This window comes from Streptomyces sp. NBC_00237 (assembly GCF_026342435.1).
In the GTDB taxonomy this organism is placed as follows: Bacteria; Actinomycetota; Actinomycetes; order Streptomycetales; family Streptomycetaceae; genus Streptomyces.
The window spans coordinates 1,034,167-1,149,509 of record NZ_JAPEMT010000003.1 but is presented as its reverse complement, the minus strand read 5'-3'; the positions used below and the strand labels follow the sequence as shown (position 1 = coordinate 1,149,509).

The 115,343-nt window shown below is 68.8% G+C and carries 99 protein-coding genes and 13 pseudogenes (1 of these 112 running past the window's edge); 64 read left to right on the top strand and 48 right to left on the bottom strand.

Annotation, left to right across the window (positions count from 1 at the left end; translation table 11 throughout):
- On the top strand, window positions 1-310 hold the 3' portion of the coding sequence (locus OG897_RS31825; protein ID WP_266662237.1) for an IS110 family transposase. 749 nt of this gene lie to the left of the window's left edge; only the last 310 of its 1,059 coding nucleotides appear in the window; its start codon lies beyond the left edge, outside the window; its stop codon occupies window positions 308-310.
- 48 nt (window positions 311-358) lie between these two features.
- On the opposite strand, the gene OG897_RS31820 is transcribed toward OG897_RS31825, so the two are convergent.
- Window positions 359-1,297 carry a LysR family transcriptional regulator gene (locus OG897_RS31820; RefSeq protein ID WP_266662236.1) on the bottom strand — a complete coding sequence of 313 codons (939 nt, stop codon included), beginning with the start codon at window positions 1,295-1,297 and terminating at the stop codon, window positions 359-361.
- Between the two features lie 213 nt (window positions 1,298-1,510).
- Between OG897_RS31820 and OG897_RS31815 the strand changes: the two genes are divergently transcribed.
- The 5 genes from OG897_RS31815 (at window position 1,511) to OG897_RS31795 (ending at window position 8,787) form a co-directional block, all read left to right on the top strand.
- Window positions 1,511-2,302, top strand: coding sequence for a 2OG-Fe dioxygenase family protein (locus OG897_RS31815; protein WP_266662234.1), 792 nt, complete (start codon window positions 1,511-1,513; stop codon window positions 2,300-2,302).
- 125 nt (window positions 2,303-2,427) lie between these two features.
- Window positions 2,428-4,032: a class I tRNA ligase family protein gene (locus tag OG897_RS31810; protein WP_266662232.1), complete on the top strand. Its 1,605-nt coding sequence runs from the start codon at window positions 2,428-2,430 to the stop codon at window positions 4,030-4,032.
- Window positions 4,029-5,387, top strand: a complete 1,359-nt coding sequence (locus tag OG897_RS31805; RefSeq protein WP_266662230.1) for a lysine N(6)-hydroxylase/L-ornithine N(5)-oxygenase family protein — start codon at window positions 4,029-4,031, stop codon at window positions 5,385-5,387. Before OG897_RS31810 ends, OG897_RS31805 begins: the two co-directional genes overlap by 4 nt.
- Window positions 5,384-7,750, top strand: a complete 2,367-nt coding sequence (locus OG897_RS31800; RefSeq protein ID WP_266662229.1) for a WD40 repeat domain-containing protein — start codon at window positions 5,384-5,386, stop codon at window positions 7,748-7,750. Before OG897_RS31805 ends, OG897_RS31800 begins: the two co-directional genes overlap by 4 nt.
- A complete protein-coding gene (locus OG897_RS31795) occupies window positions 7,747-8,787 on the top strand; it encodes a DMT family transporter (RefSeq protein ID WP_266662227.1) in 1,041 nt (346 codons plus the stop codon). The genes OG897_RS31800 and OG897_RS31795 overlap by 4 nt, the downstream gene beginning before the upstream one ends.
- 140 nt (window positions 8,788-8,927) lie before the next feature.
- On the opposite strand, the gene OG897_RS31790 is transcribed toward OG897_RS31795, so the two are convergent.
- The gene (locus tag OG897_RS31790; protein ID WP_266662225.1) at window positions 8,928-9,908 is read right to left on the bottom strand and encodes a DMT family transporter; all 981 of its coding nucleotides are present in this window, start codon (window positions 9,906-9,908) and stop codon (window positions 8,928-8,930) included.
- A gap of 391 nt (window positions 9,909-10,299) precedes the next feature.
- On the opposite strand from OG897_RS31790, the gene OG897_RS31785 reads away from it, so the two are divergent.
- The 6 genes from OG897_RS31785 (at window position 10,300) to OG897_RS31760 (ending at window position 15,309) form a co-directional block, all read left to right on the top strand.
- Window positions 10,300-10,662, top strand: a complete 363-nt coding sequence (locus OG897_RS31785) for a hypothetical protein (protein WP_266662223.1) — start codon at window positions 10,300-10,302, stop codon at window positions 10,660-10,662.
- Window positions 10,659-11,189, top strand: a complete 531-nt coding sequence (locus OG897_RS31780) for a hypothetical protein (protein WP_266662221.1) — start codon at window positions 10,659-10,661, stop codon at window positions 11,187-11,189. The genes OG897_RS31785 and OG897_RS31780 overlap by 4 nt, the downstream gene beginning before the upstream one ends.
- Window positions 11,190-11,292: 103 nt before the next feature.
- Window positions 11,293-11,652 (top strand): hypothetical protein, encoded by a 360-nt coding sequence (locus OG897_RS31775; RefSeq protein ID WP_266662219.1) that lies wholly within the window; start codon window positions 11,293-11,295, stop codon window positions 11,650-11,652.
- The gene (locus OG897_RS31770) at window positions 11,649-13,151 is read left to right on the top strand and encodes a pyridoxal-dependent decarboxylase (RefSeq protein WP_266662217.1); all 1,503 of its coding nucleotides are present in this window, start codon (window positions 11,649-11,651) and stop codon (window positions 13,149-13,151) included. Before OG897_RS31775 ends, OG897_RS31770 begins: the two co-directional genes overlap by 4 nt.
- A 176-nt stretch (window positions 13,152-13,327) precedes the next feature.
- A complete protein-coding gene (locus OG897_RS31765) occupies window positions 13,328-14,515 on the top strand; it encodes a cupin domain-containing protein (RefSeq protein ID WP_266662215.1) in 1,188 nt (395 codons plus the stop codon).
- Window positions 14,516-14,622: 107 nt separating this feature from the next.
- Window positions 14,623-15,309 carry a type 1 glutamine amidotransferase domain-containing protein gene (locus tag OG897_RS31760; protein WP_266662214.1) on the top strand — a complete coding sequence of 229 codons (687 nt, stop codon included), beginning with the start codon at window positions 14,623-14,625 and terminating at the stop codon, window positions 15,307-15,309.
- A 166-nt stretch (window positions 15,310-15,475) separates the two neighbouring features.
- Here OG897_RS31760 and OG897_RS31755 read toward each other — a convergent pair.
- The 3 genes and pseudogenes from OG897_RS31755 to OG897_RS31745 form a co-directional block, all read right to left on the bottom strand.
- A pseudogene (locus tag OG897_RS31755) lies at window positions 15,476-15,656 on the bottom strand (DUF2165 family protein); the annotation flags it as partial.
- 31 nt (window positions 15,657-15,687) lie between these two features.
- Window positions 15,688-16,086, bottom strand: a pseudogene (locus OG897_RS31750) (transposase); the annotation flags it as partial.
- A 27-nt stretch (window positions 16,087-16,113) separates the two neighbouring features.
- The gene (locus tag OG897_RS31745; RefSeq protein WP_266662212.1) at window positions 16,114-17,298 is read right to left on the bottom strand and encodes a transposase; all 1,185 of its coding nucleotides are present in this window, start codon (window positions 17,296-17,298) and stop codon (window positions 16,114-16,116) included.
- Between the two features lie 16 nt (window positions 17,299-17,314).
- Between OG897_RS31745 and OG897_RS31740 the strand changes: the two genes are divergently transcribed.
- The gene (locus OG897_RS31740; RefSeq protein WP_266662210.1) at window positions 17,315-17,548 is read left to right on the top strand and encodes a hypothetical protein; all 234 of its coding nucleotides are present in this window, start codon (window positions 17,315-17,317) and stop codon (window positions 17,546-17,548) included.
- Between the two features lie 215 nt (window positions 17,549-17,763).
- Here the strand turns inward: OG897_RS31740 and OG897_RS31735 are convergent, their stop codons facing one another.
- Window positions 17,764-19,065, bottom strand: coding sequence for a hypothetical protein (locus OG897_RS31735; protein ID WP_266662208.1), 1,302 nt, complete (start codon window positions 19,063-19,065; stop codon window positions 17,764-17,766).
- Between the two features lie 214 nt (window positions 19,066-19,279).
- Here OG897_RS31735 and OG897_RS31730 point away from each other — a divergent pair, with 214 nt between their 5' ends.
- From OG897_RS31730 to OG897_RS31720, 3 genes are all read left to right on the top strand, one after another.
- Window positions 19,280-20,557, top strand: a complete 1,278-nt coding sequence (locus OG897_RS31730; protein ID WP_266662206.1) for a hypothetical protein — start codon at window positions 19,280-19,282, stop codon at window positions 20,555-20,557.
- Window positions 20,558-20,793: 236 nt separating this feature from the next.
- Entirely contained in the window at window positions 20,794-20,946 is a 153-nt protein-coding gene (locus OG897_RS31725; RefSeq protein ID WP_266662204.1) for a hypothetical protein, read from the top strand.
- Between the two features lie 47 nt (window positions 20,947-20,993).
- Window positions 20,994-22,246, top strand: a protein-coding gene (locus OG897_RS31720; protein ID WP_266657791.1) for an IS3 family transposase whose coding sequence is annotated in 2 segments (ribosomal slippage) — window positions 20,994-21,276 and window positions 21,276-22,246 — 1,254 coding nt in all. Because the reading frame shifts where the segments join, the coding sequence is not laid out codon by codon here.
- 395 nt (window positions 22,247-22,641) lie between these two features.
- Here OG897_RS31720 and OG897_RS31715 read toward each other — a convergent pair.
- From OG897_RS31715 to OG897_RS31695, 5 genes are all read right to left on the bottom strand, one after another.
- The gene (locus OG897_RS31715) at window positions 22,642-22,821 is read right to left on the bottom strand and encodes a hypothetical protein (RefSeq protein WP_266662202.1); all 180 of its coding nucleotides are present in this window, start codon (window positions 22,819-22,821) and stop codon (window positions 22,642-22,644) included.
- A gap of 149 nt (window positions 22,822-22,970) precedes the next feature.
- Window positions 22,971-23,732: a 4'-phosphopantetheinyl transferase superfamily protein gene (locus OG897_RS31710; RefSeq protein WP_266662200.1), complete on the bottom strand. Its 762-nt coding sequence runs from the start codon at window positions 23,730-23,732 to the stop codon at window positions 22,971-22,973.
- A 335-nt stretch (window positions 23,733-24,067) separates the two neighbouring features.
- Window positions 24,068-25,072 (bottom strand): ACP S-malonyltransferase, encoded by a 1,005-nt coding sequence (locus OG897_RS31705; protein ID WP_266662198.1) that lies wholly within the window; start codon window positions 25,070-25,072, stop codon window positions 24,068-24,070.
- Entirely contained in the window at window positions 25,069-26,337 is a 1,269-nt protein-coding gene (locus tag OG897_RS31700) for a beta-ketoacyl synthase (protein WP_266662196.1), read from the bottom strand. Before OG897_RS31700 ends, OG897_RS31705 begins: the two co-directional genes overlap by 4 nt.
- Window positions 26,338-26,365: 28 nt before the next feature.
- Window positions 26,366-26,656 carry an acyl carrier protein gene (locus OG897_RS31695; RefSeq protein WP_266662194.1) on the bottom strand — a complete coding sequence of 97 codons (291 nt, stop codon included), beginning with the start codon at window positions 26,654-26,656 and terminating at the stop codon, window positions 26,366-26,368.
- A gap of 780 nt (window positions 26,657-27,436) precedes the next feature.
- Here OG897_RS31695 and OG897_RS31690 point away from each other — a divergent pair.
- The 6 genes from OG897_RS31690 (at window position 27,437) to OG897_RS31665 (ending at window position 36,648) form a co-directional block, all read left to right on the top strand.
- Window positions 27,437-28,384 (top strand): alpha/beta fold hydrolase, encoded by a 948-nt coding sequence (locus OG897_RS31690; RefSeq protein ID WP_266662192.1) that lies wholly within the window; start codon window positions 27,437-27,439, stop codon window positions 28,382-28,384.
- A 110-nt stretch (window positions 28,385-28,494) separates the two neighbouring features.
- A complete protein-coding gene (locus tag OG897_RS31685) occupies window positions 28,495-29,505 on the top strand; it encodes a 3-oxoacyl-ACP synthase III family protein (protein WP_266662190.1) in 1,011 nt (336 codons plus the stop codon).
- A complete protein-coding gene (locus OG897_RS31680; RefSeq protein WP_266662189.1) occupies window positions 29,499-31,247 on the top strand; it encodes an AMP-binding protein in 1,749 nt (582 codons plus the stop codon). The genes OG897_RS31685 and OG897_RS31680 overlap by 7 nt, the downstream gene beginning before the upstream one ends.
- On the top strand, window positions 31,244-32,263 hold the full coding sequence (locus tag OG897_RS31675) for an NAD-dependent epimerase/dehydratase family protein (RefSeq protein ID WP_266662188.1): 1,020 nt from the start codon (window positions 31,244-31,246) through the stop codon (window positions 32,261-32,263). The genes OG897_RS31680 and OG897_RS31675 overlap by 4 nt, the downstream gene beginning before the upstream one ends.
- A gap of 178 nt (window positions 32,264-32,441) precedes the next feature.
- Entirely contained in the window at window positions 32,442-34,610 is a 2,169-nt protein-coding gene (locus OG897_RS31670; RefSeq protein ID WP_266662187.1) for an MMPL family transporter, read from the top strand.
- A gap of 304 nt (window positions 34,611-34,914) precedes the next feature.
- Window positions 34,915-36,648, top strand: coding sequence for an IS1634 family transposase (locus OG897_RS31665; RefSeq protein WP_266662186.1), 1,734 nt, complete (start codon window positions 34,915-34,917; stop codon window positions 36,646-36,648).
- A gap of 286 nt (window positions 36,649-36,934) precedes the next feature.
- On the opposite strand, the gene OG897_RS41100 is transcribed toward OG897_RS31665, so the two are convergent.
- A complete protein-coding gene (locus OG897_RS41100; RefSeq protein WP_353963768.1) occupies window positions 36,935-37,078 on the bottom strand; it encodes a co-chaperone GroES family protein in 144 nt (47 codons plus the stop codon).
- Between OG897_RS41100 and OG897_RS31660 the strand changes: the two genes are divergently transcribed.
- Window positions 37,038-37,190, top strand: coding sequence for a hypothetical protein (locus tag OG897_RS31660; protein WP_266662184.1), 153 nt, complete (start codon window positions 37,038-37,040; stop codon window positions 37,188-37,190). The genes OG897_RS41100 and OG897_RS31660 overlap by 41 nt on opposite strands.
- A gap of 46 nt (window positions 37,191-37,236) precedes the next feature.
- On the opposite strand, the gene trxB is transcribed toward OG897_RS31660, so the two are convergent.
- Both trxB and OG897_RS31650 read right to left on the bottom strand, forming a co-directional pair.
- A complete protein-coding gene (gene trxB / locus OG897_RS31655; protein WP_266662182.1) occupies window positions 37,237-38,211 on the bottom strand; it encodes a thioredoxin-disulfide reductase in 975 nt (324 codons plus the stop codon).
- Window positions 38,208-38,621: an arsenate reductase ArsC gene (locus tag OG897_RS31650; protein ID WP_266662180.1), complete on the bottom strand. Its 414-nt coding sequence runs from the start codon at window positions 38,619-38,621 to the stop codon at window positions 38,208-38,210. Before OG897_RS31650 ends, trxB begins: the two co-directional genes overlap by 4 nt.
- Before the next feature lie 94 nt (window positions 38,622-38,715).
- On the opposite strand from OG897_RS31650, the gene OG897_RS31645 reads away from it, so the two are divergent.
- The 4 genes from OG897_RS31645 (at window position 38,716) to OG897_RS31630 (ending at window position 42,100) form a co-directional block, all read left to right on the top strand.
- Window positions 38,716-39,024, top strand: coding sequence for a helix-turn-helix transcriptional regulator (locus OG897_RS31645; protein ID WP_266662178.1), 309 nt, complete (start codon window positions 38,716-38,718; stop codon window positions 39,022-39,024).
- Window positions 39,021-40,139: an ACR3 family arsenite efflux transporter gene (gene arsB, locus OG897_RS31640; RefSeq protein ID WP_266662176.1), complete on the top strand. Its 1,119-nt coding sequence runs from the start codon at window positions 39,021-39,023 to the stop codon at window positions 40,137-40,139. Before OG897_RS31645 ends, arsB begins: the two co-directional genes overlap by 4 nt.
- On the top strand, window positions 40,136-41,203 hold the full coding sequence (locus OG897_RS31635) for an ArsO family NAD(P)H-dependent flavin-containing monooxygenase (RefSeq protein ID WP_266662174.1): 1,068 nt from the start codon (window positions 40,136-40,138) through the stop codon (window positions 41,201-41,203). Before arsB ends, OG897_RS31635 begins: the two co-directional genes overlap by 4 nt.
- A gap of 72 nt (window positions 41,204-41,275) precedes the next feature.
- Window positions 41,276-42,100 (top strand): sulfite exporter TauE/SafE family protein, encoded by an 825-nt coding sequence (locus tag OG897_RS31630; protein WP_266662172.1) that lies wholly within the window; start codon window positions 41,276-41,278, stop codon window positions 42,098-42,100.
- A gap of 53 nt (window positions 42,101-42,153) precedes the next feature.
- Here the strand turns inward: OG897_RS31630 and OG897_RS31625 are convergent, their stop codons facing one another.
- From OG897_RS31625 to OG897_RS31610, 4 genes and pseudogenes are all read right to left on the bottom strand, one after another.
- Complete coding sequence (locus tag OG897_RS31625) at window positions 42,154-42,660, bottom strand: GNAT family N-acetyltransferase (protein WP_266662528.1); 507 nt, start codon at window positions 42,658-42,660, stop codon at window positions 42,154-42,156.
- A 31-nt stretch (window positions 42,661-42,691) separates the two neighbouring features.
- A complete protein-coding gene (locus tag OG897_RS31620) occupies window positions 42,692-43,066 on the bottom strand; it encodes a helix-turn-helix transcriptional regulator (protein WP_266662170.1) in 375 nt (124 codons plus the stop codon).
- A gap of 40 nt (window positions 43,067-43,106) precedes the next feature.
- Complete coding sequence (locus tag OG897_RS31615) at window positions 43,107-43,982, bottom strand: NAD(P)/FAD-dependent oxidoreductase (RefSeq protein WP_266662168.1); 876 nt, start codon at window positions 43,980-43,982, stop codon at window positions 43,107-43,109.
- 91 nt (window positions 43,983-44,073) lie between these two features.
- Window positions 44,074-44,151: pseudogene (locus OG897_RS31610) on the bottom strand (hypothetical protein); the annotation flags it as partial.
- Window positions 44,152-44,260: 109 nt separating this feature from the next.
- Between OG897_RS31610 and OG897_RS31605 the strand changes: the two are divergent.
- Entirely contained in the window at window positions 44,261-45,670 is a 1,410-nt protein-coding gene (locus OG897_RS31605; RefSeq protein WP_266662166.1) for an NAD(P)-binding domain-containing protein, read from the top strand.
- Complete coding sequence (locus OG897_RS31600) at window positions 45,667-46,284, top strand: TetR/AcrR family transcriptional regulator (RefSeq protein ID WP_266662164.1); 618 nt, start codon at window positions 45,667-45,669, stop codon at window positions 46,282-46,284. The genes OG897_RS31605 and OG897_RS31600 overlap by 4 nt, the downstream gene beginning before the upstream one ends.
- A gap of 881 nt (window positions 46,285-47,165) precedes the next feature.
- Here the strand turns inward: OG897_RS31600 and OG897_RS31595 are convergent.
- The 3 genes from OG897_RS31595 to OG897_RS31585 all read right to left on the bottom strand — a co-directional run bounded on the left by OG897_RS31595 (window position 47,166) and on the right by OG897_RS31585 (window position 49,850).
- Window positions 47,166-48,104, bottom strand: a complete 939-nt coding sequence (locus tag OG897_RS31595; RefSeq protein WP_266662162.1) for an NADP-dependent oxidoreductase — start codon at window positions 48,102-48,104, stop codon at window positions 47,166-47,168.
- A 113-nt stretch (window positions 48,105-48,217) separates the two neighbouring features.
- Complete coding sequence (locus OG897_RS31590; protein WP_266662160.1) at window positions 48,218-48,364, bottom strand: hypothetical protein; 147 nt, start codon at window positions 48,362-48,364, stop codon at window positions 48,218-48,220.
- Window positions 48,365-48,669: 305 nt separating this feature from the next.
- Window positions 48,670-49,850 (bottom strand): IS3 family transposase gene (locus OG897_RS31585; RefSeq protein ID WP_266662158.1). Its coding sequence is split into 2 segments (ribosomal slippage): window positions 48,670-49,586 and window positions 49,586-49,850, totalling 1,182 coding nucleotides; the frame shifts between segments, so codons are not numbered across the junction.
- 255 nt (window positions 49,851-50,105) lie between these two features.
- Between OG897_RS31585 and OG897_RS31580 the strand changes: the two genes are divergently transcribed.
- Genes OG897_RS31580 through OG897_RS31570 form a run of 3 tightly spaced genes read left to right on the top strand, consistent with a single transcriptional unit; the run spans window position 50,106 to window position 51,099 of the window.
- Window positions 50,106-50,501: a hypothetical protein gene (locus OG897_RS31580; protein ID WP_266662156.1), complete on the top strand. Its 396-nt coding sequence runs from the start codon at window positions 50,106-50,108 to the stop codon at window positions 50,499-50,501.
- A gap of 18 nt (window positions 50,502-50,519) precedes the next feature.
- Window positions 50,520-50,942 carry a hypothetical protein gene (locus OG897_RS31575; protein WP_266662543.1) on the top strand — a complete coding sequence of 141 codons (423 nt, stop codon included), beginning with the start codon at window positions 50,520-50,522 and terminating at the stop codon, window positions 50,940-50,942.
- Window positions 50,884-51,099, top strand: a complete 216-nt coding sequence (locus OG897_RS31570; protein WP_266662154.1) for a polyprenyl synthetase family protein — start codon at window positions 50,884-50,886, stop codon at window positions 51,097-51,099. The genes OG897_RS31575 and OG897_RS31570 overlap by 59 nt, the downstream gene beginning before the upstream one ends.
- 212 nt (window positions 51,100-51,311) lie before the next feature.
- On the opposite strand, the pseudogene OG897_RS31565 reads toward OG897_RS31570, so the two are convergent.
- A pseudogene (locus tag OG897_RS31565) lies at window positions 51,312-51,620 on the bottom strand (transposase); the annotation flags it as partial.
- Here OG897_RS31565 and OG897_RS40885 point away from each other — a divergent pair.
- Complete coding sequence (locus OG897_RS40885) at window positions 51,550-51,909, top strand: hypothetical protein (RefSeq protein ID WP_323188133.1); 360 nt, start codon at window positions 51,550-51,552, stop codon at window positions 51,907-51,909. The pseudogene OG897_RS31565 and the gene OG897_RS40885 overlap by 71 nt on opposite strands.
- Window positions 51,910-52,261: 352 nt before the next feature.
- Here OG897_RS40885 and OG897_RS31555 read toward each other — a convergent pair whose 3' ends face one another.
- The 6 genes and pseudogenes from OG897_RS31555 to OG897_RS31530 form a co-directional block, all read right to left on the bottom strand.
- Complete coding sequence (locus tag OG897_RS31555) at window positions 52,262-52,903, bottom strand: hypothetical protein (RefSeq protein WP_266662152.1); 642 nt, start codon at window positions 52,901-52,903, stop codon at window positions 52,262-52,264.
- Window positions 52,904-53,639: 736 nt separating this feature from the next.
- Complete coding sequence (locus tag OG897_RS31550; protein ID WP_266662150.1) at window positions 53,640-53,789, bottom strand: hypothetical protein; 150 nt, start codon at window positions 53,787-53,789, stop codon at window positions 53,640-53,642.
- On the bottom strand, window positions 53,786-54,253 hold the full coding sequence (locus OG897_RS31545; protein ID WP_266662148.1) for a TetR/AcrR family transcriptional regulator: 468 nt from the start codon (window positions 54,251-54,253) through the stop codon (window positions 53,786-53,788). The genes OG897_RS31550 and OG897_RS31545 overlap by 4 nt, the downstream gene beginning before the upstream one ends.
- 213 nt (window positions 54,254-54,466) lie before the next feature.
- A pseudogene (locus tag OG897_RS31540) lies at window positions 54,467-55,375 on the bottom strand (transposase); the annotation flags it as partial.
- 253 nt (window positions 55,376-55,628) lie between these two features.
- Complete coding sequence (locus tag OG897_RS31535) at window positions 55,629-55,865, bottom strand: hypothetical protein (RefSeq protein ID WP_266662146.1); 237 nt, start codon at window positions 55,863-55,865, stop codon at window positions 55,629-55,631.
- 30 nt (window positions 55,866-55,895) lie between these two features.
- Entirely contained in the window at window positions 55,896-56,102 is a 207-nt protein-coding gene (locus OG897_RS31530) for a cold shock domain-containing protein (protein WP_266662526.1), read from the bottom strand.
- 746 nt (window positions 56,103-56,848) lie between these two features.
- Between OG897_RS31530 and OG897_RS31525 the strand changes: the two genes are divergently transcribed.
- Window positions 56,849-58,086 (top strand): IS3 family transposase gene (locus OG897_RS31525; RefSeq protein ID WP_266662144.1). Its coding sequence is split into 2 segments (ribosomal slippage): window positions 56,849-57,172 and window positions 57,175-58,086, totalling 1,236 coding nucleotides; the frame shifts between segments, so codons are not numbered across the junction.
- Window positions 58,087-58,122: 36 nt separating this feature from the next.
- Here the strand turns inward: OG897_RS31525 and OG897_RS31520 are convergent.
- Window positions 58,123-59,028 carry an aldehyde dehydrogenase family protein gene (locus OG897_RS31520; RefSeq protein WP_266662142.1) on the bottom strand — a complete coding sequence of 302 codons (906 nt, stop codon included), beginning with the start codon at window positions 59,026-59,028 and terminating at the stop codon, window positions 58,123-58,125.
- A 42-nt stretch (window positions 59,029-59,070) separates the two neighbouring features.
- Window positions 59,071-60,579, bottom strand: coding sequence for an ISL3 family transposase (locus tag OG897_RS31515; RefSeq protein WP_266662524.1), 1,509 nt, complete (start codon window positions 60,577-60,579; stop codon window positions 59,071-59,073).
- Between the two features lie 271 nt (window positions 60,580-60,850).
- Between OG897_RS31515 and OG897_RS31510 the strand changes: the two genes are divergently transcribed.
- From OG897_RS31510 to OG897_RS41095, 4 genes and pseudogenes are all read left to right on the top strand, one after another.
- A complete protein-coding gene (locus OG897_RS31510) occupies window positions 60,851-61,939 on the top strand; it encodes a PP2C family protein-serine/threonine phosphatase (RefSeq protein ID WP_266662140.1) in 1,089 nt (362 codons plus the stop codon).
- Window positions 61,940-61,995: 56 nt separating this feature from the next.
- Window positions 61,996-64,095 carry an NB-ARC domain-containing protein gene (locus OG897_RS31505; RefSeq protein WP_266662138.1) on the top strand — a complete coding sequence of 700 codons (2,100 nt, stop codon included), beginning with the start codon at window positions 61,996-61,998 and terminating at the stop codon, window positions 64,093-64,095.
- 98 nt (window positions 64,096-64,193) lie between these two features.
- The gene (locus OG897_RS31500) at window positions 64,194-64,493 is read left to right on the top strand and encodes a transposase (protein WP_266662136.1); all 300 of its coding nucleotides are present in this window, start codon (window positions 64,194-64,196) and stop codon (window positions 64,491-64,493) included.
- A pseudogene (locus OG897_RS41095) lies at window positions 64,490-65,218 on the top strand (IS3 family transposase); the annotation flags it as partial. The gene OG897_RS31500 and the pseudogene OG897_RS41095, both read left to right, overlap by 4 nt.
- Before the next feature lie 81 nt (window positions 65,219-65,299).
- On the opposite strand, the gene OG897_RS41090 reads toward OG897_RS41095, so the two are convergent.
- Both OG897_RS41090 and OG897_RS31490 read right to left on the bottom strand, forming a co-directional pair.
- The gene (locus tag OG897_RS41090; RefSeq protein ID WP_353963767.1) at window positions 65,300-65,845 is read right to left on the bottom strand and encodes a transposase; all 546 of its coding nucleotides are present in this window, start codon (window positions 65,843-65,845) and stop codon (window positions 65,300-65,302) included.
- A pseudogene (locus tag OG897_RS31490) lies at window positions 65,842-66,465 on the bottom strand (transposase); the annotation flags it as partial. The gene OG897_RS41090 and the pseudogene OG897_RS31490, both read right to left, overlap by 4 nt.
- On the opposite strand from OG897_RS31490, the pseudogene OG897_RS40880 reads away from it, so the two are divergent.
- From OG897_RS40880 to istB, 4 genes and pseudogenes are all read left to right on the top strand, one after another.
- Window positions 66,347-67,318 (top strand): annotated as a pseudogene (locus OG897_RS40880) (ISL3 family transposase); the annotation flags it as partial. The pseudogenes OG897_RS31490 and OG897_RS40880 overlap by 119 nt on opposite strands.
- 854 nt (window positions 67,319-68,172) lie before the next feature.
- A pseudogene (locus tag OG897_RS31480) lies at window positions 68,173-68,787 on the top strand (transposase); the annotation flags it as partial.
- 38 nt (window positions 68,788-68,825) lie between these two features.
- Window positions 68,826-68,978, top strand: a pseudogene (locus tag OG897_RS31475) (IS21 family transposase); the annotation flags it as partial.
- Entirely contained in the window at window positions 68,975-69,745 is a 771-nt protein-coding gene (gene istB, locus OG897_RS31470; RefSeq protein ID WP_266662132.1) for an IS21-like element helper ATPase IstB, read from the top strand. The pseudogene OG897_RS31475 and the gene istB, both read left to right, overlap by 4 nt.
- 768 nt (window positions 69,746-70,513) lie before the next feature.
- Here the strand turns inward: istB and OG897_RS31465 are convergent.
- Window positions 70,514-70,996, bottom strand: a complete 483-nt coding sequence (locus OG897_RS31465) for a hypothetical protein (RefSeq protein WP_266662130.1) — start codon at window positions 70,994-70,996, stop codon at window positions 70,514-70,516.
- Window positions 70,997-71,092: 96 nt separating this feature from the next.
- Between OG897_RS31465 and OG897_RS31460 the strand changes: the two are divergent.
- Window positions 71,093-71,709, top strand: a pseudogene (locus OG897_RS31460) (IS5 family transposase); the annotation flags it as partial.
- 26 nt (window positions 71,710-71,735) lie between these two features.
- Here the strand turns inward: OG897_RS31460 and OG897_RS31455 are convergent.
- Window positions 71,736-72,350: a hypothetical protein gene (locus OG897_RS31455; protein ID WP_266662128.1), complete on the bottom strand. Its 615-nt coding sequence runs from the start codon at window positions 72,348-72,350 to the stop codon at window positions 71,736-71,738.
- A 469-nt stretch (window positions 72,351-72,819) separates the two neighbouring features.
- On the bottom strand, window positions 72,820-76,368 hold the full coding sequence (locus OG897_RS31450) for an FG-GAP-like repeat-containing protein (RefSeq protein ID WP_266662126.1): 3,549 nt from the start codon (window positions 76,366-76,368) through the stop codon (window positions 72,820-72,822).
- Window positions 76,369-76,806: 438 nt separating this feature from the next.
- On the opposite strand from OG897_RS31450, the gene OG897_RS31445 reads away from it, so the two are divergent.
- The 6 genes from OG897_RS31445 (at window position 76,807) to OG897_RS31420 (ending at window position 87,587) form a co-directional block, all read left to right on the top strand.
- A complete protein-coding gene (locus OG897_RS31445; protein ID WP_266662124.1) occupies window positions 76,807-83,283 on the top strand; it encodes an RHS repeat domain-containing protein in 6,477 nt (2,158 codons plus the stop codon).
- Window positions 83,273-83,638: a hypothetical protein gene (locus OG897_RS31440; RefSeq protein ID WP_266662122.1), complete on the top strand. Its 366-nt coding sequence runs from the start codon at window positions 83,273-83,275 to the stop codon at window positions 83,636-83,638. Before OG897_RS31445 ends, OG897_RS31440 begins: the two co-directional genes overlap by 11 nt.
- Window positions 83,639-83,777: 139 nt before the next feature.
- Window positions 83,778-83,909 carry a hypothetical protein gene (locus OG897_RS31435; protein ID WP_266662120.1) on the top strand — a complete coding sequence of 44 codons (132 nt, stop codon included), beginning with the start codon at window positions 83,778-83,780 and terminating at the stop codon, window positions 83,907-83,909.
- Between the two features lie 59 nt (window positions 83,910-83,968).
- Window positions 83,969-84,340: a hypothetical protein gene (locus OG897_RS31430; RefSeq protein ID WP_266662118.1), complete on the top strand. Its 372-nt coding sequence runs from the start codon at window positions 83,969-83,971 to the stop codon at window positions 84,338-84,340.
- Window positions 84,337-85,059, top strand: a complete 723-nt coding sequence (locus tag OG897_RS31425) for a thioredoxin domain-containing protein (protein WP_266662116.1) — start codon at window positions 84,337-84,339, stop codon at window positions 85,057-85,059. Before OG897_RS31430 ends, OG897_RS31425 begins: the two co-directional genes overlap by 4 nt.
- Before the next feature lie 887 nt (window positions 85,060-85,946).
- Window positions 85,947-87,587: a hypothetical protein gene (locus OG897_RS31420; RefSeq protein ID WP_266662114.1), complete on the top strand. Its 1,641-nt coding sequence runs from the start codon at window positions 85,947-85,949 to the stop codon at window positions 87,585-87,587.
- A gap of 1,337 nt (window positions 87,588-88,924) precedes the next feature.
- Here OG897_RS31420 and OG897_RS31415 read toward each other — a convergent pair.
- The 4 genes and pseudogenes from OG897_RS31415 to OG897_RS31400 all read right to left on the bottom strand — a co-directional run.
- Window positions 88,925-89,071, bottom strand: a pseudogene (locus OG897_RS31415) (ISAzo13 family transposase); the annotation flags it as partial.
- Window positions 89,072-89,607: 536 nt separating this feature from the next.
- Entirely contained in the window at window positions 89,608-91,494 is a 1,887-nt protein-coding gene (locus tag OG897_RS31410; RefSeq protein WP_266662112.1) for an ATP-binding cassette domain-containing protein, read from the bottom strand.
- Window positions 91,495-91,561: 67 nt separating this feature from the next.
- Entirely contained in the window at window positions 91,562-93,142 is a 1,581-nt protein-coding gene (locus OG897_RS31405) for a hypothetical protein (protein ID WP_266662110.1), read from the bottom strand.
- Between the two features lie 103 nt (window positions 93,143-93,245).
- Complete coding sequence (locus OG897_RS31400; protein ID WP_266662108.1) at window positions 93,246-93,374, bottom strand: hypothetical protein; 129 nt, start codon at window positions 93,372-93,374, stop codon at window positions 93,246-93,248.
- A 138-nt stretch (window positions 93,375-93,512) separates the two neighbouring features.
- Between OG897_RS31400 and OG897_RS31395 the strand changes: the two genes are divergently transcribed.
- Window positions 93,513-94,877: a hypothetical protein gene (locus OG897_RS31395; protein ID WP_266662106.1), complete on the top strand. Its 1,365-nt coding sequence runs from the start codon at window positions 93,513-93,515 to the stop codon at window positions 94,875-94,877.
- Window positions 94,878-95,117: 240 nt separating this feature from the next.
- On the opposite strand, the gene OG897_RS31390 is transcribed toward OG897_RS31395, so the two are convergent.
- Window positions 95,118-95,651 (bottom strand): hypothetical protein, encoded by a 534-nt coding sequence (locus OG897_RS31390; RefSeq protein WP_266662104.1) that lies wholly within the window; start codon window positions 95,649-95,651, stop codon window positions 95,118-95,120.
- A 529-nt stretch (window positions 95,652-96,180) separates the two neighbouring features.
- On the opposite strand from OG897_RS31390, the gene OG897_RS31385 reads away from it, so the two are divergent.
- Complete coding sequence (locus tag OG897_RS31385) at window positions 96,181-96,564, top strand: hypothetical protein (protein ID WP_266662102.1); 384 nt, start codon at window positions 96,181-96,183, stop codon at window positions 96,562-96,564.
- 123 nt (window positions 96,565-96,687) lie between these two features.
- Window positions 96,688-97,095, top strand: a complete 408-nt coding sequence (locus tag OG897_RS31380) for a VOC family protein (RefSeq protein ID WP_266662100.1) — start codon at window positions 96,688-96,690, stop codon at window positions 97,093-97,095.
- Window positions 97,096-97,113: 18 nt separating this feature from the next.
- On the opposite strand, the gene OG897_RS31375 is transcribed toward OG897_RS31380, so the two are convergent.
- Window positions 97,114-98,232 carry an IS630 family transposase gene (locus tag OG897_RS31375; RefSeq protein ID WP_266662098.1) on the bottom strand — a complete coding sequence of 373 codons (1,119 nt, stop codon included), beginning with the start codon at window positions 98,230-98,232 and terminating at the stop codon, window positions 97,114-97,116.
- Between the two features lie 91 nt (window positions 98,233-98,323).
- Window positions 98,324-98,509 (bottom strand): hypothetical protein, encoded by a 186-nt coding sequence (locus tag OG897_RS31370; RefSeq protein ID WP_266662097.1) that lies wholly within the window; start codon window positions 98,507-98,509, stop codon window positions 98,324-98,326.
- A gap of 310 nt (window positions 98,510-98,819) precedes the next feature.
- Here OG897_RS31370 and OG897_RS31365 point away from each other — a divergent pair, with 310 nt between their 5' ends.
- On the top strand, window positions 98,820-99,200 hold the full coding sequence (locus OG897_RS31365; protein ID WP_266662096.1) for a transposase: 381 nt from the start codon (window positions 98,820-98,822) through the stop codon (window positions 99,198-99,200).
- Here the strand turns inward: OG897_RS31365 and OG897_RS31360 are convergent.
- Window positions 99,169-99,411, bottom strand: a pseudogene (locus OG897_RS31360) (IS3 family transposase); the annotation flags it as partial. The gene OG897_RS31365 and the pseudogene OG897_RS31360 sit on opposite strands and share 32 nt — an antisense overlap.
- Between OG897_RS31360 and OG897_RS31355 the strand changes: the two are divergent.
- Window positions 99,365-99,859: a tyrosine-type recombinase/integrase gene (locus OG897_RS31355; RefSeq protein WP_266662094.1), complete on the top strand. Its 495-nt coding sequence runs from the start codon at window positions 99,365-99,367 to the stop codon at window positions 99,857-99,859. The pseudogene OG897_RS31360 and the gene OG897_RS31355 overlap by 47 nt on opposite strands.
- 176 nt (window positions 99,860-100,035) lie before the next feature.
- A complete protein-coding gene (locus OG897_RS31350) occupies window positions 100,036-100,881 on the top strand; it encodes an IS5 family transposase (protein WP_266662092.1) in 846 nt (281 codons plus the stop codon).
- A 28-nt stretch (window positions 100,882-100,909) separates the two neighbouring features.
- On the opposite strand, the gene OG897_RS31345 is transcribed toward OG897_RS31350, so the two are convergent.
- The 3 genes from OG897_RS31345 to OG897_RS31335 all read right to left on the bottom strand — a co-directional run bounded on the left by OG897_RS31345 (window position 100,910) and on the right by OG897_RS31335 (window position 107,245).
- Window positions 100,910-101,227, bottom strand: a complete 318-nt coding sequence (locus tag OG897_RS31345) for a hypothetical protein (RefSeq protein ID WP_266662090.1) — start codon at window positions 101,225-101,227, stop codon at window positions 100,910-100,912.
- 743 nt (window positions 101,228-101,970) lie between these two features.
- Window positions 101,971-105,363, bottom strand: a complete 3,393-nt coding sequence (locus OG897_RS31340) for an RHS repeat-associated core domain-containing protein (protein WP_266662088.1) — start codon at window positions 105,361-105,363, stop codon at window positions 101,971-101,973.
- An 898-nt stretch (window positions 105,364-106,261) separates the two neighbouring features.
- On the bottom strand, window positions 106,262-107,245 hold the full coding sequence (locus tag OG897_RS31335; protein WP_266662086.1) for an IS630 family transposase: 984 nt from the start codon (window positions 107,243-107,245) through the stop codon (window positions 106,262-106,264).
- A gap of 537 nt (window positions 107,246-107,782) precedes the next feature.
- Between OG897_RS31335 and OG897_RS31330 the strand changes: the two genes are divergently transcribed.
- The 4 genes from OG897_RS31330 to OG897_RS31315 all read left to right on the top strand — a co-directional run bounded on the left by OG897_RS31330 (window position 107,783) and on the right by OG897_RS31315 (window position 110,584).
- The gene (locus tag OG897_RS31330) at window positions 107,783-107,986 is read left to right on the top strand and encodes a cold shock domain-containing protein (RefSeq protein WP_266662084.1); all 204 of its coding nucleotides are present in this window, start codon (window positions 107,783-107,785) and stop codon (window positions 107,984-107,986) included.
- A 362-nt stretch (window positions 107,987-108,348) separates the two neighbouring features.
- The gene (locus OG897_RS31325; RefSeq protein ID WP_266662082.1) at window positions 108,349-109,002 is read left to right on the top strand and encodes an RNA polymerase sigma factor; all 654 of its coding nucleotides are present in this window, start codon (window positions 108,349-108,351) and stop codon (window positions 109,000-109,002) included.
- Window positions 109,003-109,115: 113 nt separating this feature from the next.
- The gene (locus OG897_RS31320; RefSeq protein WP_266662080.1) at window positions 109,116-109,877 is read left to right on the top strand and encodes a hypothetical protein; all 762 of its coding nucleotides are present in this window, start codon (window positions 109,116-109,118) and stop codon (window positions 109,875-109,877) included.
- 290 nt (window positions 109,878-110,167) lie between these two features.
- Window positions 110,168-110,584 (top strand): transposase, encoded by a 417-nt coding sequence (locus OG897_RS31315; RefSeq protein ID WP_266662078.1) that lies wholly within the window; start codon window positions 110,168-110,170, stop codon window positions 110,582-110,584.
- Here OG897_RS31315 and OG897_RS31310 read toward each other — a convergent pair.
- Window positions 110,572-110,901, bottom strand: a complete 330-nt coding sequence (locus tag OG897_RS31310) for a hypothetical protein (RefSeq protein ID WP_266662076.1) — start codon at window positions 110,899-110,901, stop codon at window positions 110,572-110,574. The two genes, OG897_RS31315 and OG897_RS31310, sit on opposite strands and share 13 nt — an antisense overlap.
- A 221-nt stretch (window positions 110,902-111,122) precedes the next feature.
- Here OG897_RS31310 and OG897_RS31305 point away from each other — a divergent pair, with 221 nt between their 5' ends.
- Both OG897_RS31305 and OG897_RS31300 read left to right on the top strand, forming a co-directional pair.
- Entirely contained in the window at window positions 111,123-111,902 is a 780-nt protein-coding gene (locus OG897_RS31305) for a hypothetical protein (RefSeq protein ID WP_266662074.1), read from the top strand.
- Window positions 111,818-112,120, top strand: a complete 303-nt coding sequence (locus tag OG897_RS31300; protein ID WP_266662522.1) for a transposase — start codon at window positions 111,818-111,820, stop codon at window positions 112,118-112,120. The genes OG897_RS31305 and OG897_RS31300 overlap by 85 nt, the downstream gene beginning before the upstream one ends.
- Before the next feature lie 499 nt (window positions 112,121-112,619).
- Here OG897_RS31300 and OG897_RS31295 read toward each other — a convergent pair whose 3' ends face one another.
- The gene (locus OG897_RS31295; protein ID WP_266662072.1) at window positions 112,620-112,799 is read right to left on the bottom strand and encodes a hypothetical protein; all 180 of its coding nucleotides are present in this window, start codon (window positions 112,797-112,799) and stop codon (window positions 112,620-112,622) included.
- Window positions 112,800-113,563: 764 nt separating this feature from the next.
- On the opposite strand from OG897_RS31295, the gene OG897_RS31290 reads away from it, so the two are divergent.
- The 3 genes from OG897_RS31290 (at window position 113,564) to OG897_RS31280 (ending at window position 114,924) form a co-directional block, all read left to right on the top strand.
- Window positions 113,564-114,106, top strand: a complete 543-nt coding sequence (locus OG897_RS31290; RefSeq protein ID WP_266662070.1) for a DUF6882 domain-containing protein — start codon at window positions 113,564-113,566, stop codon at window positions 114,104-114,106.
- 147 nt (window positions 114,107-114,253) lie between these two features.
- Window positions 114,254-114,400, top strand: coding sequence for a hypothetical protein (locus OG897_RS31285; RefSeq protein ID WP_266662068.1), 147 nt, complete (start codon window positions 114,254-114,256; stop codon window positions 114,398-114,400).
- Between the two features lie 308 nt (window positions 114,401-114,708).
- Entirely contained in the window at window positions 114,709-114,924 is a 216-nt protein-coding gene (locus tag OG897_RS31280; protein WP_266662066.1) for a hypothetical protein, read from the top strand.
- Window positions 114,925-115,343: the final 419 nt, after the last annotated feature.

Genomic DNA, 115,343 nt, shown 5'->3' with positions numbered 1-115,343 from the left:
CAGGCTCGCCTCGGAAGCGTCCTTCGCCCGCCTGTGCGCCGCCGCGCCCGTGCCGGCCTCTTCTGGGCGCACCGACCGCCACCGGTTCAATCGTGGCGGAGACCGCCAGGCCAACCGTGCGCTGCACACCATCGTGCTGGTCCGCATGCGCCACGACCCGCGCACCCGCGACTACGTCGCACGGCGCACCTTGGAAGGACTCAAGAAGAAGGACATCTTCAGATGCCTCAAGCGGTTCGTCGCGCGCGAGGTCTACCACCACGTCACCAGCGAGTTCAGCAGCGCAACCGACCTTTCTCCCGCCGCTTGACGATCTATAGAAGCTTCAGAGTCAAGCTGACGGGGGCAGGGGTGCCGCTCAGGCGTCCGCCGGTGCTTCCTGACCGGTCTCCTCAGCTGCCACGGTAGCGCCGACCAGGCGCAACGTCTCCTCAATGAAGGCCCGTACCGTCGGGGTCTGCGCCCCGGCCGCCGTCGCCACGGAGATGGTACGGGTCAGGGAGGGGCGGCACGGGAGGTAGCGGACGCCGGGCGGACCAGAGCGGCGCACCATCTCCGGGGCCATCGCGACGGTGAGTCCCGCCGCGACCAGATGCATCTGCGTGGCGTAGTCGCCCAGGCAGTGGCGGACCTCCGCCTCCACCCCGTGCGCGCGCAGCAGTTGCAGGAGGGATTCCTGCGCGTCGCTCCCCTCCGGGCAGCTCGCCCACACCTCCCCGTGCAGTTCTCCGAGGGCCACCGATTCCCGGTCGGCGAGACGGTGGTTCTCGTGGACGGCGAGGGCGACGTCCTCCTTGACCAGGGTGGTGGTGTGCACCCCCGGCGGCAGGTGCGCGGGCCTGTGCACCCAGCTCTCCGTAATGACGGCGTCCAACTGACGGGTCCGCAGCAGGGGAAGCATGGCCGTGGGCTCGCCGTCGCTCAACTCCGGTTCCAGCCGTGGGTGGCGCTCGATGAGGTGGCGCAGACTGCGGGGCACGAGATCGCGCAGGGCGCTGGAGACGGAGCCAATGCGCAGCGGCCCCGCCACGACGCCGTGGATGTTCGCCAGATCGCGCTCCGCGTCCTCGGCGGTGATCGCCATCTCCCGGGCGGAGGCGGCCAGTACGCGGCCCGCGGCGGTCAACCGGATTCCACGGCCGTCCGGCTCAACCAACTGGACCTGGGTCTCCTTCTCCAGCTTGCGGATGTGCTGCGACACGGCGGGGCCGGTGATGTGCAGCGCGGCCGCCGCCGCCCCGACCGAACCGTGCTGCCCCACCGCCGCGAATACGCGCAGTCTTTCCCAAGTGAACATATAAGTCAGGCTAACGGAAGCACATAACGAAACCTGACTAGTGTTACTCGATTACTGATGGCAACGTGATCACTGCCGGTCCGGACGGGCGGACGCCTTCCGCCCCCGCTGCCGCAGCTCATTCAATTCACCATTGACGCACCGGAGTTCGAGAGGCTCGCGCTGATGCGGCCTGCTCGGAATCCGCCGGATACGCAGAAGGAGGAGCGGATTGTGGGAAGTGCCACAGTGGAAATCCACTCTCCATTGATCGACGCCGGGTTCGCCCGCTACAACAGCGCGGACCTTCTCAGGGAACTCCCCGATTCTGACGCCGATGCGCTGTTCGACCGCCTGCGGGCGGCGTTCGCGAGTCTTCCCGCCGACCCGTACGCCGGGGACGCCAACCGGTACCGCAGGTACGACCGCGGGGTGTACGTCCCCTGGGAAGGCACCTTCAGCTGGCTGCCGTTGGGCCACGATCCGGTGCTCGGCCCCGTCACCGAGTATTACCAGGGTGACCACAACCCCGAACACCCGGGCGAGCGACGCCGGTTCGCTGCACTGCCCCCCGACGTGCGCTCGAACGCACTGCTGCGGGAGATCATCCGCTTCGACGCCGCGGAGGCCGCCCGGCTCGCCGCACTGAGCGACGGACTCCTGCACGTCGGGGTGCACTTCATCAAACTCGGCGTGGAGAGCGCCGAGGACGAGGCCGTGCCGTCGCCCAACGCGCTGCACCAGGACGGTGAACCCTTCACGTTCGCCCACCTCATCAGCCGCGACAACGTCAGCGGGGGCGTGAACGTGATCGCCCCGCCGCGTTGCGCCGGGCTGCGCCCCAGCGAGATCTCACCCGCCCTGCTCCAGGCCGAGTTCACCCTGGAGAACCCGCTCGACTCGTACGGGGTTTACGACCCCAAGGTCAGTCACTACGTCAGCCCGGTGCGCCGCGGCCCCGAGGAACGGCGCGGCGAACGGTCCATCCTTCTGGTCGACTTCACGCCGTACGTCCCCCACATCTGACGACTCCGGCACGTTCGCGCGCATCCGACGCGTTCCGCACGTTCTCGCACCTCCGCTGTCCGCCACGGGACCGGCTCCGGCCGTGGCCGGCCCGCGCCGTGCCGCCCCCACCACCGAGGATCTCCATGACCAGCGACCCCACGGCGCCCCGACGCTATCTCATCGTCCCCATGCACCCGACTCCCAACGGGCGCATGCACATCGGCCACGCGGCCGGTGCCTACCTGCGCGGCGACGTCATCGCCCGGCACCTGCGCCGGGCCGGCCACGAGGTGTCCGTCATCAGCGGCACCGACGCCTACGAGAACTGGATCCAGCTCGCCGCCCTGGAGGCCGACCACACTCCGGCCGAGACCTGCTGGCGCTTCCACGCCCTGATCGGGGAAGACCTGCGCAGTCTCGGCGTGCAGCTCGACCAGTGGATCTCTCCGCTGGACGAACTCCACACCGAAGGCTACCGGCAGACCCACGAACAACTGCTGCGGGAGCTGGCCGCCCGGGGCGCCGCCGTACAGGTACCGGACCCGACGCCGCGCTCGAAGGACACCGGCCGCCACGTGATCGGCGTCTGGCTCCAGGGCGTCTGCCCCCAGTGCCGGACCCCCGGCGGCGGCAACGCGTGCGAGGAGTGCGGCTACCACTATCAGCCGGCCGACATCCTCGAACCCCGTTCACGCCTGGACGAAGGCCCGCTGGTCTGGGAGGACTTCAAGAGCTGGTACCTCACGCCGTCCTCCGTGGAGGACCTCGTGGAGGCCGTGGGCGCCGCCGACGTGGCCGAGGACTTCGCCGCGGTCGCCACCGCCTACCTGCGCCAGGCGAAGGGCCGGGTACGGCTCTCCCAGCCGGGCGACTGGGGCATCCCCAGCGAACTCGCGGGACCCGAGGGGGTGCTGAGCAACCCGTACTACGGCTTCAGCCTCTACTGCGGCGAGGTGCACCGGCGGCTGCACAACGACACGCACAACGCCTTCGACCGGGAGTCGGACGTGATCACCGTCGGGCTGTTCGGCATCGACAACGCCGTCGGCGGCGTCGCCGCCAGCAACGCGATCGCTCTGGCCCACGGCGGTCTCAAGCCCTTCGACCACATGGTCACCAACCACTTCCTCAACTTCGAGGGCGAGAAGGTCTCCACCAGCCGTCGGCACGGCATCTGGCTGGGCGAACTGCTCGCCCGGACCTCGGCGACCTCCGACGAACTGCGGTATCACCTCAGCCACACCGCGCTGGAACGCGCCGCCGGGAACTTCACCGCGGAGTCCTTCATCGAGAGCGTCAACCAGGTCCGCGCCAAGCTGGGCTCCCTCGGTACGGGCCTCACCGACCTCACCGGCCCGCCCGATGCCGTACGACTCGAACAGGCCGTAGCCGCCGTGCAGGAGCAGGGGCGGCACCTGGACCCCGGTGCGTCCGTCTCGCTGCCCGCCGCCGTCGCGGTGCTCGACGCGTGGCTGGCCGCTTGGCCTGCGGACGACGACCCCGGCTGGCTGACCGGACTGGCGCTGCTCGCGGAGCCCTTCATGCCGGACTTCGCCCAACGGCTGTGGACGGACCTCGGACTGCCGGGCCGTCCCCACCTGGGCGCCGTCGCCGCGTACGCCTCGCCCGCACTCTCCGCCGTACCCGCCCGGTCCACCCGCCCGGCCGCCCACGGCCGGGCCGCAGGACCCTCACCGCTCACCGCCGACGAGATAGCCGGCGTTTCTCACCACAGGAGCCAGTCGTGACCGTCCCCAGCCCGCAGAGCGTTCCCACCACCGGCCCCGAGGGCCTGTTCGACGTCCTCGGCATCGGCGTCGGCCCGTTCAACCTGAGCACCGCCGCCCTCCTGCCGAAAGCCGCATCCCTCACCGCGCAATTCATCGACAGGAAAGACGAGTTCACCTGGCATCCGGGACTTCTCTTTCGCGACGCCACTCTCCAGTCCCCTTCCCTGAAGGACTGCGTCACCCTCGTCGACCCGACCAGCGAATACAGCTTCCTGAATTACCTGGCCCGCAATCGCAGGCTCAATCGATTCGTCGTCGCCGACTACCCGAACGTACGGCGGGCGGAATTCAACGACTACTTCCGCTGGATCTGCCAGAGCCTGGACACCGTGCAGTTCGGCACCGACGTGAGGTCGCTCACTTTCCACAACGGCACCTTCCACGCCGAGACCAACAGGGGCGACTACCGGGCGAAAGACGTCGTACTCGGCGTCGGCCGGGAGCCCTTCGTTCCCGAGGGCGCCCGCGCCCACCTCTCGGACACCGTCTTCCACGGCACCCAGTACCTGCTGCGCGATGTCGACGTCACCGGCAAGCGGGTGGCCGTCATCGGCGGCGGGCAGACCGGCGCGGAGATCTTCAACGATCTGATCGGCGACAACTCCCGGCTGCCGAGCGAGGTCACCTGGGTCACCCGGCGGGGCAACTTCGCCCCCTTCGACGAGTCCCCGTTCGCCAACGAGCTCTACGTACCCGGCTACACCCGGTACTTCCACTCGCAGACCGCCGCCGAGCGCGCCCGCCTGCTGCCGATGCAGAAACTGTCCAGCGACGCGATCCTCCAGCCGCTGCTGGAGAACATTCACCGCCGCCTGTACGAACTGGACTACCTGGAGCCCCGGGGGCTGCGCCACCGTCTGCTGGTGGACCGCCAGTTCACCAAGCTGTCACCCGCCCGGGGAACCGGCGGCTGGGTACTGGAGCTGGAGAACCCGGCCGGTCTCGAAGCCGTCGAGGCGGACGTCGTCATCCTCGCCACCGGTTTCACCCACGGCATCCCCGCCGTCCTGGACCAGCTCCGCGACCGCCTCGTCCTGGACGAGGCGGGACGGCCGGAGGTCAATGAGGACTTCTCCCTGCGCTGGGACGGACCCGCCGACCGGCGGATCTTCGCCCACAACATGGCGCTGCACTCACACGGCTGGATCGACCCGAACTTCGCCGGAATGGCCTGGCGCAGCGGCGTCATCGTCAACAGCCTGGCGGGCCGCTACGTGTACGACGTGGACGTGGACGGCACCACGGTCGACTGGGGCGGCAAGACCACCACACGCGGCGTCCCGGCACCGGAAACCGCCGGAGCGGCCACATGACGGAGACGACTGCCGGGCCCGGGCCGAACCCCGCACCTGCGGCCCCCGGCCGGGCGGTACGCGCGGAGGCCGCCCCGGGCCGGGCGGCGGCGGGCGCGGGGGCTGCCCCCGCGCCCGCCGCCGCCTGGACGGCCCACCCCTCGGGGCTGTGCGCGCTTGCCTGGTCGCCGGACGGCACCCGCATCGCCAGCGGGGGCAACGACGGAACCGTCCACGTGTGGGAGATCCGGGGCACGAGCGCGGTGCGCAGGTTCACCCTGCTCGGGCACCGGGGCTCGGTGCGCTGCCTCGCCTGGGCGCCCGACGGACGACGGCTGGCCTCCGGCGCGGAGGACGGCACCGTCGTCGTCTGGGACCCGGTGACGGCCGAACGCCTCTCCACGCCCCAGCGCGGCAGGCGTTGGGTGAACTCCGTCGCGTGGTCGCCGGACGGGCAGCTGCTGGCCGCGGCGGGCGGCGACCGGCGCATCGAGGTCACGGACGCGCGGGGCCGGGAGCTGGCACCATCCCTGGACAGCCCGTACGGAGTGTTCCTCAGCCTCACCTTCGACCCCGGCGGCACCGTTCTCGCCGCCACCTGCAGGGACTCCGCCGTCGCCCTGTGGGACACGTCGGACTGGACCCGGCGCGCGAGCCTGCCGGCCGGGCCCGGTTCCGTGTGGACGGTGTGCTGGTGGGAGGGTCACCTCGCCACCGGCAACGCGGCCGGACAGGTGCGCGTGTGGGACGTGGACGTGCCCGGCAGCGGGACGAACGCACGACCGGCCGCATCCGGTGCCTCCCGGGGACGGCCCGCCCCGGACGAGAGGCGTGACGCGTACGCCAGATTCACGGTGGACGGGCACGGCGGTGCGGTCGCCCGGGTCACCGTCGACCGCACCGGCACCCTCCTTGCGACGCTCTCGCACGATCAGACGGTCGCCGTGTGGGAGGTACGCAGCGGCCGTCCGGTCTGGCGGCTCACCGACGCCTACCCCGGCTGGACGGGCTGCCTGGAGGCGAGCCCCGCCGAGGACCTGCTGGCCGGTACGGACGCGTCCGGGCAGCAGATCCGCATCTGGCCGCTGCGCCCCGAGGAGCCCGCGCCCTCCCCCCGCGGCTCCCTGCACACGCGGGTGAACGACGTACTGGACGAGGTCCTCACAGCCGCCCGCCACGACGGACGGCACCTGACGCGCACGCCGCTCGCGACCAAACTCGTCTCACGCATACCCGAGTTGGTACGCCCGGAGGGTTGGGCGAGCGCCGCGCTGGAGCGGAGTGCCGATGCGGGGCGGACCGTGCTCCTGGGCGGCCGGGTGGCCGTGAGCGACCCCGAGGCACTGGGCAAGTCGGCGAGCCTGTCCGGCAGCCTGCTGGTGCACCGGGGCCAGGCGTGGATCAGGAGCACGGCACGGCCCGACGAGCTGTACGCCGTGGACGCGCTCGCCGAGGGACCGCCCGACCCCGCACCGGCCGGCGAGGCACCGGCGGTGGAACTGCGCTGGGCCGCCCCGACGGTGCCGGAACCCGCTCGCGTGCTGTCGGACGTCCTCGCCACAACCCTCTTCCGCTCCTGGTCGGCCTGGCGCCACGGTCTCGTGGCACTGGACGGCGCGGGCCACGCGGTACGGGTGTCCGCGGTACACCTCCCCGGCGGCGGACTGCGCGTACGCGTGGCCGCCGACCGCGCCGACCACCGCGAACTGATCGCAGGCCTCGTCGACCGGAGGGTCTCGCGGTACAACGGCGGCACTCGCGCCCTGCGGGGCGCCGCCTCCCTGCCGCTGTGGCGCCCTTCCGTGCTCCAGCCGTGGGACGAGGGCGCGGCCACGGCCTGGGCACTCGACGACAAAGACCTTCCGGAGGACGTCGCGCACCGTCTCGCGCTCGTCGACGAACAGGTCGACGACGAACGGCTGCGCCAGGAACGCCTGGTACTCGCCACGGGACCCACCGGGCCAACGGAGCCCGATGTGCAGATCTGGCACCTGCCCGAAGACCTCGCGGCAGCGGAGGAACTGGCGGTTCTGCTCGCGGGACTCGGCCTGAGCGCCTCCTTCGGCGACACCGCGCCCGAGCGGCTCGTCGCGGGAGGCCGAACGGCCCGGACGTGCGCGCTGCTGGTGACGCCCGCCCTGCGGACCTGGGCCGGCAGCCCGCTTGCCGCCCCGTACGCCGAACTCACCCGCACCACGGAGGCCCTGGGCAGACGTGTGCGCTGGCTACCGGTCAGCGTGGACCAGGCTGCCATGCCCGACGGACTCCCCGACCACCTGCACAGCTTCGACCGGTACGCACACGGCGGGGCCGACCGCACCACGCGGCGGCACAACCTGCTCGCGCTGCTCGGCGGCGTGCTCATCGACAGGACCCGCTCATGACGGACCGAACGACAAAGACCACGAGGACGAAGGCGACGCATTCGACAAGGGCGGCGGCACCGGACGTGTCGGAGGACCTGACGGCAGGGCTTGCCACCACCGCTGCGCGGGACCCCGACACCGCCCCGCCGAGCGGGCCGGGGACCGCGCGGACCGGTCCGCCGTGGACGGTGTGGCCGGCCCTCGGCGGCGCGCTGGTCCTGTGGGCCTCCGCGTTCGTGGGCATCAAGGCAACGCTGCACGACTTCGGCCCCGGGCCGATGGCTCTCCTGCGTTTCCTCATCGCCTCCCTGGCCGTCCTGGTGGTCTGGGTGGTGACGTCGCGGTTGCGCCGGACACCCCTGCGGCTGCCCGCGCGCGGGGACGTACCGCTCCTGCTGCTGTGCTCGCTCCTGCTCATCGTGATCTACAACCTCGGCGTCAACTTCGGCGAGCAGACGGTCAGTTCGGGCACCACCAGCTTTCTCGTCGGGCAGGTTCCGGTGTTCAGCGCCGTCCTGGCCGCGGCCATCCTCCGCGAGCGGGTGGCGGTGCTCGGGTGGGTCGGTATCGCCGTGGGCGTGGCGGGCACCGTGGTGATGCTCTACGCCGACCAGGCGGGCCTGCAGATCAACGCGGGAGCGCTGTACGTCCTCGGTGCGGCGCTCGCGGAGAGCCTGTACTTCGTGCTCTCCAAGCCGCTGCTGCGGAAGTACGGTCCGACGGAGCTGAACGTGTTCGTGACCGTGCCGGGCACCCTCATGATGCTGCCGTTCCTCGGCGCTCTGACCCGGGACCTGACAGACGCCTCGGCCGGCAGCGTCCTGGTCATGGTCTACCTGGGTGTCTTCCCCGCGGCGGTCGCCTACTTGCTGTGGAACCACGCGCTGTCCCAGTTGGACGTGGGCACCACGACCTCCGCGCTGTACGTGCTCCCGGTGGTCACGGTGGTCATCTCCTTCCTCGTACTGGGCGAACTCCCGGGCGCCTTCGGCCTCGTCGGGGGACTCGTCGCACTGGCCGGCGCGGTACTGGTGAACACCAAACGCGCGCGTTAAAAGGAACGGCCCGGAGGAAACGCGAAAGAGAATGCGCACGGTACGGCCCCGGGAGAATTACGGGGCCGTACCGTGCGCATTTCCATTTCCTCACGTGCGCATTTTTGCTTCTTCGGAAGAGTATTTCCTTCACGTTACGTTCATGATTTCCGCTGCTCCCCCTTCCCACCCCTCCGCCGCTCCTGCGGGGTGCGATTGGCGACCCAGACGACGAGCAGCACCAGAACGCATCCGCCGAGCTGGAGTGCCGTGGGCCGCTCCCCGATCGCCATGCCCAGCAGGATCGCCATGACCGGATGCAACAGCAGCAGCGCCGCACTGACATGGGGTGCCAGCCGGGGCAGGGCAGGCGTCATGATGAGCCAGGCCAGCACCTGGCCGATGAGCGCGAGCGCGGTCAGCCAGCCCCAGGCCGCCCAGCCGGAGGGCAGGTCGATGCCGGTCCACAGGCCGCCGAGCACGAGCGCGGCCAGGGCCGCGGTGGCGGTCGCGGTGCCGACCGGCTGGACGAAGTGGCCCTGGCCGCCGCCGAGCCGCATCAGGTACAGGTACCCGGCGTAGGCACAGCCCGCCGCCGCCCCGTAGATGCCGCCGAGCACGGGATCGCTGCCCGCCACGGGCACCCCGAGCGAGCCGCTGGCCAGGGCGACGCCGAAGAGCATGAGCGGCAGCGTCACCAGGAAACGTCTGGCCAGGGGTGTCTTGGAGAAGATGCGGCCCAGAAGTGGGAAGACCACGACCTGAATGTTGATCAGGACGGTGGCGATGGAGGCGCCGACGGTGGCGATGCTCGCCGCCCACAGGACGTAGTCGACGCCGAGCAGCACGCCCGCCGCCGCGTCCAGCTTCCACAGCCGGCGCGGCCTGGCCCCGATTCTGCGGTACTCGACGAGGGCGAGCGGCACCAGTACGACGAGCGCGAGGGTGCACCGGAAGAAAGCGGCGGTTCCGGCGCTGGTTCCGGAGAGTTTGACGAAGACGGCGGAGCCCGCGATGCACAGTCCGCCGAGCAGGACCAGCAGCACCGGATGGTGCCGGTCCGTCACCTCCTGCCGCGTGCGGCCGGATTCCTCCGGTGGTGTCGTCCGCTCCCGCGCTTTCGGTTCGTGGTTGATCGACATGGCGCTCACTGTGCCTGTTGCAAGCCGCAAGCAATAGTGATGATTCGTTAGCAGAAATCCAAAGCCAGGCTTATCTGATCGATTTCCAGAGGGCCGCCCGCCGTGAAACATGTACGGAGTGTGAAGATCGATTTTCACTGTTGCCTCTGCCCACCGGAACGGGATAGAAAGTTGACGGCTCGCCTCACCGGCCGGCCCGCGGCGCCACTTCCGTACAGGCCGAAAGAGAAAATAGGACTCGCCCCTCAGCGGAAAGAGAAAGCGCAAGCAAAGGCAGTTCACCCTGCCGGCATTCCAGCCGGTTCAGGTCGAGAACCGCACGATTCCGAACCTTCCCACGGCACATCGGCCTGCCGGCCGAACCCACCAGCAGAAGCGGGGGAACACCACCATGACCACCACCGACAAAGAACCGGCGCCGGACTTCGGTCTCGTCACCCCGGTGTCGCTGCCGCCCGACGGACGCATCCCCGACCCGGACAGCGGAGCCTCGGGACCGCAGGAGTACGACGAGTACTTCCGCATCCGGCGCTCCGACGGAGACCTCCTCGACTGGAGCGAAAGCTGCCTGGGAGTCGCCCGGCAGCTCATCGACGACCTGTGCGGTACCGACACCGGGGACCCGGAGGGCACCGGGCTGGACCCCGCGGACCAGCGGGACATCCTCAGTGGACTCCTCGTTGTCATGGAGACCACCTTGGCCCGCTGGGTGGCCTCGGCACGGGACGCCGAGCCCGCCGGAGCCGCTTCATGACCTCCGGGCCGCAGACACTCACTCCCGATCTCGCCCGTTCGGTCCGCAAGTGGAAGATCGGCCACCATGCCTTCCATCTGCAACTCATCGTGATGAACAGCACGTTGGTCGAACTCCAGGACCGGCTGGAGAACGAGGACCAGCAGCAGGCGACCACCCTGCTCCACCGGCTCGCGGGCCTCTACGACGCGGCCACCGCCACCATGAAGTACGCGGCCGACTTCTCGCCGCAGGCGTACGACGACCTCATCAGGCCGTCCATGGCGCCCCCGATGCTCAGTCCGGGCTTCTCCGGCACGATGAACACCGACCACAGCCAGATGGTCGGTCACCTGCGAACTCTGCGGGCGACCGTCCGACGGCTCAAGTCCCGGGGCGCACTCGACGGGAACACCCTGTCGGGCGTCAAGCGACTGTGGAGCGCCCAGTCACGCAACCGCCGCCACCACATGCTCGTCTGTGAACGGTTCGTACCCGGCGGGAAGTCCCAGCTCAGGGAATTCCTCGACCGGCAGCCCACGGGCTGAACGGCCCCGTAGGCAACGACCCGTCGCGGCCGCCGGTGGGGCACGCGCCCCACCGGCACACCCTCGCCCCCCCACACACCTGCACGCTCAAGGAGACACCCGCATGATCACCGTCATCGAGACCTGGCACCTCAACGAGGAGTCGACCCCCCGCGCCCTCGAACTCATGCAGGAGATGGACGAGTTGACCGGCCCCGACGCCCACCGCAACCCGGGCTGGTCCGGTCACGCGCACTTCTACCAGAGCGAGGCCGACCCGGCACGCGTCACCATGATCTACCCCTGGTCGAACCGCGACTCCCACGAGGGCCTGCGCGACGCCGAGGAGCCGAGGCTCCAGGAGTTCTACGCGAAGTACTGCTCGTCGCCGCGGCTGGTCGAGTACGCCACCGAGATGCCCGTCGAGGTCGAACACGACGACGACCACGGGCATGACCACAGCCACCACGGAGAAGCCGCATGAGCATGACGGAGCCCTCGCTGGGCGACTGGCAGCCGTCCGAACTGGAAGAGAACGGGCGGGAGTTGCTGTCCCGCATCCGCGAGCACCAGGAGACGATCCGGGACCTGCCCGTCACCTCTCGGCGCAGTGCCGCGGACCTCCAGGGCCTCTTCGCCGGTCCGGTCCCCGAACAGCCGACGCACTTCAAGGAACTGCTCGACGAGACCTTCGAGACGGTCGTCCCGAATCTGACGCAGTGGCACCACCCCTCCTTCCACGCCTACTTCAGCAACAGTTCCAGCGGGCCCGCGATCCTCGCGGAGACGCTCACCGCCGCACTCAACGTCAACGCGATGCTGTGGAAGACGGCACCGGCCGCGGCGGCCGTCGAGAAGACGGTCCTGGACTGGATGGCCGAGATGGTCGGCTACCCCCGGGATGCCGACGGCGTGCTCGTCAACGGCGCCTCCCTGGCCACCCTGTACGGCCTGGCCGCCGCCCGGGACGCGCTCACCGACCTCGACGTGCGCGAGCGGGGGCTGGCCGGCCGGGACGTGCCCCAGCTGCGCCTGTACACCTCCGACCAGACGCACAGCTCGGTCGAGAAGGCGGCGATCACCCTCGGCATCGGCACCGACAACGTCGTGCGTCTGGCGGCCGACGACGAGGGCCGGCTGCCCCCGGAGGCACTGGCCCTGGCGATCCGCCGGGACCTGGAGCACGGCCGACGGCCCTTCGCCGTCGTCGCCACCGTCGGCACCACCTCCACCGGTGCCATCGACCCCCTGCCCGCCCTCTCCGAGATCTGCCGGGAACACGGGATCTGGCTGCACGTGGATGCCGCGTACGGAGGGCTGTGGCGCCTCGCCGACGCCGTACGCCCGTATCTCGGCGACCTGGAGCTGGCCGACTCGCTGGTCATCAACCCGCACAAGGTGCTGTTCTGCCCCATGGAGGCGACGGCCCTGTACTGCCGACGGACCGGCGCCCTGCCCAACGCCTTCCGGCTGGTGCCGGAGTATCTGCGGGTCGAGCCCGAGGACGCCGCCGTCGACTACATGAACTACAGCCTGCAACTGGGCCGTCAGTTCCGCGCGTTGAAGATCTGGTGGATCATCCGCTCATTCGGCCGCCAGGGCCTGGCGGACCGGCTCGGGCACGCGGTGGAACTCTCCCAGTGGCTGCGCGACCGGGCCGCCGCCCACCCCCAGTGGACTGTGCCCGCCGACTCCGTACTGCCCCTCGTGTGTCTGCGCTTCGAACCCGAAGAGGTGCCGAAGCACCTGTGCGCCACCGAACGGCGGGAATGGCTCGACGCCCTCAACGAGCGCATCTGCTCGGCGGTGGGCGAGACCGGCAAGGCATATCTGTCGCACACGGTCACGGCCGCCGGTTACGTCCTGCGGGTCTCCATCGGCAACATCCAGACCCGCCGCGAGGACGTCGAAGGGCTCTGGGAGCTCCTCACCGCCACGGCCGCCGAGGCCCATCACCACATGTTGAGCCCCACCGCATGCTGAGCCCCACCGCCGGCTGACCGCCGGCGTCGGCCGAGCACAACCGCCCGGGGCGCACCGGCCCCGGCGGTGCGCGGACCGGCACCACCCCCGCCGGCCCGCACCCGGCACCCTCCCCACGGTCGCCGCACCCCCGTGCGGCCCCGTCCTCGCCCACCCGTCGCGAAGGAGAAACGAACATGACCCCCGCCACGCAGCGAGCCGTCGCGCCCACCGCACCACAGACAGCCGCACCCGCCGCTCCCGAACCGTCGCCACCCCAGCCCCTGGACGATCTCGTGGCCGCCCGCGAGGACGTCCAGTCGCGGCTCGCCCAGTTCAGCGCCGAGGCCCGCTGGAGCACGGGCGACGGCCCCTGGAGCCCCCGGCCCGCCTCCGTACCCACCCTCTGGAGGTACCGGGACCTGCGCCCGCTGGCCCTGGAGTCCGCCCGTTTCGCCCGCGCCGACGACGCGGCCCTGCGCGTGGTCTCGCTGGTGAACCCCGGCACCGCCGACCGGGCCACGGCTCACGTGACCTCGCCCAACGGCAGCCCGTCGGCCGTCGGCCACCTCTACAGCGGCCTCCAGCTCCAGAACCCCGGCGAGTCCATGACCGCGCACCGGCACGCGGCCTCCGCCCTGCGCTTCGTCATCGAGGGCAGCGGGGCCTGGACCGTCGTCAACGGCGACCGCCTCGAGGTCGGGCCCAACGACTTCGTCATCACCCCGGGCGGAACCTGGCACGAGCACGGCACCGATGCGGGCGACGCACCGGTCATCTGGCAGGACGGCACCGACGACCCTCTGGTCAACGCGCTCGACGCCAACTTCTTCGCGTTGCACCCCGACCGCCATCAGAGTCCCGGGCGCATCGTCAACGCCTCCCTCCTCGAATACGGAAGCGGACTGCTCGCCCCGGACACCCGCCGCTCCGGTGCCGCGTCGCCGCTGCTGCTCTTCCCCTGGGACAAGACGTACACGGCACTCCGCGACCTGGCGCAGGTCAGCACCGGGTCCCCGTACGACGGCGTGATCATGGAGTACGTGAACCCGGCCACCGGCGGGCCCGTCATGCCGACCATCGGTGCGCACATGCAGTTGCTGCGTCCGGGCCAGCCGACCCTGGCTCACCGGCACACGGGCTCCGTGGTCTACCAGGTCGCCGAGGGGCGCGGCCACTCCGTGATCGCGGGCCAGCGCTTCGACTGGGAGAAGAACGACATCTTCTGCGTACCGTCGTGGGCCTGGCACGAGCACGCGAATGACGACGAGTCCGAGGACGCGTGCCTGTTCTCCTTCCACGACTTCCCGGCACTCCGCAGCCTCGGGCTGTACGCCGAGGAGGCGCTGGAGTCCGGTGACGGGCACCAGGAGCTCCACGTCTAGCCGACCCGTACGCACCGCGGCCGCCCCGTCAATCCGGGGCGGCCATCCGTTGGCCGGGCGGCCTGCACGGGCCGCCCGGCCAACGCCGAGCAGGAAGTTCCCCCCTCATGACCTCCGTCCTCATCGCCGTCACCGCGGCCACACACTGGACCCTCGCCGACGGCAGCACCTACCCCTGCGGCTTCTGGCCGGAGGAACTCATCGACGCCCACCGCCTGTTCGCCGAGGCCGGGTACCGGATCACCCTGGCCACGCCGGGAGGCGTCACCCCCACCCCCGACCCCGCCGGACTGATCGAGGAGGCCGCCGCCTACCTGTCCGCACTCGGCACCGAACTCACCCGGCCGCACGTCCTGGAACACCAGCAGACGGACTCCTACGACCTCCTGTACGTCCCCGGCGGGCACGGCCCGATGGAGGACCTCGCCGTCAACGCCGAACTCGGCGCTCTCGTACGCGAGTTGCACCTGTCGGGCAAACCAGTGTCCGCGGTCTGCCACGGCACTGCCGCGGTGCTCCGGGCACAGGACGACACGGGCGACTGGCTCTTCCGGGGCTTCGAGTGCACCGGCTTCACCACGGAGGGCGAACGGGACTTCGACCTGGAGCTTCGCGCCCCGTGGCTCCTGGAGGGCCGCATCGCCGACCTCGGCGGTCACTACACACGCGCCCGGGACCCCTGGGGCGCGCACGTCGTGGTCGACCGCGGCCTGTACACCGGCCAGAACCCGGCCTCGACCGAGCCTCTGGTGAAGAGGCTGATCGCCGATCTCAACGGAACCTGGACGGCTTAAAAGCGCACCCCTCAGCCGTCGCACCGCGACAGACCGTCTCGCCGTCCCGCCGCCTCGTCCGCCCTCCCGGACCAGAGGCATCTGCGGCCCCACCTGCCCTCCTCGGGTGCCCGGGCGCATCCTCAGCCTGGCCGGCATCAGGTTCGTGCCGTACCTGCCCGGCGGACCCGGGCAGGTGCACGACGAGGAGTGTGAAGGCAGCCAGTGCAAAATTGCGGGCGGCAGCGTCCAGCCCATTCCAGTCGGACGACTGCCACATGGCGAACCACTCGCCGCCGATGGCGAGGAAGCCCACCCCCAAGGAGCAGCAGCATCATGACCAGGCCCACGGTGCTGGCCGCGCGTGAGCATTCCCCTTGATCGACCCTGCTGGCTTATTCACATGGTGGCCGTGAGTGCTTGGTGGAGGCGGGCGAGGCGTGATGTCCAGGCCCCGGCCGGGGGAATCCCGGAGAGCCAGGCGTCGGTGCGGACGAGGTTGAGGGCGGTCGCGGTGAGTACGTGCTGGAGGTGGGTGCGGGCGAGTCCGCGGTAGCGGGCCCGGTGGACATTGCAGCGGCTGGACGCCTGGGCCATGGTGCCCTCGACTCCGGCCCGCAGCGCGTAGTGCTCCTTCCAGCCGTCGGTGGCCTGCTCCGCGCGGATGTGCTGCTGGGCCTCGAACTGTTCGCGTGGCCGGAAGGTCATGGCGCGCGCGTTGCGCTCGGAGCGGGTGCAGCGGGCCCGGTCCGGGCAGGGGGTGCAGTCAGGCAGGCGGAAGGTGACCTGGATGATCGGGAGTTGGTCGCGGCTGTGGGTCTCGCGTCAGTAGCGGCTCTCTTTGCCGTTGGGGCAGGTGACATGTCGGTGGTCCCAGTCGATGGTGAAGTTCCTGATGTCGAATGCGTCCGGATCACGGGCCTGCCAGCCCGAGTCGGGCGGTAACGGCCCGGTCAGCTTGATGCCGTGTTGTGCTGCGGTGAGGATGTGGTCGACGCTGACGTAGGCGGCGTCGACGAGTTCCTCGTCGGGCTTGAGGCCGGCGGCCATGAGAGCACGGTGGCGTCCGGCGGTGGTCTCGACGTCAGCGCGGCTGGCCTCGGTGGTCTCGACATGCACGATCAACCGGGGCCTGACCGGCACGGCGGTTTCGGTGTAGTGGGCCTTGTAGCCGCGCCAGGGCATACCGCGCTTGATGCTGTAGCGGGCCTCGGTGTTGTACGGACTGCCGATCGAGACTGATCCCGGTGGCAGTTTCCCGGCCGGCCGCAGTACGTACGCTCCGCCGCCGGTGGACTGATACTGCTGGACCCAGACCTGCCGCAGCACCTGCACCGCAGGGACCTCGCGCAGCCACCCCGGGGCATACGGCGCGTAGACGGAGGCCAGTAGTCGGCGGCCGTCCTGGCCGACCGTGCGGGCGAGCGCGTCACGGGTGGCCTCGGTCCGGGGCAGCCGGTAGTCGCTGGCACGGCGCTCGTGCCGCTCCCACCAGTCCACCGCAGTATGCGCGATCAGCCAGCCCGGCGCGGCTGCCGCCAGGGCCTCCAGCGTCGCCCGCATCGTCTCCACCACCAGCTCCAGCCGGTTCAGCAGCCGGATGTTCGCCACCACATGCGTGGCGTCGGTGCGCTGCACGCCCCCGGCCCTCAGCAGTTGACGGCCGGCCAGCAGCTCAAGAATGCGGGACAACAGCCGGTCCGCCTGGTCGTCCTGGACGAGTCGGCTGCGGAACTCGCTGAGCACCGAGGCGTCGAAGCCGGAATCGTGCAGCTCCAGACCCAGGCAATATTTCCAGCCGATCCTGCCGCGTACCGCGTCAGCAGCCTGCCGATCGGAAAGTCCTTCGGTGTACTGCAAGACCGACACCATCGCCAGGAACCCCGGCGACAACGCCGGATGCCCGCGCCGCGCGAACAGACCGGCGAACTCCGCATCCGCGAAGATCTCACCCAGACCGTCCCTGATCCGCATCGCGAACGTCCCGCGCGGGAAAGCAGCATGGGCCACCGCCGCCGTCCGCTCCGTGGAGCAGCACCGCGCCCGCCTGGAGGAGATGCTGCGCGCGTACGGGCGGGGCAGCACACCCGCCTCACACGGCCGGTACGCACTGATCGGCCAGCCCGAGACCCTGGTCATCCTGGAGCAGATGGAGACCAACCCGTTCGCGTTGCGCGGCCGGTGGGATGAGGAGGAAGAGGGCGTCCTGCTGGACGACCTCGCGTACGGGTGGGGGCCGCGCATCCGCCTCAGCCGGTGAACAGCGGGGAACGAGCGGTGGGGCCGAACGGGTGATTCCACCACTCGATGAAGTTCCCACCGCGAGGTAGACAGCGGGGAGGGCTTCACCCCGCCCTGCTCCCGGTCAGGGCGGGGTGCGCTGCTTTCTCGCGCGGGGGCCGTCCCCAGCCTCTTGGGTCAGAACAGCTAGGTCGCCGGCATCGACCCAGACTGAGAGGGATACGCGGCGGACGGTCAGTCCTTGATGATCACAAAGTAGGGCTCACGGTTGAGAATCCGGGCAGATACCGTAGCTGCACCGAGTGTGCTTCCCGCTTTCTGGTTCTCCGTCCCGGTGACATGGGAACGCACGCAGATAGCGTTGTCATTTTTGCGCATGACCTTGACGTTCGCGATATCCCATACTCCGCCAACCTTCTGCGGGAAGATATCGACACACATCTTTCCGGGCTTTCCACCCTCCTCGGCCTTGGCGAATGGGTACTCGTCACAATTGTCATCCACGACCAGGAAGTTGTCTCTCACGAACCTGGGGGCATTATCACAGGTTATGGCACTCTTCTTCTTGTGGTCCCCGGAGGCGTCGCGATGCAGTGGTTTTTCCCTGGTGCCGTAGTCATTGGTGGGATTCTTCAGGTTTTTCTGTGCCCACTCATAGGTTATGGCGGCACCACCGTGGACCGACTTGCGAATCGTCACATTCGCCATGTGGCCTTCCACGATGCAGCCGGGATTAGGAATCCATTCCTCCGCGTCGCAGCGCAGGGAGGGGCCAGTCCAGTGGTCGTTCTTCGGCGGGTTGTCTACCGCACCCCCGATGATTATTCCTTGGATGTGGTAGGCGGTCTGGATATGTGGTGCCACGTTGCCCTGGCTGACCGGGGAGCTGTAGTTGATTTCCCCGGCTGCGCCCGTGCCAGCTTCGCGCATGACCACATGGGAGCCGCCCCAGGCGGGCCCCTGCGTTGTGCATATGCCACTACAGGTGGAGCTGACACCTATTGCCACGCCATCAGGAATGTCGTTAACGGAGACGGCTTGGACCTCGATCCTCTCCCGCCAAGTCGCCTTCGGCGTTTCCTTGACGGCGGATCTGATAATGATTCCTACAACAGCGGTGCCCTTAAGCGCACCGGCCTCCCAGCGCTCATATTTGGCTATACCACGTATGCAGTAGCCGAGGCGGTTGGAGACGAGCGAACCACCGTCGGCAAGGCATAGCTCTTGCACGGTGCGGGCGTCCTCCTGGGCGCCGTCATTATCGTCGGCGCGGGTTTCGGGCGCGGCCAGAGCGGCCTTGCGGGCCATACGGTTGATGACCCACTTGGGGGCGGGTCCTGTTTTGAAGCAGGACCAGCCCGCGCTCCGGCCCTTGGGCGCGGAACCGGGCGTTGTGGCCGTGCACGTGCCGCGCCCCTTGGGGGCTTCCTGGACCGCTGCCGAATTGGCGACGGCCGGTGTGCCGGTCAGAGCTATCAGCGTCGCGGTCAGTGCGAGCGAGGCGAGCACCGCCAGGAGTGATCTCAGGCGTTTCAACAGGGTTTCCTTCGGGTCGAGTTGACATGGCCTGGTCCGGTCGGGGGCCGGGCACGCACGCTACCGTCCGCACTGGTAAGGGCGGTAGGACCTCCTGTGGATCACTGTTGGCGCATTGTGATCTCCCGCCCCAGCCCGTCGGTGAACTACTGTCAGCCGCGCCAGAAGGCCGATCGCCGGCTCAAGCGAGCCGGAAAATTGGGGGAGTACAACAATGTTTCTTAATAGACCAGTTGGCCGTATACGGGGACCCATCGCCGCTGCCGTGAGCTCCGCCGTCGCGCTCACCACTATGGGCTTTGCCACCGCCCAGCCGGCCACGGCCCAGTCAGCCACCACCGCGACCGCAGCCGTCGCCGCCGGGCAGACATGCACGGCGGCCGATCTCGGCAAGCGCCACCCTGTCATCAAGACCACTGAAGTCGCCCCCACGATTACCCACTTCAAGGGCTGGTTCGTCACCCAGGGCACGACCGGAAGCCACTCCGTCACGACCAACACGCAGACCACTATCTCGGTCTCGGTGGGCCTCAACGCCAACATTCAGGGCAGCTTCGCCGTCGAAGCCCTCGGTGACGTGGGCGCGGCTCTGGGACTGAACGTGCAGGTCGACTACTCCTCCACGTCCAGCGTGTCCGACACGGTGAACTGGAACTTCTACCAGCCCGGCTACTACGGGGTGTACAAGGGCACCAAGAAGGTCACCGGCACCTACGGCAGCCTCAACTGCAACCGCGTCAAGCAGAGCGACGGCAGTTACGCGCTGAAGTGGGCAGAGGGTCCCGACAGCGGCAGCTACACCACTTACACCGCCCTCGAGGAAGGCGCGGTGCGCTGCGAGGACAAGGTCCCCGCCAACAGCATCATGGCCAGGGCACAGGTCCTGTTGGACTGCGGCTCCCCCGCCGCCACCGCGACGCACCCGGTCGGCCCCGTCCCGTCGGCCAAGGCCGAGAAGGCCAAGCAGGACGCCGACAACGCCGCCGCGGCCGCCAAGACCGCCCAGAGCGTGAAGGCCGCCAAGCCCGCCACGCGGGCCGCCTTGAACTGCCAGCCCGGCGCCTACAAAATCGACGTCCCGGGCAAGCCCCTGAACTGGAGCGCACCGCTCCGCGCCAACGACGGTATCCGCCTGCGTGAATCCAACTGGACCAGTGCCCATCTGGACAACTGGCGGCTGTGCAACGTCACGGAGACCAACGGAGTCCTCGAGGCCACCCTGTGGAACTGGGGCAACGGCGGATGCGCGACCATCCCCGCGAACATCGCCAACCAGGAACAGGCCTACCTGACGACGGCCACCTGCGGGGAGGACGACCTCCAGCGGTTCTACATCTACCGCGACGTACCCGGCAGCACCAAGATCGGCCTACAGAACAAGTACACCGGCTCCATGCTGGGCCACGACCGGTACGCGGACGGCGAACTCATCCGCCAGTACTCCAGCGGCCGGCAGGACGGCACCGGCACCTACACCCTGACCGGAGTCTGACAACCCCCACCCGTGAACACGGCCCCGCACGGAACCCCGCCCCAAGGATTCCGTGCGGGGCCGTCCGCGTCTCCACCCCGCGCCGCAGGAGTTCCCGGCGCAAGAACCCGCCCCGGCCCCAGCCGCGGCGCTGGACCCGACGGCCGGGACCGGGGGACGCTTCCCGAGGGCCCTGGCCGCGCCAGGCACCCGCCACTGGCCGGACGGCGAGTTCCTGGACATCGCGCTGAGCCACGGTGCGCACCGAAGAAGGCGAGGAGTACATCGAGCGTCTTGAGGAGTTCGTGGAGCAGCACCGCGCCCGCCTGAAGGAGATGCTGCGCGCGTACGGGCCGGGCAGCACACCCGCCTCACACGGCCGGTACGCACTGATCGGCCAGCCCGAGTGAACCGTTCCGGGTTCGATAGAGACTTGATTCCGTGTAAGGATTGAGTCATGGCACGCCCTTCCTCCTATCCCCCTGAGCTGCGGAAACGAGCGGTCCGTATGGTCGCCGAGATCCGCGGTGACTATCCGAACGAGTCGGCCGCTTTGAGGGCCGTCGCCCAGAAACTCGGGATCGGTTCGGCCGAGACCCTGCGGAACTGGGTGAAGCGGGACGAGGTCGACTCCGGTCAGCGGCCGGGGACGACCACGGAGGAGTCCGCGCAGATCAAGGCGATGAAGAAGGAGATCGCCGAACTGAAGCGGGCGAACGACATCCTGAAGGCCGCGGCGAGTTTCTTCGCGGCCGAGCTCGACCGGCCACACACGCGCTCGTAGCGTTCATCGACGAGCACCGGGCCCGCTTCGGCGGTGTCGAGCCGATCTGCCGCGTGCTCACCGAGCACGACTGCAAGATCGCCCCGTCCACCTATTACGCCCACCACAAACGACTCCGGGCCCCGTCGGCCCGCACCGTCCGCGACGCCGAACTGAAGCCGCTCATCCGGCAGATCTTCGTGTCCAACTACCGTGTCTACGGCGCCAGGAAGGTCTGGCGTGAGCTGCACCGACAAGGTCACATCGTGGCCCGGTGCACCGTCGAACGCCTCATGCGCGAGCTGGGCGTCGCCGGTGCTGTCCGGGGAAAGAAGATCATCACCACCATCCCGGACAGTTCCGTGGAACGGGCACCGGACCTGCTGGACCGCAACTTCGTCGCGCCGGCCCCCAACCGCTGCTGGGTCGCTGACTTCACCCACGTCAAGACCTGGTCCGGCGTCGTCTACGTCGCGTTCGTCGTCGACACCTTCTCCCGCCGGATCGTCGGCTGGTCAGCCGCCACGTCGAAGGAGACCAGGCTCGTCCTGGACGCCCTGGACATGGCCCTGTGGCAACGTGACCGCGATAAACAGCCTTACCAGCGGGGCGAGTTGATACATCATTCCGATGCCGGGTCGCAATACACGAGTTTTCGGCTCGCCGAGCACCTGGACGCCGCCGGCATCGCGGCCTCCATCGGTTCGGTCGGCGACGCCTACGACAACGCCCTCATGGAGTCCACGATCGGCCTGTTCAAGACCGAGCTGATCAAGCCCGGCCGACCTTGGCGAACCCTTTCGCATGTCGAACTCGCCACCGCCGAATGGATCGACTGGTACTGCCACCGCCGACTCCACGGTGAAATAGGGCACATCCCACCCGTCGAATACGAGACCAACTACTACCGCAAAACCCCGAAATCCCAGGTCACAACCACAATCTAGAGTCTCTACCGAACCCGGAACGGTTCACCCCAGCCGACGTCGCGGCCGATAGAAGCAGGGACCACGACTCCCCCGGGGGACAGCGCCCAGGCCCAGTTGCATGCCACACGACGGCTCCCCTGCCGCCGGACGCGGCGGGAACGAGCCCCCAACGGGTCCAGCGCGTCAGGAAGCGGCGCCTGTACTCCTTCTTCGCCAACAAAGCCAGCATCGCCTGCACCCGCGCCACCACCGCTTCGATGTGCGCCGAACCGGCTGCGGCCTTCATGGGCGGGAACGCACACCGGTAGGCCAGCAAGCCTCCACCGGTGATCGTGCACATGGCCGGGACCGGAAACTCTCCTGCCTGCACCGCGCCGGGGCAGGCAGGAGCGGCGGGGATGGCATCAGCCGTGTCAGTCCTCGCCCCGGACAATGTTCCAGTCATCGCCGTCCTCGGCCGCCGCTTCCCGCCCCGATGGCACCCGGGCAGACAGGAAGAGCCGTACCCGCCCCGTACTTTCGTTCCGTTGTACCTTCTCGCGGGTATCCGTGTCGGATGGATTCTGTCCGCTGTCGCCGGTCTTCTTCCGCATGAGGTCTGAGATTCCTTCCGTGTGCGGAGCACAGCGTCACCAACTTTCTGGATGACCACGGCTCCGGGGCAACCCTCCTGTTTGAAGCCGGGGGACCACCCGGGGCTGCGTGTGCTCGGGGGATGTCACCTGGTCAACGCCGATGGCTCTTACGAAGTCTCGTGACTGGCCTCGTCGTGAGGTGCCGACCTTGCCGCAGGGTGCGGCGTGTTCCTCAGCAGGGCTGCAAGGACAACGGCGGCGCGGGTCGACGGCAGCGGAAGGGGAACGATCTCCCAGCCTTGCGGGGATCGGTCCTTGCCCAGTCGTGCGAGGTGGGGACGAGGGTGCAGCAGGATGTCGATGTCGATCAGAGCTCTGAGGCGAGGCCATCCGATGGCATGGGCGACTGCTTCCTTGGCAGCCCACAGGGTGCAGAAGGAGTCGTTCTGCTGTGCCTCAGGTTCTTCGGACAGTCCGGCTCGCTCCTTTGCGGTCAGTGCGTAGCGCAGCAGGGGTGGTGCTGGCAGCTCGGTGAGGTGCTCGGCTCCGATGCCGATGTCGATTCCCTCGGCTACGGCTGCGACTGTGAGGGTTCCGCGTCGCGAGACGCTCAGGCTGAGTGGTGGCAGGCCCTGTCCTGGTGCCAGGGCGGGTCGTCCCCATGCGTCCCGGGTGAACACAATTCCGTGGGTGGAGCGTTCGTAGTCGTGGGCGATGGCATGGGAGAGCAGGGCGCGGCCGCGGCCCACGTCCGGGGCAGGGGAGTCATGGCACCACCACACGGCGATGCGGCCGGCCGAGCAGGCGACTTGCTGGTGCATCAGGCCAGGACTCGGGAAGGGGTCGACGCTGTCCGTCATCGGGCTGCCGTGAGGTGACGTGTCGTCACGACTGTCGAGAGCAGGCCGTGGTGCGGTTCTGTTGCTCATGGTTCGGCCAATCCGTTGTGGCAGGCGCGCTGTCTGACGACGGCTGTTCCCCGGCCGGTTCTGAGTTCTGTGCGACTGCCGTCGCACGGCCGCCGGTTGAGGACTCGCTTTCTGAGGTTGCTCTCCTGGGCCGCTGGTCGGTCTTCCGCTCGTAGCCGCCCTGCACCGCCTGGACGCGGTTATTGCAACATCCTGAGTTGCTCGCGAAGTCGCGCCGGGCCAGATCGCTGTCGAGGAGTGCGGCCCGATCCGTATGCGCTGGTCTTGTGCGGTCCGGCCGGCCGGACCGTGGGGCCGCTGAGGCCATGGGAATTTACCCGTCGGGCTCTGTGGGATCAGCGAGGTTCGGAGGCCCTCTCGAGGCGGTCGTGCAGACGTACGGCATCGAGCGGGGAGCGAAAGGGCGCCACGACGTGGGCCGTGGGCAGGGTGGCCTTGGCAAGTGCGGCGAGGAGAGTGCCGGGTCCGCTGTCGAGGAAGGTGGTGATGCCCATGCGTTGAAGGCTGTGCAGGGCGGCTCGGAAGCGTACGGGGCGGGTGAGGTGGTGGGTGGCGGTGAGGAGGTGGTCGGCGTGGACAGGGGCGGCGAGGGCTGAGCTGTAGAGGGAGCTGGTCGGCCTGCGCGGCGGAAGGGTACGCAGGTGGAGGAGCAGTTCCTGGGCGATGGGGGCGAGTGCGGGGTGGTGGTAGCCCGTGCGGCTGTCCAGGCGGGTGGTGCGGATGCTGAGGCCGTCGGCGAGGCGGGACAGGTCGTCGAGCTCGGGAGAGGGGCCCGATACGACCGTCTGGCGGGGGGCGTTGTCGGCGGCGATGTGGGTGTGCGGGAGGCCGGCCGACTGGAGCAGTTCGCCGGTGTCGTCGTTTGCCGCGCGGACGGCGAGCATGCCGGTCGGGGGGTGGGGGATTCGGACAAGCAGTTCGTCCCGCACGTGCAGGACAGTGGCTCCCTCGGTCGGGGTGAGGACGCCGCTGACAGCGAGCGCCGCGAGGTCGCCGACGCTGTGCCCCATGACGATCCGCGGATGATGGCCGAGATCTTCTTGGATGGCGATGCCTGCGGCGACGGTTGCTGTGTAGGTGGCCAGGTCGAAGGCGAGAGGATCGCAGGCGAGCAGTTCGGCAGGGCCGGGGGCAGCCGGGTCGGTCAGTAGGTGGGTGACGGGGTGGGTGCGGTGGTGCAGGGAGTCGACGGCGTGCAGGACGGCTCGCACGTGGGGGAGGTCACGAATTCCGGCGAGAGCGCCGGGCTTGTAGGCCCCCTGGCCCGGACACAGCAGGGCGGTGGCGGGCCGGGGGGCCGTGCGGCGGCGGTGGGGCGGGGCAAGGTGACGGTCGGTCATGGCGTGGTCAGAACGAGGGCTACGTTGTGCCCGCCGAAGCCGAGGCTGGTGCTCAGGGCTGCCAGCGGGCCGTCGGGCAGGGCACGCGGGAGGGGGCCGACGAGGTCGAGGTCGATGCGGGGATCGGGTTTTTCCAGGGTGCAGTTGGGTGGGGCCGTGCGATCGCACAGGCTCAGTGCGGTGATGACGGCTTCGATGGCGCCGGCTGCTCCGAGGGTGTGCCCCAGGGCTGCTTTGGGTGCGGAGACCGGCATATGGTCCGTGGCGCTGCCGAGGGCGGTGCGCAGGGCTTGTGCCTCGGTCAGGTCGCCCAGGGGTGTGGAGGTGGCGTGGGCGTTGATGTGCCGCAGGTCGTGGGGGGTGACGGAGGCGTCGGCGAGGGCGGCGGCCACGGCTCTGATCACGCCCTCCCCGTGCGGCTCGGGCTGGGCGACGTGGTGGCTGTCGTTGGTGATGGCGGTGCCTGCGAGGTGGCAGTAGACGCGGGCGCCTCGTTGGGCCGCGCGGTCGGCGTTCTCCAGCACGAGCAGGGCGGCGCCTTCCGCGAGGACGAAGCCGTCGCGGTCGTTGTCGAAGGGCCGGGATGCCAGTTGGGGGGCGTCGTTGCGGCGTGAGAGGGCGCGCATGCGGGCGAAGCCCGCGACCACGAGGGGGTGCAGGGCGGCGTCGGTGCCTCCGGCCAGGACGATATCTGCCTGGCCGCTGCGGATGAGAGCGGCTGCGTGGGCCAGCGCCTCGGCACCGGATGCGCATGCGCTGACCGGTGCGTGGGCGGTCGCCCGGGCACCGATGAGGAGTCCGATCTGGGCTGCGGCGTGATTGGGCAGGATTTTGGGGATGCAGTGGGGGTCGACCCGGCCGGGGCCCTGTTTCTGTAGGAGGGCGTACTGGGCGAACTGGCTGGTGACACCGCCCAGCCCGACGCCGACGACGACGGCGGTGCGCAAGGAATCCTCGGCGGCGGGGGAAGCACCGGCTGTGGAGTGGGCGTCCGCCCATGCCTCGCGAGCGGCGACCAGGGCCAGTTGGGCGGAGCGGTCGGTGTGACTGACCGTTGCGGGGGTGAGTTGGCCGGTGGGGTCGACTGCGGCGGGGGCGGCGATCCGTGTGGGGAGGGCCTGGCCGCAGGCTTCGCTGAGATCGAAGTGGCGTGCTCCGGACTGGCCGGCGAGCAGCGCGCGCCATGTGGAGGCAGCGTCGCCGCCGAGGGGGGTCGTGGCTCCGAGACCGGTGACGGCAACGGCTGGACGGCGGTTGTGGGCCATCTGTTCTCCTCACCGTGCGAGGGGTGGATCAGGTTTGGTCGGTGGCGAGAGCCCGGTTGAGGTAGTCGAAGGTTTCGCGGACGGTCGTCAGCCGGTCGGCGTCCTCTTCGGGGACCTTGATGGCGAACTGCTCTTCGATGGCGGTGACGACTTCGAGGCGGGCCAGGGAGTCGATGCCGAGGTCGTTGAGGCTGCTGTCGATGGTGACGTCGTCCGGGTCGAGGTCGTCAACGGTCTGGGCGAGGATCTGGACGAGCTGGTCGTACAACGCCTGCTCTTCGGGGGAGTCGGTGGCGGCGTGCTGGGTCGGTTCGGACATGGCGGTGCCTTCCGGTTGAGGTGTGGGGTGAAGTCCGGGCCCGGTGCCGGGAGAGGGGCGAAAGCCCAGCCCGGCGAACCTGCGGGAGTGAGCATGGAATCGGGTGGGCGCGAGAGTCCCGGCCTGTTTGCCCCGGCCCCTGGCACAACCGACAGAGATGTCGGGCCCGGGGCGAACAGGAATTGAGCAACCTGCGGTTCATGCGTTCAGCGGATACATCACCCTGGGTGCTCTCTTTATGAACGTTTCCGCTAAGCAATCCGGCAAACCTCGGATGTCGGAACTTTTCAAAGCGAAAAACCCGCCCGCAGAAATTGCGCACGCACCGTTGCACGCTTGGAAGCAAATGAAAACCCCTGACCGCATCTCTTTAGAGTGAGCGATTTTCAGCCACTCCATGGTTTTCCGCAGGACCAGCAAGAGCCTCGGGGCCTGCCTTGAACTGCATCTTTAGACCCGTTAGCACAAGACATAGGGCTCCAGAACCTGTCAGCCAAGGAGAAAACCAGCCGATCAACCTGCAGTCAGTTGACGGGCACAGACCAGCAAGCGTAGAAAAGATGATGTTCCCCTCACCCCTCCCTCGATCTCTCCCTCACCAGGGACAGGGACGGCTTCTCCCCCCACTCAGGGAACCGCATTAATCGCGGAGTACAGGTCCGCCTTCTTCACTCCCTGGAATTCACTTCCATCTCCCGGCTAATCGACGACGCATTTATGCGGCCGGCCGGCATCAAGCCAAGCCCCCATGCTCAACGGCACCCCACACCGGGAGGACGCATGCACGAAAGCCTTCGCCGTGATCTTGAGCGGGCGGACTATCCGTTCGACTCCCACTGGTACGGCAACGCCGGAATTCGCCAGCACTACCTCGACGAGGGGCACGGTGAACCCGTTCTGATGCTCCACGGCAATCCGACATGGAGCTACTACTGGCGTCACCTGGTCTCAGACCTGCGGGACTCCTTCCGGTGCATCGTGCCCGACCACATCGGGATGGGACTGTCCGACCGCCCCAGCCCTACGTCCTATCCCTACTCCGCCGTGCGCCGCCTGGAGGACCTGGAAAAACTCATGGAGCATCTCGTGACCGAGCAGGGGGCACCGCGGAACGGCTGGACCCTTGTTCTGCACGACTGGGGCGGGGCGATCGGCACGGCGTGGGCCCGCCGCCACCCCGACCGGGTTCGACGACTGGTGCTCCTGAACACCGCCGGCTTCGCCTGGCCGTCGGACTACCGGCTGCCGTCGTACCTCCGCATGATCCGAGACCACCCGGCAGCAGCAGCGTTCGTCGCCCGCACCAACGCGTTCGCGCGAGGGGCGGCACGCTGGGGTGTCGCAGAGCCCCTGCCCCAGCAGGTGCGAGAGGCGTACCTGCTGCCCTACCGAACTCCCGCGCGACGTCTGGCCATTACCCGCTTCATCCAGGACATCCCGCTGCAGCCGAGTGATCCCGCCTGGCCCCTGGTCGCCGGCTCAGCCGAGGAGTGGGCCGTTCTGCGCGACCTCCCCGCACTGATCGGCTGGGGCGAACGGGACCCCGTCTTCACTCTGAAGGTGCTCCGGGAATGGCGGAGACGACTCCCCCAGGCCCACGTCCACCGCTTCCCCCGAGCCGGCCACTACGTCCTGGAAGACGCAAAGGACGACCTCCTCCCCGCCATCAGGTCCTTCCTCACCAGCCCGCCCTCCGTCGCCCCTCCGACAGCAGACACCGCCGGTTGAGCGATGCCCTCGCACACCCGCGCCGGACTGCCGCGCGCCGGCTCCCGGCCCGGACTGCCGCAGGCCGGACCACTGCCGCCGGCCCTGCCGCCCCCGCCCTCAGGAGTGCCATGTCCGTCACCCACGCCCGTATCCGAGACGTCGCCGTACACCTGCCCGAAGAACGCCAGAAACACGAGGAGCTGCACGCCCTGCTGACCCGCGCGGCTGCCGGCATCCCGGTACCCGCCGACCCACTGCGACGGCTGTACGGAATCGAGAGCCGGGCCGTCGCGCCGGCCACCGCCTACCCGTCCGACCTGGCCAGCACGGCCGCCGCACAAGCCCTCGCCCGATCCGGGTGGGAGGCCGGCGACCTCGACCTCATCATCTACGCCGCCGTCACCGCCGATTTGGACGAACCGGCCACCGCCCACGTCGTCGCCGACAAGCTCGGCGCGCGCTGCCCCGCCTTCGACGTCAGGAACGCGTGCAACGCGGTACTCAACGCGCTGGAAGTCGCCGACGCGCTCATCCGCCAAGGCACCTACCGCAAGATCCTCATCGCCACCGGCGAGGTGCTCTCCCGTTACACACGCCGCCGCATCCACAGCCGGGCCGATCTCACCGTGGCTCTCGCCACCTTCACCGGCGGCGACATCGGCACTGCACTGCTCGTGGAGGCCTCGCACCGACCGGGGATCGCCGCCAGCAGGTTCGCCGCCGCCTCGCACGGCTGGCGTGCCGCCATGGTGCCCAACGCCTTCGGCCAGGGCGAGAGCAACGGCGAACTCGCCGAGGCCACGGTCAGCTCCGCCGGCCTCGTCTCCGCCATCGAAACCGGCCCCATCCAGGAGACCGCCGCACTGTTCGACGAACTGGGCATGGACCCCGGCGCAACCGATCTGGCCTGCGTCCACCAGCCCTCCATCAACCTGCTCCACTACCTGTGCGACCAGTTCCGCATCCCCTACGACAAGACGTTGCCCACAGTGACACACGTGGGCAACGTGGGATCAGGGACCATCCCCCTGCAACTCGCCGTGGCCCGCGAGCACGGCCGCCTCCACGAGGGCGACCGCGTCGTCCTGATCGGCGCCGCCAGCGGGGTCAGCGTCGGCGTCATGGTGCTCACGTGGTGAGCACCGGGCCCGCAGGAGAAGGCCCCCCAGTACTACGTCTCGCCCCAGACCCCACGCTCGACCTGCCCCGCGCGCTGGCCCGTCACGCCGCCCAGGCACCGGAGGCCATCGCACTGCGCAGGCCCGGCCGCCACAGCAACTACCTCACCACCAGCTACCGCGAACTCCACGACAAGGTGCGCCTCACCGCCACGGTGCTGCGCCAGGCAGGTCTAACCGTCGGCAACCGCGCCGTCGTCATGATCCGGGACCCGGAGGAATTCCTCGTCCACCTCTATGCCCTGATGAGCATCGGGGCCGTGCCCGTACTCATCGATCCCGGACTGCCGCGCACCGGCGTGCGCACCTGCCTGGACGAGATCGCCCCCCATGCCTTCCTCGCCGACCCCCTCGCCCACCTCGCACGGGCCCTGCGCGGCTGGGCCCGCAGCAGCAAACCCGTCCTGGTGCAGACCGGGGCACGTAACAGGGGACCATGGCCGCACATCCGTGGCCTGCGCGCGGCCGCCCGCACCACCGACCGCGAAGGCGCTCCCCCAGGCACAGCCGGCGACGGTCCCGCACTGATCGCCTTCACCTCGGGCTCCACCGGATGCCCCAAAGGAGTCCTGTACACCTCGCACCAGCTGGCACTGCAGGCCCAGTACGTCAGCACCGCGTTCGGGATCTCTCCCGGCACACCCGCCGTCTGCGCCTTCCTCCCCTTCTCCCTCTACCTTCCCGCCCTCGGCGCGCAAACCCTCGTACCCGCCTTCGACCCGCGCCGCCCGGCGGATGCCGACCCCAAAGCGCTTCTCGACACCCTCACCCGCTTCCGGGCGCATTCCCTGTTCGGCTCGCCCGCCCTGCTGCGTGTGGCGGCCCAGTACTGCGCCGACCACCACATCGTCCTCCAGCACCTCCGGGACGTGGCCTCCTTCGGCGCCCCCCTGTCCACCCCGCTGCTGAACCTGCTCGACACCTGTGTCCCGCCAACCACCCGCGTCCGCAGCGTCTACGGAGCCACCGAAGCACTGCCCGTCGCCATGGCCGACCGAACCTGCCTGCGCCGCAGCCTCGACAATCCGACCAGCCGCCCCCCGGGCAGCCTCGTGGGCACTCCCCTGCCCGGCGTGGAGGTCCACATCCTTCCCGAGGACCTGCCGCCACAACCCCGGTGGAACCCCGGCCTGGCCCAACCTCCCCTGCACATCGGAGAAATCACTGTCGGCGGCAGCCACGTCAGCCGCGCCTACTTCGCCAGGCCCCAGGACACCGCATCCGCGAAGATCCACGACGGCCAACGCATCCTGCACCGCACCGGTGACCTGGGGTGGATCGATACTCAGGGGCAGCTGTGGTACAGCGGGCGCAAGGCACACACGGTCCACACCCCGAACGGGCCCCTCTACACCGAACAGATCGAACCCTCCTGCAACACGCTGCCGGGCATCGTGCGCACCGCGCTCGTCGGCATCGGGCCACCCGGCGCCCAGCGAGCCGTGCTGTGCATCGAGACCACATCCCACACACCTGCCGCCACCAGGGCGGCAACCGCATGCGTCACTACTCACCTGACCGGTGTGACAGGGGGCGATCTCGTCGACCACGTCCTGGTGCACCCCGGCTTCCCCGTGGACGTACGGCACAACGCGAAGATCGAACGACCTGTGCTGGCGGCCTGGGCCGCGTCCCGGCTGCCTGTACGCGCCCAACAGCCCCACGCCACAGCGCCCTCGCCCTACTCCGGAGAGACACCGTGAAGGTACTCGTCACCGGCGGCTCCGGATTTCTCGGCCGGAGCGTGTGCCAACGCCTGCTGCACGCGGGCCACCACGTCGTCGCCCTCCAGCGCCACCACAGCCCCTTGCTGCCGACCGATGTCCAGCAGACACTCGGGGACCTGCGCGATGCCTCGGTCGCCCATCGCGCCGTCCGCGGCTGCCAGGCAGTGGTGCACACCGCGGCCAAGGCAGGGATCTGGGGCAGCCGCCGAGACTTCTACGAAGCGAACGTACGCTGCACCGACCACCTGCTGGCAGCCTGCCGTGCCCACGGCACCGAACGGTTCGTCCACACCTCCAGCGCCAGTGTCGTCTTCGACGGCTCCGACATCCGCGGCGGCGACGAGTCCCTGCCCTACCCCCCGCGTTACCTGGCCCCCTACCCCTGGTCGAAGGCGGTGGCGGAGCGCAGCGTTCTCGCCGCCAACTGCCCCGACCTGTCCACCGTCGCCCTGCGCGTCCACCTCATCTGGGGACCGGGAGACCCTCATTTCCTGCCCCTGCTCACAGCGAGCGTCCGCCGCGGCCGCTTCCCTCTGATCGGCACCGGAAGCAACATCATCGACACCGTCCACATCGACAACGCCGCCCAAGCCCACCTCGACGCCCTCAACGCCCTGGCTCACCGCGGCGCGAACGACCCCGCATCCAGCAGCCACCCACGACAACCAGACCCTGCTCCGGCGGCGGGACGGGCCTACTTCATCACCCAGGGCGAGCCACTGCCGCTGGCCACCATGGCGCGGCATCTCCTGCAGGCCGGCGGCATCCACGCCCAGGTACGACCCATCCCCGTGCGCGCCGCCACCGCGCTGGCACCCGCAACGGAACTGCTGTGGCGGGCCGTCCGCCGCCCCTCACCGCCGCCACTGACCCCTTTCCTCGTCTCCGAGCTCGTCCACGACCACTGGTTCGACATCACCGCGGCCCGACGCGACCTCGCCTACCGCCCCCGCACGAGCACCCGTGACGGCCTGATGGCCCTGGCCGGGTGAAAGGCATCGCTGCCCGCGCCACGTTCGGCGAACCACCACCCCGCCCTCGGTCCCACCTCGACCGCCAGCCCGGTTTCCCCACCAGTACCGCCGACCCCCAACCCTGATGCCGAAGGGAGCACACGTGTCCGCGGAGCCTTCCGGCGCCAGTTCTCCAAGGCACTCCCGCATCGGTGCCGTGGCGGTCGTCCTGGTGATGGCGGCCGCGACACTGGTCTGCGCCCTGGTGGCCTCGGGGACGTACGAAAAGCTGGTGAGCGGTGGTTTCGACGCCACCGGCACCGAAGCGGTGCGGGCGGAAGCCTTCGTGACGGAACGGTTCCAGGCCGGTCCGCCACAGCTCATTCTGCTCGCCGATTCCGGTAGCAGCGTGGATGATCCGGTGGCCGTCCGGGACGGCCGGGTGCTGACGGCGCGGTTGCGCCAGGCTCCCGGCATCACCTCGGTGCGCTCGTACTGGGACCGTAGGGAGCCCGCGCTGCGCTCCACGAACGCCCGCGAAGGCTTGATGACCGCAACGCTCACGGGTTCCGACAGTGAACGGATCGCCACCGCAAGAACCCTGGTGCCCTCACTGACCGGACGCCAGGGATCTCTCACGGTCGGTGCCACCGGCACCGCATGGACATCCGTCCAGACCACCGACGGCAGCGAGCGCGACCTCGTACAGGCCGAACTGATCACCGCACCGCTGGTGTTCATCGTCCTGATCCTCGTCTTTCGTTCCGTAGTGGCGGCCCTCCTGCCACTCCTGGTGGCAGCTGTATCAGCGGCCTTCACCCTGGCCCTGCTCCGCCCGCTGGCCTCACTCCTGCCGCTCTCGGTGTTCTCCACCAACCTGACAACAGCACTGGGGTTCGGGCTGGCGGTCGACTACAGCCTGTTCCTGCTCACCCGATACCGCCAAGAGATCGCCGCCGGCGCCTCCACTCAGTGTGCGGTGACCGTATGCCTGCGCACCTCGGGCCGCGCAGCGCTGTATTCAGCGGTCACGATCACCGCGGCCATGTCGGCCCTGTTCCTGTTCCCTGTGCCGTTCCTGGGGTCCATGGCCTGCGCCGGGATCGTCGTAACGCTGTGCTCGGTGGGGGTGTCCTGTGTCCTGCTCCCCGCGCTGCTGATCCTCCTGGGCCTGGAAGGCGGACGACGAAGTGACTTGGGCAGGCCGCCGGGCGCGGCCCCGCGTAACGGAAGCCCGCCGTCGACGAACGTCTGGCAGCTGGCCGCACGCGCGGTCTGCCGGTATCCGCTCCGGTGGGGAACGTCGGCGCTGCTTCTGCTCGCGGTGCTGCTCCTTCCCTTCGCGCACGTGCAGTCGGGCCCGATCGATGAACGGGTACTGCCACGGACCGCGCAATCACATGCGGTGGCGGACCAGATGAAAGCCGACTTCCCAGGGACGGCGCAGAGCACCGTAGTGATCGCAGCGCCGACCGCATGGACGGAGCGGGACGCCCAGACCTGGGACCGTTATGCGCGGGCGGTCTCCCAAGTGGACGCCGTGACGGCGGTGCAGTGTGCGGGCGGCCATTACCAGTCCGGACAGCGGGTTGCGCCCCCGACGGGAACCGGCTTCACCGGCTCTGACGGCATGTGGATGTCCGCATCCGTGGCGGCATCTCCCGCAACGGCATCGGCCGTACGCAGCGTGACGGCAATCCGAGCGCTGAGTGCCCCTGCTCCCGTCCACGTGGGCGGTGACACGGCCCGCTTCATCGACACCCAGCAGGCGCTGCGCGACGCGCTGCTCCCGGCTGCCGCGGTCGTCGTGGGAAGCACCGGCCTGCTGCTCTTCCTGCTCACCGGCAGCATCCTCATTCCGGTGAAAGCCGTCACGGTCGCAGCGCTGAGCCTGTCAGCGTGTTTCGGCGCAGTGGTGTGGGTTTTCCAGGACGGGCACGGTGCCGAACTGCTCGGTGTCTCCACGGTCACCGGCACCGTGGAGGCTTCGATGCTGCTGCTGGTCTTCTGCGTGGCATTCGGACTGTCGATGGACTACGAGGTGTTCCTGCTGTCCTGCATCCAGGAAGAACACCGGCGCACCGGCGACAACCGGGCCGCAGTGGAAGCCGGAATCGCACGAACCGGGCGGCTGGTGACGGTGGCGGCAATCGCGGTCGCCGTTCCCATGGCAGCAATGGTCTCCAGTGGTATCACTCTGCTCAAACTGCTCGGATTTGGCCTCGCCCTGGCCGTGATCGTGGATGCCACCCTGGTACGCGGGGTGCTGGTGCCCGCAGCAATGAGCCTTGCCGGAGCGGCGAACTGGTGGGCGCCCACACCACTGAGGCGGCTGCACAACAGATTCGGCCTGCACGAGGCCGGCAAACCCGGCCCTGATGGCTGAGGACGGCGAGCGAAACACCGCAGGGTTGACGGCACGGTGTGGGTCCGACCTCGTCCCATGCCGATGCTGTCGGCGACGGAAAGATGATGCCTCCGACCACCGCGATGTGGGACGGCTACCCGATTGGGACCTGGGCCAAGACCTGCGTTCCGCGCAATTCGGCCTGGCTGGAGGTCCTGGCGGTCTGAACGTGCAGGTCGACGGCCTGAGGGCTGGTGGAACGGTGAGATTCGTCTAGAGACGCGGTTTCGTCAATTCGCCTGCGGTGACCTGGAGTTGCTCCATAGGGTCTGGAGTCGTGTACGTGAAGACGACGAAGCGGGAGAACAAGTCGGGCACGGTCCGGTACCTGCATCTGGCCCACAACGAGTGGGATCCAGTGAAGGGGCGGGCCGTCCCGAGGGTCCTGTACTCCTTCGGCCGCGATGACGACCTGGACCGCGACGCGATCAAACGGCTGGTCGCGTCTCTATCGCGACTGCTGGAGCCGGGAGAGGCGCTGGCCTCGACGGCGGCGGGCGACCTGGAGTACGTCTCCTCGGTCGCCTTCGGCGGCGCCTACGTTCTCGATCAACTGTGGCGGCGACTGCGGATCGACCAGATCGTGGGCCGGGTCGGGCAGCCCAAGCGCGGCCGGCGCCGGGACATGACGGCGACCGAGCGGGTGCTGTTCGGGCTGGTCGCGAACCGGGCCCTGGCCCCGTCCTCGAAACTGGCCGCCGCCGAGTGGCTCAGCCACGACGTGCACGTCGACGGGCTGGACACGGTCGATGACGACGCCTGCTACCGGGCGATGGACTGGCTCCACGAGGTCGCAGGAGACCTGGAGAAGCAGGTCTTCGACGAGGTCGCCAACCTCCTCAACCTGGAGGTCGACCTGCTCTTCTTCGACACCACCAGCACCTACTTCGAGGTCGAGGACGCCGATACGCCCGTCGCCCGCGACGAACGCGGCATGCCCGCCGCCACCGAGGACGCACCGGCCGGTGCCAGCGGTGAACAGGACTGCCAGGTGCCCGGTCCGGTGGGCTTTCGGACCTGGGGCAAGTCGAAGGACTCCCGCGACGACCTGCCGCAGATCGTGATCGGGATGGCCGTCACCCGCGACGGCATCCCGGTCAGGGTCTGGTCATGGCCGGGCAACACAGGTGACCAGAGGCTGATCCGGCAGGTCAAGGACGACATGCGGGACTGGACCCTCTCCAAGATCGTGTGGGTTACCGACCGTGGCTTCTCGTCCGAGCGCAACCGTCGCTACCTCCGCCAGGGCGCCGACGCCTACATCATCGGCGAGAAGCTCCGCTCGGGAAGCGACGAGGCCCAGGCCGCCCTGTCCCGGCAGGGCCGCTATGCCGAGATCACCAGGAACATGCGGGTCAAGGAGGTCCGCGTCTCCGATGCCGAACGCTTCGTGATCTGCCACAACCCCGAAGCCGCCCTCCGCGACGAACACGTCCGAGAACAGCTCGTCGCCCAGCTCAGCGAGCTGATCGAGGACACTGACAAGCTGAGCGAGTTCAAGCGCGGAGAGCTCCGCGGGAAGATCGCCGGCAAGCCGGGCCTGAACCGCTACCTGCGCACCACCCCTACCGGCAAGCTCCGCCTCGACACCGCCCGCGTCAAGACCGAGGCCAACCTCGACGGCAAGTACCTCCTGCGCTGCAGCGACCCGCACCTGTCCGCCGAGGACATCGCACTCGGCTACAAGCAGCTCCTCGAAGTCGAGCGCGGCTGGCGGGACATGAAGCAGATCATCGACCTCAGACCGGTCTACCACCGCCGCGAGGAAAGGATCCGTGCACACGTCCTGCTCTGCTGGCTGGCCCTGCTGCTGATCCGGATCACCGAAACCACCACGGGCACTACCTGGACCACTGCCCGCCGCGAACTCGACCGCCTCCATCTGGGCACCTTCACCGGGCCCACCGGACAGTTCAAGCAGGTCACCGCCCTCACCAAGCCCCAGCGTGACCTGCTGGCCAAGCTCGACGTCCCCGTCCCGAAGCAGATCATCGACCTGAAGCCCACACCCCGCTGACCAGCCAGAACACCAGCGCCTAGAGAAACGCTCTCCAGGCGCCTTCACCCATGTCCGCCCAGGTCACACCCCGGATTCGCGTCTCCAGCCGAACGAATTACGCGGAACCCAGGCAAGAAGTTTGCGGACGGCCGCACGGCTCGCGGACGCGCGTGCCGAGCAGTTGGAGGCCGAACTCCCCGACGACGCCAGCACGGGCGGGCTGTCACAGACGCGGCGGGATGCCCTTGATGAGATCGACCCAGGGTGGTCACCGGTCTGGAACGCGGGATGGCAGCGCTGCCTTTTAGTTCTTGTCAAGACACACCAGGATGTCGTGCTCGCGGAAGATGAATAGTTCCTTGTCGTCGCTCCCGACGTTGCTCCCCCCGTACTCGGGGAGGATTACGGTGTCGCCGACACTGGAGGCCGCCGGATTCGCCGTGTTCAACCACCGCAAACGCCCGGTCAAGGTAACGCGCCGCGGCCAACCTCTCATCAAGGAGGCAAAAGAGCTGATCACCCTGCTGGACATGCCCGGCGAGCCACCTCAGGAGCAGTGAGTCGACGGGAGGCTGCGCGCCCACAGGACTCGCTTATTCGCCGTCCTCAGGTCAGGACACTGGCAGGTACTCGTTCAGCCTGCACCGACTTCGTGGCCGACAGATACCGCTCTGCGTCCAGAGCCGCAGCAGCACCCGTTCCCGCCGCGGTGATGGCCTGCCGGTAGATGTGGTCGACGACGTCGCCGGCAGCGAAGACTCCGGGCAGGCTGGTCCGGGTCGACGGGGAGGCCACCTTGATGTACCCCTCGGCGTTCAGGTCGAGTTGCTGGGTGAAGAGTTCGGTACGCGGGTCGTGGCCGATCGCGATGAACAGCCCCGTGACGTCCAGAGTGCGAGTGGCTCCGGTGAAGACGTCGCGCAGGACGACACCGCCGAGCATGCCGTTCGCTTCCTTGATCTCGGCGATCTCTGTGTCAAAGGCGAAGGAGATCTTGTCGTCGGCGAAGGCCCGGTCCTGCATGACCTTGGAGGCGCGCAGGGTGGAGCGGCGGTGGACGACGGTGACCGAGCAGGCGAAGCGGGTGAGGAAGGTGGCTTCTTCCATGGCGGTGTCGCCGCCGCCGACCACGACGATGTCGCGCTCCCGGAAGAAGAACCCGTCGCAGGTCGCGCACCAGGACACCCCGCGCCCGGACAGTGCATCCTCGTTCGGCAGGCCGAGCTTGCGGTAGCCGGAGCCGGTCGCAATGATCACCGTCTTCGCGCGGTGGACCGTGCCTTCGGAGTCGGTGAGGAGTTTGATGTCGCCGGTGAGGTCGACGGAGACGATGTCGTCGTCGATCATCTCGGCGTCGAACTTCTCTGCTTGGGCCCGCATGTTCTCCATCAGGACGGGGCCGTCGACGCCGTCGGGGAAACCGGGGTAGTTCTCGACCTCGGTCGTGGTGGTCAGCGAGCCGCCGACGAAGATGCTGCTGCCGAACAGCAGCGGCTTCAGCTGGGCGCGGGCAGTGTAGAGGGCTGCGGTGTATCCGGCGGGGCCGGAGCCGATGATGACGACGTCGCGTATCTCGCTCATGCGGTCTTCTCCGGGGCGATCTCGGCGATCAGGCCCTCGACCAGGGTCTTGATCTCGTCGCGGATCGGGCGCACGGCCTCGACACCCTGCCCGGCGGGGTCTTCGAGCTGCCAGTCGAGGTAGCGCTTACCGGGGAAGACGGGGCAGGTGTCGCCGCAGCCCATGGTGATGCAGACGTCCGACTCCTTCACCGCGTCAACGGTGAGGATCTTCGGGGTCTCGGCGGAGATGTCGAGGCCGACCTCGGCCATGGCCTCGACGGCCGCCGGGTTCACGGCCGAGCCCGGGCTGGATCCGGCGGAACGGACCTCGACACGGCCCTGGGCGAGGTGGGCGAGCCAGGCGGCGGCCATCTGGGAACGGCCGGCGTTGTGGACGCAGACGAACAGGACGGACGGCTTGTCGGCCATGGTGTGGGTCTCTTTCGTCGCAGGCCGGAACCCGGCCGCCAATGACTTCAGCCCTCGCTGGTATCAGCAGGCAATGATGTGAAAGTATCAGCACATGCTGACTTCAGTCGATCCTGATGTAATCCGGGTGCTGGGCGATCCGCTCCGCCTTCAGATCGTGACCCTGCTCGCCCGCGAAACGCTCTGCACGACGCACCTGGTGGAGGAGACCGGAGCGAAGCAGACCAACCTCTCCAACCACATGAAGGTGCTGCGCGAGGCCGGAATCGTGGAGACCGAGCCGTGCGGCCGGTTCACCTACTACAAGCTCAAGCCCGAGGTCCTGGACGGGCTGTCCGCGCAGTTCGCCGCGCTGGCCGACTCCGCCCGTACCGCTGCCGAGAACAAGAGGGCCTGCCCGTGACCTCCACCGAGCCCACCACCGCACCGTCTGACGGCTCCGGTCCGGCCGGGGACGACTCGATCGTCAAGAAGCTCTCCACCCTCGACCGCTACCTCGCGGTGTGGATCCTGCTGGCCATGGCCGTCGGCCTCGGACTGGGACGCCTCATCCCCGGCATGAACGACGCGCTCGCGAAGATCGAGATCGGCGGCATCTCCCTGCCGATCGCGCTCGGCCTGCTCGTGATGATGTACCCGGTCCTCGCCAAGGTCCGCTACGACCGCCTCGACCGCGTGACCAGCGACCGCAAACTGCTGGTCTCCTCGCTGGTCATCAACTGGATCCTCGGGCCCGCGGTGATGTTTGCCCTCGCCTGGATGTTCCTGCCGGACCTGCCCGAGTACCGCACTGGACTGATCGTCGTCGGCCTCGCCCGCTGCATCGCGATGGTCATCATCTGGAACGACCTCGCCTGCGGCGACCGCGAGGCCGCCGCCGTCCTCGTCGCCCTGAACTCGGTCTTCCAGGTCTTCGCCTTCGGGCTGCTGGGCTGGTTCTACCTCGACCTGCTGCCCCGCTGGCTCAACCTCGGGGACGGCCAGGGCCTGGACGTGTCCGTGTGGCACATCGCCTTGAACGTGGTCATCTTCCTCGGTGCCCCGCTGCTGGCCGGGTTCCTGACCCGCCGCATCGGCGAGCAGAAGATGGACCGCGAGGCGTACGAGGCAAAGTTCCTACCGAAGATCGGCCCCTGGGCCCTGTACGGGCTGCTGTTCACGATCGTGGTCCTGTTCGCCCTGCAGGGCAAGACGATCACCTCCCAGCCGCTGGACGTCGTGCGCATCGCGCTCCCGCTGCTGGTGTACTTCGCGGTGATGTTCTTCGGGACCTTCCTCCTCGGCAAGGGCCTCGGCCTGGCCTACGACCGCACAGCTACCCTCGCCTTCACGGCTGCGGGCAACAACTTCGAGCTGGCCATCGCGGTCGCCATCGCCACCTTCGGCGTCACCTCGGGTCAGGCCCTATCCGGCGTGGTCGGCCCGCTCATCGAGGTCCCGGTGCTGATCGGCCTGGTGTACGTCGCGCTCGCCTGGCGAAGGAAGTTCGCCGCCGACGCGGTGACGACGGCCCCGTGACCCGGCATACCGATGTGGTGGTGGTCGGCGGCGGGCAGGCAGAGCTCGCCGCCGGGTACCACCTGCGCCGCCAGGGCCTGGAGTTCGTGATCCTCGACGCCGATCCGGCGCCGGGCGGCTCCTGGCAGCACATGTGGGACTCACTGCACCTGTTCTCCCCGGCCGAGCACTCCTCGCTGCCCGGCCGCGTCATGCCCGCCCAAACAGGCGAGGTCTACCCGGACGCCGGGCACGTGGCCGACTACCTGGCCGGCTACGAGAAGCGGTACGACCTGCCCGTCCAGCACGGCACCCGGGTGGAGGCCGTACGCCGCGACGGGGACCGTCTCCTGGTCGAGGCGGACTCCGGGCCCTGGCATGCGCGGGCAGTGATGAGCGCGACCGGCACCTGGTCGCGGCCCTTCCTGCCCGCCGTCCCCGGCCGGGAGGTATTCGCCGGACGTCAGCTGCACACGGTGAACTACCGCTCACCGGCCGACTTGGCCGGACTGCGGGTGGTGGTGGTCGGCGGAGGGAACTCCGGCGCGCAGATCGCCGCCGACCTCGCCCTCGACGGCCGGGCCGAACTCACGTGGGTGACATCGCGTCCGCTGCGCTTCCTGCCTGACGACATCGACGGCCGGGCCCTGTTCGATGTCGCCACCGCCCGCCGCAAGGCGCTGGAAGCAGGCCGCACCGACACCGGCGGGGTGGCCTCGCTCGGGGACATTGTGGCCGTGCCGCCGGTCCGCGCCGCCCGCGACGCCGGACTCCTGCGCGCGACGGCGATGTTCTCCCGCCTCACCACGGACGGCGTCCAGTGGGCCGACGGCAGCAGGGCGGCTGTGGACGCGGTGATCTGGTGCACCGGCTTCCGGCCAGCGCTCTCCCACCTCGCACCGCTGAACCTGCGCGGGGCGCGCGGGCACATCCCCACCACCGGCACACAAGCGCTGGGGGAGCCGCGGTTGCATCTGCTGGGGTACGGCGACTGGACTGGCCCGGCCTCGGCGACCCTGATCGGGGTGGGCCGCCCCGCCCGGGACGCCGCGCGTCAGATCGCGCAGCTGTGCGCCCGGAACTGACGTCGCCAGACCATCCGGTTCGTGGCTTCCTCCCCTGCCCGGCGGGGCTGTGACCACTGCAGACTGCTCGTCATGACCGCACCCCTCGCCTGTGATCCGCCCCGCCCGGTACGCCGGGCCCGCTCGATGCCACTGGTGTTCACGGCGGGCGCGGCCATCGGCGTTCTGGGCGGGATGATCGGACTCGGCGGTGCCGAATTCCGCCTCCCCCTTCTGATCGGCCTGTTCGGGTTCGCCGTACTCCCTGCGGTCATCCTGAACAAGGCGATGAGCCTGGTCGTGGTCGCCGTCGCCCTCCCGGCCCGCCTCGCAGCGGTACCCGCCTCCGACCTGGCGGCACACTGGCCCGTCGCGGCCAACCTGCTGGCCGGGAGCCTGCTGGGGGCGTGGGCCGGAGCGAGCTGGGCGGTGCGGATGCGCAGCTCCACCCTCTCCAAGGTCCTGGCCGTGCTGATGGTCCTCATGGCCGCGGCCCTGCTGGTCACGAACTTCGCCACGGTCGACGCACTCGCCCTGCCGCTGTGGGCACAGGTGCCCTGCGGGGCGGCGGCCGGCTTCGGGATCGGCGTGGTCGCCGCAATCATGGGGGTGGCCGGGGGCGAGCTGCTGATCCCAACGATCGTGCTGCTCTTCGCCCTGGACATCAAGACGGCCGGGAGCCTGTCCCTGCTCGTCTCCCTGCCGACCATGCTGGTCGCCTTCGCCCGCTACAGCCGCGACGGCAGTTTTACCGTACTGGGGGCCAACCGCCGCTTCGTCACGGTGATGGCCGCGGGCTCCATCGCAGGTGCCCTGCTCGGCGGCGTGCTGGTCGGCGTGTTCCCCGACCTGGTGCTCGTGCCCGTGCTGGCCCTCATCCTGCTGGTGTCCTCGGTCAAGCTCGCGCGGCACGGCTGAACCCCACGCTCCCGGCACTGCCAGGCAGCTGCACGCTGTCGTGGCCGGACAGATCAGAAAACGAGGGGGCTGCGGCGTTCGAGGAGGACGACGTCGCGCCATACCCCGTGGTGGTGCCCGATGCGTTCGCGGGTGCCGATGACGCGGAAACCGGCCCGCTGGTGCACGGCGAGGGAAGCGGTGTTCTCGGGGAAGATCCCGGACTGGATGGTCCAGATCCCGGCCTTCTCGGTGGAGTCGATCAACGCCTTGAGCAGGGTGGCGGCGATCCCCCGGCCGCGGGCCGCGGGGTCGACGTAGACGGAGTGCTCGACCACTCCCGCGTACGCGGCCCGGTCGGAGACCCGGCTCGCGGCCACCCAGCCCAGCACCGCCCCGTTCTCGTCCAGGGCGGCGAAGCGGTGCCCGGGGAGTTTCCCCGTGTCGAACGTCTCCCAGGTGGGCGCGCGGGTCTCGAAGGTCGCATTGCCCTCTTCCACGCCCGCCTGGTAGATCGCCAGCACCTGCTGCGCGTGCTCCGCCACCAGCGGCACCACGACCGCACTCAACGCCCCGCCCACACCCACCGCTTGTCCCCGTTTCGTTCGTCTGTCAGGCGGCGGCCGGGAAGGCCAGCAGCTTGCCCATCGCGGCGAGCACCGACGGCTCGACCCGGTAGTACACCCAGGTGCCGCGCCGCTCGGAGGTGAGCAGCCCCGCGTCCTTGAGCTTCTTCAGGTGGTGGGAGACGGTGGGCTGGGAGACGCCGACGTCGGAGATGTCGCACACGCACGCCTCGCCGCCCTCGTGCGAGGCCACCGCAGAGAACAGCCGCAGCCGCACCGGGTCACCGAGCGCCTTGAACATCCGGGCAGCCGTCTCGGCCTCCGGGGCGGTCATCGGGCGCTCGGTCAGCGGCGGGCAGCACGGCACCACACCCGTCCCGCTGGCGGGCTCGATCAGCGGCAGCACCTTCGCATTCGACATACGTCTATGTTGACACACATCGAAGCAAGGGGGCCAGGGCTCACCGACCCGCCAGGTAAGCAACGAGGCGGCGGGCAACGCGGTCGGCATCCCGGCCAACCCCGCGCAGCGAGTTCGACGACAAGCCGCGCTGCCACTCCAGCCCGACGAACCCAGGCCCCGCCACCGACAAGGACAGGCCCTCACGGTGCCGGGGGCGGGCCTCGGCGTCCAGGCCGCCGGTGAGGGTGGCGAGGTAGGGCAGGTCGGGGCGGTAGCCGGTGGCGAACAGCACCGTGTCGACCTCCTCCCGCTGCCCGTCGGACCACAGGAGCTTCGCACCGTCCACGCCGGTGAACAAGGGGCGCCTGTCGGGTTGTCCGGCGGTCAGGGCGGTGCGGCAGCGGCCGTCGTCGAGGACCGGCTGGGCCGGCGGGCGGGACAGGAGACGGCCGAGCGGGGCGGCGTCGAGGTGGGTGCGGGTCAGCCAGAAGTGCAGGTCGCGGCCCAGGAGGTGCTGCGGGGTGAACTTCACCGGTACCCGGGAGGCGAGCGGGACGCGGGCCGTCTGGGCGAGTTCGGCGGCGATCTGCACGGCCGAGTTGCCCGCCCCGACCACCACCACCCGGCGGCCGGTGAGGGCGTCGGGGCTGCGGTAGTCGGCGGCGTGCAGCACCTGGCCGGTGAAGTGCTCCAGACCCGGCAGGAGCGACCGGTGGGGGTTGCCGAAGGCGCCGGAGGCCGTCACCACCACCCGCGCGGACAGCCGCCCGCCGCTTTCCAGGGTGATCTCAAAGCCGTCGCCGGTGCGGCGGACGGCGGCGACGCGGCAGCGGGTACGGATCTCGGCGTCCAGACGGGCGGCGTAGGCAGTGAGGTAGGAGACGACCTTCTCCTGGTACGGGTATCGGTCCCCGTCGGTACCGGGGAAGCGCATGCCGGGCGGGCGAAAACAGGGTGAGGCTGTCGTAGCAGTGCGGCCACGACCCGGCTGCCTGCGCGGATGCCTCCAGCACCACCGGCCGCACCCCACGGCGCAGCAGGGCGTGGGCGGCGGCGAGTCCGGACTGGCCGCCCCCGATGACCACAGCGTCGATGTGCTCCATCTGAATCCCCATCAATTCGACGAACGTCTATGTTGACGCTCATCAATACAGGTGTCATGCTGGGCCGCGCAAGCCATCGACAGACGTCGAAACAACGCAAGGAGCCGTCGTGAACCCGCCCACCACCGAGCTGCCCGTCCTCGTGATCGGAGCCGGACCCGCCGGCCTTGCCGCCGCCGCCCACCTCCTCGACCAGGGCCTCGAACCCCTCGTCCTGGAACGCGGCCCCCACGCCGCCGCCGCAGTGCGCGAGTGGGCGCACGTGCGCCTGTTCTCCACCTGGGGCGAAGTCGTCGACCCGGCCGCCGAGAAGCTCCTCGCCCCCACCGGCTGGGTTCGCCCCGACCCGGCCACCTACCCCTCCGGCGGCGACTGGGCGAAGCAGTACCTGCAGCCGCTCGCCAACGTCCTCGGTGACCGCGTCCGCACGGGGGCGACCGTTACCGGGGTCTCGCGGGCGGGCCGCGACCGGATCGTGGACGCCGACCGGGACAAGCAGCCCTTCGTGGTGCACGTCACCCACGCCGACGGCCGCGAGGAACGCCTCTTCGCCCGCGCCGTCATCGACGCCTCCGGCACCTGGAACACCCCCTCCCCGGCAGGCGGCAGCGGGCTGCCCGCCCTCGGCGAACACGCGGCAGCCGACCGGATCTCCTACCGGGTCCCGGACCTGAAGGACCCGGCTGTCCGCGCCCGGTACGCGGCCAAGCGCACCGCCGTCATCGGCTGCGGCGCCTCCGCCTTCACCGCCCTTGCCTACCTCGCCGACCTCGCCACCTCCGACGAGGGCGCGGGAACGAAGGGTGTGTGGGTTCTGCGCCGGGGCATCTCCGGCTCCACCTTCGGCGGCGGCGCAGCCGACCAACTGCCCGCCCGCGGCGCCCTCGGCCTCGCGGCAAAGGCCGCCGTTGACGACGGCCACGCAGACGCCGTCACGGGCTTTCGCACCGACGCCGTCGAACGCGACACCGACGGGCGTCTCGTCCTGGTGGGTGAGGACGGGCGCCGTCTGGAGCCGGTGGACGAGGTCATCGTGCTGACCGGCTTCCGCCCCGACCTCACCTTCCTCGACGAGCTCCGGCTCGGTCTGGACGAGCGCCTCCAAGCGCCGGTCGAACTGGCCCCTTTGATCGACCCCAACCAGCACTCCTGCGGCACCGTCTACCCCCACGGCCATCGCGAACTGTCCCACCCCGAGCCCGGGGTATTCCTGGTCGGCATGAAGTCCTACGGGCGCGCCCCGACCTTCCTCGCGATGACCGGCTACGAGCAGGTCCGCTCCGTCGCCGCCGTTCTCGCGGGCGACCTCGACTCCGCCGACCGCATGGAGCTGACCCTGCCCGAGACCGGGGTGTGCGGCGGAGCCGGACTCTTCGACGACCCGGCCGCCGCCGAGACCGACGCCGGAGGCTGCTGCGCGACACCGGAGCCCGCACTCGTGCAACTCGGCGCCGCAGCACCCGCCGCTGAAGCGACAGCCGTCAACGGAGCGCCAGCGGGCGGCTGCTGCACCTCGTGACCGACCTGGGAACCCCCGCCCGGAACCAGGGGGGCGCCCCCCGGGACAGTCGCGTCGATGACGCCATCACCTCCGCCGTACTGGAGCTGCTGGCTGAGGTGGGGTACGCGCGGCTCACGATGGGCGCGGTGGCCGCGCGTGCCGGCGTGGGCAAGGCGGCCATCTACCGGCACCACGCCACCAAGCAAGAAATGATCTTTGATGTCCTTGTGCCGGGCCAGTTCCTGGCCGTGGCGCCCGACCGCGGATCGCTCCGCGCCGACCTGGCCGCCCTACTCGCCGAGATCACGGACAGTATGGCCTCACCACCGCCGGGGACGATTCCTGGCCTGCTGGCTGATATCCATGCCGATCCCGCGCTGCGCGACCGGTTCGATGCGAAATACCTCGGTGCCCAGCGTCGGACCATCACCGAGGTCCTGGGCCGCGCGGTCACACGCGGCGAGGCCGCCACCCGCCCCGACCCGGCCATCCTGAACGCCCTGCTGGTCGGCCCCCTCTTCGGCTGGCTGTTCCTGCTGTCCGAATCCCCCGACCAACTCCCCGCACTGACCTCAGCGCTTCTCAACGCGGCACTCGCCCTCACCAGCCCCGCTGAAGAGCAGGACGGCTGAGCCACTCGTCTCGTCCGTCAGCACGATTCCGTGAAAGCCATGTCGGTTGAGAACACTGAGGTCCAGCGTCCTCGATCAACGTGACACCTCACCAGGTCTGCGCCTCGCCATCCGACAGGTGCGCTTCGACAGGACACTCTGGTCGGCGCTTCGGACGTTCCCGACCGCAGGTGAAACCGCGCGGATATGGCGCGGAGTTGAGAATCCCACAGGCCGCTTGGCCGGATGCCATGTGAGAACTCCCAGGTCACAGCGCCGCCATATGGCGTGGGCGCTGAGAACCTACCCTGCGGCAACTCTGCGTGAGAACGGACAGGCCCGCATCCGAGGAGCGGGCCTGTCCCGTTCTCATGCCGGTGGCGGCTACTGCGGGAGTGCCGGGGCGCCGAAGAGCGACTGGAGGAGCGGCGCGCTGGACTGCTCAGCAGCGCGTTTCCGGGCTGCCCGGTCCTCCTCGGCGAGCACCTCCTGCTCCTTTACCGCGGCTTCGTGCAGCCGATCGAGGTCGAGGGCACCGGACGGACGGGTGGCTCCGGGGACGGTGTGTGAGGTCGGCCAGGAGCGCGTCGGTCGCCGGGGCCGGGCCGTGGCGGTGGGCTGCCTGCACCAGATCGACGGTCATGGTGAGGTGGTCTGCCCGGGTGGACGTAGCGGTGACGAGCCCCTGTTCGAGCGGCCATGTGCTCAGGTTCAACAGCCCTCGTGCGGAGGCCAGGGGGCCCGGAGTGAGTGCGGGGCACAGTACGGAGGCCCGGCGCGGATCCTGAGCAGGTGGTTGCGTTCCTCGTCGTGGCGCAGACTCACCACGCGGGTCGCCGTCAGTCCGGCTCCGGTGAACGCCGGCGCGGAGCGTCCAGTACCGGTGCGCGAATGTTACGGACTCACGGCACGAGAACGATCTTGCCGCGTACGCGGCCGGTCTCGCTCAGGTCGTGTGCTTTCGCGGCCTGCTCCAGGGGGAGGATCTCGGCGATCGTGGGGCGCACACCGTGGTCGTCGACCAGTGCCGCGAACGCGGTCAGCACGGCCGGGGCCGGGTCAAGGAAGAACTCTACGAAGCGCACACCGAGTTCCGCGGCGCGCGCCGTGACCTCGGTACGGTCCACGCCCACGCCGACCACGTCCACAAGGATGCCGCCCGGCTTGAGGGTGACGAGCGAGCGGGGCCCGTAGTCATTGCTGATCGTGTCCAGAACGGCGTCGATGCCGCGCAGCGTCGAGAAGTCCTCGGCCGTGTAGTCGATCAGCTCGTCCACGCCGAGGCCACGCAGGTAGTCGTGCTTGGCCGCGCTGGCGGTGCCGATGACGTACGCACCTCGGGCCTTGGCTATCTGCACGCCGAGGTGACCGACCCCGCCCGCCGCACCGTGGACCAGCACCCGCTGGCCCGGCCGCACGTCAGCAAGGGTGATCAACGCCTGGTAGGCGGTGAATCCCGAGATGGGCAGGGCCGCGGAACCGACGTGGTCCAGGGTCCGGGGCTTGGCGGCGACACGGTCCTCGGCCACCACTACGTGGTCCGCGTGGCTGCCGTGCGGCGGAGTGGTCCAGCCGTAGACCTCTTCCCCCGCCTCGCACCGGGTCACCCCTGCCCCCACGCGCTCGACCGTGCCGCTGAACTCGTGGCCCAGGACGTAGGGCGGCGGCCCGAAGAAGTCGACTTTGCCGGTGCGGACCTTCCAGTCCGCCGGGTTCATACCGGTGGCCAGAACACGTACCAGTACCTCGCCAGGGCCCGGCGAGGGCATGGGTACTTCGGCCACTTCCAGCACGTCGGAGGCACCGATGGTTCTCTGAGTGATCACTCTTGTCGTCGTCATCTCGCCCATTCTGAATGATCTTGGCCGGAACGCATACCCTCTTTTGCCGTTCCTGCCGATGGTCGCCAACACCCCCATCTCAAGAACACACCCGTTGGGAGGTCGGCCATCGGTCAGCGGTAGTAGGGGGCGACCACCGCGCGCACCTCGTCGAGCAGCGCCGGGCCGTCCTGCGGTACGGGCGGGCGGCCGCTGCCCGGCCTGATGTCACAAAGCTGCTCGTCGGACAGGGCGTAGGAACATGACCCAGCCCCAAACACACCTCGAAGGATGAAACGCCCGGCAAGGGGGCGTGCGGGCGTGCGGAAGCATCGCTTCCGCAGCGTATATGCCATGGCTGTGCCCGAATGCATCGGTTGCAACAGCGTGGATCTCAGCGCTCCCCGGCGGGTGTTGTCCGGGCTGTTCGGCGCGTGTTGAGTGAACAAAGGACAGGATGATGATCTGGTGAAACGCCCTTCCGCTTCATTGTTCCCGGGCCTTTGGCCCACAGTACTTTCTGCTGCCTCGCACCGGTTTCAGTGAGGGGCCTCGCGTTTTCCGGACAGGCTTCTGACTGTTTATTTCACGCGGCGATTCGCAACTTCTCGTACTCGGCGTGGACTTCGCGCGGAGGGCGGTAACCCACCGCCGAGTGGAGGCGTTTGCGATTGTACCAGAATTCGATGTAGCGAGTGATGTCCTGCCGGGCCGCCTCGCGGGTCAGGTAAGTCACCCTTGAAACGCGCTCGTTCTTCAGGGCGCCGAAGAATGATTCGGCTATAGCGTTGTCGAAACAGATCCCGGTGCGGCCGACAGATCTGCGGGGACCGAAGCGGTCCAGCGTCCTCCCGAACTCGGCTGACATGTAGTTACTTCCGCGATCCGAGTGAAATATCGCGTCGGCCAAGAGATTCCTATTCCGTGCCGCGTTACGAATCGCCCTGGATATCAGTGGGGTTTGGTAGTGGTCGTCCAGTGCGTAACCGATGACTTCCTTCGTGCAGGAGTCGATGACCGTTGCGAGGTACAGCCAGCCTTCCCCGGTCGCGATATAGGTAATGTCGCCGACGAGTTTTTTGCCGGGCGCATCCGCAGTGAAGTCGCGGCCGACGAGGTCTGGCACTTGGCCGGCCGCAGTCTGAGTGAGGTTGAACCTCTTCGGCCGTGGCAGGCAGGGCACCAGGCCCAGTTCGCGCATGAGGCGGCGGACCAGCTCCACGCCCGCGGCGACGCCCCAGCGGTACAGCTGGGCCTGAATGCGCCGGTGCCCGTAGGTGCTGTCGGACATGTCGAAGGCTTTCTCGATGAGCAATTTCAGTTCTTCGCGTCGCTGAGCTGTCGCGGATTCCGGGCGGGATCTCCAGTCGTAGTAGCCTGATCTGGAGACGCCGAGCCGACCGCACATAAACTCGACGCTGTATGCGTACTTCTCGGTGTCGAGCCGCATCTCATCGATGAACTCGTACTTGCTTGCTACCGGGGATCCTTCGCGAAGTACGCTGCGGCTTTTTTCAGGAAGGTAACTTCCATCTCCAGTTCGCGGTTGCGTCGTTCGAGTTCTTTCAGGCGCGCCCGCTCGCTCACCGTCAGTTCCGCATCGGGGGCCGCTTCCTGCTGCTTCTGGTACTTCTTCACCCAGCCGCGTAGTGTCTCCGAGTTCAGCTCAAGCTCCCGGGCGACTTCGGAGATCGTCTTGCTTGACCTCAACGCGATCTGGACGGCTTCCTCGCGGAACTCCGGCGAATACTTACTGGGTGGCGCCACTTCTTCCTCGTTTCCTTGTCCAGGACAACCCTATTGGGCGCCTGTCCGAAAACTTCGTGGCCCCTCACAGGCATTCTCGTGCCCCGCCCGTGGCGGACCCCCTGAAGCCTCTCCAGCGGCACAGGCAAGGGCCCTGTACTTGGTACGCGGCCAGATTGTGCGCACAGTCCTCGAATCTTGGTTGGCTCACCGACACGCTGTCGCAGGCCGCGTCCTGGTCAGCCCCTCCGCATCGGACGCCGTCGAGGAGACATCATGACCATCACCGCTAGGTCGCCCGAGCGCCGGGTGTTGCTGGCCGAGCCCGGCGGCTGCTCCGAACAAGAGGACGTTGCCACACTGCGGCTGCGCGATGAGCAGCGGGTGGTGTGGCTGTCACAGACGACCCTGTCCGCTGACGAAACCATGACGACCGTCGCCGCGCTCAAGCAACGGTTCCCCGCGCTGATTTCCCCACCCGGCGACGACACCTGCTCTGCCACGAAGAATCAGCAGCAAGCCGTCGAACGGCTCGCCATCGACGCCGATCTGGTGCTCGTCGTCGGCTCGCTCGACTCCTCGCACCCCGCCCGGCTCGTCGGCCCTGCTGACGTGGCGGGGCCACCGGCTGTGCATCTCGTGAACGGTGTGGACGCCCTTGACGAAGCCTGATTGCCGACGGTCCGGACTGTGGGAGTGACGTTCGGGGCCTCGGCCCCCGACGTGCGGATCACCGATGTCCTCAACTGGCTTGCCGCACAAGGCTTCGGGCAGGTGTCTGCGGTGCGCGCCGCTGAAGAGTCGACTGACTTCGCACACCCACAGGAACTGCACAACAGCCCGCATTCTGCGGCTGGTTCCCGCCAGTCTTCATCCCTGCCCATGCTCACGGAGGTTCGGGCGGCCATGGACAAGATCATCACAGACCTTGCGGACCGCGAGGCGTCAGCCATGCACCGGCTCGGGCTGACTGAACACAGCAACGCTATGCGCGCGTTCCTGACCGGGGGAAGCGGTAAGCGGATACGGGCCCAGTTCTGTTACTGGGGCTGGCGTGGGCTGGCGGTATCGGCTCCGCCAACGCGGTTCATCAAGCGGCGGCCCTGGAAGTGATCACTCCCCCTTCCTGACCCACGACGACATGATTGACCGCTCCGAACTCCGCCGCGGCAGGCCCGCCTTCTACCGGCACTTCGCCGAGCATCATGCTACGCACGGCTGGCACGGCCCCACTGACGCGTACGGTGACGCAACCGCGCTGAACCTGTGAGACCTGTGCTTCGACTGGGCCAGAGATCTCATCAGCCGCTGCAGTACGGGCAGCCGACTCCAACACACCCTGGACATCTACCAGCGCATGTACTCAGACGCCATCTACGGCCCAACGCTGGAGGCCCAGATCCAGGCCGACCAGGACTTCCAGCTCGACCGGTGCCTGGCCGTGGCCACCTATAAGCTCGACTCTGAAGCTTCTATAGATCGTCAAGCTGTAGGGGAAGGGCCGCTCGCGCCGCTGAATCCGGTGGTGAGATGGTGGTAGACCTCACGTGCGACGAAGCGCTTGAGGCACCTGAAGATGTCCTTCGTCTTGAGTCCTTCGAGGGTGCGTCGTGCGACGTAATTGCGGGTGCGAGGGTCGTGCCGCATGCGGACCAGCACGATGGTGTGCAGCGCGCGGTTGGCCTGGCGGTCTCCACCGCGGTTGAGTCGGTGGCGGTCTGTGCGCCCGGATGAGGCTGGCACGGGTGCGGCGGCGCACAGGTGGGCGAAGGAGGCTTCTGAGGCGAGCCTGCAGGAGGCGGGCGAGGTCGGTGCGGTCCCGTTCGGTGAAGCCGGTGCCGACGTAGCGCAGGCCGCCGCCCTCCTGGAGCTCCCCGAGGAGCAGTGCCCCGGGACGGCCGGACAGCGTCCCCCGGCCGGGCACCCACCCGCCGATCCGTCGTCGATGTCCGCCCGGCGCATCCACTTCGACAGCGTCATCATGTGGACACCGAAATCGGTGGCCACCTGCTCCAGCGTCACACCCGAGCCGCGGTTCCTCGCGACCCGCACCACATCGTCCCGGAACTCCTCCGGATAAGGCTTCGGCACAACGACACCCTTCCCACCCGCCCCACAGGGCAAGCCAGTTCAGATGCCACCCGATCGTGCAGCAGACCCATGGCTGTTGCCGCGCTGGCGTACGGCGACCCGTGCTCGGCTACGGCCTCTCCCAGCAACCCTGATTGCCATCTCCGGCCGTACGGGCGACGTCGCCTTTGCGTCCGTCGCCTCGTCATGCTCGCCCGCAACGCCCTGGAGGTCCTTGGCGGTCCACCAGATCGCCCGTCGTTCCAGCGCACCCCGGCGGGATCCCGGCAGGCGGTGCCGGGACCCCGCCGGGGTGCGGTCGGGACGTGCGCGTGTCGGCCGGTGTGGCTGACCGCCGGGGCTTACTTCGTGGTGTCAGGGACGCCCGTGAGCCGCTCGCAGCTGGTGGTGAGGTTGGTCTCGGTGAATTTCTGGGGGTCGCGCCAGCCGGGCATGAGGGTGGTGACCTCGTCCCATTTGTGGTCGCTGATGGCGCGGAACGCCCGCAGTTTGAAGTCGTGGAACGCGTTCAGGCCCGTGGTGGTGGCGCAGCCGGGCTTCAGGTCGCCCCGCAGGTCCAGGACCGCGGCCTTGAGCGCCTCGGCGTAGCGGGTGAGGCCGTTGCAGGTGGCCTTGCGGGTGTCCTCGGTCAGGCGCCGGTCACCGAAGAGCGCGTCGCGGGCCGCCGCGTCCGGGGAGACGGTCCGCTTGAGCCGGTAGGGCGTGAGTGCCTGCCAGGAATCGACGGCGAGCATCCACTCGTAGGTGTGCAGCTCCCGGTCCGGGTCCTGCGCGCACAGCCCGTCCATGATCTCCTTGGCCATCTTCTGTTCGGCCGCCCCGGGATCGTCGTCCGCGAGTGCCGCGCCGACCTGCCGCGGCACCGGCATGAGGGCGCCGGCCGCCGGTGCGGCACCGGCGGCTCCGGGGATCGCTGCCAGCAGTGTTCCCGCGAGGGCTACTGCCCAGCCCCGCCCGCACGTACGAACCGTTCCTTGACCCACAGCACTACCTCACTTTTAGCCACACTCAATCAACTGAACGTGATCACGGTAGTGCAAGTGAAGATGCCCCACAGAACACCGCAGTCCTGCTGGCACCCTCCTCGGTCGGGCGCGCCGGGCCCCGTCCCCTCCCGGCCAGCCCGCAGTGCCCGGCGATGCGGGGAACGGCCTCACGGCCTCGGTCAAACTCTCCTGGCAAACGGCCAAGATCGCGTGGCAGAGGGCACTCAGATCGCGTACGGCGGGCTTTCCCCGGGGTTGCCCGGGGGAAGCGGGACGTACGGGGTCGATCCCGCCGGCCCCACCCCGGACGTCCTGGCAGCCCTTCGGGTGTGGGCGGAGGACATGGCGGGGCTGCCCGCACCCAGGCCGGTGGTGCCCCGGCGGTGCCGGGACTGCGGCGACCGGCGTACCACCGTCCTCGGCGGGCGCCGGATCGATGCTGTGCACGCGCGGTGCGGGTCGTGCTGCGAGTGCTCCTGCCCCTCCCCCACCGACGACCACTTCCAGCCCTGCGGACACCTCCGCCGCGAGCAGTGCCCCGACTGCCGCTGCTGCCTCGCATGCGTCGGCTGCCACTGCCAAGAGTGAGCCGCCCTGTACGGTTACTGGCCTGCGGGCGGGGACCGTTCTTCGGCCACGTCTGAAGCCGAGTTCGGCCAAGTGCCTGTCGTACCCGGCCGCACCGGGGCAGTGGGCAGGCACAGCGCCGGAATCGCGCAGCGGGCGGGCAGGCTCACGAGTTTTGCGCCCAGCGGTCTTCGGGGACGCCCAGGGCCCGCATCAGGAGCGGCAGGGTCCGGGCGACGGCCGTGCGGACCTTGTCGCCCGTCAGGAGTGCGGTGCGCTGGGTTTCCAGGCAGGCCATGATCATCTGTCCGGTCACCGCCGGGTCCGCCCGGACGAAGACGCCGTCGCGTCGTCCAGGAGGCCGCCGACGAGGGCGGCGAGCGGGGCGACGTGCTCGAAGAACGCCGCCCGGTCCCCGGGCGGCAGCAGGGGCGCGACGGAGGCGCCCGCGCCGCGCTGGAAGGAGAACTCGGTGAGCACCAGCTTGATGAGGATCTGCAGCCGGTCGACCGGATCGGTGCGCGCGGCCAGCTCCCGCTCCGCGAGCGTCATGAAGCGGGCCATCTCCCGCTGCGACCAGGCGAGGAGCAGGGCGGTCTTGTCGGGAAAGTAGTTGTAGACGGCTGTTCGTGCGACACCGGCCTGCCGGGCGACGTCCTGGAGCTTGAGGTCCTGCCAGCCGGCCTCGTGCAGCAGGGCGGCGAAGGCGTCGATCATCGCCTCCCGTGTGGCGGCCTTGTGCTCGGCCAGGGTGGCTCCTCCGGTCAGCTTCGGACTCATGACGGGTACCCCTTACTCGAACGTGACGTGGGCAGACCGAACAGTTCCGCTGTCAGATGCGGATCACCCTGCCGGGTGCTCAGCGGCACCAGGACCAGCCGGGAGGACAGCCGGCGCAGCACCGTCGCCACCTCCGCCCGTTCGGTCGGCGTCAGACCCGTACGGTGTTTCAGCCGCTTCAGCTCCTCGGCCGCCAGAAGCGACGCACGCTGCGATCGGGAGGGTTCCGTCGGTGGCTGCCCAGGAGGAGCGGTGGGTCAGCTTGGGGTGCAGCCGGTTCCAGGAGCGGGCCGTGGCAGTTCCGTAGAGGTGTGTCTCTGTGATCGCTTCGGTGTCCGGGGTGCCCCAGGTGTCGGACTGCCCGAAGACGAACTCGCCGCCGTGCCGGGGTGGCCGGCCCTGCGTGTGGGGCAGCCGGGGCGGGACAGCTCTGCGCAGGACGCGGTCGGATCGCATCCTGGCCAGCACCTGGACCGGCAGGTCTGTGAGGAGGAAACCGAGGCGGGGTGCGTCGTATCCGGCGTCCGCGACCACGAGGATGTCCGGGTCACCCGCCTGCCACTGCCCTGCTGCGATCAGTCGCTGCAGCAGATCGCGCAACTGCCGGGCGGTGACGGTGGCGGTGTCGTCCCCGGGCGCCAGACGAAGCGCATCCAGCGGGGCGGTCCATGAGCTGCGGCCCGGCTCGAGCGCGCAGATGATCGAGTAGGGCCAGCCGGGCACGGGAATGTGCTGGTCCTTGCCCCTGCCGTAGGTGTGGCACAGGATCCGCTGCGGTGAGGTGTGGGCGGCGGGCCGCAGCCAGCAGGTGACGTCGACGGCCAGGACCAGCCGGCCGTCGGCAGCCTGCGGCAGTGGAACTTCGGTCAGTGCCCGCCGCAGCCGGTCGGCATCGATGCGTCCACGGGCCACTGCGGCGTAGAGCCCGCCATGGCCCCGGCGGTGTACACCCACCAGCGACAACTCGGCCAGTGATCTCACGGGTCCGTCGCCGCACAAGACTGCGTCGGCCAGCTCGAACAACGCATCCGAACGAGCAGTCAGGCACGAGTAGAACTCGCCCCGGAAGCATGACAGTTCCGCCAACGCCTCGTGCCGGGCATCGTGATGCAGCAGACTCATTCCACGGCCTTCGCGCTGGACATGTGTGTTCCTTGGTCGGAGCACATGATCCAGACGAAGGCCGCTTCTGTGTACGGCAGTTACCAGTCCGGATGATCAAGTACGAGGCGTCGTTCGACCTCGGACGTTAAAGATCAAGTTGGCCAGAACAGGAGGCGCTGGAGTGCAATAGAGCCGCTCGCCCAGTTCAAAGGGCACCAATACTCATGCTGGGGCATGTACCGGAAGTCGATGACGGACGCGGTGCGGCAGGTCAGAGACCGTTTCCAGGACTGCCGGGAGGCAGATCGAGTACGGCCGGATCACGTCCGTCGATCGCACCCGACAGTCGGGCGGCGACCAGTTCTGACATGACGAGATCCGCGAGACGACCATCCGCGAGGACCACTGGCACCACCAGGCTCACCTCACCCCCGCACGCCCTGGTGTACTTCTCACGCGACGTCAGGACATCGGCAATCTCGATGGCCGGGTCTCCATTGCGGCTCACACGCCCTCGCTCCCCCACAGTGCGCACCCGTCATACCCGTACATGGGCTGCCTCCCACCGGCCGTCACGGAGGTCGACCACGAAGGAAACGTCCTGCCCTTCCGACAGGACCTCCGTGGGCGACTCGATGGATTCGCACCGCACGAAGATCTGATCACGGTGCCCATGCTGGACCACGAACCCGTAGCCCAGGCCCCGGTTGAAGTACACGACCGTTCCCTGGCAACGCTCCTTCATCACGATGTTGCGCCTTTCCGATGACCAGGTCTGAAGCAAAGGCTCCTGGAATCCCACCCGCAAAACCGGCAGTACTCCTTTGCTTTTGTGTCCACGCGCCTCTCCCGCCTGTCATCCCGCATGCAGGAAACCGCCCGCCTGGAGCAACTTGGAGCACCTACCGCGCACGGATGAGGCGCGCAACCCGGCGCACTCTCCGGAACGAACTGCGCTGCCGGCTTCCCCCGGATCCTCCGGCTGGTGCCTCGCACCGCCGCTGGGGAAGCAATGCCTGCCGGAAATCAGCGTGCTGGTTTGATCTTTGTGGGGATGCTGTTCGCGAGGAGGGCAGTGAGGTCGGCGGGGGTGCGGAATCTCGCTGCCGGCGCTGCTCCTGTTCCGCGGCTGGACAGCGGCCTTGAGGTCTCCCAGCGAGGCCGCTGGGAGGGTACAGAAGTCGTGATCGACCTGGAGGTCGTCTTCGCGGGGGCAGCTGTGCGAGCGTCACTGTCATCAGGCCGTGACGGTCACCGGTCTGCCGCCCCAGCGGCCTGCCCTTTTTCATTCCTTCGCCGCCGGGTTGGAGCGCGCTCGCACCGCCATGGACGCGGACCCTGCGGGCATCCAGCACTCATCAGCCTGAACGCGGATCAGATGTTCCCTTGCGCCGGATCACCAACCGGCGTGAGGCTCACGGGGCCTCCCCCTGAGTGGTGGACACGCTGATACTGGATCTGCTTGGTCCGGAGGAAGCGAGAAGACCGCCGATGGCGCTGAAGGATTATTCGGACGAGTTCAAGGCCGATGCTGTGGCCCTGTACGAGTCCACACCCGGGGCGACGTACAAGAGCATCGCCACTGACCTTGGTATCAACCGGGCGACTCTGCGGGAGTGGGTGCTGCGGGACCGCGCACGCCGTGGCGTCGCCGCCGCGGGCCCCACGCCGGCCGTCGCCCAACGGGCTGCGGCGCCGCCCGATGATCCGGACGAGCGGGTCCGGCGGCTGGAGGCAAGGGTGGCGGAACTCGAGGCCGGTGAGCGCAAGCTCGCCACCGAGCGGGACATTCTCCGCAAGGCGGCCAAGTATTTCGCCGGAGAGACGAACTGGTGACCAGCCGCTTCCAGTTCGTTGACGATCACCGGGCCACACACGAGGTGAAGCGGCTCTGCCAGGTCATGGACGTCAACCGGTCGAGCTACTACAAGTGGCTCGCCGGCGCCGAGGCGAGGGCTGCCCGGAAACAGGAGGGCCGGGTCCTGGCCGAAGAGACCAGTGAGATCCACGGCGAGTCCGGCGGCGCCTATGGCTCCCCGCGGGTCACCGCCGAGCTCCGCGAGAAGGGACACGCGGTCAACGAGAAGCGGGTCGCACGGATCATGCGGACGTTCTCCATCACCGGGATCCGCCTGCGCAGACGCGTCCGCACGACGGTCCCCGATCCGGCATCCGGGCAGGTCGCAGACCTGTTCAGCCGGGACTTCACCGCCACGGAACCCGGGCGCAAGCTCATGGGCAACATCACGTATCTTCCGTTCCAAGAAGGGAAGTTCCTCCATCTCGCAACGGTACTGGACTGCTTCAGCCGCAAGATCGTCGGCTGGTCCACCGCCGATCACATGCGCACGGACCTGGTCGCCGACGCCCTGCGGATGGCCGCGCGCACCCGCGGCTCGCTGGACGGAGCGGTGTTCCACTCCGACCACGGAGCCCAGGGCGGATCCAGGGCCTACGCCGACCTCTGCGACCAGCTCAAGGTCACCCGGTCGACGGGCGCGGTCGGCACCAGCGCCGACAACGCCGCCTGCGAAAGCTTCCACGCCTCCCTGAAACGCGAAACCCTCCAAGGAGCCCACGACTACGGCGACACCACCACCTGCCGCCGGACCGTCTTCGCCTGGCAGACCCGCTACAACACCCGCCGTCGGCACTCCACCAACGGCCACCTCAGTCCCGACGAATACGAACACCGACACCACACCGCTAAACTCACACTCGCCGCGTGATCAATAACCGCGTGCCCACCTTCACGGGGGAATGCCTCACCTGTTGGTTTCGAACCGGCGCCCGGCAGGGCCTTCGTGGTCGAAGACGTTCTCGCGCGGCTGCACGCGGGTGGCGATCACGATCGTCTGCAGATGGGTCGTGCGTACCGCAGGCTGGTTGGATTCGCCGAGCACCCCACCGGTGGCGCCGGTGCCACCGTTGTAGGGCAGTGTCGGCAGACAGCCGATGTGCGAGTCGTTGACCTTGAGCATCCCGCAGAAGTCGACCTCGTTGCAGAAGCGCGCGATCACCCGGTCGTCCTGCGTCCACAGGGAGTTGCGCAGGCCGTAGCGGTCGCGGTTCAGGAACCCGATCACCTCGTCGAGCAGCGCTTCGTCCGCGGTGTCCTGGTCGGGGACGATGACGCACAACAACGGGAAGAAGGTCTCTTCGTAAACTGCGCGCATGCGCTCTGCGGTGATGAGGCCGTCGATCCTCACCACGGTCGGTTCGACGAAGGGCCCTGCCGGGTCCTTCCGCCCTTCGAGGTCGATGAGTGCGCCACCGGCCACCAGGTGTCCGCCGTCGGCCAGTGCCTCGCTCAGTACGGCGCTGAAGTCGGCCCGCTTGACCACCGGGCTCAGCACCGTGTCCGTGTCCTCGGGGAGTCCGGGACGGATCTGCCGGGTCAGCTCGGCGAGTGACGTGAGGAGCTGCTCGGCGATCTGCGGATGGACAATCGCGAACTTGGGCGTCATGCAGATCTGCCCGGAGCCGTAGAAGCACTCGGTCAGTGCACGTGCGGCCAGTTCGATCTCCGCGTCGCGCCCGACGACGACTCCGTCGTTGCCGTTCAGTTCAATGATCGGCTTCTTGCCTGCGAGCAGGCACCGTCCTTCCAGGCTCAGGCCCTGCTGGGAGGGACCGAAGTAGAAGATGTCATCGCAGTCGGGGCTATCCATCCATTGGCCCTGTCTCGCATTCGGTGGTAACGGAGGGTGGCGTTATCCGAGGAGGATGCGGTGGCGGAGGAGGGTAAAGCCTGCTCGGCCGTGCATCTGGCGCGCGATGCGCTTGGTCTTGGTGTTGACGCCTTCGGTGGGGCCGTTGCTGTACGGAAGTGTGAGCGCGGCGTTCACGGCGTCGCGGTCTCGGTCCAGGCCCCGGGTGAAGGCGTGCAGATGGGGCAGATCGGCTGAGCGAACCTCGATGATCCAGCGCGAGAGCCCGTCGGTGTTCCCTTCGTGAGGCGTCAGGAGTCTGGCGAAGTCCTTGACAGCGGCGGCCAGTTGGGTCATTTCGGGGCAGGCCGCGGTGAGCCGTGCCAGAAGATCGTGATGTTCGGCCTTGAGGTTGTCGGGCCTGGTGAGGATCATCCGGGCGAGCCGGCGCGGGGAGATGTGGCTGCGGTCGGCGTCCGCGCGGCCCTGGTTGATGTACTTGTGCAGGAGGTTCAGGCAGCCGGTGAACCCGAGGGCTTTGATCTCTTCGAAGAGGTGCTGGACGGGGACGGCGGGATCTTCGGCACGGCGTTTACGCAGGTGCTCGCGGTAGGGATCGACCAGGCTGGCGCGGTATTTGGGGACGCGGAGCATCCGCTCGGGCCGGTCGGCCCGCGCGTAGCGTTTGACAGTGTTCAGGGCCAGTTGCAGGCGGCGGGCGCATTCGAGCAGGCCCACGCCCTTCTCGAGCAGGTTGTGGACCTGGTGCCAGCGTTCCAGGGTGGTCTGCGCGCGGGGCCCGTCGTAGATGGGCGTGTCCAGCACGGCGGCCCAGCAGGTGCTGTGTGCTTTCACCTCGCTCAGGGCGGCTTCGCACAGGTTGTGCCACAGGTGCCACCGGTCGGCGACCTGGACCGCGTCGGGCAGGGCGCGGCGGATGGCCTCGGCGTAGGTCGCGGAGCCGTCTCGGCACACGATCTCGATGCCCGGATGCTCGCGCAGCCATGCTTCCAGCGTGTCGGCGGTGCGGTCGGGCAGTACGTCGATCCGTTCATGGGTCTCGGCGTCGATCACCATGGTGGCGTAGCGGTGCCGCCGGCGCAGGGCGAAGTCGTCGACGCCGATCACGCGGGGCACCCGCCCGGTGGGCAACGGGATGCGTAGCAGAGCGCGCAGGGCCGTGTGACGCGACAGGCCCATCGCGAGTATCGCCAGCAGACGAGATCCAGCCCGGCCCGCTAACTCTTTGACCACGGCCTTGACCTGCCTGGTCAGACGGGCCGTGCGGCGCTGGTATCGCTCCAGCACCCCGGGCATCTGCTCACGGAAGGTCTGCCGGCAGCCGCGTGTGGGACACACCAGACGCCGCACCCGCACACGGACCACCACCCGGCGGTCGTCCACCGGCACGTCGGCGACGGTCCGCCAGTGGTAGCCGTGCACCCGCCCCGCCGACGCCCCGCACACCGGACAGATCGCGGCCTCCCGCGGAGTCCGCGCCCGCACCACGATCCGCACACCCTCGTCAGCCACATCCTCGACGACCAGCGGGGACAGACCCGAAAACACCATCTGCACAAGCTCGTTGACGTCCTTCACACGTAGGTCAACGACCCTCACGACTCTCCGTTACCACCGAATACGAGACAGGGCCGATCAATGAACACTCCCGGATCAGCCAGGGCTCAGAGAATCGTCCCGTGTGAGTGGCATAATCAGTGATACATCGAGACAACTTCCAGTCATAATCGGTCAGTAGGCGGCATATTCAGCCAACGGAACCCACCTTCACGCTCTTCCGGAATAGTGGCGTGCTCACCGTGTGTGAAGAGGTGGGGGAGAGTTGGCAGTTCGGCAGTGGTACGGAACCGTCGGCCCGTTACCGGCGATCCTGGCCGTGGGAGCCCTGGTCGCCGTGGCAGCCGTGGTGACGGCCTGGCAGCCGCTGTCCAGCATGCTACTCATGGGCCCCCTGCTCGCGGGCATACGTCTAGGGCCACGCCCCACCGCCGCCGTCACGCTCTGGTCCGTCGCGCTCTCCGCGACGATCGACGTGAGCCGTGGCGGGGTCCCCCTGCCCGACACAGTCCTCTTCTGCCTCGTCCTGCTTGGTTGTGGTGGCGCCGCCGTCTGCGGTGCGTACCGTCGTACCACGCTGGAAGCCGAACTCCTCCGTGCCGTACGGCAGTCGCAGAACGCGGTGCTGCGTCCACTGGCTCTGGAAGTCGGTGGTGTAGGCATCACTTCGCGGCACCACGCCGTCGATCGCAGCGGTCTCAGCGGCGACCTCTACGACCTGGCCCATTCGCCGTACGGGCTGCGTGTAGTGATCGGGGACGTGCGCGGCCACGGCCCGGAGGCGGCCCTGCTGTGCGCGGCGACGGTCTGTGCCTTCCGCGACGGCGCCTACACCACACCCGCGTTGGTGGATCTGGCCACTCACCTCGACGCCCGGATCAATCCCGCGCTCGACGCGGAGGACTTCGTCACGGTGGTGCTGGCCGAGTTCGCGCCGGGTGAGGTGCGGCTGGTGAACTGCGGACACCCTGCCCCTCTGCGGGTCGGGCGCCGGGCCGAGCCGCTCCCGCCGAGCCGACACTCGCCCCCGCTGGGGCTGAACCCCGTCCCTCGTCTCCAAAGGGTCCGACTCGGCGCGGGTGAGCGGCTGCTGCTCTACACCGACGGGCTGAGCGAGGCTCGGGATGCCCGGGGAACGATGCTCGCCCTGGACGAAGCGGTCCGGCAGGCGCTGTGCCAACCCCTGCTGGGGGACTCGCTCGATGCCCTGGTGTCCCTGGTCACCGCGCACACCGGCGGCGTGCTCCAGGACGATCTGGCCCTGGTGATCTGCGAACCCCGCACTGCCGCGGCCACCGAAAGGGCAGCAGGACCGCGCGGGCCCCGAGGAGACGCACCCGCGATCGGATCATGAGCCGCGCGTACTTGCTTCCCGATGACGCACTGGATACGAGACAGGGAGACACTGCCATGACACAGGCCGGGCAACGGCTGGGGAACCTGCCGACGCCAACTGCCGCGTTGATCGGGCGACATGCGGAGCTGGACGAGCTGGCGCGGCTGGGCCGCCGTGCTCGACTGGTGACGCTGACCGGCGTAGGGGGAGTGGGAAAATCCCGGCTGGCCCTGGAAGCAGCGCTTCAGCAACAGTCCGACTTCACCGACGGGGTGTGGTGGGTGGAGCTCGCCGGGCTGCAGGAAGGAGCGCTGGTAGCCCACGCGGTCGCGGAGGCGTTGCCGCTGGCCGACCAGACCACCCGCCCCATGCTCGACGTGGTGGCGGAATACCTGGCGGGCCGGAACCTGCTGCTGGTGCTCGACACCTGCGAACACCTTGTGGACACCTGCGCGATGATCGCTGAAGTGCTGCTGAGGTCCGCGCCGGGACTGCGGATCCTGGCCACCAGCCGTCGGCGGCTGGGGCTGATGGTGGAGGAGGTCGTCACCGTCGCCCCCTTGCCGGTGCCCCGTCCCGGCCAGGCCATCACCGACTCAGCGGCGGTGACGCTGCTGGCCCGGCGGGCGGCCGACGCCTCGCCCGGCTTCACCGTGTCCGCCGCCAATGCCGCCCACGTGGCGCAGCTGTGCCGGATTCTCGACGGGCTGCCGCTGGCCATTGAACTCGCCGCGGCGCGGCTGGCCGAGATTCCCGTGGCCGAGCTCGTCGGGCGACTGGCACACCGGTTCGATGTCCTGCACGCGGCCGACGGGTCGGTGGACGCGGATCCGCCCTGGCACCGGGCCCTGCGCACTGCGATCGGCTGGAGCCATGAACTGTGCACGCCGGCGGAGCGGTTGCTGTGGGCGCGGCTGTCGGTCTTCGCCGGGAGTTTCGACACCGAGGCTGCCGTGGCGGTGTGCTCTGACGAGCACCTGCCCGAAGAGCACATCCCCGCGCTTGTCGGCGCTCTTGTCGACAACTCCCTCGTCACCTGGCAGCCGACCTCCGACGGCGTGGAACGGTTCCGGATACTGGACACCCTGCGCGAGTACGGCGCGTACTGGCTGCGCGAGCTCGGCGAGGAGGATCGGCTGCGGCGCCGGCACCTTGCGTACTACCAGGAGTTCGCCCGCCGTGCGGACGCCGCCTGGTTCGGCCCCGGCCAGGTCGAGCTGCGGAGCCGGGCGACGGACGAGCACGACAACCTGCGCACCGCCCTGGACTTTGCTCTGGCCCACCCTCAAGGCCACAGTGCGCTGGAGTTGTCGGGAAACCTGTGGTTCTTCTGGCACGCGTGCGGATTCGACAAGGAGGGGCAGTACTACCTGCGGCGGGCCCTGGCCGAGGACACTGAGCCGTCGCCGGAACGCCTCGGGGCGCTGTGGGCCGAGGCCCTGGTCCTCATCACCCTCGGCGAACCCCGCGAAGCTGGTGCCCACGTGACCGAGATGGCCAACACGGCCGCCCGGTTCGCCGATCCGGAGGGAGCCGAACGCGCCCGTTCCATCGAGGCGCTCTCCGCCGCCATGTGCGGGGACATCGCCCCCGCCGTGCCCCTGGCACAAGGTGTCCTCGACCGGCACCGGTGCGACCGGCTGACCCACCCTCCGCTGGCGGCCGCACTCGTCCGTGCCATGGCGTTCATCATGGACGGTCACATCGACGAGGCCGTTGCCGTGCTCGACCACATGCGTGCCGACTGCGACCGGCAGGGCGAACAGTGGATGCGCGCCTACGGCGACTTCATGTGCGCACGGGCCGAGCTGGCGCGCGGCCGCCCTGCCGCGGCCCTGGTACATGCCCGGAATTCCTGGACCGTCAAACGGCGGCTGCGGGATCCCCTGGGCATGGCCATGGCCCTCGATGTGCTCGCCGTTGCCGCAGCGACGGACGGCCGCGCCACGGACTCCGCCCACCTGCTCGGCCTCGCCCAACAGCTGTGGGACAACCTCGGCCAGTCGCAGGTCGGAGTCGCCGAGTGGACCGCCACCCGAGACTCCTGCGAGCAGCAGGCCCGGCTCTCCCTCGGCGATGACGCGTACACCCTCGCATTCCGCACCGGTCACCGCACCGACCCGAACGCTGCGGACCCGCTCACACCGCCCAGCGCGCACGGGTCATCGTCGTGACGGCGGACCGTGGTGACGCCGGAGGGGTGACTGAGCCTTCCCCTTGATCGTGGACACCTGGAGACTGGGATCTGAGGTTCCAGAGGAAGTAGCACCAGGTGGGAAGCAAGTACACGAAGCGGTACACCGAGGAGTTCAAGCGCGACGCGATCGAGCTCGTCGACTCCTCGGGCAAGACGGTCACCGCCGTCGCCCGGGAACTGGGCATCAGCTCCGAGTCCCTGCGCGGCTGGTACCGCCAGGCCAAGGCCGACCGGGGAGAGGGCGCCCCGGGAGAGCTCACCACGGCCGAACGCGAAGAGCTCAAGCGATTGCGCCGGCAGAACGCCGAACAGGCCAAGACGATCGAGGTGCTGCGAAAAGCCGCGGTCTTCTTCGCGAAGGAGAGCGATCGGTGAACGACACGTACGCGTTCATCGAGGCGGAGAAGACCACTCACGGCGTCGCTTTCCTGTGCCGGCTGCTCAAGGTGGCCCGCTCCTCCTTCTACGCCTGGCTCGCCGCGGCCGAGAACCGCTCGGCCCGCAAGGCCGCCGACGAGGCCCTGGCCCACGAGATCACCGTCATTCATGTCGCCTCCCGCCACACCTACGGGGTCCCGCGCATCCATGCCGAACTGCGGCGCCTGGGGAAACGTGTAAACCGCAAGCGCGTCGCCCGCCTGATGCGCGAACACGGCATCCAGGGAGCCCACCGCCGCAGGCGACGGTCGCTGACCCGGCCGGACAAGAAAGCGAAGCCGGCCCCCGATCTGATCGGCCGCGACTTCCACGCCGCGATTCCCGGCACGAAGCTGGTCGGCGACATCACCGCCCTGCCCACCTCCGAGGGCTGGCTCTACCTCGCCTGCTGGCTGGATCTGGCCACCCGCGAGGTCGTCGGCTACTCGATGGCCGACCACCCCCGCGCCGCCCTCGTCGTCGACGCTCTCGACATGGCCCACGGCCGCAGCCGATTGGAGCCCGGCTGCGTGATCCACAGCGATCGCGGCAGCGAATACATGTCAGCTCAATTCCACAACCGAATGCGGACGTTGAGGCTTCGGCAGAGCTGTGGGCGCACCGGATCTTGTTTCGATAATGCCGCCGCGGAGAGTTTCTGGGCCCTGCTCAAAGAAGAGATCGTCACCCGCGTCTGGGCCGACCGGGCCACCGCCCGCGCCGAGGTCTTCGACTTCATCGAGGGACCCTGTTGTCCAATTGGTTCATGCAGTGAGTGCGAGGGCCGCGAGCCGGGAACTTCTGGTCTGGGCGAGCGGAGTGCCGTTCCACCAGGCGCCGAGCCGGATCAAGTTGACTGCAGCGGCTGTCAGAACATGGCCGAGGTGCGTCTTGGCCATGCCGCGATAGCGGGTACGGCGCAGGCCGCCGACAGCGACGGCTTGGTGGATGGTTCCCTCGATACCGGCCCTGGCGGCGTAGCGTTCCTTCCACGCCTTGGTGGTCTGCTCGGCGCGGACGCGTTCGAGCAGGGCGTCCTGCTCTTGAGGCCGGACGGTGAGCTGCCGGCCGTACTGAGTGGAGCGGGTGCACTGGTCACGGACGGGGCAGGGGGAGCAGGTTGTGGCCGCGAAGCGGATTCTGATCGCGTCGCGGCCGTTGTTGTCGAAGCCGACTGTCCAGTAGCGGCTGGGCTGCCCCGATGGACACGTGGCCTTCTTTTCCTGCCAGTTGATGACGAAAGCGGACTTGCCGAACCCGACGGACTTGACCTGTTGGATGGCGTCCCTTGACGTGGTGTAGGGGATCAATTGGCGGGCGTGTTCGGGGTATTGGGTAGCGCCGGGGCGCTTTCGGGGAGTTCGCGGTAGATCTCACCCATGCTGCCTTCGGGGAGGTAGCGGCGGGGGAAGGCGATCCATTCGTCGTGCATCTCGAAGAGCACGGCGGTGACCAGCCGGACCAGGGCGTCGTCGTTGGGAAAGACCTGGACGACGTCGATCCTGCGCTTGATCTCCCGGTTCACCCGCTCCAGCGGGTTCGTCGACTGGATCTTCTTCCAGTGCCGCGGTGGGAAGTCCGCGAACGCGGTCAGGTCCTCCTTCGCGTCCAGCAGCATGGCCTTGACCTTGGGGAACTGCTGCCCGAGCATGTCCGCGACGGTGTCCAGCTGAGTGCGCACGAGGCCGGCGGTGGGCTGGGTGAAGACCGTGCGGATCGTCGCGGCGACCATCTCGCCGGAGTCCCGGTCGATCACGCCGAAGACATTGCGCAGGAAATGCACCCTGCATCGCTGCCAGGCAGCGCCGAGCATGACCTTGCGCACCGCGGCGACCAGACCGGAGTGCTGGTCAGTGACGACCAGGCGGACCCCGGACAGTCCGCGCTCGCGCAGGGAACGCAGGAACTCTTTCCAGAACGCCTCGCTCTCGCGGCTCTGGACGAAATCTCGGGACGGTCACGATCGACTCTCGGTAGCGTGCACTGTCCAGGGCGGGAATGCCTTGTTCATGAGGGACTTGTCCGGACTGAAGGAAGCTCTGCTGCCGAGAGCGGCAGGACTGGTGCTCGATCGACTCACTGAGACGGACGGGCTGGTTGTGATCGAAGCGCACTGCTCTGTTGAGGAGTTGGAGTGTCCCGACTGCTCGACTGTTTCCCTCCGTGTGCACAGCCGGTACGAGCGGCACCTCACCGAACTGCCGGTTGGCGGGCGCCGGGTAGTCGTGAGGCTGATGGTGAGGAGGTTCTTTTGTGACGATCCCGGCTGCCCTCGTCGCACGTTCGTGGAGCAGGCTGAGGGCCTGACCACCAGGTATGCCCGTTCCGGGCCCGGGGTGAAGGTGTGGTGGCGGGCCGTCGCGCTCGCACTGGGCGGGCGGCCTGGCATCCGGATGTGCCGCGTCTTGGCAGTGCCGAGCGGACGCGAGCGCCTGCTCCGGCTGCTGCAGGCGCCCCCGGTTCCGGGCCGTAGCCCGCGGGTACTCGGCGTTGACGACTTCGCGTTCCGCCGGTCTCGGACCTACGGGACCATCGTGTTGGACGTGGAGTCTTCCACGGTCATCGACGTGTTGCCGGACCGCACTTCGCGGACGCTGGCGGCCTGGTTGGCTGTGCATCCCGGGGCGGAGATCGTGTGCCGGGACCGGGCAGGCGCCTATAGCAAGGCGATACGGCAGGCCGCCCCGCAGGCCCGGGAAGTAGCAGACCGGTTCCATTTGGTCCAGAACCTCACCAAAGTGCTGGAGAGAATCTGCCGCGAGCACATCCCGTGCCTGCGCAAGCACGCCGAACTGGAAGCCCAGTTGACGACCCCGCCTGAACGCACCCCGCTGTTCGACTATCCGGGCACCGCACTCCTGGAGCGAACCCGGCGACGGTTCGAGGACATCCAGCGTCTGCACGGCGAGGGCAGGACCATCAACGCGATCGCCCGCCACCTGAATCTCGACCCCAGAACCGTGAACCGCTACGTGAAGACTCCGCTCGACGCCCTGCTGGCCTCGGCCGACAACCGGCGCCCGAACGGCAGGTTGGAGCCGTTCAAGGCTTACCTCAACGAACGCCACGCTCAGCTCGGCGCCGATGCGGTCGCCAGCCGTCTGTTCCGGGAGGTCCGTGAACGCGGCTACCGCGGCAGCCAGCGGAGCGTGCAGCGCCACCTCGCCCGCCTCAGTGCCGGCACCGTCGAACCGGTACGCATCACCGTCCCCACTGCGAGGGCCATTGCCGTCTGGATCGTCCGCCCACGCGAAGACGTTTCCGCCAACGACCAGGAGGAACTGCTCAAGGCCCGGCTTGCCTGCCCCGACCTCACCCGAGCATGCGACCTGGCCTGGGCCTTTCTGGAAATGACCCGTCACCAGCGCGGCACGCTTCTACCGGATTGGATCAGGCAAGCCGAGCAAGACGCTCCCAAACCCATGCGCGCCTTCGCCGCCTACCTCCGCCAGGACCTCGACGCCGTCACTGCCGGGCTCACCCTTAGCTACAGCTCCGGCGTCGTTGAAGGGCACGTCAACCGTTTAAGACAATCAAGCGGCAGATGTACGGCCGCGGATCCTTCCAACTCCTTCGCACTCGCGTCCTGTTGCGATCGTGACCGTCCCGAGATTTCGTCCAGAGCCGCGAGAGCGAGGCGTTCTGGAAAGAGTTCCTGCGTTCCCTGCGCGAGCGCGGACTGTCCGGGGTCCGCCTGGTCGTCACTGACCAGCACTCCGGTCTGGTCGCCGCGGTGCGCAAGGTCATGCTCGGCGCTGCCTGGCAGCGATGCAGGGTGCATTTCCTGCGCAATGTCTTCGGCGTGATCGACCGGGACTCCGGCGAGATGGTCGCCGCGACGATCCGCACGGTCTTCACCCAGCCCACCGCCGGCCTCGTGCGCACTCAGCTGGACACCGTCGCGGACATGCTCGGGCAGCAGTTCCCCAAGGTCAAGGCCATGCTGCTGGACGCGAAGGAGGACCTGACCGCGTTCGCGGACTTCCCACCGCGGCACTGGAAGAAGATCCAGTCGACGAACCCGCTGGAGCGGGTGAACCGGGAGATCAAGCGCAGGATCGACGTCGTCCAGGTCTTTCCCAACGACGACGCCCTGGTCCGGCTGGTCACCGCCGTGCTCTTCGAGATGCACGACGAATGGATCGCCTTCCCCCGCCGCTACCTCCCCGAAGGCAGCATGGGTGAGATCTACCGCGAACTCCCCGAAAGCGCCCCGGCGCTACCCAATACCCCGAACACGCCCGCCAATTGATCCCCTACACCACGTCAAGGGACGCCATCCACCACCGCCCCCTGGGCGAAGAGGCCGGGCCCTTGCAGGCGCTGCTGAACCGTGCCGCCGCCACCCAGGTCGAGGTCGGCCGCCGACCGTTGTCGGTCTATGACGAACTGACCGGCACCCGCCCCTTCACCACGCACCGCACCCCGAAGGAATCGTCTTGAGCGAGCTGACCGGCAACCGCATCCGCACCACGGCCGCGAAGCTCGGCCTACCCCATCTGGCGGAAACCATCAACGAGTTCACCCGGCGCGCGGACGAGGGAAAGCTCGGCTACCAAGACTTCCTCGACCTGGTCCTCTCCGAGGAACTCGCCGTCCGTGACGACCGCCGCTTCCGCCAGGGCCTGCGGACATCGAGGCTGCCGCACCACAAAACGCTGGACGAGTATGACTTTTCGTTCCAGCCCGACCTCGACCCGCGCAAAGTCAAAGACCTTGCCACCCTGTCCTTCGTCGAGGCCAAGGCCAACGCAGCCCTGCTCGGGCCGCCCAGAGTCGGCAAGACCCACATCGCGATCGCGCTGGCGGTCGCGGCCTGCCGGGCCGGCTACTCGATCAACTTCACCAGCCTCGACGACATGGTCCGTAACCTCAAAGCCGCCGAAGCGGCAGGCCGGTTGACCAGCAAGCTCGGCTCCTACCTGCGGCCGAGCGTCCTGGTGGTGGATGAGGTCGGCTACCAGCCTTTCGAACGCGCCGAGGCAAACCTGGTCTTCCAGGTGATCTCAAAGCGCTACGAGAAGGGTTCGATCATCCTCACGTCGAACAAGACCTTCAGTGAGTGGGGCCAGGTCTTCGGCGACGAAGTCCTGGCCACCGCGATCCTCGACCGGCTCCTGCACCACTGCGAAGTCGTCCCGATCAACGGCCCCAGCTACCGGCTCAAGAACCGGCTCCAGGCCATCGAGCGCGAGACGGACGTGGCATAGGCATCCGCTTCACGAGGCGTGTGGTGCGGTCTGCGGCTTCCTCCGGCGACCTGACCTCCAAGCCAAGTAGGCAGTCAACGCCGCGGCGGTGAGGGGCAGCAGTGGATACAGCGCTGCCGTTCCCCACGACGTGAAACTCCTATCGACCACTTCAAGGGTTCCCCACGGCGTTCGGGCGACGGGCACTACCTCTCCTCGCTTGCCGTCATAACGCACCCTCACAGCCTCCGTGCTCATGTCACCCATGAGCTGGCCAGAGCACTCAACGTAATCGCCTCCTCGGCCACCGCCTTTGAGTTGGCACTGCGCAAGACGAACCTGGGCTTCGTCTCCAGCCAGCCCCAGACGCACAAGCCCAAGTGCCCCGGCCCACACCGTTGCCCCGAGAAACAAGACAGCAAGCACACTCCAGGCCATGGACGTTATCCCCCGCCCCTTAGCTTCCATGGAGCAAGCATGGCGCACCAGGAGGAGGAAACAGTTGGGGACATTGATCTGTACGCAACCGGGGAGATGAATCCGTACGCCGACACCGCTCTTCAAGGAGTTCCTCCAGCTCGTGATGGGCCAGCCCGGCCGCCGCCGGGGTGGCCAGATCCGCCACGAGCAACTCAAACAATTTCGTCGCCGCCACAAAGCAGTCAGAACTCGACGGCATGTCGTACGGTCCCACCGAACTCTTCTTCCTACGTGGGTTGTTGGCACTTCCGAACGTAGGAAGAAGAGTTCTCAACCGCCAGATCCCTGACGGAACGGCCCAAGGTCTTCCTAGTGGCCGATCAAGGCGAACAGGCCCGGGCTGTCCTCGGTGAGCCAGCCCCTGCGCGTCAGTCGCTTCAGCTTCGCCCGCACCGACTCCACCTTCGAGGCCCCCTCACCCCAGCCGATCGCCACCGACACCGCCTTCGAGCGCATCGGCCGCCCCGCGGCCCGCAGCACCTCCACGACGTCCTGATATCCCGACGACAGCACCGACGCCCTCATGCCCGGCTCCCACTGCGGCACCGTCACCACCCCGATCGGCGACACCGTCTCCTCCGGTGGCCCCGCGTCCCGGCCGGCAACCTGCTCATCAGCGGTTGCATCGTCGAGGATCTCCCGCACCACCCTCCGGGCCGCCTCGACCTGGGAGAGCATCTCCTCGAACGCTTCCAACTGCTCACTCAGCTCCGCGACCTGGACCCGCAGTTCGGCCACCCGTTCCCGGATCACGGCCTCGCGTCGTTCCAACTCCTCGAGCAAGGACACCATCACTCCACCCCCTCACCGAGAAGGTAGAAACGACCAGCACCCCCGACCAGACCGCTCAGGCAAACACCCAGGTCAACCAGTCACTCGAAACGAACCGGACCCTCCGGCGTGACGGCCTGGCGCCGGCCGCGGGACTGGACCGAGGCCGGCGTCGGGCCCCGCCTGCACACCGCGCTGCTGACCGAACTGCGCCGCGCGGACCTGCTGGACCTGGACGACTGTGCCGTGGACGGCTCGCACGTCCGGGCCCTCAAAAGAGGCAATCATGTCGGTCTCTCGCCCGTCGACCGCGCCCGCCCCGGCTCCAAGCACCATGTGATCGTGGAACGTTGGGGCACTCCGCTCGCCGTGACGCTCAACGGCGGCAACCGCCATGACATCGCCCAGCTGCTGCCTCTGCTGGACGCGATACCACCAACCGGGGACTGCGAGGACACCCGCGGCACAGGCCCCGGCGCCTGTGGGGCTACGGCTTCGACAAGTACCGCCGCCTGCTCTGGAAGCGCGGCATCAAGCCGATGATCGCCCGACGCGGCCACGCCCACGGCTCCGGCCTCGGCAAAGTGCGCTGGGTCGCGGAGCACGCCTTCGCCTGGCTCCACCCGTTCAAGCGCCTGCGCACCCGCTACGAGCAACGCGCTGACCTCCACCAGGGCCTGCTCCACCTCGCCTGCAGCATCATCTGCCTCCGGCGCCTGCGAAAGTCCCTCTGATGCGATCGGTGCGGCCGGCGGAGCTCTCAGCGGAGGTACTCCGGTGACCAGGCGTCGCTGACGACATCGCTTTCGCTGTTGTCGCAGCACGTCACCTTTGCCTTCAGAGCCGGCCGTTCCGCGAGGGCCTGCCGGAGGTCCTGGCGGAGTTGGTCGAGGAAGGCCCACAGGTCAGGGGCGACGACGCGGTAGCCGGTCTCGCTCACGTCGAGGCTGGTGCCGTCCCAGGCCCCGCCGATGAGGTGGCAGACGGATCCGGTGGAGGGGCTGACCGCGTACAGGTTCCCGCCGCCGTCGGTGGCGAACACCGTCACCGTGTCGTCGACCGCTCCGGTCACCGGCATGAGGGCGCCGGCGAGGATGCCCTCGGCGACCCGCTCGGCGTCGGCGATCCAGATGCCGATGTGCAGATCCGGCAGCTCGACGGCGCCCAGTGTCGCGTAGTACTCCAGGAGCGCGCCGGTGACGCCCTCCCCGGCGAGCAGCGCCACGGCCCGGGTGCCGTCCTGCGCCGTGACGGTCTCCACGCGGTGCTCGCCCGGCGCATACGCATGCACCTCCTCGAAGCCGTTGGCGAATGCGACGGCCAGCAGTGCCATCTCCTCGCCCCATTCGCGAAGGTTGAAGGCAGAGTCGTTCATGCCGGACTTTCTGACGAGGAAGTGTGCGTTCCCCGCCATTGTCCCTGGTGGGACCGGAAGGGTGCGCCTTGCGAGCGCCGCAGAGCCGTGCCCGCCGACCGACACCGTCGAGGCGGTCGGTTGCCGGACGAGCGCGCGGTGCTGGATCCAGCGGGCCGTGGCAAGCACCACCGGTGCCGTGAGCCAGCACAAGTGCGCACCGGAGCCCACAGGCAGGAGTGAGAGGGGATGGACACCCCGAACACCGCCGCCAGGCAGATGCTGCACACCACGTTCATCGCCAAGCGCAAGAAGCCCAGCCCAGCCCATTCTGAAACGATCAGTTAGAGGAACAGCAGGCCACAACAACCCAACCGCCACCGAATCACAACCCCCGTCACACGAGGTCCCACCCCCGTGTGGGGCAACGCAGTGCGCCCCTGCGGCCGGAAGGCGTTCCGGTCACAAGGGCGCACGGGCGGTGGGGGCGTTACGGAGCGACCAGGTTGTCCGTCGCGCCGAGACCGCCTGTGCCGTTGCCGCTCTGGAGGGCCAGTCGGCCGGAGTTCCAGAGGCTGATCAGGTCGGCCTTGCCGTCGCCGGTGTAGTCGCCGCCGACGATCGCCATGGAGTCCTTCCACTCGGCGTTGGCCGCGATGAGCGTGACGTCGGCGCCGAGGCCGCCGGCGGCGTTGCCCGGGTGGAAGCTGACCTCGCCGTCGACCCAGCGGGCGATGAGGTCGGCCTTGCCGTCCTTGTTGTAGTCCCCGGCGGTCAACAGGGTGTTGTGCTGCCACACCGAGCCGGTGCCGGCGATCTGCTTCTCCGCGCCGATGCCGTTGGTGCCGTTGCCCGGGTACAGGGCGAGCACGCCGGTCGGGCGGGCCGCGACGAGGTCCGTCCTGCCGTCGCCGGTGAAGTCGCCGGCGGCCAGCGACACGGCGTTCTTCCAGGTGGCACCCGCCGCGGACAGCATGATGTCCTTGAGGAACCCGCCGGATCCGTTGCCCGGGTACAGGCTCAGCTCGCCGTCGCTCCAGCGGACGATCAGGTCGCTCTTGCGGTCGCCGGTGAAGTCGCCCGCCGTGATGACCGACGCATGCTGGGCCCACAGGGCGGTGGGGGCCTGCGTCGGGATCTCGCCGCCGAACCAGCCGGTGCCGGTACCGACGGCGATCTTGATGGAGCCGTCGGTGCGCACGGTCAGCAGGTCGGCGCGACCGTCGCCGTCGAAGTCGCCGCCCGTGGAGAGCTTGACGCCCTTCCACTGCGCGGCGTCGCCGAGGCTGGGCCTGGGGTAGGGGCCGGTGAAGACCGTGCCCGCCGACGGGTCGCTGTGACCCGCGATGACGGCCGGGCGGCCGTTCGCGGTCTGGATCCACAGGTCGCCATGGTCGTCGCCGGTCAGGTCGCCGTCTACGCCGAGCTGCGGGTAACCGGTGGCCGTCAGGCCCTCGCCGATCTTGACGCGGCGGCTGGGGTCGCCCAGGGCGTTGCCCGGGTCGTCGGCGCTGTTGAGCACCTGGAACAGCTCGCCGGAGTCGCGGGTGCGCAGCCACAGGTCGGCGACGCCATCGCCGTCCGCGTCACCGGGGGCGAACAGGTCGGTGCCGGTCCAGCCGGTCGCGCCGATCTTGACGGGGTTATCCACCTTGCCGTCGCCCGTGCCCGGGTAGAGGTAGAGGCTGTCGCCCTCGACGGCGAGCAGGTCGGGGAAGGTGTCCCAGGTGACGTCACCGGCCGAGACGAAGCTGGTCACCTGCGACCAGTCGGGGCTCGGGGCACCCGCGGGGCGGGGCAGCGTGGTGGTGGTCTGGAATTCGCCCAGGCCGTCGCCGGGGTAGACGCGCAGGTTCTTCGGGTCGATCGGCAGCAGGGCCAGCAGGTCCTCGTACCCGTCGCCGGTCCAGTCGCCGCGGTGGCTCAGCTTGCCGCCCAGCCAGCCCGAGCCCCAGGTCTTGGGGGTGGCGAAGCCGCCCTTGCCGTCGTTGGAGTGGCGCGAGAGCCTGCCGTCGGTGCCGACGGTGAAGACGTCGGAGAAGCCGTCGCCGTTCATGTCGCCCTCGGGGTCGGCGTGCGAGGCGGCCGCCTTGAACACGTACTTGTACGTGTCGGAGAGGTTGCCCGCGCCGTCGACGCTGCGGACGTACAGGGTGTTGGTGCTCCACTTGAACGGGGTGAGCTTCGCCTGCGCGGTGCCGCCGGGCTTGTCGGGCTTGACGGTGGCGGGCTTGGAGCCGGTGGTGAAGTCGTGGTTCAGGGAGTACTGGAAGGACTCCACGTCCGCGATCCCGTTCGCGGTGAACGCAAAAACGCCGGGGGTGCGGGCCGCGGCGCCGGCGGCGTTCTCCGGGTACTGCGCCGAGGACACCTGCGGCGGGCTCGCCGGGCGGGTGAAGTCGACGCCGAACACGCAGTCGGCGGTGGTGTTGGAGGTCACGCCCTCGGGGTCGCGCGCCTGCACGTTCCAGGCGTAGGTGTCGCCGTCCTTGAGCAGTTCGGTGCCGATGCGCGCCTGGGCGACGGACCCGGACTTCACTGTGTTCTCGGGCGTGGCGACGTTCGCGCCGCCGTGCTTCTTGAAGGTGAACCGCGCGGTGACGTCACCGCCGTCCGGGTCGGAGACCTTCGCCTTGAGGGCGACGCCCTTCTCGGCCAGGACCTTGCCGATCTTGGGGAAGGGCTCGGTGCGCCCGCACGCGATCACCGGGTCGGTGGCCGGCTCGGTGGGGGTGTCGGGGGCCCGGTCGTACTCGGTGACCAGCACCGGGTCGTTCTTGAACTTCTTCCAGGCGAAGGTGTCCGACTCGTTGGAGGCGCGCAGGCCCAGGGTGATGTCGTTCCAGCCGCCCTGGGCGGCGCTGCGCACCAGGGGGGTGACGTCGAACTCGACGCCGCCGGCCGGACAATCGCTGCCCCAGCCCTTGGCGACGTTGGCCGAGCCGACCTTGGACATCCAGGCGGGCTGGTTGTTCCAGTGGGTGCCGGAGCTGATGGCACCGGTCTGCCACAGCTCGGCGGGCCGGGCCTGGCAGGACCAGGACCAGGTCTCGTAGGCACGGAAGGTGGCCTTGGTGACCGTGACGCCCTTGAGGTTCTTGGCGTCCATGGTGAACATCGACCGGGACAGGCCGTCGGTCTCGTTCTCGTAGCCGATGCGGGCCGGGTCGGTGGAGTTCCAGTACGTGGTGGTGGGGAAGCGCTTGTAGACGCGCGTCCAGTTGGCGCGGTTGCCCTGCGCCCACTGCTGGCTCATGTGCACCGGGTACTGGGTGGCGGCGGCCCGCAGGAAGGCGGTGTCGACGGACAGGGCCAGGGTGCTGCCCTCGACCTCGGCGGCGCCGAGCGCGGTGCGGGAGCGGTCCGGCCCCTGGGGGGCGTCGTCCTGGCCGGGGCCGCCGCCGGTGGAGTCGGACAGCAGGGGGGCGGGCGCGGTGAGCGGGGGCTCGGCGGTCGCGCGGGCGGCGGGGGTCGCGGTGACGTTGCCGGTCGCGTCGGCGCGCAGCGCGAGTCCGTCGTCGGAGCGGACGGCCAGCTTGAGGTTGGTGAGCGCGGGGTTCGCGGCGGCCGCGCGGTCCTTGATGACGAGGTCCTGCTCGACACCGGCCGGGGCGGCGGTCAGCCGCAGGTCGACGCCCGGCAGTACGTCGGGGTAGGTGGCGGCGGCGCCTTCGACGCGGGGGGCGGGCAGCGCGGTGGGCCAGGTGTAGGAGAGTTCCCTGCCGTCGGTACCCCGCATGGTGAGCACGGGTTCGGTGCCGCCGACGGAGAAACTCGTCTCCATCGCGGTGGCGGCGGGCTGCCAGCGGCCCGTGCCGGTGCGGCGCAGGGAAGTGTCGACGGGAACCCAGTCGTCGCCGCGCTTGACGCGCTTGGGGGCACCGAGGGTCTCCTCCAGCGTCAGCGAGCCCGAGGGGTTGGCGAACAGTTCGCTGGTCTCGGTGGTCTTCGCGTCGACGCGGGACCGCTTGCCGGTCCTGCGGGCCTCGGCGCGTGCCTGGTCCTCGGGACCGGGCTTCGCGGCGGTGTCAGTCGGCAAGAAAGAGGAGGAAATTTTACTTTTCTTTTGGAGACTATTTCCAATTTCTATGGACTGAACCTCAGGGGTTCGAAGTCCAGCGGCATGGGCGGCAGTTGCGGGCGCGGCGAGCGCGAGCAGGGTGGCCATCGCAGTGGTGCGTATGCGATGACCGGAAGGCCGAGGCACAAACGGTCCTCTCAAGCAGGGGCAGAACGCGCACACTTTACACACGAATGACACACACATTTGCATGTGTTTCCATTTGCTCTGACTCGCCGCGCGAGTCGACCGACAGTGCGCCAACGGCGCGCGCGTCCGGGCCGGTTCACCCAGCCCGACCTCCCATTCAAGCCTTTAGCGCTGAAAGCAACCTCTTAGATGCGTTTCAAAATAAATGCCCGTTTTGGGCGTTCTCGTAATGTGCGGAGACGCCCATCTCCCGCCGGTACGAGAACCGTGGCCGGAGCGGTCCTGCTCGGCCTGCTCGCCACCCTGCTCGGCACCTGGCCGGCCGAAGCCGCCGAGCGCGCGCTGATCGACTTCAAGATCCGCCAGACCCAGAAGGAGAAGTCGGTCCCCGGCACCGCGGTCCCCACCCGGGGGAGCGCCGCCGACCCGATGAAGGGCAAGGACTACAAGCCGGTCAAGGCCGCCTGGCCCACCCCCGGCACCGCCGAGGTCGAGCTGGCCCCGGCCGCGGCCCCGGCCACCGCGGGACGGCTGGCCGCCGCACCGCGCAAGGGCACGGAGGGTGACGCGGGCCTGAAGAAGGCCGGCGCGCTGCCGGTCAGGATCGGCCGCCTCACGGGCGGCCCGGCCGCCGCGCACGCCGCCGCCCGAGCCACCCCAGCCCCGTCCCCGGAGGCCCTCGCGGCCCCCACGGGCCGCGCGCCCGCCCAGTCCCCCACGGCGGCCGCGACCCCCGGGAACACCGATCCCGTCGGCGTCTCCGTCCTGGACCAGCAGGCCGCGCAGCGCGCCGGCGTGAACGGCCTCCTCGTCCGTCTGGAGTCCAAGAACACCCCGGATCCGACGGACGTCCCGGCCGCGAAAAGCGCACCCGGCACCGTACGTGTGGAGCTGGACTACTCCGCGTTCGCCCAGGCATACGGCGGCGACTGGGCCTCCCGGCTGACCCTGTTTCAACTGGATGACACCGACGGGAAATCGACTCCGAAGGCCGTTCCGATTGCAGGTGTGAAGAACGACACCAAGGCGCGCACCGTCACCGCGGACGTGCCGTTGGCCTTCGCCGCGCCCCGGATGCTCGCCATGGCCGCCTCGGCCGCGGGCGACGGCGGCAGCTTCACGGCGTCGTCCCTGTCGGCGTCCCAGGCGTGGTCCGAGGGAGGCGCCTCGGGCGCGTTCACGTATTCCTATCCGATCGAGACCCCCGAGTCCCCGGCGGGGGACGGGCCGGACATCGCGCTGTCCTACAACTCGCAGTCGGTGGACGGCCGCACGTCGGCCGCCAACACCCAGGCGTCCTGGGTCGGCGACGGCTGGGACTTCTCCACCGGCTTCGTCGAGCGCAGCTACAAGGCGTGCTCCGAGGACATGGGCAACGGCGCCAACAACACCGCCAAGACCGGTGACCTGTGCTGGGGTCCCGACACCATCACCCTGTCGCTGGGCGGCTCCTCCTCACAGCTCGTCAAGGACGAGAAGACGGGCGTCTACCGGCCGACCCACGACTCGGGCGAGAAGGTCGAGCGCCTGACCGGCGCCGCCAACGGCGCGGACGGCGGCGAGTACTGGAAGGTCACCACGGCCGACGGCACGCAGTACGTCTTCGGCCAGAACCGCCTGCCGGGCTGGTCCACGGGCAAGCCGGAGACCAACTCCGCCTGGACCGTGCCGGTCGCGGGCAACCACAAGGACGAGCCGGGCTACACCGGCACCTTCGCCAACTCCTTCAAGACGCAGGCGTGGCGCTGGAACCTCGACTATGTGGTGGACACCCAGGGCAACACCTCCACCTACTGGTACACCCCCGAGCGCAACAACTACGGCAGGAACAACGGCAACACGGGCGTCTCCTACGTCCGCGGCGGCTACCTGAACACCATCCGCTACGGGCAGAAGTCCGACCAGCAGTTCACCGCCAACGCCCCCGCCGAGGTCGTCTTCACCACCGCCGAGCGCTGCCTGCCCGCCACCGGCGTGGACTGCGACCCGGCGAAGCTGACCAAGACCACCGCCAAGAACTGGCCGGACGTCCCGTTCGACCAGATCTGCGCGGACGGCGCCCAGTGCACCACCCAGAAGTCGCCGGCGTTCTTCACCCGCAAGCGGCTCACCGACATCACCACCCGGGTCCTCGTCGGCTCCGCCTACAAGGACGTCGACACCTACAAGCTCGACCAGGGCTTCCCGGAGACCGGCGACGGCATGCCGCCGCCGCTGTGGCTGAAGTCGGTCACCCGCACCGGCAAGGACGGTGCCGCCGTCAGCCTTCCCCCGGTCACCTTCACCGGTGAGCAGCGCGCCAACCGCGTCGACGGCTTGGAGGGCCTGGCGCCGATGGTCCGCTGGCGCGTGGCCTCGATCAAGACCGAGGCCGGCGGGATCATCGGGGCGACGTACTCGGCCGCCGAGTGCACGCCCGCGACGCTCCCCGACGCCGCCGCCAACGGCAAGCGCTGCTACCCGGTGTACTGGGCCAAGGACGGCGCCGAGAAGCCGACACTGGACTGGTTCCACAAGTACGTCGTCACCCGGGTCGTCGAGACCGACACCACCGGCGGTGCCCCGGCCAAGGAGACGTCGTACGACTACGTCGGCGCTCCCGCGTGGCGCTTCGACGAGAACGAGATGATCAAGCCGGAGCACCGCACCTGGAACCAGTGGCGCGGCTACGGCAAGGTCCGCACCCTGACCGGCACCAAGGGACAGGTCAAGCGGTCGTTGGCGGAGAACGTCTACTTCCGGGGCATGGACGGGGACCGCACGGCCTCCGGCGGCACCCGTGCCGTGAAGGTCGCCGACTCCGAGGGCCGCGAGGTCCTCGACGCCGACGCGCTGGCCGGCACCGTCCGCGAGTCGCTCACCTACGACGGCGAGGACGGCAAGCCGATCGGCGCCTCGTCCTCCGACCCGTGGGTGCGCGGTCCCACCGCCTCCCGCCCGCGCGCCGGGCTGCCCCCGCTCACCTCCTGGATGACGGCCACCGCCGAGACCCGGGGCCGGGCGCTGGGCGAGGGCGACACCTGGATCAGGACCCGTCAGTCCACCACGTACAACGACCGGGGCCTGGCCGTCCAGGTCGAGGACGCCGGCGACCTGTCCACCACCGCTGACGACCTGTGCACGCGCACCACGTACGTCGAGAACGCCGCGAAGTGGTGGTTCGACGACCCCGAGCGGGTCGAGACCGTCTCCGTCGCCTGCGGCGCGACGGCGGAGCGCCCCCGGCACGTCGTGACCGACACGGTCAACGTCTACGACGAGTTCGGCAACGTCACCGAGGTCAAGGGCCTCAAGGAGTACGCCGACGGCAAGCCGGTCTACAAGACGGCCACCAAGACGACGTACGACATCTACGGCCGCCCGCTGTCCCAGACCGACGGCGGCGGCAACGTCAGCAGGACCGACTACGCCCCGGCAACCGGCGCCAACCCGGTCAGGACGACCCAGACCGACGTCCTGGGCCACGTCACCACGCTGGAGATCAACCCCACGCGCGACCTGCCGCTGTCCTCCGTGGACGCCAACGGCAAGCGCACCGACGCGACCTACGACGCGCTCGGCCGCACCCAAGCGGTGTGGGCCCCGGGCCGCGCCAAGGACACCGCGACCCCGTCGACCAAGTACACCTACGAGATGGCCCAGGACAAGCCCTCCGTGGTGACGTCCGAGAACCTCAGGGATGACGGCACCTACGCGGTCTCCAAGGTTCTCTACGACGCGCTGCTGCGCGAACGGCAGAGCCAGATCGACGCCACCGGCGGCGGCCGGGTCAACGAGGACTCCGTCTACGACTCGCGCGGCCAGATGACCGTGCACAACGGTCCGTACTGGAACGACCAGCCGGTCTCGAACGCGCTGCTGAAGCCCAACGACAACGAGATGCCCCGGGCCGTCGGGTTCACCTACGACGGCGCGGGCCGTCAGACGGCCTCGGTCCTGTACTCCAAGGGCACCGAGAAGCAGCGCACCACCACCGCGTACACCGCCACCACCACGACCGTCGTGCCGCCCGCGGGCGGCACGGTCGTCACGACGGTGAACGACGTCCGCGGCCGGGCGGTCGAACGCCGTCAGTACCGTGGCGCGGGCCCGACCGGTGCCTTCGACGCCACGAAGTACACCTACACACCGGGCGGCGACCTCTCGACGATCACGGACTCGGCGGGCAACACCTGGTCGAACGCGTACGACATCGCGGGCAACCTCGTCCGGACCACGGACCCGGACACCGGCACCTCCACGATGACGTACGACGACGAGGGCCAGCTGGCCTCCAGCACCGACGCGCGCGGCAAGAAGGTCTCTTACACCTACGACATCGCGGGGCGCAAGACCGCCGAGTACCAGGGCGGCACCGACGGCACCAAGATCGCGTCATGGACGTACGACACCCTGGCCAAGGGCCTGCAGACGTCGTCCACCCGCTTCGAGAAGGGCCGGGCCTACACCCAGGAGGTCCTCGGATACAACGACGACTACACGCCGACCGGGACGACCACCACCGTCCCCGCCGAGGAGACCGGTCTCGCCGGCACCTACACCACCAAGTACGGCTACACCACGACCGGTCAGCTGGCCTGGGAGCAGTACGAGGCCAAGGGCGGGCTGAAGGCCGAGCGGGTCGCCCACACCTACACCGCGGACGGGCTGCCGTACGCGACCACGGGCGGCGGACTGCGCTACGTGCAGGAGACCGGCTATTCGCCCTACGGCGAGGTCACCCAGCTCGTCCAGGGCAGCGCAGGCGGGCGGGTGAGCACCACCACGCAGTACGACGAGGCCAACCGCCGGGCGGAGCGTTCGACCGTCGACCGCGAGGTCGCGGGCGGCATGAACACCGAGGACACGACCTACCGCTACGACCCGATGGGCAACGTGCTGGGCATCAACTCCCAGCGCGACAACAACCCTCTGGCGCAGGACAACCAGTGCTTCCGCTACGACTACCTCGGTCGTACGACGGAGGCGTGGACGGCCAAGGCCGCCTGCACTGCCACGCCCGAGGCGGCGCCCAAGACCGCGGACGTCGGCGGGATCGCCCCGTACTGGCATTCGTACGCCTACGACCTGACGGGCAACCGGACCTCCCGGACCACCCACGACACCGCGGGCGACACCGCGAAGGACGTCAAGGAGACCTACACCTACAACGCGCCGGGCACCTCCCAGCCGCACGCACTGAAGAAGGTCACCGCGACCGGCGGCCGGACCGGCGAGTCCGCCTTCGACTACGACGAGTCCGGCAACACCACCCGGATCGTCCGTCCCGAGCTGCCCAAGGGCCAGTCCCTGACCTGGGACGACCAGGGCAACCTGGTCGCCGCCGACACGGAGGGAAACACCAGCAGCTACACCTACGACGCCGGTGGCTCCCAGCTCGTCCAGCGCGGGCCGCAGGGCATCACCCTGGACCTCGGCGACGAGCAGTTCACCTGGGACCCGGTCGCCAAGAAGCTGCGCGGCACCCGCTACTACGCGCACAGCGGTGACGTCGTCGCCGTCCGCACCGCACTGGACGACGGCAGCACCCCGGTGTCGTACGTGCTCGAAGACCACCACGGCACCAACGTCACGCAGATCGACGCGGACGGCCTCGGGGTCATCCGCCGCACGCTGGACGAGTTCGGCAACGAGCGCGAGAAGACGTCCCTGCCCTGGATGGGCAACAGGGGCTTCGTCGGTGGCACGCAGGACCGCACCACCGGCCTGACCCAGCTCGGCGCCCGGCCCTACGACCCGGACACCGGCCGGTTCATCTCCGCCGACCCGGTGCTCGACAGCAGCAGTCCGCAGCAGCTCAACGCCTACCAGTACGCCAACAACGCACCGGCCACGCTCTCCGACCCGGAGGGTCTGTGGTGGGGCTCCGACCTCTTCAACAAGGCCAAGAAGAAGGTCACCAGGGTCGTCCACAAGGCCACGAACTGGGTCGCCAAGAAGATCGTCGCCCCGGTCGTCAAGAAGGCCAAGCAGGTCTACCACAAGTACGTTCCGAAGAAGATCCAGAAGATCGTCCGGAGCGTCAAGAAGGCCACCGGCAAAGCGTGGCAGGCCACCAAGCGGTGGGTGAAGACCAAGGCGTGGCCCGCCGTCAAACGGGCCGGCAGCGCGGTCAAACGCTACGTGGTTGCCAAGGTCAAGGTGGAGATCGCCAAGGTCAAGTGGGCAACGGCCTTCGCCGGCAACCTCGCGCGCCGGGCGCCCGCCATCATCGGCGAGGCAGCGGCCGTCGCGGGCGGCATGAGCATGATGACGTCCGGAGCCGGCATGGCCGCCGGCGGCATCGGGCTGAGCGCGACCGGTGGCGGCGCCGTCGCCGGTGTGCCCGCCGTCGCGGGCGGCGCGGCCGTCGGCATCACCGGCGGCGTCGTGGCCTGGGCCGGCATCAGCGGCCTCGGCAGCGACATCGGTCAGGCGTTCAACGAGACCAAGGACGAGATGAGCGGGGGTGGCGGCTCATCCGGCTCAAGCTGGCAGGACGAGTTCAAAAGCCTCCCGAGGGGTGATCAGGGCCACGTCAGGACCCAGAGCTCGGTCGAAGACCTCCGGGGCCTGTTCGACAAGTGGACGGCGGGCGGCAAGCGCCTCCCGGCCCGCGGCGAGAAGATTCCCGACAGGTACGAGCTGGAGGACGGCACCGTCATGCAGTGGCGCAAGACCTCCAAGTCGCAGGGCGAGACCATCGACATCAGCAAGCCAGGCTCCAAGAAGGATCTGAAGGTACACATCAAGCATGGCGACTGACCTGAACCCGGAGCACCGGGAACGCATCCTGCTGGAGATCCTGACGGACTGCCTGGACGACTGGATCCCCGTCGACCGGGTGATCGGATACGCCGAAGAGGCTGTGGAGGAGTACGGGGGGCAGCCCCCCGCCGTCTTCCGCGCCCTGCTCGGCACACTCCTTGAGCGCGCTCTGGTGACCGTCGGAGACATCGGCGACTCGGGTTACGAACCCTGGGACGGCACCGCCTCCGAGGTCCTGGAGCGGACCGTGAACGCCTGCGAGGAACTGGGGTGGGACCCCAGGCTGGCCGGCCCCTGGGTCGCCAGTACGCCCGAGGGCGACCGGCTGGCCGAGGCCCACGCCTCCTCCTGAGGCCGGGGCCGGACCTCCGGTGACACGGGGCGGGAGCGGACCCGAGCGGTCCGCTCCCGCCTCCGTCGGCGGCCGGCCAGCGGCACGGCAGCGAGAAGAACGAAGAAGCCCAAAAGGCCCTCGCCGAGAGCTGACCAGCATGAGAACGAACCAAGAAATGCCGGATCTGTCGGCACGCCACGGCGGGCCTGTGGCCCGCTCCGGCGCAGCGGACGCACTCCCCCAGGGCATCGAAGCGATCCTCGCCTTCGTCCAGGCAGACCGGCCCTGACCGCGCCTCACCCGCCGGGTGACACGCCGCGCCAGCAGACAGACCAAGAAGAAAGAACGATGAACGAACGCACAGCGCCGCGCCCTGCCGCGGCGCCCTGGGACGCACCCATAGTGCAACCTGCCGAAACCGCCGTTCCGGCACGGCCCCGTACGTGGGCCGCGCTGTGGACGCTCGCCCCGCTCCTCTCCCTCGGAATACTGAGCTGGGCGCCCTTCACCTACCTCGCCCTGCGCCGCCGCCGGGCCCGGGACATCGTCGCGGCCCTTGCCTACGCGATGACCACCACGGTCCTCTTCATGGCGCCGCCCGACGACGGGGACAACACGGCCACCGCACTGCTCCCGCTGCTGTGGATCGGCTCCACCGCCCACACTTCGGTCACCACCCTGCTCCTCGCCCGCTCCACCAGGAAGGCCCGCCGATCATGACCGTACGCATCCGCAGGCGGCGCCTCGCCGCCGCGACGGCGCTGCTGCTGGCGGGCGTCCTGACCGCCTGCTCCAGTGAGCCGCAGGCGCAGCCCGCACCCACCGTGTCCGTGGTCGCGCCGACCGCGCGCCCCGGAGCGCAGCCGGCCCCGCTGCCCGCGAAGCTCACCCCGGACGGCACCCGGGTCCTCGTGGGCCGGGCGTCGGCCCCGCACACCGTGAGCGTGTACGAGGACCCGCGCTGTCCCGCGTGCGCGACGTTCGAGACCACGGCGGGCCCGGAGCTGGCCCGGCTGACGGCGGCGGGAAAGGTCAAGGTCGAGTACGTGCTCGCCTCCTTCCTCGACCGCACGCTCGGCGGCAGCGGATCGGCGCGCGCGGTGAACGCGCTGCGCGCGTCGGTGGACGCCGGACGTTTCCCCGCCTACCACGCGGCCGTCTTCGCCTCCCAGCCGAAGAAGGAGACCGTCGACGGCTTCACTCCCGACTTCCTGCTGGCCGTCGCCGACCAGGTCCCGGGCCTGCGCGGCGCGGCCTTCGACCGTGCGGTCCGTTCGCACGCGCACGCGGCCTGGGTGGCCGACGCGCAGAAGGCGTACACCACCTCGGGCGTCCCGGGCGCCCCGTCGGTGGTGCTCGACGGCAAGCCCTTGCTCCAGCGGACGGTGTCCGACGCGAGCGCCTTCACGAAGGTGCTGCGGGCGGCGGGCATCGGCTGACACCCGGCGCTCACCGTGCGGCTGCCCCACCCCCGACGGGCGGTGGGGCAGGTCCGGGTGTGGGCAGTGTCCTTCGCGATCCGGCCCCGGACCGCCGCCGCGAGGAGGGGATTCGGGCTGATCTGACAGCAGGTCAGCAGTTCACGTTGCCGTAGCACGCACCAACTCGGCGGACAACTCTCAAGACCACGGAAGCAGCTTGTTACGTGACCGCAATCATGATGGACCTATTCGGACATAGGGAACAAAAATTCACCATCGAAGCAGGGCAGGGTGCGGCACGGTCACCCGCATTCAAGATCCGACAACTCTGCGTCACGCATTGCGGCGAGTTCACGCCTCTCTCGCCACGCCCGCATGCCGGAAACACTTCCCTGGTCTCCGAAGGTCCCGAAAGGGACATAACATCTGTCCGTCTGGACTCCTGACGTGCAGGTGCTCCACTTCCGAACATTTCGTGCGGCCTGTGCGCAGCCGGGTTCCCGCCAATCGGTCACCGCGTAGGGACAGTTCCACCTGTGAAGCACTGCAAGGCACCCGCCTACCTCATCCCCTACAGGGCAGGTGCTCCGTTCCGCTCGCAACCACACTGCGTCCTCTGCAGCCGTCACCGCCCCAGATCGACCCCGGCGCCTCCAGGCCCCCAGGCCCAACCACGCGGATCCGGCAGGATCGAACGCTCCGGCGCCATCGGCCATTGACGTCCTGACTGTCACCGGTTGCAGGCATGCGTGCCCGCTCCTTGTGGAGGACCGCCCTCCCAAGACGGGGCCCGCAGTATGCAGTTGCGGACCACACCCATCAGCGGGACGTCTGCCCGTCACACCGTCAACTGCGCCTCGCCACTTTTGCTCTCCCCCGCCCCTCACCGATCCACGGATACTCCCATGCTGCTGCCCCGCCGTCAGATCTTCCGCGTCTCCCGCCAGAGCCTGTGCACCGCCACCCTCCTCGCCACCGTCAGCGCCGGTGGCGTCCTGGGCACCACTACCGCCGGAGCCGGAGAGTCCGTACCCGGCACGAACAGCCCGCAGGCGCAGCCGCGTGGTGACGGCATGAAGAACCTGCCCACCGCCCCCATGGGACACGAGCGGGGAACCGCTCCTTCGGCCGCGTCGGCGGCCGACGGACAGACGGGGATACCCGCCACTGCCCTCGACGCCTACCGCAGGGCGGCTGCCGCGGTCGGTGAGGCACAGCCGTTGTGCAAGCTGCCCTGGGAGCTCCTGGGGGGTATCGGGAAGGTGGAGTCGCAGCATGCCGGGGGCTATGGGCTGAAGGAGGACGGGACCACTGCACAGCCCATCCGGGGGCCGCGCCTGGACGGTAAGGAGTTCGCGCTGGTCCGGGACACCGAGCAGGGCCGGTGGGACGGCGACAGCGTGTTCGACCGGGCTGTCGGTCCGTTGCAGTTCATTCCTTCGACCTGGAAGCAGTGGGGGGCGGACGGGGACGGGGACGGTGCGCGCGATCCCAACAGCATCTACGACGCCGCGCTCGGCGCGGGCCTGTATCTGTGTGCGGGAAACCGGGACCTGAGCACCCAGGCCGGGCTGGATGCGGCCGTGCTCAGCTACAACCGGTCGCGTGAATACGTCACTACCGTGCTCGGGTGGATGAAGACCTACCGCGAGGGGAAGGTCAGCGAGGTTCCCAACGGGCCGGCCACCGCGCCCGTTGTGGCACGCGGTACCACCCCCGTGCGGCAGAACCCTGGCGTGCCGGCCGCAGTCCGCACCCCGCGCCCGGTCACCCCGCCTTCCCCGTCGCGCAAGCCTGCCCCGGCTCCCGCGCCGAAGCCCACGCCAGACACCACACCCGCACCCGCACCCATGCCGGATCCCGTGCCCAAGCAGCACACGCTGGTCCCCGTCGGCGCTGCCACGATCACCGCGCACGCCGGCGAGGAGTTCACCGTCCGCCTGCGGGTACGGACGTCCGCTGCGCGCGTACTGTTCACCCTCCTCGCCGCCTCGGGAGCCCGTTTCCCCGGCAGCGCCACCGAAACCACCGTGACCACGGCCCCCGACGGAACCGCCACCGCCCCCCGCCTCACCGCCGGCCCCCTCCCCGGCCGCTTCACCATCCGCGCCTCCCTGCCCGGCAACGGCCCGGCCACCGTCGTCTTCGCCGGTGTCGTCACCGACCGCCCCGGCGCCACCGACACCCTCACCCTCCTAGGCGCCCCCACCCTCACCGCCGACACCGACAGCGTGCTGCCCAACCCGCTGCAGCTCCGGGCCACTCTCCGCGCACGCCCCGCCCCGGGTGCCCGGATCACAGCGACCCTCCTGGCCCCCGGCAACAGCATTGCGCAGGCTGGCACAGACAGCCCTTACTTCCTCGGCAAGAACAACGCCCCTGCCCGGTCCCTCCTCCTGGATCCGACCGGACCGGACGGACGCCTCACTCTCCCGCCGCTCCACACCGGAACCCAGGCAGGCACCTACACCCTCCGCCTGACCACCCAGGACAACACCCGCCTCGACCTCACCCTGACCATCCAAACGGCACCCGACCAACCCTGAACACCCACCTCCAACGGGCCGCCCTGCCCACCGGCAGCTCCGCCCAGCCGCTCTTCACATGCCCCACCGTCCCCGGCCGGGCCACCACCTGTCGGCGTACGGAGCCACATCGCGCTGTACCTGCGCTGGTGCATGCGGACGGGCCGGAAGAGGCTGGCGCGCTCGTCGAGTTCGGCGGCACACCGCGCGAGCGGTACGGGCGCAGGCCGGAGCGCAGGGAGCGGACCGCCGTGAGGGTGCGGGTGGACTTCACACCAGCCATGGGGGGATCCCCTCGGCGACACCTCTCGGATGGGGCGGCAGCGCTCAGCCGTTCAGCGCCCCAGGGACGCCGAGCTTGCACTCACAGACAGACGCCAAATACCGCCGGGATCTCGACGCCAGCAAGCGATTTGAGTCACAGGCGTGCCCGCTCCCGCGGCGCCGCAGGAATGAGCGTCATGGCCAAGCCCATGATCGTGATGCCGACCGTGGCCAGCCCCATCACGACGATCACCGCGGACGGGGCCGCCACGTTCGCCGAGCGGGTCTTCGACGCCTCCCGGCTGCAGCCCCTGGTCCTCATCTCCACCGCGCGCCCGCACGGCGACCGCCCCCTGATCGACCCGCACGCCCTCTACGCGCAGGTCGGCAAGTATGCGGAGGTCGCCGTCATCGCGGACGAGAGAGCGAGCTGGGCCCTGTCCGAGCAGCTGCCCAAGCTGAGTGCCTGGGGCGGCACCGTACGCTTCTACCTCCCCGACGCGACACGAGAAGACCCCTGGCACCGGCATCCGCTCATCAAGGTCGATCCGCGCCGTCCCCGGCTGGCGCTCGGGCAGATCGTCGCCCGGATCCGCTTCCTCGCGTGCCTGCCGGTCCCCGCCCCGGCGCCGTTGGTCGTGGTGCCCGCCCCGCGCAGGGCACCCGAACCTCCCGTCGTACGCGAGCACCCCGAGAAGGACGAGAGGCGCGAGGCCGAGTTCACCCGCCTCGCCGACAAGAAGCGCCGGCTGCGGGAGAAGGACGAGACGATCGCCGATCTGCGCCAGCAGCTGCAGAAGGCGGGCAAGCAACTGCGTGCTGCTGTCCGCGACGCCGACACCCCGGTGGCCGTGCCCGCGGCGTACGCCGATCCCGAGCGGCAGTTTCGCTACGAGGTCGAGCAACTGTGGCTGTGGACCTTCCCCGAGGCCGAGCGCGGCGAACACCCGCTTGCCCCCTACCACTTGGGGCGGGACTGGTTGACCTCGGTGGAGACGATCGAGCTCGTCGACCGCCGGAAGATCCTCGATATGACGGTCGAGGTTCTCACCGGCCGGACCGCCGACAGTACTGCCCGGCGCCTGCGCCGGATGCCAGCGGCGGATGGATTCCACCGCGAACGCGGCCGTGTCGTGGTCGGTGCCGACGCTGACCCAGCCGGTGTTCGCCGCGATGTCGTAGATCCCGTACGGGATCGCCTTGCCGGGCCCCTCCCGGTCGAGGAAGTCATGCGTCTTGACGGTGACCGGCAGGGGGCCCCTCCCCCCCACCCGTTCCTCCCCCGCACATCCACCGATACCGACAACGGTGGGCGTCGACGCACCCCGGATGGATCAGAAGCACCGTTTTCATGACAGCGGGACCGGACAGGGTGTATCGGTCCATGACAGTCACATCAGCAGCGGACACCACTGGGTGTCAGCGATCCGCCCAGGTATAAACACCCCTACCAGCGACAACACCCAGGAACTGACACACCCTCACTGACAAACCACCACTGACACCAACCCGGCACATCGCACGAACTGGATATGAACAGCCGTCTCGACCTGGACCTTGCGGCCACCGTGCCCGGTCCACGCAGTCCACAAGGCGAGTCGGTCGGCGCTCCGAGCTGAGCTGGCGGCAGCCAGGGTCTGCGCCCGCTGCGCGACCCGGACCCCCTGAGCTCGACGACGACGGGGAGGAGTGACCTCCCCGCAAGACAGGTCGGCCCCGGCACTGACCCAAAGGGGGCAGCGCCGGGGCCGACGGTCGGTCAGCGTAGCCGGATTCCTCACCGGTCCTGGGAGAGTTTGTACAGCTCAGCGAAGATTCCGCCCGCGTCAAGCAGCGCCTCGAACGTGTTGGACTCGGCAACGTGGCCCTGGTCGAGAACGATGATCCGGTCTGCGATGCGGGCGTTCTCCAGGTTGTGCGTCACGAACACCGCGGCCTTGCCCGCGGCCAGCTCCTTGAACCGGCGAATCACCAGGTGCTCGGCGCGCGGGTCCATCGCGGACGTCGGCTCATCCAGCATCAGCATGGCGGCGTCCCTGTAGAACGCTCTTGCGACCGCGATGCGCTGCCACTGCCCGCCGGACAGGTCGGTGCCGCCCCAGTTGGAGCTCGCGACCAGGGTGTCGAGCCCGTACGGGACTTTGTTGATGACGCTGTCCGCGCCGGCCGCCTTCGCCGCGTCCAGGAGCAGGGCGTCGTCCTCGGTGCGGGGCTGGCCGAGGTGGATGTTGGCGCGCAGGTCCATCGGCCAGCGGGTGTAGTCCTGCGGCACCAGACCGACCTTGGACCACACGCTGTGCGGGTCCGCCTCGGCGAGATCGGTACCGTCCCAGGTCACCGTGCCGCCGTTAGCGACCCGCAGCCCGGTCAGCAGGGCGGACAAGGTGGTCTTGCCGCTGCCGTTCTCGCCGACTAGGGCGATCAGTTCACCGCGTCGCAGGGTAAGGCTCACGCTGTTGACCGCCGGGGCCTCTGCGCCGGGATAGGTGTAGCTGACGTTCTCCGCGCGGATCTCGACAGGGGCGCCGGCCGGGATCGGTGTAGTGCCGCGTATGGCGCGCAGGGCCTTCGCCCGGCGCAGGAACGCCTGCCAGTCGTCCAGGTACAGCGAGGTGCGGAACAGCCGGGCTGCGGCCATGACCAGGGAGGTCAGGGCGCCGGTGGAGGTGCGTACGGCGATGACGGCGGTTGCGGCGATGGCCAGGTCCATCCGGCCGGTGGCCGCCAACCAGCCGAGCGCGACCCAGGTCGCTCCGAGCATCAGCCCGCTGACGGCGGAGCCGAGCAGAGTGACCCGCAGGACCCGGGGGGCCGCCGCCCGGTGGGTGGCCTTGATCCGGTCGGTAATCTGGCGGTACCAGGAGGTCAGGAAGGGGGCCATGGTGGTGGCGCGGACCTCGGCGGCGGTGCGGCGGTCGGTGGAGTAGTACCGCAGCAGGTAGCGCAGGTGGTTGTCCGAGATGTTCTGGTGGTCCGCCCGGTGCTGAATCCGGGCGGTGCTGATGGCGGCGGCGCCCTTGGGCACCACGGCCAGCACCAGCAGGGGCAGCAGCAGGGGGTGAAGCACCGTCAGGACCGAGGCGGCGGCGACGAGCTGGGCGAGCGCGGAAACCAGCGCCCGAGCGTCGCCGATGAGGTTCTCGGTCGCCTCGGCGCCCTTGCCCGCGGCCTGGAGGCGGTCGGTGAAGCCGGGCCGCTCGTACGCCTCCAGCTCGACCTCGGGGGTCGCGGCGATGATCTGGAGGTCCGCCTCGGTGGCGACCTCCGGCGACAGGCGGGCGGCGGCGTACACGGCGAGCGCGTCGGCCCCGGCCCGTACGCCGGTGGCGATGGCGACCACGATCAGCGCGGGGGTGGCGGCGCTGATCCGGTCGGCGACGGCGCCGTCGGTGAAGAGGTGATTCATCGCGCCGGGCAGGGCGCCGAGCGCGACGGCCGCGGAAGCGGCAACGACCAGCTGGCACAGGCCCAGCCAGAGCATCGCCGCTCTGTCGGCGGCCCAGCCGAGGCGGGTAGCGGCGGCGAGCGTACGGGGCAGCCGGGCGGCCATCCGCCACCAGGAGACGTTGGCGATGTCCTCGAAGTGGGGGTCGCTCTGGTAGCCGACCTGCTGCGGGGAGCCGGAGGTTTTCGGGGCGGGCGAGGACTGCGTCACCCGCCCCATCCTGGTGTGTCCGCCGGGACGCTCGGGGCCTTTTGAGCCGAAGTCGCCCGCGTGGTGGAGAAGCCGTCTACAGGGCCCGCAGGGCCAGTTCGACGGCGGTGATGAGGAACAGGCCCGTGCGGTACGGGGCCGCCTCATCCGGTCCGAGAGCGGCCCGCTCGACCGTCTCGTGGAACACGGCCGCCTCCAGGTATCCCAGGTCGATGAGGTGCAGGTCCTTGCCCCAGCCTCTCAGCAGCCCGGTGGCGTACTGCTCGACGGCGTGGTTCATCAGGTGGCCGAAGTTCTCCCGCATCACCGGGTGCACCACGGTGTCCGGGAGGCCCCGGGCGGCGAACCGCTCGGTCAGCAGCTTCTTGTCGCGCTTCCACTCCAGCGGGAGGCGCTGGCCGAAGCGGACGAGTTCGGGGTCGGTGAACGGGGCGAGGGTCCACAGCCCGCGCCGGGACAGCAGCGGGGTGGCGACCTCCAGGGCGACCAGTGCGGTCTCCGGCGCCACGGTGGCCGGGGAGATCCCGGTATTCACCTCGCCGAGCAGATCACGGACCTGCTCGCCGCACCAGGCCGGAGCCTCCGGGGTACGGACCGGGCCGCCGTCGGGCCGTCGGACCCGGGCGACTTCGTCGCCGCCGAACCCGGCGACCACCGTGGTGATGCCGCGCGCCATCAGCGCCTGGGCGAGCGCGTCGGCGGCCTCCAGGTGCGGCTCGTCCAGCGGGCTGATCGCCTCGGGGTGGGCCCGGCGCAGGCCGCCCGGGGCGAGCGGCGGATGCTCGGCGGCGGGCACCGTGACGTCGGGGGCGAAGCCGGTGTGGTCGATGACCATGCGGCGCCGCGCGATCTGCTGCGGACCTGCTTCACCGCCGATTAGCAGCGCGCACGGCGTGATCAGTCCCGGGTGCGCGAGGGCGAGGGAGATCGCAAGGTTGGTGGAGTCCTTCCCGCCGGACAGCTGGGCTGCGGTCTGGGCGGGGGTGAGGGGGCGGCGGGTGTAGAGGTGGTCGACGAGCGCCTCGAACGCGCCCACCAGGGCGTCGCTGTCGGTGCCTTCGGACAGTTCGGAGGGCTGGGCGTGCTCGGCCGCAGCCGGGTAGACCATGCGCAATCCCTCGGCATCCGCATACGCGGTGGAGCGTTCCGCGAGCCGCTTAATGCTGGTGAACAGGGTGTCGTGCCCGTAGCGGGGGTGCCCGGTCAGCAGCCTCATCACCTCCTTCTCGTCCAGCTTGTCCGGGGCCTGGTGGGCTTTGAGGTCCATCAGCTGCCACGAGCCGACGAGCCGCCCGTCGTCGTACGCGAGGTAGAGCGGGCACACCCCGCCGAGCCCGGTCTCCAGCCGCAGCCCGTCCGGGCCCGCTTCCATCCGTACGCACTGGAGCGGCCAGTTGCGGCACTCCTCGACGGCGCGGGCGTACAGCGCCGCGTCGACCCGCACCGGCGCCGTCGAGCGCAGCAGCGAGGCGCGGCCGGCGGCCCGCTCACGGACCACCATCAACGTCCTCGTGCCGTCGGTGACCGCCCGCGCCTCCAGGGCCGGATTCGCCAGCGGGCGGATGCGGTCCTCACCGTGCACCCAGCAGCCTTCGCCCTGCTCGCACCACTGCCACGGCCCCGTACCGGCCCGCAGATCGACCGACAACGTCAACATCCCTGAACTCCCCTCAACGGCTGGCGGACATGCGACGGGGCCCGCGCGGCGCAGGCCGGGCGCGGGCCCCGGTGGTGCTGGTGGTGCGGACGGAGCGAGGCGGTCAATCCTCGAACCGGCCCTGGTCCGAGCTCTCCTGCGGCTTCTCGTCAAAGCGCGCGGTGTCACTGGGCACGGCGGTGATCTCCGGTCCGGCGAACACGGACTCCCACGGGCGGCTCTGGTCCTGCATGGCGAACCCCTTCCCACTCGGCGAACCCGTTGACAGAACGTCATTGGGCTTCGTCAATCAGTGAACTGGGCAAGGGAGTTCACGGGTACCGTACGGAGCGCGCCAAGCCGTATATCCGGTATACGAGGGCGGTCGGCTATGACCCAGCGCACTGCGAACTACCAGCTCAAGAAGCTGATCGACGAGTCCGGGCTGCCGTACGACGGCGTCGCGCGGGCCGTGAGGGCCATCGCGTCGGAGAGCGGCCAGCGGCTGGGGACGAACAAGTCGGCTGTCCATCACTGGACCCTCGGCGCGACGCCGACCGGCCAGACCCCCGGGTACCTGGCCGAGGCGCTCTCCCGGCGCCTGGGCCGCCGGATCACCCGCGAAGATCTCGGACTCGGTTCCCCGACGGGTGGTGAAGATGAAAGCATCGGTCTGACGCTGGATTTCGATCCGATCGAGACGCTGACCGCCATCGGGAGCGCAGACGTGAACCGACGCCGTTTCCTCGCCGCCTCCGCCTACTCCATGGCTGCCGCGACGCTGCCGCTGGAGAGCGTGCAGGAAGCTGCCGCCCGTACCCGCACCGTCAGCGGCGGCGCCGTCGCCGGGCACGCCGACGTCGCGGCCGTGCGCGACATGGTGAAGCTCTTCATGGACATGGACGAGCGCCACGGGGGGCAGCATGGCCGCTCCGCGTTCGTGCAGTACCTGGTCACCGACATCGCGGACTTGTGCCGGGGCCGCTTCGCCAGTGAAGAGATCCGCGCCGAGGCGCTGTCCGTCGCCTCGGCCGGCGCTCACCTGGCGGGCTGGAAGGCGTACGACAGTGGTGAACAGGGGCTGGCGCAGAGGTATTACGTCCAGTCGCTGGCGCTCGCACGCGCCTCCGGCATCCCCGGCCAGGACGGGTTCGTGATGCGGACCATGTCCCAGCAGGGCCTGAAGCTGCACCGGCCCGAGCACTGCCTCGCGCTCGCCGAGACCGGCTGGGACCGCGCCAAGGGGCGGGTCGGCTCCCAGGTCGAGGCGCTGTTCGCCATCACCCACGCGCACGCCCTCGCCAAGACCGGCCAGGTTCCCCAGGCCCTCACTGACGTCGACCGTGCCCACGCAGCGCTTGTGGCAGGCGCCGACGACGATGTCCCGTTCTGGGCGCTGGTGTGGGGCCCGCCCGCCGCCACCGTTCACAGTCGCAGCGCGAAAGTCTTCGAGACGCTCGGTGATCCCGGTAACTCCGCGCGCAGTTACGCGACCGCCGCCGCGAGCCGCCCGGGGGCGACATACGCGCGGATCATCGCGCTCGACCTGGTCGCCGAGGCCAAGCAGGGGCAGATCGAGCAGGCGTGCACCACCTGGGGCCGGGCGATCGACACCATGGCCGGGGTGAAGTCCACCCGCACCCTCAAAGCCGTCCGGACCCTGCGCTCAGACCTGCGCCCGTACCGGTCCCGCGGCGTACGGGTAGCGGCCGAACTCGACGAACACGCGCGCCTCTTCCTCGCCCACCACCGGTGAGGACCGTACGGCACCCGCTGTAGCCTCAACCGACCGAGCTCCGGGGCGGGAGGCAAAAGCCGTGACGGCCCGCCCCGGCCCACCTCCTCCAGCTCCGGGACTTCGTTCTCGTACGGCCTCGGTACTGGTGGGCTCGCGTAATCAACTGTCGCGTATTCACTGCCGTAGGAAGCCCGCTGGTGACTGTTCGTAGTGCTGGGCGGATGCGGCTGGAGGATCGGGAGGCTCTGCTGGGTCGAGTCAGGAACTCGGAGAGCCCGTGTCGATGACGATCATCTTCTCCAGCGTGTACCTGTCCAGGTCCGGATGGTGCCCTTGCTGACCAGCTCGGATGCGGTGGAATCGGAAGGTCCCATTGGTGGTACCCGCGCTGACGATGCATCGGATCTGGAGTGGGGGTTCAACTGAACGGCCGAGACGGCAGATGTGCAAGGCCAGCGTAAGGCCCTGGGCCAGTAGGAGCCGTTGATCGGCCTCGGCGATGACAGGCTCGCCATCATCCAGGACGTCGACGGTCACGGGCACGTAGTCCTCAAGGTGGAAGCTGTTGACGCTGCACTCCCACGCGGTGAGGTCGATGAAGCCTCCGGGTCCGGTGTCACGCAGGTGACGGGCGGTATTGGTCAGCACCACCGCGTCCCCATGGAGAGTGATGCCGTTGGCTACGAGATCACGGAGGCCAGCTGTCAGTTCCCGTGGTGGCTGTGTGGGTGCGAGTCCTGTCCACGGGCCGAGGAGGGCCGCTGCCGCATCGTTCATCTGCACTGTAAGCACGTGGGCAAGGATCCCTCAGAGGCTCAGGAGAGTGGGAAGCAGGGCCGCTTCCCCGGGTCTTGGTACTGGGTGAGCTCGCCTACTCAGCTGCCGTCAGTCCGCCGTGTTGTCCATCCGGATGGTGAACCTTCCCCTTGATCGTGCAATGCCGCGAAGTTAAGGGGTGCTGTCAGCCAGCCGGAAAAGAAGACACGCCGACGTGGTGGCCGTCAGTGTCGAGAGATGACCGAGGAGTCCGGCCCCTGGCCCGCCGTCTCTGGGTCAACGACGTCATACTTATGACCGGATGATCACGACCCCACGCGGGTCCCAGCGGGGGCGCGGTCCATGACCCGCACGCTCGGGCCCGCGGTGGACAGCACCGTGGTCAGGTGTGAACCCGTACCGTTCGTAAAGGGGCACGTTGGAGGCGTTGCCGGTCTCCAGCTGCGCTGCGGTCGCGGTCGCGGTCACACTCTGCCAGACGGGGTCCCAGCAGGGCGGAGGAGACGCCGCGTCCGCGGGTACTGGGCGCGGGCAGACTACGCACATGCAGCTCCCCGCCGAAGCCGTAGCCACCGCCGTCTTGCTGGAGGTCGTAAGGATCTCCGAACTCCCGACAATGCGGGGCGCCCCATATCCCGGCAGGGCGGGTGCCCACTGGATCGGGAGCGAGGCAGACAGCGTCCTGGCCCTGATCGAGAGCTTGCCCGGCAGCGAGCAGCACCGCTGCGGCTTTTCGCCGGGCTGGAGCATCCGGGCGTACGCGGACACTCTCGACCTGGCGCTGTTCGAGGCGGCGTTCTGCTTCAGATGTCATGAAGTCCGCATGCATGGAACCGCCGTGCCACCCGCACTGGCCACGCAGTTTTTCGACGCGGGTGCCCCGCAGGCGCACGCCCTCCTGACCCTCTTCCGCGAGGCAGCCCCGTAGCCGGTCGGCCCCAGTCACAAGACCTGAAACGGTGACCTGCGAAGTCCGGCTCTAGTGCTGTGACCGCGTAGGTTCGCCGGGTTGTGATGGTGTGTCTGTACGGCTTGCTGGCAAGATCGCGTGATGACTCATCTCGGACTGGTGACCGTTGTTGTGCGTGACTACGACGAGGCCATCGCCTTCTACCGGAACGTCGTCGGGTTCGAGCTCCTGGAAGACACTCGGATCGACGATGAGAAGCGGTGGGTCGTGGTGGCTCCGCCGGGGGTGCGGGAGACGGCTGTGCTCCTGGCCAGGGCCGTGACCGGCGGGCAGAAGGCCCGTATCGGGGATCAGACCGGCGGCCGGGTCGGCTGGTTCTTGAACACCGATGCGTTTGAGCGCGACTACGAGCGGATGCGGGCGGCCGGGGCCGTGTTCGAAGAAGCGCCCCGGCAGGAGGCGTACGGCACGGTTGCCGTCTTCCGGGACCTGTATGGCAACCGCTGGGACCTGATCCAGTTGAACCGGCCCAGTGGCACTGGGCGGTAGAGGGGCCCGGGTCTGTGGCTATGCCGCCTGCAGAGGGCGTCCGCCCCAGCGGACGCCCTTCTCGCTGCGGACGCGGGCCCGTTCACGGCGCTGTGCGGCCAGGACGTCGGGGTGACGGGCGTTCTGGTTGCGCCAGCGCAGGTACTGGTGCAACTCCCGGGTCTGGACGGGGTGGTTGGGGTGGTTCGAGCTGGTGAGGGTGAACTGCCGCAGCGGCCCGAAGTGGGCCTCGATGGGGTTGGCCCAGGAGGCGTTGGTCGGGGTGAAGCAGAGCTCGGCCTTGTTCCTTGCCGCCCACCGGCGGATCTTGCTGCCTTTGTGGGCGGAGAGGTTGTCGAGGATGACGTAAATGGGGGCGCCGTCCGGGCGGGCGGCCCGGATGCTCTTGAGCGCGGAGAGGCTGTGGTCGGCGCCTTTGCGGAGGTGGTTGACACCCCAGAGCGTGTCATCGCCGACGGAGTAGCAGCCGTGGAAGTAGCGCACTCCGTGGGTGCGGTGGAAGGTGGCCGGGAGCCGGTCGGTCCTGCCCCGCCTGGCCCAGCAGGTCCCGGCAGTCGGGCGGATGCCGAGCGGCCCGAACTCATCGAAGGCGAAGGTGCGGTCGGGTCGCTGGGTGAGTGCGTACTTGATGCGCTCCAGTTTCGCGTCGAAGTCCGGGTCGGTGGACTCCTTCCAGGTCTTGGTGCGCTGGAAGGTGATACCGCGACGGGCGAGCAGGCAGCGCAGGGCCTCGCGGCCGATACGTATCGGACGGGAGACATTGTGCCGCAGGTGGTCGGCAAGCTTACGGATCGACCAGCGGGTGAAGGGTTTGCCGAGCTTGGTCGGGCGGGTGGTGGCCGTCTGGATGACGAAATCCTCGTCGTCATCGCTGAGCAGGCGGGGACGGCCTCCCGCCCACCGAGGGTCCAGGCAGGCCAGCCCGATCTCGTTGAACTTGTGGATCACATCGCGGACGGTGTCCTCGTCTGCCTGCACGAGCTTCGCGATTACCGGGACGCTGTTCCTGCCCGCCGAGGCCAGCAGCATCATCGCGCGCCGGAAGCGCACCGTGCTGGTACTGCCCCGGCGCACGATCCGCTGCAGCTTCTGCCCCTCCTGCTCGGTCAGTCTGCGCACCCGGACCGGCTGTGCCATCCCGCCTCCCCGCACCGATCGGATGTGTCGTCACATCCAACCGGCACAAGGACCATGAGCACCAACCCGGCGAACCTATGCGGTCACAGCACTAGCGTTCGGCACGGACTCCACCACGGGACTCGGGAGTCAGGAAGGTCAGCTGCTCGGAGCCGGTCCACTGCGCGGTGATGAGATCGAGGGCTGTGGGCCGCCAGGAGGGGACCGGCTCGCCCTTGTCGGGGGTCGGTCCGGCCAGGAGCACCGTGGGGCCAGCGGGGATGGGCTCGCGGGCCATGACCAGGGACGGTGCTCATGACGTAACGCCGTTCTGCGCGGCGGCGCGGGCGGCGTGCTGCGGAGTCCAGGGCAGGGGCAGGCCGTCCCCGGCCTGGCGGGGCACAGCGTGAACGTGGCGGTGTTCTTCGCGATCCGCATGTCTCACGAGACGTTCGAACTCTGCTCGTGGAGTGGCGGAGGTTTCACCCAATAGGGGCTGAGGATCGCCGAATTGATCTCCGTCTCGGGACGCCGGTCTACCAGGCTCTGGTATGAGGCGGGCCGATGACCGGCAAGGCGTCGCGGAGGCCATCCCTCACGCAGCGCACATGGCCGGGGCGTTAACCGTCGCCCTCGACAACGCCTCCGCGCACGTGGCCAAGGCGTTCAAGGGCCGCTTCCGGCAACTCGCGAAGATCGGGGTCGAGCTGCTCCTGCCCCCGTACAGCCCGGCGGTGAACGACATCGAGCTCGTCTGGCATCAGGTGAAGTACCAGGACTACCCCCGGCGCACCCGGACCAGCACCGACGCCATCGGCGAAGCCGTCGACTGCGCCATGGCACGACAGCAAGACCGGATCCGACAGTTGCGACGAGCTTCACCCGAGCCGCTTGGCAGCGCCAACTACGTGACGATGAGCAGAACGGGTCTGCTGCAGCTTCAGGTGACAAGTGTGGTCACGCGGCCCGGAGGGCCGGTGGGGTCATGACGGTCTCGAATTCGACGGGGGTCAGCCGGCCGAGTGAGACCTGCCGGCGGCGTCGGTGGTAGGTCCGCTCGATCCAGGTCACGATCGCGATCCGCAGTTCCTGGCGGGTGGCCCAGGTGCGGCGGTCGAGGACGTTCTTCTGCAGCAGGCTGAAGAAGGACTCCATGGCCGTGTTGTCGCCTGCGGCCCCGACCGGTGAGACGGTGCCGCTGCTGCAGATCAGCCCGTCCAAGACCGACCGCGAGCGCATCATCCCCGCCGACCCGGACCTGGTCGCGATCCTTGCCCGGATCATTCGCCGGATCAAGGGCACCGAGGAGCGGGGGCCTCTGCTGACCCGGTACGACGGCTACGAGCGGGTCTTCGGCCCGCCACTGCCGCACCTGTTCCAGTGCCCTTCCCAGCACCGGTTGCAGGTCATCTCTCCCAACCGGATCCGCGAGCTCCTCACCGGCCATGCGCTGCGGGCCGGCATCGTCGACGTCAACGGGTCGCCGTTGAGGTTCACGTCGCACGACTTCCGCAGAATCTTCTCGACGGAGACGGTCAACGGCGGCCTGCCGATCCACATCGCCGCGAAGCTCCTTGGCCATCTCGATCTCAGAGGACGTTCCACGCATATGCGCCGCTTCATGCCAGTTCGCGCGTGCCGGAATTAGCTACATGCAGGCGAAACAGGCGGTTTGCGCTCACGGCCTCGCCAGGAGTGATCTCTCTTTTTGCCCCGATCCACGCCGATAGCTCCTGTCCGGTTCGAAAAGCTGCTGTAAGGCGGCTTTTGCCTCGCTCGATCGAGCGATATGCCCGGGTGGGGGCCTCGTGCATGAGTATCTCCATGACCTCTTCGCAGCGACGCCTGCCGTACTTGAGCGATCTGTCCGATGCCCGCTGGGCGTTGATGGAGCCGACGTTGACGGCCTGGCGGGCCGAGCGACAGAAGACCTCGCTCAATCTGGGCGGCAAGGTCACTGACCTGCGGGAAGTCATGAACGCGATCCTCTTCCTCAACCGGACCGGCGTCCCCTGGCGCTACCTGCCGCACGACTTCCCGCCGCACACCACGGTGTTCGGCTACTTCAGCACCTGGAGCGCGGACGGCACCATCGAGAAACTCGGCCTTCACCTCCACCGGATGGTCCGTGAGCAGGCAGGACGCACTGCCGAGCCCACCGCCTGCGTGATCGACGCCCAGAGCGTGAAGACCGCGACCAGTGTGCCCACCGACACCCAGGGCACGGATGCCGGGAAGAAGATCGTGGGCCGCAAGCGCAGCATCGTCGTCGACACCCTCGGCCTATTACTGCTGGTCATGGTCACCGCCGCCAGCGTCTCCGACAACGAGGCCGGCAAACAGCTCCTCACTCAAGTCGCCGCCGAGCACCCCACGATCACCAAGGCATGGGTCGACACCGGCTACAAGACCAAGGCCATCGAGCACGGCGCCGCCCTCGGCATCGACGTCGACGTAGTCCCGCGAAACGAGCAGGTCAAAGGCTTCTCCGTGATCCCCAGGCGCTGGCTCGTCGAGCGGAGTTTCGGGTGGATCATGATGCACCGACGCCTCGCCCGCGACTACGAGACCAAACCCGCACACTCCGAGAGCATAATCCGCATCGCGATGATCTCAACCCTCGCGAAACGAGCGACCGGCGAAACGCCCATAACCTGGCACAACCCATGAATCGCCCCGTTTTTAACCGGAACGTCCTCTAAAGCACCGTCACAGCCTGGGCGTGCTGGCGCAGTGGAAGGTCCTGCTGCTCCCAGGTTACGGCCACGTAGTTGAGGAGTTCGGCTATGGCCCGCTCCGAGCCGCTCGGGTCGCTGAACAGCAGGCGGTCGGCGGCGTACGCAACTTGCTGTGCCGTGGTCGGGCGGCCGGCGACGTCGGCGCGAGCGGGTTCGTACCGCGGAGAGGGGCGGCCGTGGTTCTGCTCCTGGTGGTCATAGGCGTCGGCGGCCTGTCGGTTGGCGGCGTACTCTGCCGGGCTCTGCGGATTCGAGAACGGACAATTGATGCCCGGCATGTGAATATCCCTTTCTGAAAGAGCAGGTCGAGGCAGTCGATCCATTGCCGATGCTGCTATCAGTTGAACGTTATGGCTCACGAACTTTCTGCTAACCAGCCTTGATGAGACCGAATAGCATGAGAACCCCCATGATCAACAAAAAAGCCCCGATCATGATAGGCCCAATTCGGGCTGTAGACTTACCCGCTCGCGCGTTAGAGCGGGCAAAAAAGCACTACCCTCGGTGACTCTTTTGGCAAATTTGGAACTGTAAAAAATCGACCCTCCCCCCATTATTATCCCCACTGCGGTGGATTCCGCCATTTGACGCTCCTTGCCACAGCCAACCAATCTCCGTAAGGTAGAAAGCTCAGCGCTTCCGTGACCTGTTCCACAGGATAAGAACAACCAGAACGATGACGCACCCAATGAATACAGCCGTCCCGTAGGGCCCCACACTATTGATCCCGCTTGCAGTCACCACGGCATGCCCTTTCGATCGTGACGTTACAGAACCGCCGCCGGAGCGGCCTCCCCGACGGCAGCCTTCATACGCAAAGAACTGCTATTTCTTCAATCGAACGTACAAAGCCGCCGCTATACCGATGACCACAACCACGGTGGCGATAATTGCACCGGACGCACCGCTCAACGCGGCCAGCGTATTGTTTTCCATGTCAGCCTCCGAGCATAGGGTTATTTCATTTGGGTGACTAGCTGGTCGGGGGAGGGCGGAATCGCCCTCCCCCGACCCTTACCGTTTATGTCCAGGCGCCCATTCCTTCTTCCTCAACCTTGTCGCCCACGTAATCCCCGACCTTGAAACACGCAGCCCCCACCACCGCGCCGCCTACTCCACCAGTAGGCGCCCCAGCGGCAACAGCAGCCGTTCCGCAAGCGGATTCCGTAAGTGCACCAGCTGCCATCCCTGCCCCGATGGCGGCGGCTTTCCCGTATTCGCCGTTCGCGAGCGCACCCACGGCCTCTGCGCCGGACTTCACGTCGTCATAGAGGCCTACAGCTTTCGTGGCGCCCTTAAGAACTCCCCCTACGCTCAACGTCCCGTTGGGGTCGATGCGATTGACGGGGTCGCCTTCGGCGTAGAGGTAAGGGTTCTTTTCCTGGCCGGAGGGGTCGGGGCTGGTGAAGCGGCCGATGCGCGGGTCGTAGTACCGGGCCTTGAGGTGGTAGAGGCCGGTCGGGTCCTGGTAGCCGCCGGCGTACCGGTAGGGCTGGGGGACTTTTTCGGTGAAGGTGCCGTCGACGCCGCGGGGGCTGTAGCGGTACTCGTTCACTTTCGCGCCGGTCTCGTCGGCCAGTGCGAGGACGGAGCCGAGTGCGTCGGTGAGGTAGTAGTACGACTTGCCCGCGGTCGTCATGGAGTTCAGGGTGCCCCCGGGCTCCCGGTTGAATCCCATGTCCCCGGTCGGGTCGGTCTTCGCGGAGAGGCCGAGGGGGCCGTTGTGCATCGTGGTGTCGCCGTAGAAGAGGCGCTCGGACTGGTCAGTTGAGCCGTAGAGGCCGGTGTACTTCTTTCCGGCGACCGTGACGGAGGTCTGCTGGGAGTGGTCGGACCAGATGCCGCCGGTGCGGGCGCGTTCGGCGCCGCTGGCGCCGTCGGTTTCGTTGCCCGCCTTGTCGTAGCCCCACCCGGCGGTGGAGCCGCCGCGGGAGATGAGCTGGGAGGCGTCGTTGTAGGTGTAGGCGGTGCCCGCGACCGGGCAGCCCTTTACCGAGCCCTGGGAGGTGAGGTTGCCTGCTGCGTCGTAGCAGTACTGGTAGGACGCGGCGAGGGTGGTGCCCTTCTTCTCCTCGGCGTAGGAGAAGCGGCCCGCGCTGTCGTAGGTGTAGGTCTTCGTCAGGCCCATTACCCCGTCGGTGGCGGTGCGGATCTTCGTACCGTCCTTCGTCGCCGTCCCGGAGACATAGGAGTAGGTGTAGGAGGTGTTGGTGAGGGTGCCCTTGGGGGAGGTCGCCTTGATCAGGGTGGGGCGGCCGGACTTGTCCGGGGTGACTTCCTGGACGGTGCCACCCGGGTAGGTGGTCTTGGTGCGCTTGTCGTTGTTGTTGTAGGCGTATGTCGTGGTCTTGCCCGACGGGTCCTTCAGCGCGGTGAGGCGGTTCGCGGCGTCGTAGGTGTAGCCGGTGAGGCCCGCCGGGTCCTTGTAGGTGTCGACGTTGCCCGCCGGGGTGTAGGTGAGCTCGGTCTGGGAGCCGTCCTGGAGGGTGCGGATGGTCTCGCGGGAGAGCGGATCGAAGGCGTACGTGATCAGGCCGCCGTCGTCCGTGCGCTGGGAGAGGTTGCCGTCACCGTCATAGACGTAGCGGACCGTGGTGGTGGAGGAGGAGACCTCCGTGATGCGGTCGCGGTTGTCGTAGGTGAACACGGAGTTGACGCCGCGGCCGTCCACGGAGGTCTCGACGCGGCCGAGGGCGTCGTAGGTGTAGGTGGTCTTGCCGAGCGGGGCGGGCGGGGTGACCTCGACGAGGTTGCCCCTGGCGTCGTACTGGAACTTCGTCACCTTGCCGCGGGCGTCGGTGACCGTGCACCGCTGGCCCTCAAAACCACCGCAGGTCGGGGTTGCCTTGTTGTAGGTGTACTTCTCCGTGCCGCCGCCGGTGCCGGAGACGGCGACCGATTCGGTGTTGCCCGCCGCGTCGTAGGTGAAGGAGGTCTTCTCGCCGTCGGCGGACTCCATCGTGCCGGGCACGTCCCGGCCCGCCCTGGTCGCGTACGCGCCGACCGCCGAGGTCGCCCCGGTCGGGAGCTTCGCGGAGGTGGGATTGTTACGGGCGTCCCACCCGTACGCGGTCTCGTTGCCCGGCGTCGAACCGGTGCCCATCGCGTCCGTGGCCGTCTTGACGTTGTGGTTCGCGTCGTACGACTTGGAGCGGGAGTGGCCCAGGGCGTCGGTGGTCCTGGTGACGCCGCCGTCGGTGTTCAACTCGTAGGTGGTGGTGTGCTGTTCGGGGTCGGAGACCTTCGTCTTCCCCGCCTCGTAGGTGTACGAGTACGTCGGGCCCGTGTGCGCGTTGCCGTTGAAAGCCGTCGCCCGCTGCATCGAGGTCACGCGGTTCTGCGCGTCGTAGCCGAAGTTCGTCACCCGGCCGTCCGGGGTCGTGATCCGGGTCAGGCGGCGCGAGGTGTCGTACTCGAAGACCGTCGACTTGCCCGAGGTGTCGGTGGTCTTCGCCAGGTCACCGGCCGGGTTGAGGTCGAAGACGGCGGTGCGGCCGGCGTGGTCCTTGGCCTGCCACTGCGAGGCGTCCGTCTTCACCAGGTCCACCCACCGGCCCGAGCGGGTCTCGGTCAGCTTGAAGCCCTTGTGCTCCGCGCCCTCGTCGTGCTGGGTCACCGTGATGGTGCCGTTGTTGCGGTCAGTGACCTTCGTCAGGGTGCCGCCCGCGTTGTACGTGTCCTTCGAACCCGACTTGCGGTCGGTCAGGGTGAACGTCCCGTCCGCGTTCGCCTTCAGGTCCTTCGAATACCCGGCCGGGGTCGAGTACGTCCCGTCGGCCTGCTTCACGAAACGGACCGAGGCCCCAGTCGCGTCGAACCAGGCGAACTCCGTGTCACTGACCTGCGCGTACCGCTCCCAGCCCTGCCACCACCGCTGCGAGACCTTGCCCCACGGGGCATCCATCGAGTTGTACGTCCGGGTCAGCTGGAGGCTCTGGCCAACCCCCGGGACGTCGAAGTCGGTGGCGGCCAGCATCAGGTTGCCAGTGGAGTAATTGACCCTGGCGACCAGGGCGTCGGTGATCCGGAAGTCCGAGATCCGGTGCCAGGGGACCGCGCCCTGGCCCTTCGGGATGTCGGCCAGCAGGGGTGCGGCCGGGGCGGCGAGGCGAGCCTTCTGCGAGGAGCGGGAACGCTGCTTCTGCGCCGCCCGCCACGCGGCGCGGTCCTTCGACGGGGCCGCCTCAGCGGCCGGCGCCGGGGCCTTGTTCGTGCCGACCTTGACCGGCGGGACCGGGAGGCGGGGTGCGTCCTTCTTGCCCCAGACGGAGCTGGCGGGGACCAGCGGCGGCTTCACCGGGTCGGCGGCCAGCGCGGTCGGCAGTGCGCCGACGCCCAGGGCGAGTACCGCCAGTGCCACCGTCAACGTGCGTCTCGCCCGTATCTGCGTACGGGCATGGGTGTGCTTCTGCATCAACTTCCCCCACGGAAAGTCAGATACCGGAGACCCCGTTGGTCACCGGAGGCGCACACCGTCACACAGTTCGCACACAGGGAGACTTGCCGTACCCCGAAGAGCCGAACGCATGCGAGCAGAAATAGGCCCCTCCGGTTGGGGGCGAAATGGTGGGACATCTCCTGAAGAGAGTGAAGATTCAGTCGGGGGAAGCGCAGATTCCGCCAGAAATTCTGGCCTGGACCTTTTCCCAGCTGCACGTGACTCTTTGCTCCAGAGAACCCAGTCATATGTCCGGGCTACCTAGGGGGCGGAGGCGTTGACGTGGGCCTGCAAGGACACCCGAACGCCTTATAAGAGCTCTTCAGCGCGTCCTGGAGCAGCTGCCCCGCAGTGAGTCACCGCTATAGCTAAGCAACCTGGCCGGGAAGTCAATTTGCAGAGAGGCATGTACGCCCGGTTGGGCTGCGCGTCGCTCTTCCTTCACAAACCCGCCGTCGAGGACCACGGCGAGGCGCCGGGAAAGCCCGACGCAGCCAGCAGAGCAACCTCACGCCAACCAACAGGCGAACGCGGATGTCACAGTGCGCGCGGTACAGCGACGGCTTCCCGAGGATCGCCGTGCTGCCCACCACCGGGACGGGAGCGAAATGGGTGTGCTGCGGGCTGCGGGGAGGCCGATGCGGTCGAAAGCTGTGTCGGTGGCGATCGGGTGGGGCGAGGGCGCCTCGAAGGTGGAGTCGGTGCGGGCGAAACTGAAGCGTCTGGCTCGGCGGGGCTGGCTCACCGAGGACAGTCCGGGCCTGTTCGCTTTGACGGAACATACCGAGGACCTCGGGCGGCACGGCCCGGGCTCTGGCGGATGAGAACCCTTCTTCCTACGGTCGTAGGTATTGAACCGAAATGGTTTGGTTGCCTATTCGAGGGTGTAGCGGACGTGTCGTGCGTGGAAGTAGCCCTGGATGCGGTGAGGTTGGCGCTGGCGGCGGTGGAGGAAGCGGCGGGTTTCGCGGGCGAGGTGGTCGGCTGAGGTGGCGCGTGCGGCGTGGACGTGGTGTCTGAGGTCGGCGTTGAGGATTTCGTCGGGGTTGAGCTCGGGGCTGTAGCCGGGCATCAGGTGCAGCTCGATGCGGTCGGCGTTCTCCTGGAGCCAGGCGCGGACGGCTTTGCTGCGGTGGACGGGGTGCCGGTCGGCGATGACGTGGACTTTTCGTCCGGCCTGGCGGGCGAGCCGGTCGAGGAAGGCGGTGAACACCTTCGCGGTGAACTTCCCCGTGAAGACGGTGAACCAGAGAGAGCCGCGGGAGGCGATCGCGGACATGATGTTCACCCGGAACCGGCGCCCGTTGACCTTCACGGTCGGGGTCTGTCCGGCGGGGGCCCACGAGCGTCCCGGCGGGGCGGTGTCCGAGCGCAGTTGGCACTGGTCCGCCCAGGCCACGACAGCGTGCTCGGCGTTCGCGCGTGCGGCGACGGGGGGGTATTCCTCGTCGAGCCAGGCGCTCACCTTCTCCTGCTGCTGGCGGCAGGAGCGGCGGGCCGGGCGCTGGGGTGTGAAGCCGTGCCGGCGCAGCCATGTGCCCACGCCCTGTTCGGTCATGGTGGACCCGGTGACCATCCGGATCAGCTCGGCGACCAGGGCCCGGGTCCACAACGGGCCGCCGATCAGCAGCTGTTCGGGCGTGTAGTCGGCCATCGCCTGGAAGAGCACCGCCCGGTCCTGGGCCCCGATCAGCTCGCCGGGCCCGGTGCGGGACTTGACCGGTGCCGCGAGCGCCTCCCTGCCCGCGGCCTGGTACTTGCGCCACCAGGTGCCCACCGACCGTACCGACACCCCGAACACCTCCGCCGCCTGCCGGTACGTCTGTACCTGCCCCGACTCCAGCGCGGCCACACCCACAGCCGCACCACCTCCTGCGCGGCGGGCCCCAGACCCCGCGCACCCCCAAGCTCGATCACACACCCTCAACGGGCCAGGCAACCAAACCGTTTCGGTTCAATAAGGCCGTGGCGGCTTTGCCTCTGGGATGAACACGCGCTTGACCGGACGGACATTCCAGGGATGCTCGGACCAGCGGTGCGGGCGCGGACCTGCTTGTTCCGTGCTCGCCGCCAGGCCCGATCCGATTGGGTCCGCCAACGACACGCACTGCGAATCCGGGGGCTGGTGGCGTACGCGCCGGACGGCCACACGGCACGTGTGCGCCCCATGCGCGCCGTAACACTGCGCCCTCAGCGCTCCCAGCCGGCACGCAAGGAGCGCATGACATTGCATTCCGGGGTTATGCGCACAAGCAACGAAATAGGTCTTACGTCCTGTTGCTGCGCGGATCTTCCCGCCCTGTGGCCGGAACGCACCGCGCCCCACCCATCCGGTATGCGGCACTCACGGTGGCTATGTAAGACCACTGAGCAGCCCCGGAAAGGGAAGATCTCCATGGCAAGATGCGAGGGACTCGTCGCCTATTTCAACCGCTCGAAGGGGTACGGCTTCATCGTCCCCTTCGGCCAACGAGACCAGATCTTCGTCCATGGGGCGGACATCGAGACGGATCGCCAGGTCCTCTCCGAGGGACAGACCGTCTCCTTCACCCTCGAACTCGCCGCCCACCGCTGGGAAGCCCGCCAGGTCCGCCCCTGACACCCCGGGGCACCCGGTGTCTGACGCCCGTTGTCCGCCGCTGGAGGGCGGCCTCGCCGCGGAGCCAACACGGGCGGGAGGAACCAAGCATCCTGGAGTACCGGCTACGGCTACCTGACTCATACGGCTTTACGTCACTACGGAGTTCGAACCACACCTCAAACCCTCACCCTGCCTGCCGCGTTCGTGCGCCCAGATGGTGCTGACAGGTGCGCAGGATCGCGTACGGCCGGTCGGGTCCTCGGCGTTTCGTCGTGCCCCCTGGCTGCAGCGCGGATGTTAGGGGTCGGCTGGGCACTGCATCCCGCCTATGTGACGCGCGTCACGGGAACTGCCAGGGGCGTCGTACCAGAGAGATGGGCATGGACTACTTGGACCCAGAGACGCGGACGCGGGTGCGGGCCGGTGACCGGGACGCGTTCGGGCGGCTCTTCGACGCGTACGCGCGCGCGGTGTACAACCACGCGTACCGGCTCACCGGGGACTGGTCAACGGCGGAGGACGTGATGTCGTTGACGTTCCTGGAAGCCTGGCGCCAGCACGGCCGGGTCGGCGAGGAGGGCGGGTCGCTGCGGCCGTGGCTGCTGGGCATCGCGACCAACCTGGTCAGGAACCAGCGCCGGGCCGCCTGGCGGCACCGGCAGGTGCTGGCCCAGCTGCCGCCAGTGCCCGAAGGCATCCCCGATTTCGCCGAGGAGACGGCCGGTCGGATCGACGACGCGGAGCGGATCGCCTCCCTGCAGGAAGCGTTGGCACGGTTGCGCAGACCGGACCGTGAGGTGCTGGCCCTGTGCGTGTGGGCGGGCCTGGACTACCAGGAGGCCGCCGAGGCACTCGGCGTGCCGGTAGGCACCGTCCGCTCCCGGCTCTCCCGCGCCCGTGCCAAGCTGCACCGCCTCACCGAGGCAGCCACCTCCGAGAGCCCGCACAAAAAAACGGAACCCGCCCCCACGGCAGACCAGATGAACAGTGGGCCCGCGACCGCGGGTCTGTCCCCCAAGGAGGCACACCTGTGAACGCCGACCAGCGGCCACAACCGGTCAGGCGCGCCGAACCGCTCGGGCACCTGCCTGGGCCGGCCGGCCGCGACCTCCCGCCAGGACGTCACGCCCTCCACCGGGAGCTCCTGATGCGCCGGATCGACCTCTCCACCCCCGCCGGACAACCGTCCCGACCGCGGCTGCGACGGCGACTGGCCTTCACGCTCGCCGGCGCCCTCGCCGCAGCCGCGGCCATGGGCGGCGTCACGCTTTACGACCGGACGACCAGCGGGCCGTTCGGTTCCTCAACGCTCGCCAGCTGGACCACCAGCCCGACCCACGTGGACACCTCGACGGGCCCGGGCGCCGCCACCTTGAAGTGGTGCCTGAACACGATGCCGGGTGACAGCGGCCCCATCAAGGTCACCAACGCGGACCTCCGCGGGAAAGTCACCTCCATGATCGTCAGCCGCGGTGACACCACCACACTGTGCTACGTCGCCTCAAAGAACGGCGGCTTCTCGGCATCGGTCAGCACGGCACAGACCATCGCGCCCGAAGCGATCTCCTACGACACCTCCGGCTCCCACGGCGACGCCCCGGACGTCTTCAGCTACGCCGCCGGCTTCGCCGGTTCTCACGTCAAGGCAGTCACCATGACGGCCCTGGGCCGCACCTTCGAGGTGACCGTCGAGGACGGCCGCTGGACTGCCTGGTGGCCCAGCGCAGTCGGGGGCAGGGACAGCAGCCGCATCGACACCGTCACCCTCACCCTCACCGACGGAACCACCCGCACCGGCACCGCGTCCTCTCTCATCCTCCCGACACCGACACCGACACCGTCACCCTCAAATTCACCGAAGGAACCGACCGCAACGCCACCGAGTCCTCCGTCATCCTCAGCAAGCTGAACCGCTGCGACCGGCGGCCGCATCACACCAGGCCGGGGCACCCTCGGCCGGAGGACCGATGCAACAGCCTGTACGTGCGGCATCACTTGAATCCCCCTGAGTCCCGCTGAATGCTTGGCCCTGCGGCCCTGGTGGTTCTTCCTCCTACGAGTGGACCGCCCTCAGGTAACGCAGTTTCACGGTTCCTGAAGCACTCTCGTCCCGTCCGGACACTCTGCGGTCTGAGCGAAGGCGAGGGTGTCCCTCCCCTCGTAGCGTGGAATCCGTGATCGCTGGGGAAGTTGAGGCTCATGGGTTCCAAGCAACAGACGTACGCGCCTGAGTTTCGTGAGGGGGCTGTACGCATTGTGATCGAGACGGGCAGGCCGATCCCGGAGGTCGCCGAGGAACTCGGCGTACATGCCGGGACGCTGCACAGCTGGGTGTCGCGGTGGCGGCGCAACGACTCGGCGTCCTCCGACCGGCCCGCGCCCGCCGCCCCGGGCGGCAGGCTGCGCGATACCGAGCGGGCTGAGCTGGAGCGGCTGCGGCGGGAACGGCGCCCCAGGCTCGTGCAGAACCACGTCCGAAACGGCGGCACTGTGCCGCGATCTGGCTGCGTTGACCGGCCACAGTTCTGCCGCCGCTGGCCAGTTCGCCGATGTCCTCCAGGGGCCCGGCGCACCGCCGGGAGGCGCGGCGGAGCGGAGGGAGGTCAGGCGAGGTAGAACGAGAACCTCTCGGAGGTAATCTCTCGGCCTTTGCTATCGCACAGTGACAGATACCCGGTGTGCTTTCCTGCTGATGCGTTTCTCTGGGTCGGGAAGCTGGTCGTGGCGACGTAGGACTCACCCTCCCCGCAGCGGGTCAATGAGGCCGTCCTCTGTGCGACGGTGGTGAAGCCGCACTTCACAACAAGGTTGATGTGACCGCAGGTGATCTGCTCGGGGAACTTCCCGGTCAGGGTCACCGTGACGTCCTTACCCCGTACCTGTACTGCCGGCTCCAGCGTGACACTGACGTTGTTCGTGCTCTGCTCCGTCACGACAACTCCGTTTCCGGTGATATCCGCAGAGCCAGACCCAGATCAATCACCGCCTCTGGCTCCGCGTAGGTGGTGAAACGACCGTCCCAGAAGCAGCACACAACAGACCAGGGGGAAAAGCTCAAACCCCACCTTCGGGTCGTTCGGGTGCAACCCGCCCGCGCAGGCGCATTTCCCGCTGAGGAACTCGTCTGCGGCCTTGCTGCGAAGCACGGATCACAGTGTTCGGTGCTCACGGCGCCAGGTATACCCCGACGACCTGGACGACAGCCGCGCACCCCGCCGCCTCCGCGCATCCCGGCATCCGGGTGCTGCGCCGGGACGGCTCCGGCGGCTTCGCCCAGGCCACCACCGACGCCGACCCGACGATCGTCCAGGTCAGCGACCGCTGGCACCTCTGGCACGGCCTGGTTGAGACCGCCCTGAAAGAGATTGGCGCGCACGCCTCGTGCTGGGGAAAGTTCGGCCCGCCACTGGCCGAGGGCAAGCGCGCCGCCACCACCCGGGAACGCTGGCGGCAGGTCCACAACCTCCTCGACCGGGGCGTCGGCTTGCTCCCCTGCGCCCGACGCCTGGGCGTCTCGCTCAACACCATCAAGCGCTACGTGCGCTGCGACGAGCCGGACCGCATGGTCCGCGCCCCCGTCTACCGCGCCTGCCTCGTCGACCCCTATCGCGACTGCCTGCGCACACGCCGCACGGACGACCCGGCCGCCCCCGTTACCCACCTCCTCGCCGAGATCCGGGAGCAGGGCTACACCGGCAGCGCCAACCTCCTGGTCCGCTACATCAACCAGGGCCGCGTCGAGGCCGACCACGCCGCCCTCTCCCCCCGCAAGGTCACCGGCCTACTCACCCGCAACCCCGACCGCCTCGACGACCGGCAGAGCACGCTGCGCGACCAACTCGCCAGCGCCTGCGCCGAGATGAACACGCTGGCAGCCCAGATCCGCACCTTCGCCGACCTGCTCGCCCCCACGAGGAAAACGCCGAGCAGCTGACCGCCTGGCTGACCCGGACCCGGGCCGCCGACCTGCCCTTCCTCCACTCCTTCGCGAACGGCCTGGAACGCGACCACGCCGCCGTCGACGCCGCGATCACCCTGCCCCACCACAACGGCCGGACGGAAGGCGCCAACTGCAAGATCAAATTGGTTAAGCGGCAGATGTACGGCCGTGCGGGCCACCGTCTCCTGCGCCAACTGATCCTGCTCAACTGACCGGCAGCCCCAGCGACCAACGCCTACGAAAGTCTTGGAAGACCCGAACGTTTTACAGACCCGGGCCCGACCGGGTAGCCGTCCCAGACGGCAGGGGTCGGGGGAGGGAAGTGCCGGTGTTCCGCAGCCCGGGTGTGGAGGGTGTGAAGTAGGAGGAATGCCCCTGCCTGGTGGTGGGTGCCGCTCGTTTGTGAGATATGAGCAATGCTTCGCTTCCTCCACCGCGAGCCGGGCTGCCGACCGTCTACTGGCTCCGCTCGCCGGGCCCCGTGCGGGGTGTCTGGTGCGGGTGCGCCGAGAGGGCTGACGCTTCTTCACGCAGTGCGCAGGGAGCGCTTCGTCACCTGATGGTCGGTGCGGCCTGTGCTCTGATCGTCGTCGCCCTCGCCTTGACCGTGGCCGCGTGAGGAGTTCCCATGCGCACGGGAGGAAGAGACTCGGCGGGACTGCCGCCTGCGTGTCTGGCATCGGGTGCGCGGCGTGCCGCCGTGCCCGGGGTTTATGGGCGGCGGTTCAGGGCGTCGCGGAGGGCGGTCCGCAGGGCGAACAGGTCGGGCAGCGCGGCGTGCTGGGTGAAGGCGTCGATCAGTTCGTCCAGGCGGGCGAGGTCGTCTGCCTCGACCGCCCGCACGATCGCCGTGATCTGATCCTGCGCAACGCTGGGGAAACCTTTCACCATGTCAGGCTGCCCAGTCTGAGGCTCTGGCTACCCGCACCGTCCTGCTGCACGCCGGGCATCCTCTCGCAGCTCCTGTGACCGGCGTGTGACGTCAGTCCCACCAGCTGGTCCCGCGTGTGCCGGTGCCGGGGAAGCGGGCCCCCGGTTGAGGCAGCCGGTCCTCCTCGTTGCGGGGCCCGGGAAGCTGGTGGCCCCGCTGGTGCCAGAGACGCAGGAGGGCGTCGTAGATGGGTGTGCCGGGATCTGGGGCGGGGGCCGGGGGAGGCACGGATTCCCAGACCGGTGCGCGGGGAGGGAGAAGCGGGTGGTATTGCTGCATGTCCCTTTCAACGAGACAGCACCGTGTGCAGTGCGGGCTGTGGCCCTCGTTCTGGTGATCCCCTGCCCCACACGAGGCATCCCCTTGTCCCGTGCGAGACCCCGATGGCGGCCGCGCGCCGGGGCTGCTGGCGCCTGGTCCCGTCTGTTGCACCGGGTACACGGCCAGCAGTCGGGTGGGCGGCCAGGAGCCGCGATCGTGGTGTGTGCCCCGCCGGGAACGGCCAACGATCGCGGGCTCCTGGCTCATGACCGGCTGACCTGCTGTGGAAGGGAAGCGGGTCGGCAGGTGATGTTGCACCCGGGCGTTCAACGAGCAGGAGCGCGAGAAGGCACGTGAGTGGTCTGGTAGCCGAAGGTGGCCGTCCCGCGGGGTATGAAGGGCCGATGTGGGCTGCATCGGGGGCGTCGGGTGGTCAGCCGCCTCTGGTGGCAGACTTCGCGGCATGGGACTGTTCAAGCGGGCCAGCAAGTCGAAGGATACTGCTCAGGGCGGTGCGCCGGCTGACCTGAGCACGCTGCTGCTGCAGGGCGAAGACGCGATCGATCAGCTGGCGAGGGCGCACGTGTCCTGGGGGCTGGGTTCGGCGGACCGCTGGGGCCTGGATCAGAGGACGGGCCTGATCACGTGGAGCTTCCCCGAAAGGACCGCGACGGCGCCCGCGCAGATCCTGGCCAGCTTCAGCCCCTCGTCGGGCTCGTGGCTGTGGGCCTGGGCGAACGAGAGCGTCCGCCCGGAAATGAGCCGCGACGCCCGAACCGTGCGGGACTGGGCAAAAGAGCATGGGCATCACGCTCTGGCACAACCGAAGATCGACGCCGACGAGCGGACCGCGGCAACCCTGGCGGCTCTGGGAGTCCGGATTACCAGGGCAACCGGCTTCTACCAGGGTCCTGGGGGTGACTCCGTCGCGGTCATCACGTTCGGGCTGGTCACCTTGGCCGCTGCGGACGGCAGCACGTCCACCTTCAACATCAATATCGGCTAGCTGAACCAGCGGGCGCGGTGGCGTGAGGGATCGGTGCCTGGCTTTCAGCGGGGCCAGGCCAGTTTGAGTCCCATGCCCGGCAGATGATCCGCCACGTCACCCCCGAGCACCCAGGCGCTCGCCACGATCGGGGAGCTCCGGATCATCGTGCCCACTGCGGACGTGCTGATCTCGTACGTGCACACCGGCTGCATCGTGCGCGTCGCCGACCGCCGGGCTGCACACCGGACGCCGGTGGAGCGGGAGTTCAGGGCCGCGTTCAGTGCCGCCGGATGGAGCGTGCTCGACCGGTAGGCCGCGAGTCTCGACCGGTACGCCGCGAGTCTCGGACTCCAGCCCTCGTCGGTGATGAACCGGGCAGCCCGCCCCCGGGTGGGAGCCGGCCCTTCCTTGCGAGGCCGTTGGAGTGAACGGTCCCTCCAGAGTGCTTGTTCCGGCGGCCGGTTCTGCCAGGATCGCCTCGCTGAACTGACCCGTTCGAGAGGATCTGGAAATGATCGGTGCAGGTACCGGAGGGAAGATGCGCTGGCTCGTACTGTGACGACCGGATCTGTGTCAGGGTCGACGGTTCCAGCCTGCGGGTCGTCAAGGTGAGCGCCTCGGTGGCCCAGAACGGGGACTTCAGCGGGTTCTTCCACATCTACGGCGGCGGTGTGGACCGCACGAGCCAGACGCAGTTCTGGGGCCCACAGGACACGTACGAAATCCATGTGGGCCGTGATCTGCCCAACGGATCGCTTCTGTGTGCCGAAGGCTGGGAGAAGTTTGGCGACCGCTTCGAGCTGCGGGGCCGCCCGTGCATGGAGATCCGTTTCTGAGTGTCCGCGCTCTCGTCAGCGTGCGCCCTGGGCTCCGCCCTCACATCATGAAGTGGACATCAGCTGTGGTGAGAGGGCGGCCAGTGGACAACAGGGCACCTGCCCGGCGCGGCCCTCTTTCGGTGCGTGCTGCCCGGCCTGAGGAGTACGCACCGAAAGAGGGCGGCCAGTGGACAACAGGGCACCTGCCCGGCGCGGCCCTCTTTCGGTGCGTGCTGCCCGGCCTGAGGAGTACGCGTTGCTGGGGCTGCTGGTGGCGCGGGCGTTCGCCGACGATCCGGGGCTCGGATACCTGACGCCGCCTGGCACTCGGATGGCCCAGTTCATCACCGGGCAGATGGCCCATCTCTTCCCGTACACCGATGTGGCGGCCGAAGCAGACGGCACGGTCCTCGGTGCGGCCGTCTGGGACCCGCCTC

Excerpts from the sequence above, each read along its gene's own strand:
- OG897_RS31790 (WP_266662225.1), bottom strand. The coding sequence starts at position 9,908 with ATGTCGATCAACCACGAACCGAAAGCGCGGGAGCGGACGACACCACCG.
- OG897_RS31520 (WP_266662142.1), bottom strand. The coding sequence starts at position 59,028 with ATGGATAGCCCCGACTGCGATGACATCTTCTACTTCGGTCCCTCCCAG.
- OG897_RS31545 (WP_266662148.1), bottom strand. The coding sequence starts at position 54,253 with ATGAGTCCGAAGCTGACCGGAGGAGCCACCCTGGCCGAGCACAAGGCC.
- OG897_RS31400 (WP_266662108.1), bottom strand. The coding sequence starts at position 93,374 with ATGCAGGACCAGAGCCGCCCGTGGGAGTCCGTGTTCGCCGGACCGGAG.
- OG897_RS31810 (WP_266662232.1), top strand. The coding sequence starts at position 2,428 with ATGACCAGCGACCCCACGGCGCCCCGACGCTATCTCATCGTCCCCATG.
- OG897_RS31330 (WP_266662084.1), top strand. The coding sequence starts at position 107,783 with ATGGCAAGATGCGAGGGACTCGTCGCCTATTTCAACCGCTCGAAGGGG.
- OG897_RS31455 (WP_266662128.1), bottom strand. The coding sequence starts at position 72,350 with ATGAACGACTCTGCCTTCAACCTTCGCGAATGGGGCGAGGAGATGGCA.
- OG897_RS31505 (WP_266662138.1), top strand. The coding sequence starts at position 61,996 with ATGACACAGGCCGGGCAACGGCTGGGGAACCTGCCGACGCCAACTGCC.
- OG897_RS31705 (WP_266662198.1), bottom strand. The coding sequence starts at position 25,072 with ATGACCGACCGTCACCTTGCCCCGCCCCACCGCCGCCGCACGGCCCCC.
- OG897_RS31465 (WP_266662130.1), bottom strand. The coding sequence starts at position 70,996 with ATGGTGTCCTTGCTCGAGGAGTTGGAACGACGCGAGGCCGTGATCCGG.
- OG897_RS31410 (WP_266662112.1), bottom strand. The coding sequence starts at position 91,494 with ATGGGGCGGGTGACGCAGTCCTCGCCCGCCCCGAAAACCTCCGGCTCC.
- OG897_RS31435 (WP_266662120.1), top strand. The coding sequence starts at position 83,778 with ATGAGAACGAACCAAGAAATGCCGGATCTGTCGGCACGCCACGGCGGG.
- OG897_RS31425 (WP_266662116.1), top strand. The coding sequence starts at position 84,337 with ATGACCGTACGCATCCGCAGGCGGCGCCTCGCCGCCGCGACGGCGCTG.
- OG897_RS31760 (WP_266662214.1), top strand. The coding sequence starts at position 14,623 with ATGACCTCCGTCCTCATCGCCGTCACCGCGGCCACACACTGGACCCTC.
- OG897_RS31695 (WP_266662194.1), bottom strand. The coding sequence starts at position 26,656 with ATGTCCGAACCGACCCAGCACGCCGCCACCGACTCCCCCGAAGAGCAG.
- OG897_RS31700 (WP_266662196.1), bottom strand. The coding sequence starts at position 26,337 with ATGGCCCACAACCGCCGTCCAGCCGTTGCCGTCACCGGTCTCGGAGCC.
- OG897_RS31395 (WP_266662106.1), top strand. The coding sequence starts at position 93,513 with ATGACCCAGCGCACTGCGAACTACCAGCTCAAGAAGCTGATCGACGAG.
- OG897_RS31630 (WP_266662172.1), top strand. The coding sequence starts at position 41,276 with ATGACCGCACCCCTCGCCTGTGATCCGCCCCGCCCGGTACGCCGGGCC.
- OG897_RS31595 (WP_266662162.1), bottom strand. The coding sequence starts at position 48,104 with ATGACGACGACAAGAGTGATCACTCAGAGAACCATCGGTGCCTCCGAC.
- OG897_RS31325 (WP_266662082.1), top strand. The coding sequence starts at position 108,349 with ATGGACTACTTGGACCCAGAGACGCGGACGCGGGTGCGGGCCGGTGAC.
- OG897_RS31770 (WP_266662217.1), top strand. The coding sequence starts at position 11,649 with ATGAGCATGACGGAGCCCTCGCTGGGCGACTGGCAGCCGTCCGAACTG.
- OG897_RS31615 (WP_266662168.1), bottom strand. The coding sequence starts at position 43,982 with ATGCGCTTCCCCGGTACCGACGGGGACCGATACCCGTACCAGGAGAAG.
- trxB (WP_266662182.1), bottom strand. The coding sequence starts at position 38,211 with ATGAGCGAGATACGCGACGTCGTCATCATCGGCTCCGGCCCCGCCGGA.
- OG897_RS31290 (WP_266662070.1), top strand. The coding sequence starts at position 113,564 with ATGGGACTGTTCAAGCGGGCCAGCAAGTCGAAGGATACTGCTCAGGGC.
- OG897_RS31530 (WP_266662526.1), bottom strand. The coding sequence starts at position 56,102 with ATGAAGGAGCGTTGCCAGGGAACGGTCGTGTACTTCAACCGGGGCCTG.
- OG897_RS31340 (WP_266662088.1), bottom strand. The coding sequence starts at position 105,363 with ATGCAGAAGCACACCCATGCCCGTACGCAGATACGGGCGAGACGCACG.
- OG897_RS31715 (WP_266662202.1), bottom strand. The coding sequence starts at position 22,821 with ATGCGGAAGAAGACCGGCGACAGCGGACAGAATCCATCCGACACGGAT.
- OG897_RS31800 (WP_266662229.1), top strand. The coding sequence starts at position 5,384 with ATGACGGAGACGACTGCCGGGCCCGGGCCGAACCCCGCACCTGCGGCC.
- OG897_RS31350 (WP_266662092.1), top strand. The coding sequence starts at position 100,036 with ATGACCTCTTCGCAGCGACGCCTGCCGTACTTGAGCGATCTGTCCGAT.
- OG897_RS31515 (WP_266662524.1), bottom strand. The coding sequence starts at position 60,579 with ATGGTGTTTTCGGGTCTGTCCCCGCTGGTCGTCGAGGATGTGGCTGAC.
- OG897_RS31795 (WP_266662227.1), top strand. The coding sequence starts at position 7,747 with ATGACGGACCGAACGACAAAGACCACGAGGACGAAGGCGACGCATTCG.
- OG897_RS31650 (WP_266662180.1), bottom strand. The coding sequence starts at position 38,621 with ATGGCCGACAAGCCGTCCGTCCTGTTCGTCTGCGTCCACAACGCCGGC.
- OG897_RS31405 (WP_266662110.1), bottom strand. The coding sequence starts at position 93,142 with ATGTTGACGTTGTCGGTCGATCTGCGGGCCGGTACGGGGCCGTGGCAG.
- OG897_RS31430 (WP_266662118.1), top strand. The coding sequence starts at position 83,969 with ATGAACGAACGCACAGCGCCGCGCCCTGCCGCGGCGCCCTGGGACGCA.
- OG897_RS31780 (WP_266662221.1), top strand. The coding sequence starts at position 10,659 with ATGACCTCCGGGCCGCAGACACTCACTCCCGATCTCGCCCGTTCGGTC.
- OG897_RS31315 (WP_266662078.1), top strand. The coding sequence starts at position 110,168 with ATGGGTTCCAAGCAACAGACGTACGCGCCTGAGTTTCGTGAGGGGGCT.
- OG897_RS31295 (WP_266662072.1), bottom strand. The coding sequence starts at position 112,799 with ATGGTGAAAGGTTTCCCCAGCGTTGCGCAGGATCAGATCACGGCGATC.
- OG897_RS31820 (WP_266662236.1), bottom strand. The coding sequence starts at position 1,297 with ATGTTCACTTGGGAAAGACTGCGCGTATTCGCGGCGGTGGGGCAGCAC.
- OG897_RS31345 (WP_266662090.1), bottom strand. The coding sequence starts at position 101,227 with ATGCCGGGCATCAATTGTCCGTTCTCGAATCCGCAGAGCCCGGCAGAG.
- OG897_RS31730 (WP_266662206.1), top strand. The coding sequence starts at position 19,280 with ATGTTTCTTAATAGACCAGTTGGCCGTATACGGGGACCCATCGCCGCT.
- OG897_RS31355 (WP_266662094.1), top strand. The coding sequence starts at position 99,365 with ATGGCCGTGTTGTCGCCTGCGGCCCCGACCGGTGAGACGGTGCCGCTG.
- OG897_RS31645 (WP_266662178.1), top strand. The coding sequence starts at position 38,716 with ATGCTGACTTCAGTCGATCCTGATGTAATCCGGGTGCTGGGCGATCCG.
- OG897_RS31370 (WP_266662097.1), bottom strand. The coding sequence starts at position 98,509 with ATGGCCCGCGAGCCCATCCCCGCTGGCCCCACGGTGCTCCTGGCCGGA.
- OG897_RS31785 (WP_266662223.1), top strand. The coding sequence starts at position 10,300 with ATGACCACCACCGACAAAGAACCGGCGCCGGACTTCGGTCTCGTCACC.
- OG897_RS31440 (WP_266662122.1), top strand. The coding sequence starts at position 83,273 with ATGGCGACTGACCTGAACCCGGAGCACCGGGAACGCATCCTGCTGGAG.
- OG897_RS31620 (WP_266662170.1), bottom strand. The coding sequence starts at position 43,066 with ATGTCGAATGCGAAGGTGCTGCCGCTGATCGAGCCCGCCAGCGGGACG.
- OG897_RS31385 (WP_266662102.1), top strand. The coding sequence starts at position 96,181 with ATGCAGCTCCCCGCCGAAGCCGTAGCCACCGCCGTCTTGCTGGAGGTC.
- OG897_RS31690 (WP_266662192.1), top strand. The coding sequence starts at position 27,437 with ATGCACGAAAGCCTTCGCCGTGATCTTGAGCGGGCGGACTATCCGTTC.
- OG897_RS31775 (WP_266662219.1), top strand. The coding sequence starts at position 11,293 with ATGATCACCGTCATCGAGACCTGGCACCTCAACGAGGAGTCGACCCCC.
- OG897_RS31320 (WP_266662080.1), top strand. The coding sequence starts at position 109,116 with ATGCGCCGGATCGACCTCTCCACCCCCGCCGGACAACCGTCCCGACCG.
- OG897_RS31765 (WP_266662215.1), top strand. The coding sequence starts at position 13,328 with ATGACCCCCGCCACGCAGCGAGCCGTCGCGCCCACCGCACCACAGACA.
- OG897_RS31380 (WP_266662100.1), top strand. The coding sequence starts at position 96,688 with ATGACTCATCTCGGACTGGTGACCGTTGTTGTGCGTGACTACGACGAG.
- OG897_RS31420 (WP_266662114.1), top strand. The coding sequence starts at position 85,947 with ATGCTGCTGCCCCGCCGTCAGATCTTCCGCGTCTCCCGCCAGAGCCTG.
- OG897_RS31580 (WP_266662156.1), top strand. The coding sequence starts at position 50,106 with ATGACCATCACCGCTAGGTCGCCCGAGCGCCGGGTGTTGCTGGCCGAG.
- OG897_RS31365 (WP_266662096.1), top strand. The coding sequence starts at position 98,820 with ATGGCCGGGGCGTTAACCGTCGCCCTCGACAACGCCTCCGCGCACGTG.
- OG897_RS31710 (WP_266662200.1), bottom strand. The coding sequence starts at position 23,732 with ATGAGCAACAGAACCGCACCACGGCCTGCTCTCGACAGTCGTGACGAC.
- OG897_RS31685 (WP_266662190.1), top strand. The coding sequence starts at position 28,495 with ATGTCCGTCACCCACGCCCGTATCCGAGACGTCGCCGTACACCTGCCC.
- OG897_RS31375 (WP_266662098.1), bottom strand. The coding sequence starts at position 98,232 with ATGGCACAGCCGGTCCGGGTGCGCAGACTGACCGAGCAGGAGGGGCAG.